Below are 115,343 nucleotides of genomic sequence, written 5' to 3'. Positions count from 1 at the left end.
GTGAGCCTCATCGCGATCCTTCCGTCCTCGGCTGTACCGCATCAGTGTAGCGTCTCGTCTTGCCGGGCTTCGAACCTGCACGAAAAACGCCGCCCGCTCCGGTGATGGGACGGAGCGGGCGGCGTGCGGGAATCGCAAGCGGGCGGTGGGCGGAACTTACTTGCCCTTGTTCTTGGAGCCGAACAGCAGCGTTTTGAGCCCGAGGCCCACGAGTGCCAAGCCGGTGGTCACGCGGCCATGGCGGCGGACGGTGATCGTGGTCGTCGCGGGCTCGGGTCCGCCGTGGCGACCCGTGCGAGCCTCGGCGGTGCGGCCTGCAGGCTCGGGATCGGGTTCGATGAGCGTCGCCTTGACGGTCGTCGGCGCGGCCTTTGCCGTCTGCAACTCCTCGACGGGGGCTTCCTTCGGGCCCTCGTCCGAAGGCGCTGTCGGCGTCGTCGCGGGGACCGTCTCGACTGCCGCCTTCTTGTCGTCGTCGACCGGCGCGTGCTCGAGCACGGCTTCCTCGTCGGGCTCGACGGCCGAGCTCGGCGGGGTTCCCTGCGGTACGCTCGGGCGGGCGACCGCCTGTTTGGAGGCGACCTTCTCGGCGGAGGCGGCACGCTCGCAGGCGAGCTCCATGAGGTGCTCCTGCGCGATGAAGGGCTCCTCGTCCGCCGCGCGCTCGATCGGCTTCCAGGTGCCGTCGCTTGCGAGCTCGCGCGCCTTGACGTTGTCGGCGAGCTGGATGTGCATGTAGTCGATGACCTGCGCGCGCTTGTCGGCATCGAGGACCGGGAAGGCGATCTCGACACGATGCTCGGTGTTGCGCGTCATCATGTCGGCGGAGGAGAGGTAGACCGTGTCGGCGTCCTCGCCGAACGCGTAGACGCGCGCATGCTCGAGGAAGCGCCCGACGATCGAACGGATGTGCACGTTCTCGGTCTTGCCGGGGATGCCGGGCAGCAGGCACGAGATGCCGCGGATGATCATCTCGACCTGGACACCGGCGCGGCTCGCCTCGGCGATCTTGTCGATGACCTCGCGGTCGGTGAGCGAGTTGAGCTTGAAGAACACACGGGCGGGCTGTCCTGCCTGCGCGCGGTCGATCTCACGGTTCAGACCGGTCATGATGAGCGGTTTGAGCCCCGCGGGGGCGACGCCCAGGTAGCGGTAGCTGCCGCGCAGGTTGCCCAAGGTGAGGTTCTGGAAGAACGCGTTGGCGTCCTCGCCGATGCCGGGGTGCGCGGTCATGAGCATGAAGTCGGAGTAGAGCTTGGCGGTCTTCTCGTTGAAGTTGCCCGTGCCGAGCAGGGTGATGCGCGTGATCGCCATGCCGTCGCGATAGGTGATCTGGCAGATCTTGGAGTGGCACTTGAAACCCTCCGAGCCGTAGATCACGGTGCAGCCCGCCTCCTCGAGACGCTCCGCCCATTCGATGTTGTTCTCCTCGTCGAAGCGGGCGCGCAGCTCCATGAGGACCGTGACCTCCTTGCCGTTCTCGGCGGCGGAGATCAGCGACTCGCACAGGCGCGACTGCTTGGCCACGCGATACAGCGTGATGCGGATGGAGAAGCACTGGTCGTCATGGGCCGCCTCGTGTACCAGATCGAGGAACGGGCCCATCGATTCGTAGGGATAGAACAGCAGCTTGTCGCCCTCGATGACCTGCTCACGCATGCTGCGTCCCACGGTGAACGCGGGATTCGCCTGGGGCGTGAAGGGGTCGAACAGCAGCTCGGTGCGGGCGCGCTCGGGGATATGCGATTCGAGCGAATAGACGAATCCGAGATCGAGCGGCATGTCGAGGGTGGCCGTCGCACGGCCGGAGAGCTCGAGCGCGCGCCGGATGGGCTTTATGGTGGTGCGGTTGAGCTTGCCGCGGACGTAGAGGTAGACGGGCTGAAGGCGCAGGCGCTTCTTGAGGATGCGCTTCATGTGCTGGCGGTAGTCCTCATCCTCCTCGACGCCCTCGCCGTCCGGGTCGATGTCGGCGTTGCGGATGACGCGGATGACGGCGCGGTCCTGGGGGCTATAGGAGCCGAAGCACCCGTCCAGGCAGGTCATGATGACGTCCTCGAGCAGGATGTAGCGGTATCCGTCGCCCTCACTCGGCACCTCGATGACGCGCGGCAGCATGGCGGGCACCTCGATGAGGCCGAGCAGGCCGCTCTCGTCGGTATCGGCGCCCTCCAGGCCGCACACGAGGTAGAGCGCGCCGTTGCGCAGGTTGGGGAAGGGGTGGCGCGGGTCGATGACGAGCGGCGAGATGATGGGGGAGATGAACGATTTGAAATAACCCTCCACGAACGTGCGCTCGTCGCCGGCGAGCGTATCGGGCTCCAGACGCACGAGACCGTGGCGCGCGAGACTGTCCTCGAGCGTGTGGAACGCGGTCTGGGCGCGGTCGTAGAGCGGCGGCAGGGCATCGAAGACCCGGTCGATCTGCTCGGCGGGCGTGAGGTTGCTCTTGTTGTCGCGCGGTTGGTGCTTGAGGGTGGCGAGGTCGGACAGGCCGCCGATGCGCACCATGAAGAACTCGTCGAGGTTGCTCTCGAAGATCGCGACGAACTTGAGCCGCTCGAACAGCGGCACCGTCTCATCGTATGCCTCGGCGAGGACGCGATCGTCGAAGCGCAGCCAGGACAGTTCGCGGTTCTGCGTGTACGAGAAATCGTGGCGCTCGGCGCGGCCGGAGCGGTCCGGCGATTCGGCTCCGCGCTTCTTGTCGTTCTTCTTGCGATCCTTATCCTTGTCGGCCATGGGCTTCTCTCCATCCGGGTGAAAACTTCCATCGGGGATGACGCCGCCGCGGTCGATCGGAGCGTCGACCGGGATGCGCACACCCATACATCAATATAGGGGTTCACCGAAGGCCCGAAGGGCGGATTTGGAAAAGCTTGCCATGATGCTTACATAAGATGGCGGCGCGGGATGAAAACGAACCGGAATGGTAGGATGCCGGACGTGCGGACGGCTGCGGCCGTTCGGCGAGGTTCGCGGACGCCGTCGGCGCTTCGAACGGTCCCTTTTTGGCGGTAAGTGGTCCTCAAGGGGGTCGGTGCGCATATTTTTTTGGCAATAGTGAATCTTTTTGCGCGGCTGGAAACGCGCTGCCAAAAACAGATGAATATACAAAATGGAGGTATAAATATGCAGTTTAGGGTGTAAGAACGAGAGGAGTTTTCAGATTGCGTCCTTGGTGCTCGTCTCGTTTTCGCACGTATCCATGCTTTACTTGATAAAAGTAGACCATGCACGTATTGTACAAATATACCGTTTACGCGCCCTTTGATACCGCTCGGCGGTGTCGTGTAACTCGGTGGCGGTATTGGATAAATCTATGAGTGTCCGAAAGCGACGGCCTAGCACGAGGGCCGCCAAGGGGGCCGCGTCGCGGCCTGGATAGAAAGGTAGGAGGCTATGACGAAAGGACTGCATGTCACGAGCGAGATTGGGCAGCTGAAGAAGGTTTGCCTGCATCGCCCGGGCGAGGAGCTCCTCAACCTGCCGCCTGATGAGCTCGAGCGTCTTCTGTTCGATGACGTTCCGTTCCTCGAGGTCGCTCAGCAGGAGCACGACCGTTTCGCCGAGATCCTGCGTGAGCAGGGCGTCGAGGTCCTCTATCTCGAGAAGCTCGTCGCCGAGGCGTTCGACGCCGTGCCCGAGGCCCGCGAGGAGTTCCTCGATCAGTGGCTCACCGAGGCGGGCATCAAGGGCAGGATCGCCCCGGCCGCCATCCGCGAGAAGCTCGACTCGATCACCGACAACCTCGAGTTCGTCAAGAAGACCATGGCCGGCATCACCAAGGCCGAGATCGACCTGCCGCTCACGAGCTCCGTCACGCTCGACTCGCTGGTCAACACCGAGTCCGAGTCCGATCTGCTCGTCGACCCGATGCCGAACCTCTACTTCACCCGCGACCCGTTCGCGGTCGTCGGCACGGGCGTCAACCTGAACCGTATGTACTCGGTCACCCGTAACCGCGAGACCATCTACGGCAAGTACCTCTTCAAGTACCATCCCGACTACAAGGATGTGTCGCTGTACTACCGCCGCGACAGCACCTTCCACACCGAGGGCGGCGACGTGCTCAACATCAACGAGCACACGATCGCCGTGGGCATCTCGCAGCGCACCCAGGCTGCCGCCATCGACGTGATGGCCCAGAACATGTTCTGGAACTCCGACTCCAAGATCGATACGATCTTGGCGTTCGACATCCCGGTGTCCCGTGCCTTCATGCACCTCGACACCGTGTTCACGCAGATCGATGTCGACAAGTTCACGATCCATCCGGCTATCATGGGCACGCTGACCGTCTACAAGCTCACCCCGGGAGCGAATCCCGGCGAGGTCGAGATCGTGGAGATCAACGACACGCTCGAGCACATCCTGGCCAAGGCCCTGGGTATCGACGCCGTCAAGCTCATCCCCTGCGGCGGCGGCGACCCGATCGCGGCGGCGCGCGAGCAGTGGAACGACGGCTCCAACACCCTTGCCGTCGCCCCCGGTAAGATCTGCGTCTATCAGCGCAACACCGTCACCAACGACGTCCTCTACAAGGAGGGCATGGAGCTGCTCGTCGTGCCTTCGGCCGAGCTCTCCCGCGGTCGTGGTGGCCCGCGCTGCATGAGCATGCCCTTCTGGCGCGAGGACCTCTAGTCTCGCTTCCCCAGGTGCCGCATCTCGGCGCTCACTCGTCGGGCGCCGCACGCTAGGCGTGCGCCCTCCTCGTTCGCACCGACCTGCGGCACCTGGGAAACCGACCTCGTTTCCCCGAGCACCCCGCCTCGCCCCTCAAACGTTCGGGCATGGCCCTAAGGCCTATGCCCTCCGTTTTCGGGACGATCCGGGGCACTCGGGAAACCGAGCCCTTCACGAACGTGCGATTAGAAGAAATTCGGTCGATAGGGGTTCGGTCGGGGTTCATCGGATCGGATGGTCTTCGGTCCGATGGGCCCCTCGCATCGTTCGATGCGTTTCATGCACGGATTTTTCTCACGAAAGGAACCTTTCATGGGCGTTAACCTCTCCGGTCGCAGCTTCCTGCGTCTGCTCGACTTCACGACCGAGGAGATCGAGTACATGCTCGCTCTCGCCAAGAACTTCAAGGACCTCAAGCGTACGGGTACCCCGCACCGCTACCTTGAGGGCAAGAACATCGTCCTGCTGTTCCAGAAGACCTCCACGCGCACCCGTTGTGCCTTCGAGGTCGGCGCCATGGACCTCGGCATGGGCGTGACCTACCTCGATCCGGGCAGCTCCCAGATGGGCAAGAAGGAGTCCATCGAGGACACCGCCCGCGTGCTCGGCCGCATGTACGACGGCATCGAGTTCCGCGGCTTCGCCCAGTCCGACGTCGAGGAGCTCGCCGCCAAGTCCGGCGTGCCGGTGTGGAACGGCCTCACCGACATGTGGCATCCCACCCAGATGCTCGCCGACATCCTGACCGTCCAGGAGAACTTCAACTACGACATCAAGGGCAAGACCCTCGTGTTCATGGGCGATGCCAAGAACAACGTGGCCCGTTCCCTCATGGTCGTGTGCGCCAAGCTCGGCATGAACTTCGTCGCATGCGGGCCCAAGGAGTGCATGCCCACCGACGACGTCATCGAGGCCTGCAAGCCCATCGCCGCGGCCAACGGCTGCACCATCACCCTCACCGAGGACCCCAAGGAGGCGTGCACCGGTGCGCACGTCATCTACACCGACGTGTGGGTCTCCATGGGCGAGCCCGACGAGGTCTGGACCGAGCGCATCAAGCAGCTCGAGCCCTATCGCGTCACCTCCGAGCTCATGGCGCTGGCCGATCCGTCCGCGATCTTCCTGCACTGCCTGCCCAGCTTCCACGACACCAACACCACCACCGGCGCCGAGATCGCCGAGAAGTTCGGTGTCACCGAGATGGAGGTCACCGACGAGGTGTTCGAGGGCCCGCAGTCCAAGGTCTTCGACGAGGCCGAGAACCGCATGCACACCATCAAGGCCGTCATGTACGCGACCCTCAAGTAGGTCGCCTCTCCTTTCATCTTCCGCCGTGGCGGGCGCGCATCCGCGTCCGCCACGGCGGGGGAGTCCGTCTGTTGCCCGCGCCCCGTCCGATAACGCACGGCACGGCGGGCGGTGTCGCGCGGACGTGTTTTTCAACAAGAAAGGGGGATGAGCATAATGGCTGAGACCACCAAGAAAAAGCGTGGCATGCTCTCGTCATTTACCATTCTTCTGTTGCTGTTGGCCATCGTCGCCATCATCACCGTCATCGTCGGCAGCATGGCTCCCGACCAGGTGACCCCGGCGCATGCGAGCGACTTCTTCACCGCGCCGGTGAAGGGCTTCGCCGACGCGCTTCCCGTATGCCTGTTCGTCATGATCCTCGGCGGCTTCCTCGGCATGATGACCGAGACCGGTGCCCTCGATAACGGTATCGCCGCCCTCGTCCAGAAGCTCAAGGGCAACGAGCTCATGATCATCCCTGTCCTGATGATCATCTTCTCGCTCGGCGGAACCACCTACGGCATGTGCGAGGAGACCGTGCCGTTCTACGCCCTGCTCGCCGCCACCATGATGGCGGCCGGCTTCGACCCGATGGTCGGTGCCGCCACCGTCCTGCTCGGCGCCGGCTGCGGCTGCCTGGGCTCCACCGTCAACCCGTTCGCCGTCGGCGCCGCCGTCGACTCCCTGCGCGGCGTGGGCATCGAGGTCAACCAGACCATCATCATCGGCCTGGGTGCGGTCCTGTGGATCGTGACCACCGCCATCTCAATCGTGTTCGTCATGGGGTACGCCAAGAAGGTCAAGGCCGACAAGGGCTCCACCATCCTGTCCATGCAGGAGCTTAAGAACGCCGAGGAGGCCCACGGCGCCGCTGCCGCCGAGGCCGCCAAGGAGGTCGTGCTCACCGGTCGCCAGAAGGCGTGCCTGGGCATCTTCGCCTTCACGTTCGTCGTCATGATCGCCGGCTTCATCCCCATCGCCGACCTCAACGAGGGCGTCGCGAACTTCTTCGACGCCGGCGCTTCCTATGAGACCTTCGAGACCCCGGTCGTCACCGACGACCTCGTCGCCGCGTACGACGACGCCAACGGGACCGCGACCACCGTCGAGGGCTCCGTCGAGGGCGTCGCCGTGGGCGAGGTCCAGACCTCGCAGGGTTGGTCCGCCTTCATCACCGGCCTGCCGATCGGCCAGTGGTACTTCGATGAGGCCTCCACGTGGTTCTTCGTGATGGCCATCATCATCGGCGTCGTGGGCGGCCTGTCCGAGAAGCAGATCGTCAACACGTTCATCGCCGGCGCCGCCGACATGATGAGCGTCGTGTTGATCATCGCGCTGTCGCGCGGCATCTCGGTCCTCATGGCTTCCACGGGCCTCGACCAGTACGTGCTCAACGCCGCGGCCAACGCGCTCGCCGGTGTGTCCGGCATCCTGTTCGCGCCGCTCGCGTGGCTGCTGTACTTCGGTCTGTCCTTCCTCATCCCGTCGACCTCCGGCATGGCCACCGTGTCCATGCCCATCATGGGCCCGCTGGCAGCCCAGCTCGGCTTCTCGCCCGAGGTCATGGTGATGATCTTCTCGAGCGCCATCGGCGTCGTGAACCTGTTCACGCCGACCTCCGGCGCCATCATGGGCGGCCTCGCGCTCGCCCGTATCGAGTGGACCACGTGGCTCAAGTTCGCCATGAAGCTCATCGTGGTGCTCTCGGTGGTGTCCGCGGTCATCGTGACCATCGCTCTGGTCGTGCTCTAGCGCGTAGCGCTCGGGCCCTATCCGGGATCGTCTAGCCGGCCCGGTTCGAGCCGGTGAGGACCTACCTTTCTGCCCCCTCCCGTTCCGTGCGCGGGAGGGGGCGCTTTCGTATCGGGGCCCTGGCGTGAAATCGGGTCGGACGCGTTTTCGTCCCGGGACGTTATGGGCGTCGCGTCTGCGTGCGACAATGTGCATGTGGGAATGCCCGGCGGAATCGGGGTTCGACAGCTTTCGGAAAGGACATGCCATGGAGTTCGACGTCATCGGTGTCGAGGATTGGCTGAACGTTCATGAGCGCGATGCGGCCTGGGACATCGCTCAGTCGACGATCGCCTCGCTCACGCCCGACGAGCTGCGGGAGCTGGACGGTCGGGACGGTGCGGAGCTTATCGAGCGCCTGGCGCGCGAACCCCAAAGCTACGGATGGATCGAGGGGTCGCCTGCCTTCAAGGCCGAGGTCCAGACGCTCTACGAGCACGAGATCGACCCGCGCCGGATCCTTCAGACCAACGGCTGCACCGGTGCGAACCTGAACGCGCTTCTGGCGGTGGTGCGCCCCGGCGACCACGTGATCGCCGAGTGGCCGACCTACGCGCCCCTCTACGAGATCCCGCGCGCGCTCGGGGCCGACGTCGAGCACTGGACGGTGCGCCGCGAGCTCGGCTGGCTTCCCGACATCGACGAGCTCGAGCGCCTGGTGCGGCGTGACACGAGGCTCATCTGCATCAACAACGCGGCGAACCCGACGGGCGCCGTGATGGACGCCGACATGCTCGGCCGCATCGCCCAGATCGCCGCCTCGGTCGGGGCATACGTTTTGTGCGACGAGGTCTACCTGCCGCTCGACGAGCAGGTGGGGTATCGATCGATGGCAGATATCTACGACCGCGCCATCGTGACCGACTCGGTGTCCAAGACCTACTCCGTGCCCGGGGCGCGCATCGGGTGGGTCATCGCGGACGACGAGGTGTCCGGCGCGATCCGCACGCTGCGCGATTACACGATGATCTCGGGAGGTGTCGCGAACGACGCGCTCGCCACCTACGTGCTCGCGCATCGCGATGCCGTGCTCGCGCGCAACCGTGCGCTGGTGCTTTCCAACCGCGCGACGGTCCAGTCGTGGATCGACGGGCAGCCGCGGGTGAGTTGGGTCGCGCCCCGGGGTGTGTCGACCTCCTATATCGAGCTGGACATCCCGGTGGATGACGAGACGTTCTGCCTGCGCCTGCTGGAGGAGTATGGCGTGCTGCTCGTGCCGGGGAGCCGCTTCGGGCTTCCATGCGGCGCCCGGCTGGGTTACTGCGCTCGCCCGGATGTGCTGCGCGAGGGGCTGAGGCGCCTCGGGGAGGCACTCGCGGACTTCGACCGCTGAGGCGCGATATTTCGCCCTGATGTTTTTGTCGCATCGCGGACCTTGCCGTCTCCGCTCGTCTATACTGAGTCGGTCGATAGGTTGATTCGGCTTGCGCGCCGTTCGAGAGGAGCTCGCCCATGCGTCAGGGGTTCGATAACGATACGTACATCAGTATGCAGGCGGAGCACATCAAGGAGCGCATCGCGCAGTTCGGCGGCAAGCTCTACCTCGAGTTCGGTGGCAAGCTGTTCGACGACTACCACGCCAGCCGCGTGCTGCCCGGCTTCGAGCCCGACAGCAAGTTCCGCATGCTCAAGAGCCTGTCCGACGACGTCGAGATCGTCATCGCCATCAACGCCGGCGACATCGAGAAGAACCGCGCGCGCAGCGATTTGGGTATCACCTACGACGAGGACGTGCTGCGCCTCACCGACATCTTCCGCGGCTACGGCTTCCTCGTGAGCTCCGTGGTGCTCACCCAGTACGCCGGCCAGGCTGCCGCCGACGCCTTCCGCCGACGCCTCGAGACGCTCGGGATCACCTGCTACCTGCACTATCCCATCGAGGGGTATCCGCACGATATCGACCTGGTCGTCTCGGATGAGGGCTACGGTAAGAACGACTACATCGAGACCTCGCGTCCGCTCGTAGTCGTGACCGCGCCCGGCCCCGGCTCGGGCAAGCTCGCCACCTGCCTGTCCCAGCTCTACCACGAGCACAAGCGCGGCATCGCCGCCGGCTACGCCAAGTTCGAGACGTTCCCGATCTGGAATCTCCCGCTGTCGCATCCCGTGAACATCGCCTACGAGGCCGCCACGGTCGACCTGGACGATTCCAACATCATCGACCCGTTCCATCTGGAGGCGTACGGGAAGACGACGGTGAACTACAACCGCGATGTCGAGGCGTTCCCCGTGGTCAAGTCGCTCATGGAGAAGATCATGGGGGAGAGCCCCTATCAGAGTCCCACCGACATGGGCGTCAACATGGCCGGCTACGCCATCGTGGACGACGAGGCGTGCCGCGAGGCGGCTAAGATGGAGATCGTGCGCCGCTACTTCACGGCGGCCGAGCAGGTCAAGCGCACCGGTGCCGGCGCCGAGCAGGTCGATCGCCTGCGCAGCATCATGAAGAAGGCCGGCGTCACCAAGGACTACTCGCCGGCGCGTTCCGCCGCCCTGCTCAAGGAGGAGATGACCGGAGCGCCCGCCGGCGCGATGGTGCTGCCCGACGACGTGGTGGTGACGGGCAAGACCTCGACGCGTCTCGGTGCGGCGAGCTCGCTGCTCATGAACGCGCTCAAGGCCGTGACCGGTGTCGATATGGAGCTCGAGGTCATCAGCGACGACGCGATCGAGCCCATCCAGCGCCTCAAGACCCATCGTCTGGGCAGCGTGAACCCGCGCCTGCATCCGGACGAGACGCTCATCGCCCTGTCCATCACCTCGGCGACCAGCGAGGTCGCCGCTCGCGTGCTCGAGGGCCTGAAGAAGCTGCGCGGCTGCGACGCGTTCTTCTCGGTCATCATCTCGTCGAGCGACGAGGAGCTCTACCGCAAGCTCGGCATCAACGTGTGCTGCGAGCCCAAGTACGAGCGCTCGGGCATGTATCACAAGTAGCGTCGCGGACCGGGGAGTCCGGGAAAATGGGGACAGGTGCACATTTCCCAGGACTGGGAAATGTGCACCTGTCCCCATTTTCCCGGCCCGGGGCGTCCCGACGCCCGGCTGCGATGGCCGCCGGCGGGCCCCTCGATTGTTACGAGAAAAAGACCCGCCGCCGGGCCCGCGCGTCTGACGTACAATGGAGACCCGTGAAGACAGTGGAACTTCGACGGGAAAGCTCAGGTACAACCTTATGACCAAACACATCTTCGTAACCGGCGGCGTCGTCTCCTCGCTGGGCAAGGGCATCACGGCCGCCTCGCTCGGCAGGCTGCTCAAGAGCCGGGGATACAAGGTCACCATGCAGAAGGCCGATCCGTATCTCAACGTCGACCCGGGCACCATGAGCCCGTTTCAACATGGCGAGGTCTTCGTGACCGAGGACGGCTACGAATCCGATCTCGATCTCGGCCACTACGAGCGCTTCATCGACGAGAACCTCACGCGCGATTCTAACTTCACGACCGGTGCGATCTACCGCAGCCTCATCAAGCGCGAACGCCGTGGCGACTTCCTCGGCGGCACCGTCCAGGTGATCCCGCACGTCACCAACGCCATCAAGGACAAGTTCCGCCGCATCGAGGAGCAGACCGGCGCCGACGTGGTCATCACCGAGCTCGGCGGCACCATCGGCGACATCGAGAGCCAGCCGTTCGTCGAGGCGATCCGCCAGTACCGCAAGGACGCGGGTCCCGAGAACGTCTGCTACATCCACGTGTCGCTCGTGCCCTACATCGCCGCCGCCCATGAGGTCAAGACCAAGCCGACCCAGCATTCCGTCAAGGAACTGCGTAGCTTCGGCATCCAGCCCGACATCATCGTGCTGCGCAGCGACCACGAGATCGACGACGCCATCCGCGCCAAGATCGCGAGCTTCACCGACGTCGACGAGGACTGCGTGTTCACCAACGAGGACTGCGCCTCGATCTACGACGTGCCGCGCCTGCTCGCCGAGCAGGACTTCGACGTGCGCGTCCTCGAGCGTCTGGGGCTCGAGCCGCGCGAGCGCCACATGGAGGACTGGTACGGCTTCCTGCACAAGCAGGACCATGCCAACCAGCACGCCGACCGTGTCAAGATCTGTGTGGTGGGCAAGTACACGCAGCTTCCCGACGCCTACCTGTCGGTGATCGAGGCCCTGCGCCATGCCGGTATCCACTACGACCGTCACGTGGACGTCCAGCTCGTCGACGGCGAGAGCCTGAGCTCCGCCAACGTGGATGCCACGCTCGCGGATGCCTCGGGCATTCTCGTGCCCGGCGGTTTCGGCAAGCGCGCTTTCGACGGCAAGATCTGCGCGGCGCGTTTCGCCCGCGAGCACAAGATCCCGTACCTGGGGCTGTGCCTGGGCATGCAGGTCGCCGTCTGCGAGTTCGCCCGCAACGTCGCCGGCCTCGCGGACGCGAGCTCGACGGAATTCGATCCGGATGGCCCGCATCCGGTCATCGACCTCATGGATTCGCAGGAGGACGTGACCGAGAAGGGCGGCACGATGCGCCTGGGCGCCTATCCGTGCAAGCTCGCGGCCGGCACGCTCGCGCGCGAGGCGTACGGCGAGGAGCTCGTCTACGAGCGCCATCGCCACCGCTTCGAGTTCAACAACGCCTATCGCGAGGAGCTCGAGCGCGCCGGGCTCGTCATCTCGGGCGTGAGTCCCGACGGAAGTCTGGTCGAGATGGTCGAGTTGTCCGACGACATCCACCCCTGGTTCGTGGCGACGCAGGCCCATCCCGAGTTCAAGAGCCGTCCCACCAAGCCCCAGCCGCTGTTCCGCGAATTCGTCCGTGCCGCGATCGCGCGACACGAGGGGGCGCAGCGCACCGAGGTGAACCCCGTCAATCCCGTCGCGTGCTAGGCGGGATGTGAACGATTCGCATGAGCGCCTCGATGACGAACAACCGTCCTGCGTCCACGCTCGAGCGCTGCCGTGATGAGTACTTGGCGCATCTGTCGGTGGAGCGCGGCCTTGCCGCCAACACGCTCGCCGCGTATCGACGCGACTTGGATGTCTACGTCGCCTTTCTCGCCGAGCGCGGGATCGACGACCCCGAGCGTATCTCGCGTGGCGACATCGAGGCGTTCATCGCGGAACGGCACGACGGGGGATACGCGGCGAGCTCGGTCAACCGGACGCTGTCGGCGATCAAGGGCATGCATCGGTTCCTGGCGCGCGAGGGGATCTCCCATGCGACCCCGACGACGGGCATCGGCTTCGCGCGCACCGACGAGCACCTGCCCGACAGCCTGTCGATCGCGGCGGTCTCCGCCCTGCTCGACCAGACATTCCCGCCGACCGATACCGGCGTGCGCGACCATGCGATCCTCGAGGTGCTCTACGGCTGCGGCGTGCGCGTGAGCGAGCTCACCGGGTTGGATACCGGGGACGTCTTCCTCGACGAGGAGTTCCTGCGCGTACGGGGCAAGGGTTCCAAGGAGCGGCTCGTTCCCATCACCGGCACGGCCGCGCGTGCGCTTCGGGAGTACCTGGAGGGTGCGCGCATGCGCTTGGCGTCGCACGCCCGCGCCAGCATGCCCGCGGCGGTCTTCCTCAATGCCCGTGGAGGTAGGATCTCTCGTCAGTCCGTCCACACGCTGGTCGAACGCTACGGCCGCCTCGTCGGGATCGAGGGACTCCATCCGCATACGCTGCGTCACTCCTTTGCGACCCATATGCTCGCCGGCGGCGCGGATCTGCGCGTGCTGCAGGAGATCTTGGGCCACGCGAGCATCTCGACGACGCAGATCTACACCCACGTGGACCGCACGCAGCTGCGCGAGGTCTATCTCGCCGCGCATCCCCGCGCCTGATAGGGGCAGCTGGAGGGGTGCGCTCCCAAGGAGCACGATCACGGGTTGGTTGGGGACCAGGCTGGTTGGGGACGTGTTCCCCTCAACCCATTCATACCGACCGCAATGGGTTGAAACGAACACGTCCCCAACCAGCCTACAACCCATAGCCAACCCATAAAACCGCAGCTCAGAGGCTTCCCATTTTCTCCCACCGCGTTGAGCTGCGGGTTCTTTGTTTCGTCACAATCGCATCACCGCTCATGCAAATCGGTTCAACCTCAGCTTGAAGGTTGAAAAACCGGCGTGCCGCGCGACCGGTGGTAGACCATCCGTGCTCAAACACAACATGTTGTGTCGGCTTCGACAGCATGCTGACCGTACTGTCCATACGGTGGTGGGTGCGTGGGACCCGTTGGGGGAGAAAGTGGGAAAAAATGTTGCGGCAGGGGAGGAAAGTCCATAAGATAGGAAGCGTCGACAGGCGGGGTGGCTCCCCGCGCACCAGCCCACCGAGAAGCCGAGAGGAGGGGCGCAGCAGTGATACTGACCGGATCGTTCGAGCGCAATCTCGATGCCAAAGGTCGTCTGTCCCTGCCCGCCGCCCTTCGCGACGATCTCGCGAGCCGTGTGCGCATCCTGCCCGCCCCCGATGTCGAGGCCGTGTACGTGTTCCCCGAGGATCAGTACGAGGCATGGGTCATGAGCCTGTTCGAGAAGCAGGAGCATGGCTTCGATCGTCGCAACCCGAAAGATCAGAAGCTCATGCGTCTTCTCAACGCGATGGCGACGCCGGCGGAGATCGACTCCGCCAACCGCATCGCCTTGCCCGAGAGCTTCCGTTCCAAGAAGCATCTCGAGCGCGAGGTCACGGTCGTCGGTAACACCGACCATCTGGAGATCTGGGATCGCGAGACCTGGAACCGGATGCAGACCGAGGCCGAGGACGAGCTCATGGACCTGTTCTTCTCGTAACGCTCAGCTAGGGGGATCCGTATATGACCGAGGGAACGTTGATACCTGAATACCGGCATGAACCTGTCATGCTCGCGGAAGTGCTCGAGCAGCTCGATCTTTCGCAGGGCTCCGTCGCGTGCGACTGCACGCTCGGCGGCGCCGGCCACTCGGTGAAGTTGGCGGCGGCCGTAGGGGAGACGGGACTTCTGATCGGCATCGATCAGGACGACATGGCGCTTTCGGCCGCGCACGCGCGGCTGGACGTCGAGGCTCCCGATACGCCGCGCAAGCTCCTCAAGGGGAACTTCGGCGACTTGGACGACCTGTTATGTTCGGCCCAGGTCCCCGGTGTGGACGGCTTCCTGTTCGATCTGGGCGTCTCGAGCCCACAGCTCGATATCCCTGGAAGGGGCTTCTCGTATCACGAGGACGCCCCACTCGATATGCGGATGGATCCGGGTAATAACACCTTAAACGCAGCTGAGGTCGTGAACACCTATATCGAAGCAGACCTCGCCCGGATTCTACGCGTGTACGGTGAGGAGAAGTTCGCCGGCCAGATCGCACGTCAGATCGTGCGCAGGCGCCAGGAGAAACCCCTCACCACCACGGGCGATCTCGTGGAGGCCGTCAAGGCGGGCATCCCCGCCGCGGCGCGCCGCCATGGAGGGCATCCCGCCCGCAAGAGCTTCCAGGCGATCCGCATCGAGGTCAACCATGAGCTCGATGTGCTGGAGCGGGGGCTGGAGGCGGCGATCCGCTGGGTGAACCCGGGAGGGCGCATCTGCGTCATCTCGTACCACTCGCTCGAGGACCGCATCGTCAAGCACATCTTCCAGGAGCACGCACAGGGCTGCACCTGCCCGCCGGATATCCCGGTGTGCGTGTGCGGACACGTGCCGGCACTCAAGATCATCACCCGCAAACCGCTGGTCGCGACGGCCCAAGAGGTCGAACGCAACCCGCGTGCCCGCTCGGCTAAGATCCGCGTGGCGCAACGACGGTAAGGTCGTCGCCCGCATCTCGGCCCCGGATGCGCAGGCGGACCTAACCGTACTTTAAACGCACTACTCCTGATGGGGATGGGGTCGCACATCATGGCATATCGTCAATCAAACGCAGCACTCGCTTATGATGTGCAGCCCTTCTCCGCCGCACCGGCGCAGCCCTACGTCGACCCGCGCGAGCGGGCGGCGACCCGTCCGAACCTGGAGGTCGTCGCCGGCGAGGGCCGCAAGGCCGACCAAGCCGTCAGCCCCGCGTTCGTCCATGTGCTCAAGGTGTTCTGCGTGCTCATCGCCCTGTTCGTGACCGTGGGCGTCGCCCGTGTCGCGATCCTGACGGCGACCGCCTCGACCTTGAATGCGAACGCCGAGCTGTCCGAATCCCTCGACGAGGGCCGCGATGAGAGCGCGAACCTCGAGGTCATGCGCTCGGTGTTCAGCTCGCCCACGCGCATCCGCGACATCGCCTCGTCCTCGTTCGGCATGGTCGATTCCGAGCGCGACGTGACCATCGATCTGTCCGACGCCTCGCCGGCGGATACCGCCGACGCGACCGCTGCCGACGCGCAGTAGCGCGCACCGAAGGCGCACGGCATCATGCCCGATAACCGATACAGAGATGGAGATCCCCGCCGTGGGCGCCCTGCGCGCCCGCGGCGCGATTCCTCCGCATCGCGCCCGCCGCGCCGCCGCGGCTCCACCCCTTCCGGGGGCGGGGAGCCGGAGCTGCTCGGTCGCCGCGCCTTCGTGAAAGGCGTGCTCGCGGCCGGATTCGGCGCCTGCGTTTTCAAGCTCGCGCAGCATGACATCTTCTATCACGGCATCAACATGGAGCGTCTGAGCGACCGGCGCGAGTTCAACACGCCGATCCATGCGCGCCGCGGAACCTTCTACGACCGAAACGGCAACGTGCTCGCGACGAGCGAGGATTGCTACAACATCGCGTTGAACCCGCAGGCGATCGCGGATGTGGACAAGGTGGTCGACGCACTCGTGGAGTATCTGGGCGTGGAGCGCGCGGAGGCGCGCGACGCGGCGAAGCAGGATTCGACGTGGGTGTACGTGAAGCGCCAGGTGGACACCGATACCGCCAACGAGCTGATGGCAACCGAGCTCACCGGCATCGAGTACGAGTCGGCGACCCGGCGCGTCTATCCGTACGGTAACGTCGCCTCGCAGGTTCTCGGCGTGGTGGGTACCGATAACGTGGGCATCACGGGTCTTGAGCTGCAATATGAGGAGGACCTGCACGGCACCGACGGCTGGATCGTACGCGAGCACGCGGCGGACGGCTCCTACATCGCGGGCGGCGCGTACAGCAAACAGGACGCGCAGGACGGTTCGGATCTCGTGCTCACGCTCGACGTCAACATCCAGCAGGCCGCCGAGGCAGCGCTCGCCGAGGCGGTCGAGGACAGCGGTGCGCACTATGGCTCGATCCTGGTCACCGAGCCCGCGACCGGCGAGATCCTCGCCGCCTGCTCGTATCCGAGCTACAGCCAAACCGACCTTGCCAGCGCGCGGACCGAGGACATGAACCTGCGCGTGGTCACCGACGCCTACGAGCCGGGCAGCGTGTTCAAGGCGCTCGTGTGCGGCGCCGCCATCGATATGGGGGTCGTCGACACCGAGACGACCTTCACGGTCCCGCCGGTCGTCATGGCCGGCGACGACGGCGTGACCGACGTCGATGAGCGCGACTACACCATGGACATGACGGTCCGCGAGATCATGCGGCGCTCCTCGAACACCGGCATGATCTTGATCGGCGAGCAGATGGGCGCCGACGAGTTCGCCCGCTACCTCGATGCCTACGGGATCGATTCGTCCTCGGGTGTCGACTACCCGGGCGAGAACGCCGGTATCGTCAAGACGAGGGATGAATACGATGGCGCGAGCGTGGCGGCCATGTCGTTCGGCCAGTCGCTTTCGGTCGCGCCCATCAGGATCGCGCGCGCGATGACGGCGATCTCGAACGGCGGCGTCATGACGACACCGCATTTCCTGAGGTCGCGTCAGGGTGAGGAGCTCGACTGGTCCGATAAGGAGACGCGCGTCATCTCGGCCGACGCCGCGGCGGCGGTCGCCGACATGATGCTCACGGTCGTCGACGAGGGTACCGGTTCGGGCGGTCAGGTCGAGGGCTACGAGGTCTCGGGCAAGACGGGTACCGCGCAGCGCGCCGACGAGTCGGGAGGCTACCAGGAGGACAGCTACATGTCGTCGTTCATGGGCTTCGCACCGACGAGCGACCCGGCGGTGCAGGTGTACGTCACGCTCGACGGCACGGCGTACAACTCCTCGGTCGCCGCTCCGCCGTTCGCCGCCGTCATGGAGGCGTCGCTCCAAGCGCTCGGTATCCGTCCGGATCGCTAGGCGCACGGTCGGCGACGCGTCGCGCCCGGTCGCGCCCGGCGGGCACGTCCACATGGCCTGCACGATTCGGCCACGGGGGCGCGCTACAATAAAACGTCGGCATGAACGGCCGTATAAGGAGCTATGCATGATTGAGATGAGAGTCAGGGATCTGGGGGAGGTTACGGGCGCCGCGCTGCTTGCCGGCGACCCCGAGCGCGTCTGTCGCGGCTGCGTGATCGACTCCCGCCTTGTCGACACCGATTCGATATTCGTCGCGTTTCCCGGTGAGCGCGTGGACGGCAACGATTTCGCCGAGAAGGCCCTGCGCGCAGGTGCGGGCTGCGTCGTCATGACCCGCACGCCCGAGCCCGACGTGTCCGCGCTCGCCGCCGAGCTCGGTGCCGCCGTGCTCGTCTGCGAGGACCCCACCGAGTTCATGTTGCGCCTCGCGCACGTCTGGCGCAAGGGCCTGGACTGCACGGTCATCGGCGTGACCGGCTCGATCGGCAAGACCACGACGAAGGACTCGCTCGCCCAGCTCCTGTCGTGCCGCTATCGCGTGCATGTCACGCAGGGCAACTTCAACAACCTGATCGGCATGCCGCTCACGATCCTGTCCGCCCCGCGCGACACCGAGGTCCTGGTGCTCGAGATGGGCATGGACGGCTTCGGCCAGATCGAGCAGCTGTCGCGCTGCGCCGAGCCCGACTACGCCGTGATCACCAAGATCGGTACCTCGCACATCGGCTTTCTGGGCAGCCGCGAGAACATCGCCCGCGCCAAGGCCGAGATCCTGGCCGGTATGCGCCCCGGGTCGCTGCTCGTCCTGAACGGCGAGGACGATTTCACGCCGTTCATTTCCGAGACGTTCGCCGAGCCCGCCGGCATCGAGGTCATCCGGTGCGGCGTGTCCGACACCGATGACGTCCGTGCAGGCGCAGCGGTGCTCGACGAGTACGGGTGCCCGCATGTGTCCATCACCTTCGAGGACGGCTCGACCATCGACACCAAGCTCTCGATCCTCGGCTCCCAGTCCGTGGTGAACGCCCTGTTCGCCGCCGCGCTCGCCCATAGGCTCGGCGTCGAGCCGCGCAAGATCGACGAGCAGCTCGGCAAGCTCAAGATCACGGGCCGTCGCGCCCAGGTGCGCGACGCCGCCTGCGGCGCCCGCGTGCTCGACGACTCCTACAACGCCGCGCCCGAGTCCGTGGCCGCCGCCCTCAACCTGCTGTGCGCCCTGCCGGCGAGCGGGCGTCGCATGGCCGTCCTCGGCGAGATGGGGGAGCTCGGCGATGCGGGCGCGCAGCTCCATGCGCTGTGCGGCTCGTACGCCGCCGCCAAGGACCTCGATCTGCTCGTGTGCGTCGGAGCCGATAACGCGCGCGAGATGGCCGACGCCGCCCGTCTCATGGGCATGCCCGAGGAGCGCGTGATGCTCGCCGCCGACACGGATGCCGTGATCGGGCGCGTGGCGGGTGACCTTCGGTCCGGTGACCTGGTCTTGGTCAAGGGGTCCCGTTTCGTCGGACTCGACCGTTTCGTGGAAGAGGTGTGCTAGATGTTCGGCAATCCCCTGTACCCGACGTATCAGACGTTTCTCGCCCTGGGTATCTCGGCGATCATCGCCGCGTTCCTCATGCCGTTTTGGATCCGCATCCTCAAGCACGAGGGTATCGGCCAGCAGGTGCGCGCCGACGGCCCCCAGCGCCATCTCGTCAAGCAGGGCACGCCCACCATGGGCGGCGTGGTCATCCTCGTCGCGATGGTGCTGACCTGCCTGCTCATGGCCGACATCACCGTCGAGCTCATCCTGGTGGTCGGCGCCACGGTCGCCACCGGCCTGCTCGGCCTGATCGATGACATGACCAGCGTCACGCACGGCCGCTCGCTCGGCCTCACGCCCCACGCCAAGATGATCGGCCTCACGCTGATCTGCGTCACGTTCTGCATGTTCGCCGTCAACCTGTGCGGCGTGTCGCCGCAGGTCCGCTTCCCGGGCGGCTTCACCATCGACCTGTCCGTGCTGATGACCGTCTTCGAGATCGGCGACCGCGCGTACTACATCCCCTGGCTGTACCTGATCTTCACGTGGCTGCTCATCGTGGGTCTGTCCAACGCCGTCAACCTGACCGACGGCCTGGACGGTCTCGCCGGCGGCACCTCGATGATCGCCATGCTCGTCATGGCGGCGATCGCGTTCGTGCGCGGCGACTCCAACCTGGCGATCTTCAGCGCTGCCTGCGCGGGCGCCTGCATCGGCTTTCTGTGGTTCAACTGCTACCCCGCGAGCATCTTCATGGGCGACACGGGGTCGCTTGCCCTCGGCGCCGGCTTCGCTTGCATGGCCGTCATGACCAACAGCGAGGTCGCCTCGCTGATCATCGGCGGCCTGTTCATCATCGAGACGCTGTCGGTCATGGTCCAGGTGGCGAGCTTCAAGCTCACCGGCAAGCGCGTGTTCCTCATGGCCCCCATCCATCATCATTTCGAGAAGATGGGTTGGGCCGAGACCAAGGTGGTCATCCGCTTCTGGATCATCGCCGCCGCCTTCGGTGCCCTCGGATTGGCCCTGTTCTTCCAGCTGGGATAGTGATCATCCATGCCGTTACCGCAAACCTTCTCGCTGCTCGTGCTCGGCTGCGGGTCCACGGGACTCGACGTCGTGTCATGGGGACTGCGCCATACGCCCGACCGCGTCAGCTCCATCACCGTCTACGCGGGCGCGTCCGCCTCGCCGACGGATGCGACGCGCGCGCTCGAGGAGGCCGGCGTGCGGTTCGTCTATGGCACCGAGCGCGTCGAGGGCTCCTTCGACGTGTGCGTGGCGAGTCCCGGCATCTCGGAGTTCTCCGATTTCTTCGCGTCGGCGCGTGACCATGCTGCCGATATCATGGGGGAGCCCGAGTTCGCCTGGAGGCTGTCGACGTGCTCGTGGTGCGCCATCACGGGAACGAACGGCAAGACCACCACGACGTCGCTCACCGACCATCTGCTGCGCCGCGCCGGTATGGACAGCGTCGCGGTCGGCAACATCGGACGTCCGACGATCGACGAGGTCGACCGGTTCGGACCGGGCTCGTGGTTCGTCGCCGAGCTTTCGAGCTATCAACTCGCCACGACGCGCGAGCTCCATCCGCGCGTGGCGATCCTCATGAACATCACGCCCGACCATCTCGCGTGGCATCGCACCCACGAGAACTACGCGTTGGCGAAGATCGGCCTGTTCGCCAACATGGATCGCGACGATCTGATCATCGTGGACGTCGAGGATGAGGGCATCATGGCGTATGCCGACCGCATCTTCACGTCCGACCGGCGCGTGTGCTCGCTGGGGCTTGACGACGCGGGTACCGACGACGCCGCCTTCGTGCGCGACGGTTCGCTCACAGTCAGGCTCGCCGGTGCCGAGCATGTGCTCGCGCGCGTCGATGATCTGGCTATCTCGGGTGACCACAACGTGCTCAACGCGCTCGCCGCCTCCGCCGCGGCGCTGTTCTGCGGCGCCGATCCGCAGGCCGTGACGGCGGGGCTCACGAGCTTCCACGCGCTCGAGCACCGTATGGAGCCCTGCGGCGAGATCGACGGCGTGCGCTACTACAACGATTCGAAGGCGACCAACACCGATGCCGTCGAGAAAGCGCTCACCGCATTCGCCGATGACGACGTGATCTTGCTGCTGGGCGGCCACGACAAGGGTACGCCCCTCGAGGGGTTCGCCGCCTACGTGTGCCCGCGCGTCCGCGCCGTCGTGTGCTACGGCGAGGCCCGCGGCCGCTTCCGTCGGGCGATCGAGGATGCCGACCGCTCCGGCGAGGTCGATATCGCCGAGGCCGACGACCTGCGCGATGCCGTCGACGTCGCCCGCACGCTCGCATCGCGCGGCGATGTGATCCTGCTGTCGCCGGCGTGCTCGTCGTTCGATGAGTTCTCGGGCTTCGAGGAGCGCGGCCGCGCATACAAGGCCTATCTCGACGAGCTGCGCCGCGGCGCGGCGACGCAGGCGTAAAGGGGAGCGGCCATGGCATATCAACGCGCCATGCGCGCGACGCGGGATGCATCGTCTGCGGCCGGGGTCCCATCCGGTGCGGACTCCCGTCGACGTTCGCGCTCGTCGCGCGGGCAGGGGACGGGGGAGCGCCTGATCGCCGGGGTGCCCGCGCGCATCATGAAGCCGCGCCTCACCTTCCTCGTGTGCCTCATCGCCATCGTCTCCTTCGGCCTGCTCATGGTCTATTCGGCCTCGGCAGTCGAGGCGCAAAGCGACGATCTCGCGCCGACGCACTACCTGTTCCGCCAGGCGGCCTTCGCGCTTCTCGGTGCTGTCACCATCGTCGTCATCGCCCGTTGGCGGAACCTTTGGAAGTTCCTTCGCGACAACGGCTCCTGGGTGTGCTGGGGTATCGTGCTCTTCCTGCTCGTCGCGGTCAGTGCGATGGGCGCCATCGGCGGCGGTGCCCGTCGTTGGATCGATTTGGGATTCTTCACGCTGCAGCCCTCCGAGTTCATGAAGCCCGCCATGATCCTGGTCGCGGCGAAGCTGCTGTCGGCGTTCTATATCGAGCAGTCGATCGACCGGGACCCCTTCGTCGTCCGGCTTGCCGCCGCGGTGCTGATCCCGCTGTTCTTCATCGGGCTCCAGCCCGACCTCGGCACGGTGATCATCATCGGCATGACGGTGTTCGCCATGGCCTTCCTGTCGGGGCTTTCCATGCGGCTCGTCATCGGCCTGTTCGGCCTCCTGCTCGTGGCGTTCGTGGGACTCATGGTGGTCGCCCCCTACCGTATGCAGCGCTTTACGGTCTTCACGGACCCGTGGGCCGACCAGTACGGCGCGGGCTACCAGGCGACGCTCGCCATCATGGCCTTCGCGTCGGGTGGGCTGTTCGGCCGCGGGATCGGCAACTCCACGATGAAGTACATGTACCTGCCCGAGGCGCACAACGACTACATCCTCGCGATCATCGGCGAGGAGGTCGGCTTTTTCGGCACCGCTATCTTCCTTGCCGTGTTCTTCGTCATGATCTGGAGTGCGTTCAAGATCGCCGAGCAGGCGGATTCCCCGTTCTCACGTCTCGTCGCGCAGGGGTGCGCGATCATCTTAGCGGTCCAGTTCCTGGTCAACGCTGCCGGCATCTTGAGTCTTGCCCCCATGACGGGCAAGACGCTGCCGTTCATCTCCTATGGCGGATCGTCCATGCTCGCGTCGATGATCCTGGCCGGTCTCATCCTGCGCGTGTCGATCGAGAGCGGACACAACACGTCGATCGGCGCCCGGCGCGAGACCTTCGCGGTCATGTCGCGCGACGACGAAGGCTCGAGCCATGTCGGTCGGTCGACCGCGGGCCGCGTCCGTGTGCGCCGCTCGCCCGCGTCCGGCCCGTCGTCGGCGTCGCGCGAGGGCTTTTCCGTGTACGATGGGGCGCATGGCGGGTCGACACGGGAGACCCCGCGTGAGACCTCCCGCCCCTACAGGCGCCATGAGGGGCCCTATGGGCGAATCGATTTGCACGGCGATGCCGCCGACCGCTTGCGCGGCGGCACCACCTCGCGAGGCGACCGCTCGCGTCGTCCGCGTTCGAGAAGGGATCGCTATGACCGATAAGCTTTCCGTGGCGATTGCCGCCGGCGGTACCGCCGGGCACGTGAACCCCGCGCTCGCCTTGGCTGAGGAGCTCGATGCCCGCGGCCATACGGTGCGCTTCTTCGGCGAGACCAGGCGCCTGGAGGGCAAGCTCGTACCCCAGGCCGGGTTCGACTTCTTCCCCGTGCACGTGACGGGCTTCGACCGCGCGCGTCCCTGGACGCTCGCCACCGCGCTCGCGCATCTGGCCCACGAGGAGCGCCGTCTCGCCTCGGCGTTCCGCTCCGATCCCGAGCTGCGCCCCGATGTGGCGGTCGGCTTCGGCGCCTACGTCGAGCTTCCCCTCATGCGCGCCGCGGCCCGCCTGAAGATCCCTGTCGTTTTGCACGAGCAGAATTCGGTGCCGGGGCTTGCCAACAAGCAGTCCGCCAAGAGCGCCTCGCTGATCGCGATCGCGCAGCCCGCGGTGCGCGCCGTGTTCGAGAAGCATGCGGGCGCCGCCACGAAGATCGAGTTCACCGGCAACCCCGTCCGTCGCTCCGTGCTGGCGGGCGACCGTGCGCGCGGTCGTGCGTCGGTAGGTGTGCCCGCGGACGCGACGATGCTGCTCGTGTTCGGCGGCTCCCTCGGCGCCCATCACATCAACCAGCGCATGTGCGAGCTCAAAGAGCAGCTCCTCGCGCGTCCGGACGTGTACGTCGTCCATTCCACCGGAGCCGACGATTTCGAGGCGACGCGCGATGCCCTCGCGCTGACCGATGCGGAGCGCGAGCGCTATCGTGTTCAACCGTACATTGAGGATATGGGCGACATGCTCGCCGCCGCCGACTTGGTGCTGTCGCGCTCCGGCGCGTCCTCGGTCGCCGAGATCGCGGCGCTCGCCGTCCCATCGGTCCTCGTGCCCTATCCCTTGGCGACCGCCGACCATCAGACGACCAACGCCCGTCTGCTCGTCGACGCCGGAGCCGCGATCACGTGCCCCGATGCGCAGATCGACGAGGACGCCTTCGCCGCGCAGCTGCTCGGGCTTCTCGACGATCCGGCGGCACGCGAGCGCATGCGCGAGGCCGCCCGCGGGCTGGCGCAGGACAAGGCCGCCGCTCATCTTGCCGATGCGATAGAGGGTTTGCGCGTATAATCGGCATTCTCAGCGCATGCGTCGGGTTTGCGCTAGAGTTAAGGGTTGGTGAAGGTACATCGTCTGTCTCAAGGGGAGACCATGGAACAGGATCAGACTCAGACCGCCCAGGAGGCGCAGCCCTTCTCGCGCGCTCATTTCATAGGTATCGGCGGCGCCGGCATGAGCGGTATCGCGCTCGTCTTGCATGAGCGCGGGTACGCCGTGTCGGGCTCGGACCTCAAGACCTCGCGCTATATCCGCCAGCTCACCCGCGCCGGCGTCGATGTGCGCGTGGGCCACGAGGCGAACACCATCGACGAGGTACGCCCCGATGTCGTCGTCGTCTCGACGGCGATCCCCGATACCAATCCCGAGGTCGTCCGTGCGCGCGAGCTCGGCATCCCCGTCTGGCCGCGCGCCAAGATGCTCTCCGCCCTCGGACACGGCTACACCACGATTGCCGTCGCCGGTACGCACGGCAAGACCACGACGTCCTCCATGTGCGCCACCATGCTCGACCGCATGGGGCTCGATCCGAGCTTCCTGATCGGCGGCATCGTCGAGGGATACGACACGAACGGTCGCAACGGCTCGGGCACGTTCTTCGTCGCCGAGGCCGATGAGTCCGACGGTTCGTTTTTGTACCTCGAGCCCACGGTCGCCGTCGTCACCAACGTCGAGGCCGACCATCTCGATCACTATTCGGGTATCGAGGAGATCGAGGAGACCTTCGCCAAGTTCATGGATCTCGTCGGCGATGCCGGCGCGGTCATCGTGTGCGGCGAGTCCGAGCATCTCGTCGAGCTCGCCCGCTCCACCGGCCGCCGCGTTATCACCTACGGATTCGACGAGCGCTGCGACGTCGTCTGCACGCCGGTCGCGATGAGCCGCTCGGTCTCGACGGTCTTCGATGCCAAGCTTCCCGACGGCCAGGTGCGCCGCGTCACCCTGCAGAGCAACCCGGGCCGCCACAACATGCTCAACGCCGCGGCGTCGCTGGCGGTCGCATGGGTCGAGGGTCTCGACACCGAGGATGCCGCCCGCGCGCTGTCGACCTTCGAGGGCGTCCGTCGTCGCTTCACGCACGTGGGCGATGCCCGCGGCGTGACGCTCGTCGACGATTACGGCCATCATCCGACCGAGATCGCGGCGACGCTCTCTGCCGCCCGCACGCTCGATTTCGACAAGCTGATCGTCGTCTTCCAGCCTCACCGTTATTCGCGCCTGCAGGCGCTCGCCGACGATTTCGCCGATTCGCTGTCGATGGCCGACGTGCTCGTGCTGATCGACGTGTTCCCCGCCGGCGAGATGCCGATCCCGGGTGTCACGAGCAAGATGCTCGCCGACCTGGTCAAAAGCCGCCATCCCGAGGTCCGCGTCTTCTACGCGCCCGATCGCGCGTCGCTGATGCAGCGCCTCGACGCCGAGGCGTCCGCCGGCGACCTGCTGATCACCATGGGTGCCGGCGACATCACGCAGGTCGGTCCCGAGTACCTCGAGCACGTCGCCGAGGCTCGCTGACGGGCTGGCTGCACGATGGGTCTGTTCAACGCGGTGATGTCCCTTTCGGGCGCCATCGACACCGAGTTGATCGAGGACGAGCGGCTGGCGCGCCATACGAGCTACCGTATCGGCGGTCGTGCCTCGCTGTTCTTGATCTGCCATAGCTATCATGCGCTGCGCCGCGCGATCGATGTGCTCACGCGCGAGCAGGTTCCCTGGGTCATCATCGGAAAGGGGTCGAACCTCCTCGTCGCGGACGAGGGCTACCGTGGTGCCGTGATCACGCTCGGGCGCGAGTTCCAACGTTCGGTACTCGCCGAGGACGGCGTGACCATGACCGTCGGGGCGGGTGTCATCCTGGCGCGGCTCGTCAACGACGCCCTGTCCCGCGGCCTGTCTGGTCTCGAGTTCGCCGTGGGTATCCCCGGTACGGTGGGCGGCGCGGTCTCCATGAACGCGGGGACGCGCACGGAGTGGATCGGCGAGCTTATCGAGGATGTCGTGACGCTCAAGCCCGGCGGGGGGATGCGGCACTATCGCCACGATGAGCTGCTGTGGGCGTACCGCGAAAGCGGCATTCCCAAAGACGAGATCATCCTCGAGGCGACCCTTCGCCTGCGTCCGGCCGAGAAGACCGATATCCGCGCCAAGATGGAACGCTACCTCGTCCGACGTCGCAGGACCCAGCCGGTCGGTTCGGCGTGCTGCGGCTCGGTGTTCCGCAATCCCGCAGGAAGAAGTGTGGGAGCTATGGTCGAGGAATGCGGATTGAAGGGTTTTTCGGTCGGCGGGGCGGAAGTCTCCCCGATTCACGCTAACTTTATCGTGAACAACGGTACCGCGTCCGCGCAGGATGTGGTTTCAGTCATCCAACACGTATACGAGCAGGTTAAGGAAACGTATGGCGTCGAGCTCCAGCCGGAAGTCAAATTCCTCGGCTTCTAACCGGAAGCCGACCTTCCGCCGCTCTACCGGCGCCAAGCGCGCTGCCACTCCCGCGCCCCGCGTGGCTTCGGCATCGGCGCCGTCGCGTGCCGCGGCGCCGTCGGCCTCGCGCGTCCGCACGTATACCGCGCCCACCAAGAAGGCCGCCTCCCTGCGGGCCTCCTCGGCGAAATCCGCCAAATCGACGAGCCGTGCCGCCAAGCGCACGACCGCCTCGACGGCGACGCGTGCCGTGGGCAAACCCCGCGTGACCCCGACGGCGCGCAAGGCGTCCTCGGTGTCGACCAAGCAGGTTGCCAAGCAGGTTCGCTCGCAGGCGCCCGCCGCCAAGCCGACGCGTTCCGCGCAGAAGTCCGCCGCGCCGAATCTTTCCTCGATCGGGCGAGCCAAGGCGAGCGCGCCCTCGCGGAAAGCGGCTTCCGGTGCATTCCGCTTCGCGTTGCCCACGCGCTCGAGATCAGACGCCCAGGCTCCCAAGACCACGCCGCATCCGCAGGCGCCGTCGCGCATCCGCGCGACCGCGAGCCTGCGCGAACGGATCCAGGCGTTCGGCATCGTGCGGCTGATCCTCATCTCCGTGATCTCCGTGGCGGTGTTGGTGGGCATCTCCGCCGTGGTCGTCGTGAACTCCAGCCTGTTCGCCGTGGTCGACGTCGTGGTCGAGGGCAGCGACCATATTCCCCAGCAAACCGCCGAGCAGCTCGTCGACCTCCCCGAGGGCGCCACCCTGCTCAACGTCGACGAGGACCAGATCGCCTCGCGCCTGTTGGAGAATCCATGGGTCGAAAGCGTCTCGATCGAACGGGAATTCCCGCATACCATCACCGTCAAGCCCGTCGAGCGCGACGTGGCCGCCATCGCCTATATCGTCGCCGATGACGTCGCGTGGGCGATCGGTGACGATGATGCCTGGATCGCCCCGCTGTCCGTCGCCGTCCAGCAGGATTCCGCGGCCGATGACGAGGCTGATGGCACCGATGGCGACGGGACCTCGGACGAGGATTCGGTCGATGGGGAAATCACCGACGGCACGGACGACGGCACGGGCGAAGACGGCGATGGGGAAGGGGACGACGCGCAGGATGTCGCGACGAGCTCCGGTCTCGAGGCCGCCTATCAGGTCGCGCTCGACAACGATGCCGTGCTGCTCACCGATGTGAACGCCGACGTCTCGCCCTCGGCGGGCAAGCCGGTCGACGACGAGGTCATCCGCGCGGGACTCGAGTACATCCATGGCTTCACGCCCGAGTTCCTGGCGATGATCAAGGATCTCTCGCTGCCGTCGGTCGAGGCGATTTCGGCGAACCTGACGTCGGGCGTCGAGGTCTCGTTGGGCGAGCCCGAGGATATCCAGCAAAAAGAGCAGGTCATCCGTCGCCTGATCGAGCAGGAGTCCGGGGTGACCTACATCAACGTCCGCGTGGCCGACGCCTATTCGTTCAGGAGCGCCGACATCTCGTAGCGTGTGTCGTGGCGGCGGGCGGTGTCGGGGGTGTTCGCATCCGACCGCTTGACGGTCGGCGAACGGTTTGGTGCTTTACCTGCGAATTCCACAATTAGTAGATGCCAAAGTTGACTTCTACCTCGGAATTGTGCAAAGATAACGCGGTTTACCTCGACATTTAATCTCAACTTGAGGGTTATGGTCGAAAAACCGTCAAGCGACTCATCTGATGTTCGGAGGACCGAGAGATGCACGAGAACGAGATCAACAACTACCTTGCCGTCATCAAGGTGGTAGGTGTCGGCGGTGGCGGCACCAACGCTGTCAACCGCATGATCGAGGAGGGCATCCGCGGCGTCGAGTTCGTCGCCATCAACACCGATGCGCAGGCGCTCGCCATCTCCGACGCGGACATCAAGGTGCACATCGGCACCGACCTCACGCGCGGCCTCGGCGCCGGCGCCAACCCCGAGGTCGGCCGCAAGGCCGCCGACGAGTCGCGTGACGACATCGCCGAGGCGCTCGCCGGTGCCGACATGGTCTTCATCACCGCGGGCGAGGGTGGCGGCACCGGTACGGGCGCCGCTCCGATCGTCGCCGACATCGCCATGAACGACGTGGGCGCGCTCACGGTCGCCGTCGTGACCAAGCCCTTCACCTTCGAGGGCCGCAAGCGCAAGGCTTCCGCCGAGGAGGGTATCCACACCCTGTCCGAGTGCGTCGACACCATGATCGTCATCCCCAACGACAAGCTGCTCGACATCGCCGAGAAGAAGACGACCATGCTCGAGGCCTTCGCCATGGCCGACGCCGTCCTGTCCCAGGGCACCCAGGGCATCACCGACCTCATCACCGTTCCGGGCATCATCAACCTGGACTTCGCGGACGTCAAGACCATCATGAAGCAGGCCGGTACCGCCATGATGGGCATCGGCACCGCTTCGGGCGACACCCGCGCGGTCGACGCCGCCCAGCAGGCCATCTCCAGCCCGCTGCTCGAGAGCTCCATCGACGGTGCCACGCGCGTCCTGCTCTCCATCGCCGGCTCCAAGGACCTGGGTATCCAGGAGATCAACGACGCTGCCGACCTCGTCGCCAACGCCGTCGATCCCGAGGCCAACATCATCTTCGGTACCGTCGTCGACGAGTCCCTGGGCGACCAGGTGCGCATCACCGTCATCGCGACCGGCTTCTCCGATGCCAACGTCAACCGTCAGGACCAGCTGTTCGGCCAGCCCTCCAAGAGCGAGCCCAAGCCCGCCGCGCCCGCGCAGCAGAGTGCCCCGACGCGCAACATCGGCGGCACCGAGGTTCCCAACTTCGGCAACGACCAGTTCGAGCTGCCCGACTTCCTCAAGCGCGGCAACTTCTAACGCGACCGCGCACCGGATACGACTTTGGAGGCGCCCCGACGACCGGGGCGCCTTTTTCGTTTGAAGACGTTCCGCCGCCAAGGCCGACCGGTTTTGCGTGAAATGGTGTCCGACGTATTGCTCGCGTATGTATGTGAAAAACGTCTGACGCACATTAGCGCACGGTGGGTAGACTGAGGGGCGTATGGCCTTACGGAAAGGAGCGGGTATGCTCGAGAGGAAATCGCACGGGCCGGTCACCTTGGTGCAAGATGCGTGCGGGCCGGTGACGATCGCCTTCACGGAGCGCACCGGTGGCGTGTCGCAGCCCCCGTTCGCCTCGCTCAACCTGGGCACGCACGTGGGCGATGACGCGCAGGCGGTCGCGGAGAACCGGCGGCGCGTGCTTGCCGCCCTCGATGCCGAGGATGTCGCCTGCCGCCTGCTCGTGCCCAACCAGGTGCACGGCGACCATGTCGCCGTCGTGACGTCGTCCGAGCCCGCTCAGCTCGATGCGGTCCGCGACGAGATCGCCCGCGGGGCCGATGCCATCGTGTGCACGGCGACGGACGTTCCCGTCATGCTGTGCTATGCCGACTGCGTTCCGGTCGTGCTCGCGAGCCCCGAGGGCTTCGCCGTGATCCACTCGGGTTGGAAGGGCACGTATGCGCGCATTTCGGCAAAGGCGGCCCGCATCCTGATGCAGACCACGGGAGCCGATGCGTCGTCGATCCGCGCCTACATCGGGCCGCATATCCGGGGTGATGAGTACGAGGTGTCGAGCGACCTGATGCAGCGCTTCGCCGAGCGCTTCCCGGGAATCGACGCCGCGGGTTCGCTGCTCGACCTGGCGTCGTGCATCCGGCAGGCGCTCGCAAAGGTCGGTGTGCCCGAGGAGGCCATCGACGACGCCGGCCTGTCGACCATACGTATGAACGACCGCTTCTTCTCCTACCGCGCCGAGCACGGTACGTGCGGGCGCCATGCCGCCGTCGCCATCATGCGGTGACGCGGTCCGCGCGTACGGCCCGGTGGGCGACCGCGTGTGCGACCCGGCATGCACCGGGGCCTATGTAATCAGATTCCTGCGCAACCTTTACAAGCGCTTGACATCGCGTCGGTACACTAGGTGAGGCCATGGTCGCGGGCTATCCGTCCGCGCCGGGTCCCGGTGCGCCGCGTGCGCACCCGCTGCCGGATGTCCCTGCGCACGGGCATGCCGCCCGCGACGACGATTGGAGAACCAATGCGCAAGATGTTCACACGTCAGCTTATCGAGGCACGCCACGAGATGCTCTCCATCTACGCGGCGGTCGACACGACGTTGCACGACGCCGTCCGCGCGTTCGTGACCGACGACAAGAAGCTCGCCAGCAAGGCACAGAACCGCACCCTGCAGATCGACGCCCGCTGCGCGAACCTCGAGGCGGTGTGCTACAACCTGATCGCCACCCAGGGTCCGGTCGCCTCCGACTTCCGTCTGCTGCAGACGATCATCAACATCGAGTTCAACCTCCAGCGCATGTGCGACAAGGTGCGCCGCCTTGCCCGCGCCGCCAAGCACAAGGTCAACTCCGATATCGAGTTGCCCGCCGAGCTCGTGGAGATCATCGACCAGGAGGCGTCCTACGTCTACCGGATCCTGGGCACGTGCATCTCGGTGCTCGTGTGCAACGATCTGGGCGTCATGCGCAACCTGCTCGTGCAGGACGATACCGTGCACGAGCTGTACGAGGAATTCTTCCGCGCGTACAACCGCATGTCCTCCGTGGAGCTGTCCGACGACGAGTCCTACGACGACCTGCGCCGCGCCATCATGGTATCGCGCTATCTCGACCGTATCGCCTCGATCTCCATCGACGCGACGAGCACGCTGACGTTTTTGCTCACCGGCCAGCGCATGAGCATCGCCGATATCGCCGAGATCGATGAGGACGAGCTCGAGGCCCTGCGCATCCCCTCCGGTGAGGGCGTGATCTTGCAGCCGCTGTCCGATGCCCGCTATGTCGCCGACATCCCCGCCGAGGAGATGAGCGAGGAGCTGAGGTCGCTTATCGCCCGCGCCGCGGCAGGCGAGGACGATGAGGAGGCCGCGGAGGACGCCGAGTAGCCGGCTCGCAACACATGCCTTTCGGCGCTTTATGGAGCGCCTGTTTCGAAAGCGCGGTCCCGCATGCGCGGGGTCGCGCTTTCGCGGTACCATGGTGCTCGAACCGACGTCGAAAAGAGCACCGATGGAAACCAACGCAGATATGATCGCCGCCCGTCGCGAGGAGATCCTCGAGCGCATCACGCGCGCCCTCGCACGCGCGGACCGCACCGTGGACGACGTGACGCTCGTCGCCGTCTCCAAGACCGTGGGCACCGACGAGGTGGTCGCGGCGATTCGCGCGGGCTATGACACCTTCGGCGAGAACAGGCCCCAGGAGCTTGTGCGCAAGCTCGCCGAGTTGAATGCGCGCCCCGACGTCGCACCGGTCAGGTTCGACATGATCGGCAACCTGCAGACCAATAAGATCAACGCCGTTTTGGGCCGCGCGTCGCTCATCCACTCCATCCGCTCGCTGCATCTGGCGCAGGCGGTATCGTCGCGTGCTCAACGACGCATTGATACCGGCGAGCTCGCCGGTCCCGTCGACGTGCTGCTCGAGGTCAACGTGAGCGGGGAGGAGTCCAAGTCGGGCTTCGCGCCCGACGAGGTCCGCTCGTGCGTCGAGGAGCTTATGGAGCTTTCCGGCATTTCGATCAAGGGCCTTATGACCATGGCTCCGCAGGGGGATAAGGACGTCGCCCGACGGGTGTTCTCGGACCTGCGCGATCTACGCGACGAGCTCGAGGTGCGCACGGGAGCGCGCCTTCGTGAGCTGTCGTGCGGCATGAGCGAGGATTTCGAGGTCGCGTGCGAGGAGGGCTCGACGATCGTTCGGCTGGGCAGGGTGGTATTCGACCCCGCTTTTGCACTACAATAGCTACGTCGGGTCTTATCCGACCTGCGCCAATCACACGTTACACGCACCACGGGCAGAGAGGTTACGATCGTGAACTTCCTAGAAGAGATCAAAAACAGGTTCGCTGCGCGCCAAGCTGGGTACGACCAGGACGGCTATGAGGGCGACGAGGGCTACGAGGACGAGTACTACGAGGACGAGCCCGCAGGCGATTACGGCGCCCACGGCGGGTACGGTTCGGATTCCTACGGGTTCGACCAGCAGGATTCCGGTCATGGCGTGCTCGGCCAGACGCACCGCGGCGAGGCCGAGTCCGTCGCCGTCTACACCCGCAGCGGTCAGCTGGTGGGGGATGCCGACCGACATGCCACGACCTTCAATCCGCCCGCTCGCAGCGCCGATGCGCCCTCATACCGCCCGGGTGCCTATGACACGCCTTCCTCGTATGCCGAGTCCCGTCGTCATGCCGCGGCTCAGCCGGCACCCACCACGTCGGAGGCCGTCTCACATATCAGCTCGGTCGTGAACGGCACGCCGCAGCTGCCCATGTACGTGCTGCGCCCCGAGAGCTACGACGACGTCGAGACGGTCGTGCGCCGCGTGCGCACCCGTCAGCCCGTCGCCCTGATCTTCGTGGGTGTCCGGACCGAGATCGCCAAGCGCGTCCTCGACTTCAGCTACGGCTTCGCCTGCGGTCTGGGCGCTTCGGTCAAGGAGCTCGGCGACCGCGTGTTCATCGTGCTGCCGCAGGGCTGCGAGGTCAAGGATTCCGATCTGGCCAAGCTTCGCGCCGACGGCTATCTCAAGTAACCGAGGAGACTGATCCCCATATACACCGTCTATCAAGTCATCACGACGCTGGTCGATTTCTACCAGATCCTCATCGTCGTCTACTGCCTGTTCAGCTGGTTCCCCATCCGTCAGGGCGGTTTCGCCTATGATGTCGCGGTGGTCCTCGACAGGCTGTGCGGTCCGTATCTCAATCTGTTCCGGCGCATCATCCCGCCGTTCGGCGGCATCGATTTCTCGCCGGTAATTGCGCTTATTGCGTTGAATCTGGCAGAACGACTGCTCTTCAATATAATTTTGTAAGATAGCATAGGTGGGCCGACTGAGCGGTCGCGCCTGCGTGACGAAAAGGAGAACGAACATGGCTATCACCCCGGCCGACATCCAGGCGCAGACCTTCTCCGAGGCCAAGCGCGGCTACGATCCCGGTGAGGTCGATGTCTTCCTCGAGCAGGTTTCCGCCGAGGTCGATGCGATGCTCAACAAGATCGTCGATCTGAAGAACCGCCTGACCGCGACCGAGCAGCAGCTCGCCGACACCCAGGCCCAGCTCGCCGCCGCTCCTGCCGCGACGCCCGCTCCGGCGCCCGCGCCCGCGAACGACTACGGCGCGACCGAGCGCCAGATCTCGGCCGCCCTCATCGCCGCCCAGCAGACCGCCGACAGCATCATCGCCGAGGCCCGCGAGAACGCCGACCGCATCCGCAACGAGGCCGACGCCAAGGCCCGCGAGGTCATCCGTCAGGCGCTCGCCGAGAAGCAGACCGAGATCGAGGAGATCGACCGTCTCAAGGCTTCCCGCGAGGAGTTCAAGAGCGAGTACCTCAAGCTCATCCAGCACTTCATGGACGACGCGCAGAACTCGTTCCCCAACGACCTGCTGAGCTCCACGCCGAGCGGTTCCGCCGCTGCGCCGGTCGCTGCCGAGCCTGCGCCCGTCGCCGCTCCCGCGCCGACGCCCGCGCCGGTCGCCGATCCGTTCGCGCCGATCGATAACTTCGGTATGGACGATCTCGACTAGTCGCGCATACGACATCCGTTGATGACCACGGGCCCGAACCGCACATGCGGTTCGGGCCCGTGTGGTTTGCGAGGTATGCGGACGGACGCGTACTAGGGGAGTACGAAGTCCTCGTGCGGGATGCAGCGTGCCTCGCGCGCATCCGCGTCGGCGATATGGTCGGCGGCGTAGCCGACGGTAAGCATCGAGATCGGCTCCACGCCCTCGGGCAGGTCGAACTCCGAACGGGCGATATCCGGATCGAACATGCAGACCCAGCATGTCCCCAGGCCGAGGTCGGTCGCTTGCATCATCATCTGGTCGCACACGATCGAGGTGTCGATGAGCGAGGAGTTCATGCCGTCGGGGCGGCGGACCCAGGCGTCGTTCTCCACGGCGCAGACGACCAGGACGACCGGCGCACCGAACACGCTGCCGTCGCGGGCGAACCGGTATGCTGCGCGTGCGGCGCGCTCGAGCGTCTCCGGCGTGTCGCAGACGATCAGGCGCGTGGGGTGGTTGTTGTGCGCGGAGGGCGCGATGCGACCCGCCTCGATGATGGCTTCGAGCTTCGCGGGCTCCACGGGTCGCTGCTCGTAGGATCGGCAGGAATAGCGGGCGCGGGTCAGATCTTGGAAGGACATGGGCCACCTCTTTCGCTTCGTCGGTGCAGCTGCTGTTGCGCTATTGGGTTTGTTCCCATTTCGACCGCGCATGAACGTCTCACATGTGCCGAGGTGCGTCGGTGGCGGCGTGCGGGAATCCGATTCGGTTGTCCGTAGGTGGTCGAAGATGCAAAGCGGGCCGATAAGCCGGGTTCTGTCGAGGACGGTCATTTATCTTGGCCGCTGCGTTGCCGCAGGGCTCCTCGCACGCTACCCGGGCGCGGGCCGGGCCGGCCCATAGCGCCCCTATTCGCGCTTGCTCCGGATGGGGTTTACCAAGCCGCCGCGTCGCCGCGACGCTGGTGGTCTCTTACACCACCGTTTCAGCTTTTCCCTTTACGGCGAACCGTAGGTGGGAGTCTTCTTTTCTGCGGCACTTTCCGTCGGGTTGCCCCGCCTGGCCGTTAGCCAGCATCCTGCCCTGTGGAGCCCGGACTTTCCTCACGTCTGCCCAAGGCAGATCGCGCGACCGCCTGGCCCGCTTTGCGAGGAGCCATTGTAGCACGTCGGGGCCGTGCGGCGCGCGAGGACGGGGTTGCGCTACGGGATATCCGGATGCGCGATGCGCGGGGCGGGCGGCGCTGCGGGGGAGCGGTCCGGCATCGATGCGGGCACCGCTGCGACAGGGGGTTTATCCCGCTTGTACCTTACAGAACCCTTACAAAACGCGCGCAATGTTACCTGTTGGCTAAGAATCGGTAAAGTGATACGATTCCTACGGCGCATACGCGCAGGAATTCGGGCTGATCGCTCGTCGACGCCCGCCACACGTTGCGCCCCGGCACGATGTATTCAACCGCGTCGGCGGTCATGCGGGCCGGGGGTCTGCACACGTCACGACGGAGGAGTTGGGCGTTTTGGATGTTTCTCTGATTCAGTTTGCCGAGCAGGTGGTCAGCAATCCGATTCTCGCGATCTCGGTGCTGCTCACGCTGGGCGTCATCTTCGTCAACGGGTGGACCGATGCCCCCAATGCCATCGCCACCTGCATCTCGACGCGCTGCATGAACGTGCGTCCGGCGATCATCATGAGCGCGGTGTTCAACTTCCTCGGCGTACTCATCATGACCTCCATCAACAGCTCCGTCGCCTCTACCATCAGCAACATGGTCGATTTCGGCGGCGATACCCACGAGGCGCTCGTGGCCCTGTGCGCGGCGATGTTCTCGATCGTCGTCTACAGCGTCGGCGCCTCCGTCTTCGGCATTCCCACGAGTGAGAGTCACAGCCTGATCGCCGGCCTCACCGGTGCCGCCATCGCCATCCAGGGCGGTACGAGCGGCGTCAACATGGACGAGTGGATCAAGGTCATCTACGGCTTGGTGCTGAGCCTGGCGCTCGGTTTCGCCATCGGCTGGGGCATATGCAAGCTGCTCACCATCGTCTGCGCCGGCATAGACCGACGAAAAGCCAACGGTGCTTTCAAGTACCTGCAGATCTTCGGTGCCGCCGCCATGAGCTTCATGCACGGTGCCCAGGACGGCCAGAAGTTCATCGGCGTGTTGCTGCTCGGCGTGGCGTTCTGCAACGGTCAGCCCGACCTGACCGACGCGGTGATCCCGGTGTGGCTCATGGTGCTGTGCAGCTTCGTCATGGGCGTCGGCACGAGCGTGGGCGGCGAGAAGATCATCAAGTCCGTCGGCATGGATATGGTCAAGCTCGAGAAGTTCCAGGGCTTCTCGGCCGACCTCGCCGGTGCCTTCTGCATCCTGCTGTCGACCGTGTTCGGCATCCCCGTCTCGACCACCCACACCAAGACGAGCGCCATCATGGGCGTCGGTGCGGTCAAGCGCCTGTCCGCCATCAACTTCTCGGTCGTCAAGGACATGATGCTCACCTGGGTGTTCACGTTCCCGGGCTGTGGCCTCATCAGCTTCGTGATGGCCAAGCTTTTCATGATGTTGTTCTAGGAATTAAATGCAAGCCGACGCGCTCCCGCGCGCCGGCTTTTTGTTGCCGAAGCGGTTTTCTGGTACAGGAAGGAAGAACTCGTGGCAAGGAAAAAGGATTCGTTCTACTTTGATTCGTTCGTTGCGTGCGCCAAGCTCTCGAGCCAGGCCGCGCGCCTGCTCGCCGAGGTCATGCGCTCGTACGACCCCGACACGATCGGCCAGCGCATCGACGAGATGCACGCGATCGAGCAGGCCGCCGACGAGCACAAGCACGAGGTGCTCGACGCGCTCGTCACGGCGTTCGTGACGCCGATCGAGCGCGAGGACATCGCCGCGCTGAGCGATTACCTCGACACGGTCGTCGACCGCATCGAGGGCGTGCTGCTTCGGCTGTACTTCGACAACATCCGCACGATCCGTCCCGACGCGCTGCCGCTCGTCGAGAAGATCGAGCGTTCCTGCGACGAGATGGGCACGCTGCTCGCCGAGCTGGCGCAGTTCAAGCGCTCCAAGACCCTGCGCGAGCACGTGATCGCCATCAACTCCATCGAGGAGGAGGCCGATTCGCTCTACATCGAGGCCATGCGCACGCTTCACACGAGCTGCGACGACCCGATGGAGGTCTTCACGTGGCATGAGGTCTACACGTTCCTCGAGTACTGCGTCGACAGCGTCGAGCATGTAGCCGACACCGTCAGCAGCATCGTCATGAAGAACAGCTAGCCTTTCGCGCGCGGCGATGCCGTCCCGCTTGCCCGTGCGGTACGGTTCGGTTTTGTGCGGGCCTCGACATAGGTAGAATGGATGACGTCGGCGCATGCCGGCGTCATCTCGTTTGAAGGGCTGGTATGGAGAGCTATATCACGATGCGGACAGGGGTGGAGGCCATCGGTGAGTTCGTGGACCGCAAGAGCCGGTTCATCGCCCAGCTGGTGCATGTCGAGAGCGAGCAGGCTGCCGCCGAGCATATCGCCGCGGTTCGCGCGAGGCACTACGATGCCCGCCATAACGTGCCCGCGTGGATTTTGGCCGACGGCCGCGAGCGCGCGAGCGACGACGGCGAGCCGCAGCGCACGAGCGGCATGCCGACGCTCGAGGTGCTGCGCGGTGCCGGTCTTCGCGATGTGTGCTGCGTGACGACGCGCTATTTCGGCGGTACGCTGCTGGGCCCGGGCGGGTTGGTGCGGGCGTACACCGCCGCCGCGCAGGCTGCGATCGAGGCGGCGCGCGATGCGGGCGATCTTGTCGAGATGACGCAGGTGGTCCCTGTCGACGTGCAGATGGAATACGCCCAATACGAGCAGGTGCTCCATATGGCGCAGGGCGCGGGCGCGCATGTCGCGGGCACCGACTACACCGATTCGGTCTGCATGCACCTCGTGTTCCGAGCGGGGGAGCAGCAGGCGTTTTTGGCGGCGTTGACCGAGCGTATGGCAGGCAAGGAGCGCGTGAGCGTGGGCGCCGTGCGCTTTGATGAGTTCTAGGCGGACGGGCTTCGGGCGCGGACGTCGGCCGACCGCAGGCGGGCGCCGGCGTCCGTGAGGATGAAACGGGGCTTGCGCGCTATGCTCCGCGACGCTGGTCGATGATCGCGCAGGCGAGTTCGACCGCATCCTCGATGCAGCCCTCGCAGGTGCGAAGCATGCCGGTGTCGGTTTCGATGCCTTTGAGCTCGCGGCAGATCGTCGAGCCGTTTTGCACACGGAATCGCTCGAGAAGGTCGCGGACGAGCTGGTAGGTCTTGCCCTTCGTGGTGCCGGGCTCGTCGATGCCGGCGCTCGCCTCCTGGCTGAGGACCATGATGGCACCCGAGATCGCGCCGCAGGTCTCGGTGTGGCCGCCCATGCCGCCGCCGAATCCCTCCGAGAGCGCATACATCGTCGCGGTGTCGGCTCCGACCTCGTCGGCAAGGGCGCAGGCGACCGCCTGGGCGCAGTTGTACTTGAGCTCGGCGCGCAGGGCGACGGCGTGCTGCGCGAGCTCCGGTGCGCGTTCGGTGAGGGTTGCGGATTCGTTCATGGTGTGCCTTTCGGGATATGGTGGCGGTACCTGCGATGCTTTCGAGCATCATACACCGGTTGCCCCTTGGATGTGTGGCACGCGGTGCCGTTCCGCCCGGTGCATGGCTTTTGTTACATTGCCGTCGCGGCGTGCGAACTTTCGCGCGGTGCAGTATCCTGTCATACGTCATCGCTCGAAAGACAAGGAGACCACCAATGGCTGAACGCATCGGAACGACCTGCGTGCAGGGCGGTTATCGCCCCGGCGACGCGGAGCCTCGACAGATCCCCATCTACCAGTCCACGACGTGGAAGTACGACACGTCCGAGCATATGGGCAAGCTGTTCGACCTCGAGGAGAGCGGCTACTTCTACACCCGTCTGCAGAACCCCACCAACGACTACGTGGCGGCGAAGATCTGTGAGCTCGAGGGCGGGAGCGCCGCGATGCTCACGAGCTCCGGCCAGGCGGCGAACTTCTTCGCGGTGTTCAACATCGCGGGCTGCGGCGACCATGTCGTGGCGAGCTCCGCGATCTACGGCGGTACGTATAACCTGTTCGTGCACACCATGGCGCGCATGGGCCTTGAGTGCACGTTCGTGTCCCCGGACTGCACCGACGAGGAGCTCGAGGCGGCGTTCCGTCCCAACACCAAGTGCGTCTTCGGCGAGACGATCGCCAATCCCGCGCTCGACGTGCTCGATATCGAGCGCTTCGCGGCGGCCGCTCACGCGCACGGCGTGCCCCTGATCGTGGACAACACGTTCCCGACGCCGGTTATGTGCCGTCCCATCGAGTGGGGCGCCGACATCGTGACGCATTCCACGACCAAGTACATGGACGGCCACGGAGCGACCGTGGGTGGAGCCATCGTGGACTCGGGCAAGTTCGACTGGATGGCGCACGCCGACAAGTTCCCCGGGCTCACGACGCCCGACGAGAGCTACCACGGTGTGGTGTACGCCGAGAAGTTCGGCTTGGGCGGTGCCTTCATCACCAAGGCGACCGCGCAGCTCATGCGCGACTTCGGTTCCATCCAGTCGCCCATGAACGCGTTCTTGCTCAACATGGGTCTCGAGAGCCTGCATGTCCGCATGCCGCAGCACTGCAAGAACGGTCAGGCCATGGCCGAGTTCCTGTCCGAGCACCCGAAGGTCCGTTTCGTGAAGTATCCCGGGCTTCCCACCGACCCGTATTACGAGCTCGCCCAGAAGTACCTGCCCAACGGGTCGTGCGGTGTGGTGAGTTTCGGCTTTACCGGCGGTCGTGCGGCGGCCGAGCAGTTCATGAAGAGCCTCAAACTGGCTCAGATCGCCACGCATGTGGCCGATGCGCGCACCTGCGTGCTGCATCCGGCAAACGCGACGCATCGTCAGATGAACGACGCCGAGCTCGAGGCTGCCGGCATCGCGCCCGATATGGTGCGCCTGTCCTGCGGCATCGAGAGCACGGAGGACCTCATCGCCGACGTCGAGCAGGCGCTGGCGACGATTTAGCCGTTCCGTCTGTCGCATAGCGGTCTATAGCCACGAACACGGGGGGCGCGCCTACGGCGCGTCCCCCGTGTTTTTCATCGCTGCGAGCGTGTGGGTGGCCGCCACGGTCGCTTTGCGGCGTCCGTGCGGGTCTGAAAGTGTCTGACGGGCTCTTTGACGCCGTCGATTTCGTTCATCTTGATGAGCGGTTACAAAAATCAACACTTTCTAGTTTTCCTGCGATTGGTAAACCTTGATACACAATAGAAAACATTATTAGGTCGGACCTCGCGATACGAGGTCGGTGGCGGCGCAATAGCCCATATGAAGTAATTGCAGATCACGATTATTTCCGATGAGCGTGGCCGTAGCTTGTCCTGTCATGAGGGCCCCATTTCAACTAGAAACTGCCCCATTTTGTAACCGAGCGCCGAGATGAACATTTTCGTGATGGAAAGCGGTCACAACCATTGCATAAAAGCGGCATGATCGGTTGTACATGTGAATTAAAGGCATTCTCGGGCGAATCCATGCATGCTGCACTGCTCGCCATGAGGCATGCCGCATGCGCCTGGCGCGCGAAGCCTACTGCGGATGCCACCCGAGGAGGGGATTGCGGTCCTGCCGCACCGGTGACATGGAAAAGCCCCGTGCTCGAGCCGCTCGTTCGGCTCGAGCACGGGACGCATCGATCGGGCTTTTGGCCTAGATCGCACGCTATGCGGCGTCGACATCCTTCGTGATGATCACGTCCACGCCCAAGCCGAGCACGTCGTGGATCGCGACGTCGCCCTCGTGGACCGGGGCGGGCAGCTCGACGCGGCGGATTTCGGCCATGACGTCGAAGATGCGGTCCTTGGGGATTACGTTCGACAGGCGCACGCTCGCAAGCGGCAGCTCGCCGCCGTCGATGAGGACCGAGGTCGCGATGTTGCGCATGGGGTTCTCGATCTCCTGCGTGACGTACGCCTCACCCTTGGCGCATTTGTTGCCGGTGATGCCGGTGATGGTCGTGCCGTCGAGCTCGACGGTGATATCGCACCCCTGCGGGCACATGATGCAGGTGAACTCCCTTAGCATGTCACTTTCACCTCCAGATCGTCGGTTTGGTTGAGGTCGTCCGCCTTGAGCTTGATCTGGATCATCTCGGCGGGCAGTGCCTTGGGCATGCGGCGACGCTTGACGACGGTGTCGCCCTGCATAAGCTCCACGGTGCAGTTGCGCAGCGGCCGGCGCACGCGGAACGATACGGTGACGTCGCCGGTTCCGCTGATGCGCGACGGCGTGAGACCGCCGACCAGTTCGTTGCCGCGGACGGCGAGGTTGCAGGCGGGAAGCGCGCCCTCACGGATGAACCGAGCGGCGCCGTCCGCCAGCGCCTCGGCCTCGAGCGAGACGAAGTCCACCAGGTCGTGCACGTGCAGCACGTTGCCGGCGGCGAAGATGCCCGGGACGGTGGTCTGGTAGTTCTCATCGACCGCCGCTCCGCTCGTGCCGGGGTCCTTTTCGGCGCCGGCCATCCAGGTAAGCTCGTTTTCGGGGATAAGGCCGACCGACAGGATCAACGTGTCGCACTCATACTCCTGCTCGGTGCCGGGGATGGGCTGCATGTGGTCGTCGACCTGCGAGATCACGACGCTCTCCAGGCGGTCGGTGCCACGGATGTCGGTGACGGTGTGCGACAGCGACAGGGGGATGCCGTAGTCGTTCAGGCACTGCTCGACGTTGCGGGGCAGGCCGCTCGCGTACGGCTGCACCTCGAACACGCCCAGCACCTTGGCGCCCTCGAGCGTCATGCGGCGTGCCATGATCATGCCGATGTCGCCGGAACCCAAGATGACCACGCGGCGACCCACCATCTTGTTCTTGAGATTGATGTAGGCCTGCGCCACGCCGGCCGTGTACACGCCTGCCGGACGGGTGCCGGGGATGCTGATCGCGCCGCGGGTGCGCTCACGGCAACCCATGGCGAGGATAATCGCGCCGGCCTCGAACTCCATCATGCCGTGCTCGGAGGAGGAGGCGTACACGTGGCGGTCGGGCGTTATCTCGAGCACGGTGGTGTCGGTGAGGCAGGGGATGTCGAGCGCCTCGGCCTCGCGGACGAAGCGCGCGGCGTACTCGGGGCCCGAGAGCGTCTCGCCGAAGCGCGTCAGGCCGAAGCCGTCATGGATGCACTGGCGCAGGATGCCGCCGGGTTTCTTTTCGCGTTCGAGGATCAAGATGTCGTCGATGCCCTTGCGGCGCAGCTCGATGGCCGCGGCGAGTCCGGCGGGACCGCCGCCGACGATCACGGCGTCTACGTGCTTCATTATGCGCTCACGCTCCCTTCGGCGGCCTCATCGGAAGCCTGTGCGCCCCTGACGGGACCGGTGAACATATAGGATCCGGCGTGGTTGAAGCGCACGTCGGTCGGTTTGATGCCGAGCTCCTGCTCGATCATCTCGGTGATGCGGGTCTCGCAGTATCCACCCTGGCAGCGGCCCATCGTGGCGCGCGTGCGGTTCTTGATGCCCGTGACCGTGTGGACGCCGAGCGGGTTGTTGATGGCGCGACGGATCTCGGCGCGCGTCACCGTCTCGCAACGGCACACGATCTCGCCGTACTCGGGATCTTCGGCGATGGCGGCGGCCTGCTCCTCGCGCGTCATGTCGTAGAAGCGCTTGGGCGCCGGGCGCACCGGATCGAAGTCCTCGTTGACCTGGGGCTTCTCGACCTCGACCAGGCGGGCGACGGCGCGACGCGCCAGCGGCAGGGCGCAGGTGACGCCCGGCGACTCGATGCCCACGAGGTTGACGGTGTTGGGGTTGTGCTGCTGGTCGCTCTCGAGCTTGAAGTCGAGCACGTTGCCGTCCTCGTCGACGCGTTTCCAGCGGATGCCGGCGAAATTGCGGATAAAGTACTCGCGGCGCATCTGCTTGAACATCTTGGAGCCGTCGCGGATGAGGCCGTCAAGATGATCCTTCGTGCACTTGTAGTCCTCCCAGTCCTCGGTGACGTAGGAGTCGGGACCCACGAGGATGTTGCCGTCGACGGTGGGGGTTGCGTGCGTGGAGAAGCCGCCCTTATCGTTGGGGGCGGGGTAGACCGGGATCTTGAGGAACTCGCCGGCCTTCTTGTCGAGCACGAAGTACTCGCCCTTGAAGCCGCGGACCGGGTAGTTGGGATAGCCGAGCATCTCGGAGATCTGGCTGGCGTAGGCGCCCGCGCAGTTGATGACCCACTTGGTGCGGAACGCGCCGGCAGGGGTGTGGATGAGGTAGCAGTCGTTGGCGATGTAGCGCTCGATGGCCGTGACCTTGCGGTCGAAGAAGAACTTCACGCCGTTTTGCGCGGCGTTGTCGGCCAGCGCGATGGTGTAGGCCATGGGGTCGAGGATGCCCGACGACGGCACGTACATGGCGAACTCGCCGCCCGCGTGCGGCTCGATGCGCTCGACTTCCTCCTTGTCGATGATGCGCATGCCCTCGACGCCGTTCTGCTCGCCGATCGCCTTGAACTTGAGGATGTTCTCCATGTCATGGTCGGTAAAGCCCACGACGAGCTTGCCGGTGCGCTTGAACGGCACGCCGAGCTCGGCGGCGACCTGATCGAACTCCTTGTTGCCCTCGACGGCGCATTCGGCCTTGAGGGAGCCCGGCTTGTAGGTGAAGCCGGCGTGCAGCATTCCGGTGTTGCGGCTGCTGTTGCCGCAGGCCACGTCGAGCTCTTTTTCGAGCACGGCGACCCGCAGGCGATAGCGCGCGAGCTCACGCGCCACCGCGGAGCCGACCACGCCCGCGCCGATGACGACTACGTCCCATTGCTCCATACGAATCCCTCCTGATTCGCGGCGGATAGTGATGATTCAATCGTACGGAGCGCGGGTTTCGTTGTGATTGTTACGCGAACCACGAATCTGCTGCCGAACGCGCGGATTCTTGGTCGCCGAAGCGTACTGGGAAAAGAAGGACCGCATGCGGGTGGGAAAATAGGGACTGTCCCTTTTTCCCACAGCTGGGAAATTGGGGACTGTCCCCATTTTCCCATTACAGCTGGCGCAGGCTTTCCTCCAGGCCGGTCTTGCTGTCGGTTTGCGCGTCGCGCTGCTTGATCACGCGAGCGGGCACGCCGGCCACCACGGCGCCCGCGGGCACGTCCTCGACGCATACAGCACCGGCTGCGATCACGGCGTTCTCGCCCACATGGACGCCCTCGAGCACCACGGCGTTGGCGCCGATCATGACGTTGTCCTCGATGATGACGGGGGTGGCGCTCGCCGGCTCCACGACGCCCGCGAGCACGGTGCCGGCACCGATGTGGCAGTTCTTGCCCACGGTGGCGCGACCGCCCAGCACCGCGCCCATGTCGATCATCGTGCCCGCACCGATGACGGCGCCGATGTTGATGACGGCGCCCATCATGATCACGGCGTTGTCGCCGATCTCCACGCGGTCGCGGATGATCGCGCCCGGCTCGATGCGCGCGTTGACGCCCTTGAGGTCGAGCAGCGGCACGGCGGAGTTGCGGCGGTCGCATTCGATGTCGGCGTAGACGATGTCGTCGGCGTTGGCGTCGATCACGGCGGCGAGCTCGGCCCACTCGCCGAACACGGTGCGGCCTTCGGGTCCGCCGTAGACGTGCGCGGCGCCCCAGTCGATATCGGCGCCGGCGCGTTCACGGACATACAGCTTGACCGGCGTCTTTTTCTTCGCCGACGCGATGAAATCGATGATCTCCTGTGCGTTCATATCTCAATCCTCCCACGGGTTGGTTGGGGACGTGTTCGTTTCAACCCATTCAGAACATCAGCTCGTCAAAGGTGTAAAAGCCCGGCTCGCGCGCAGCGAGTTTCGTGGCCGCGGCGAGGGCGCCGTTGACGAAGATCTGCCGGCTCGTCGCGCGATGGGTGAGCGAGACCTCCTCGTCGGTGCCGAAAAACGACACCGTGTGCACCCCGGCGACCGTGCCGCCGCGCAGGGCGTGCACGCCGATCTCGTGCGCATCGCGCGCGCCGCACATGCCCTCGCGCCCGAACACGGGGTGCGCCTCGGCGTCATCACGCGCGGCGATCACCTCGTCGAGCAGCATCTTGGCGGTGCCGCTCGGCGCGTCGGCCTTCTGGTTGTGATGGCACTCGACGATCTCGACGTCGAACCCGGGCAGCTCGCGCGTGGCCTGCGCGGTCAGATGCCGCAGCGCCGCGACGCCGATGGAGTAGTTGCCCGACCACACCACGGGTACCTCGGACCCCAGCTCGCGCAGCTGTGCGAGCTGCTCGTCGGTATAGCCGGTCGTCCCGCTCACCACCGCGCAGCCGCAACGGCGCGCATAGGCGAGCGTGGCGGGCAGCGTCGCCACGTTGGAAAAGTCGATGAGCACGTCCGCAGCCGGAGCCTCCGCGGCTTCGGCGAGGTCGAACCCGAACTGCGCCACCACCGTGAACGCCGCGCCGCCCGCGGCATCGCGCATCGCCTCGGCGGTCGTGCGGATGAGGGAGCCCATGCGTCCGGCTCCCATGATCGCGATCCTAAGCAAGCAGACCAGCCCCTTTCATGGCAGCGACGAGCGCCTCGCGGTTGGCATCGGCCATCGGCACGAGCGGCAGGCGGTAGATGGCCTCGCACAGACCCATCTGGGCGCACGCCTCCTTGACGGGGATCGGGTTGACCTCGCAGAACAGCTTGTGGATGAGCGGCAGGCTCCGTACCTGGATGTCGCGGGCACGCGCCACATCACCGTCCAAAAACGCCCGCACCATCTCGTGCACGAGCGCCGGCTGGACGTTGGCCCACACCGAGATCACGCCGGAGGCGCCCAGGCTCATGAGCGGCACGACCATGTCGTCGTTGCCCGAGAACATCTTGAAATCGGGCCCGATCAGGTGCGCGATATCGCTCGCGTAGGCGATCGACCCGCTCGCCTCCTTGATGCCCAGCGCGTTGGGGTGCGCGCTCAGGCGCTCGACATTCGCCACGCTGATGGAGCAACCGGTGCGCCCGGGCACGTTGTACAGGACGCAGGGGATATTCACGGCGTCGAGCACCGTGGCGAAGTGGCGGTAGATGCCCTCCTCGTTGCTCTTGTTGTAGTAGGGCGTGATGAGCAGCAGACCGTCGGCGCCCAGGCGCTCGAAGGCGAGGCTCTTTTCGAGCATGGTCTGCGTGCTGTTGGAGCCCGAGCCGGCGATGACGGGGATACGACCCGCCACGCGCTCGACCACGAACGACACGACCTCCTCGTCCTCCTCGTGCGTCATCGTGGAGCTCTCGCCGGTGGTGCCGAGCGGCAGCAGCGCGTCGGTGCCGGCGTCCAGGTGGAAGTCGATCAGGCGTCCGAGCGCATCGAAATCCACGCTGCCGTCGGTGCGAAACGGGGTGATGAGGGCGACGATCGAACCCTCGAGCCCACGGATATCCATAGCGTATCTCCTTACTGCCGCAGACGCGCGAGCAGGGCGCGTCCGGTATCGGTCACATCGAGTGTGGAAAAGTAGTCGGCCGGCGTCTCGGCGCGGCGGATGAGCTCGCAGGTGCCGTCCTCGCGCAAGAGCACCTCGGCGTGGCGCAGGCGCCCGTTGTAGTTGTAGCCCATCGCATGGCCGTGCGCACCGGTGTCGTGGATCACGAGCAGGTCGCCCATCTCGATCTTCGGCAGGGCGCGATCGTGCGCGAACTTGTCGTTGTTCTCGCACAGGTTGCCCGCCACGTCGTAGACGCAGGTGGCCTCGGCCGCGCTCTTGTCCGGGCCGTCCGCTTGGCCCATCACCGTGATGTGATGGTAGGCGCCGTACATCGCCGGACGGATGAGGTCGCAGGCGTTGGCATCGACCCCGATGTAGTCCTTGTAGATGCGCTTCTCGTGGATGGCGCGGGTGACCAGACAGCCGAACGGTCCCATCATGAAGCGACCCATCTCGGTGAAGATCGCGACGTCGCCCATGCCGGCTGGCACGAGGATATCCTCGTAGGCGCGACGGACTCCCTCGCCGATCGCGCGGATGTCACAGGCCGCCTCGTCGGGGCGGTAGGGGATGCCCACGCCGCCCGACAGGTTGATGAAGCCGATATGCACGCCCATGGTCTGCGCGAGGCGGACGGCGAGCTCGAACAGGATGCGCGCGAGGGCGGGATAGTAATCGTCGCCGTGCGTGTTGCTCGCCAGGAAGGCGTGGATGCCGAACGTCTCGGTGCCGCGCGCGGAGAGCATGCGGAACGCCTGTTCGAGCTGCTCGGCGGTCATGCCGTACTTGGAGTCCCCGGGGTTGTCCATGATGCCGTTGGCAAGCCGGAACAGCCCACCCGGATTGAACCGGCAGCATGCCGTCTTGGGAATGGAGCCGACCGCACGCTCGAAAAAGTCGATGTGCGTGATGTCGTCGAAGTTGACGATCGCGCCGAGCTCGGCGGCCATGCGGAAATCCTCGGCGGGGGTATCGTTCGACGAGAACATGATCTGCGTGCCGCGGATGCCCATGGCGTCGCTCAGCATGAGCTCCGTGGCGCTCGAGCAGTCGCAGCCGCACCCGTACTCCGCGAGGATCGAGATGAGCCGTGGATTGGGGTTGGCCTTGACGGCGAAGTACTCGGTAAAGCCGGGGTTCCAGGCGAACGCCTCGCGCACCTCCTGCGCGCGCTGGCGTATGCCCGCCTCATCGTAGAGGTGAAACGGGGTGGGGAACTGGTCGGCAATAGCGACGAGCTGGTCTTTTGTCACAAAAGGGATCTTTGGCATCATGCCTCCTTGATAGCGCTCCTGCACGATCGATGCAGACAGTCCTGCGGGTATTCCCCGCAGGCCCACTCGGCGGAGCCGCGCCCGGCCGTCGAGTTCGGCGGGATTGCCTTTGCATGGGGTCGTCGCCTGCCGGCTCGCCCGCGCGCCATCGCACCCGCGCCTCTATCGAATGGAGCAACCCTACCATGGATCACTTTGCCCAACAAGAGTAAGCCCTGCGATGACACGGGTTGGAAACGTACGGCGGGGCGGGCGTATACTGAGGTACCCCGCACACGACGATTCGGAGGCGCCATGAACGCGACCGCTATCGATACCGAGGCCGAACTCGCCGAGCTCGTCCGCTTTCGCCGGGAGCTCCATAGCATCCCGGAGCTCGACGACGATCTGCCCGAGACGATCGCCTGCGTGGAGGATGCCCTGCGCTCGATGTCGTGTGAGCTGCTCCATCCCGCTCCCTCCTGCGTATGCGCGTTTTTCGATGTCGGAGCGTCGCGCGCCGTGGCGATCCGCGCCGACATGGACGCGCTGCCCCTGCAGGAGGCGACCGGCGTTCCGTTTGCCTCCGAGCACACGGACCGCATGCATGCCTGCGGACATGACGCGCACATGGCCATGGCGCTCGCGGCGGCGCGATGGGTCGATCGAACCGTGCGCGCGGGATCGCCGAAGCTTGCACGCAACGTGCTGTTCGTGTTCCAACCTGCGGAGGAGACCACGGGCGGCGCCAAGCGCGTGTGCGAAAGCGGCGTGTTCGAGCGGTTCTCGGTCGAGCGGATCTTCGGGTTCCACGTGTGGCCAGACCTGCCATGGGGCATGGTGGCGTCGCGTCCGGGGGCGCTGCTCGCACGCTCGAGCGAGACGCATATCCATATCCAGGGGGCTGCGCTGCATATCGCCAAGACCTATGGGTTGTCCGATACCGATAGCCGCGATGCCGCGCTGGCGGCCGCCCGCTTTTTGGTGTCGGAGCGTTGGCTCATGCGCCGCCTGATGCAGGATGAGCCGTGCATCGCGCAGTTCGGCCTGGTCGAGGCGGGCACCGTGTGCAACGCGGTGGCGGCCGAGGCGCATCTTGCCGGCAGCCTGCGCGTGTTCTCCGACGAGATGTTCGAGCGGGCAAAGCGCGAGCTGCGTGCCACGCTCGACGAGGCATGCGCCTCGACGGGGTGCACCGCCACGATCGAGTTCGCGGAAGGGTATCCTCCGGTGACCAACGATCCCGGGCTGTTTGCCGAAGCCGCGGCGGCCTTACCCGAGCTCACGCGCATCGACGAGCCTCTGCTGATCGCCGAGGACTTCGCGTCTTACCAGCGTCACCTGCCCGGCGTGTTCTTTCTGCTGGGCGTCGGCGCGCCCGAGGATGGCGATGCGGCGGTGTGCGGCGAGCTGGGCTGTGCCGGCTCGGCGCTGCATACGAGCGACTTCATGTTCGACGAGCGCGTGCTGCTGCGCGGGGTCGATGTGTACCGAAAGCTGCTGATGCTCCCGTAGCGACAAGAAGGTGCCAGGTTCAATCTTGTCGCGACAAGATTGTGCCGGATTTTGACAAGATGGTGCCGGGCTCAATCTTGTAGGAATAGAGTCGAGATTAACCGTGTGCAGATGAAAGCGCCACTGGGACCGTTTGCAAGCTTTCCGGCATTAGCTGCGAGCTAATGTAATCCCCTGGCCCTTTCCCTATATTCGATGGCGGGCGGCGCGGGCGCGTCGTCCGTGTCTGTATAGAGGGAAAGGACAGTTCCATGGAAACTCAGAACGCATCGGGCAAGCCGGTTCGCTCCGCGATGGCGGTCGCATCGCTCGTCTTGGGAATTATCGCCCTGTTGACCTCGCTGCTTCCGATTATCAACAACCTCTCGTTCCTCCTGGCGGCGCTCGGCCTCATCTTCGCGGTGGTCGGTCTTGTGGGCTGCATGCGCGGAAAACGCTCCGGTAAGGGATTGGCTATCGCCGCACTCATCGTCAACATCGCTGCCGTCGCGCTCGTCCTGGGAAGCCAGAGCGTTTACAGCGCGGTGCTTGATGACGCCGCTTCGCCTGCCACTGTCGACGTGCAATCCGATGAACAGGTTGCCCAAGATGGCGATGATCCCGCCGATTCGGCCAAGCAGGAGGCGGGCTACTCCATTTCCGATGAGGGACTCGATGCGTCAAACGAATATGCTGCCGTTATCACGGGCACGCTGACCAACAACACGGATGAGGAGAAGAACTATATCCAGGTCGAATATGTTATCTATGACGCTGAAGGCGCACAGATCGGAACCGCCCTTGCCAACACCAACAATCTGAAGGCAGGCGGAACGTGGAAGTACGAAGCGTATTCGACGGTGAGCCCAAGCGAAGTGGATTCTTGGGAGCTTGCAGACGTCACGGGATTCTAGAGACGCCGTTTGTATTGAGGCGTTATAACGGAATGGACGATCCGGTGATGTATTTCGGCGGAGGAACCGGGCGCAATACCGAATCGTCGCTCGATGTAAAGAGATGGGTATGAACAAATGACCGAACGCCTGACCGAGGAAGTGCTCAAGGAGCTGCTTGAGGCGCCGAGCATCGACTCGTTTATCGACAAGCACGAGTTCCCGTCCTGTTCGCTGTCCGATTATCTGCAGCAGATGCTCGAGAAGAAGCATCTCGAGCGGGCGCGCGTCGTGCGCATGGCCGATCTCAACGAGACGTTCGGATACCAGATCTTCACCGGCGCGCGCAACCCGTCTCGCAACAAGGTCCTGCAGATCGCCTTTGCCATGGCGCTGACGCTTCGCGAGACCAATCGGGCGCTTTCGGCGGCAGGGTCGAGCACGCTCACCTGCAAAAACCGTCGTGACGCCATCATCATCTTCTGCATCGACCATGGGTGCTCGCTGCAGAAGGTGAACGAGGAGCTCTATCGGCTGGGCGAGGAGACGATCTGTTAGCCGATGTACGCCGCGGACGCGTATGGCGCGCCCTCCGTGTCCGCGCGAGCTGGTAAGATAGCCGACATGGATACCGATAGCTCGAAACATACCGCCGACACCACGGCGACGACCGGAACGTCAGGTCATCGAGACTCGTCGTCTTTCGAAGACGACGAGCTCGATGCGTTTCTGGCGGCCGTGGATCGTGCGGATAGCTGGCGTGTCGAGCGCACCCTCAAGTGCTCGCCGTTCGAGACGACGGAGCTTGTGAGCTTCGTCGGCGCGGGTGGTGGTGCGCTCGGCCCGTTCGTGCGCAAGCGGATCGATTGCTCGGCGGGTGTCGGGTCGGCGTACGAGACGCTGTGGGCGGCGCAGCGGCAGGGGCGTCGCATCATGTCCGTGCCCCGAATCGTCGAGTGCGCGCGGACGGGCGAGATTTTGACCGTCGTGACGGAGTACGTCGACGGCTCCACACTCGATGAATTCGTGTGCGAGCGTGGGCCCTCATCCACATTGGCGCGAGATATGGGCATCCTGCTATGCGATGCCGTGGCCGAGTTCCACGAGGGCTTCACCACGCCGCTCATCCACCGTGACCTAAAGCCGAGCAATATCATCGTGAGCAACGGGTATCCGGTGGTCATCGATTTCGGCATCGCGCGGACGTGGAGCAAGTCCGCGCAGACGGACACCGCGTACTTCGGGACGCGACCGTATGCGTCGCCCGAGCAGTACGGGTTCGGTCAGACCGACGTGCGCAGCGACGTGTACGCTTTGGGCAAGCTGTTGATCTTTTGCGCCACCGGCGACGAGATGCGCACAGCGACCGATAACGGCTCGCTGATGGAGGCGGGGCTCGACCCTTCCCTTGCCGCAATCGCGGCTCGTGCGACGGCGTTCGACCCGGCGGATCGCTACCGAAGCGCTCGCGAGCTGATGGATGCGCTCTGCGATGTCGAGGTCCGAAGCCCTGGTCTCGGTGCCGCTTCCAGGCATTCGACGGACTCATCCAAGGCGACGGGGGAGCGGGGGCGTTCGAGGACCGATGGCACTTCGGACAGGGTGCCTTCCGCGGAACGCGCCAACACCGATCCAGCGTCAACGAATGCCGAAGATCCTCGGGATCTTGACGAGGCTTTCCGTCAGGCGTTCTCGCGCCTACGTATTCCGTTGATCGCCGGTGACTTCTGGAACCTGTTCATGGTGCTGATGTATGTGATGTGCATCATCGTCAGCACCGAAAACATCATGGCGCCCCCACCCGATATGGCGGATTATCCGTTATGGTTTTTGGTGCTCGAGCATGTGCAGCTGTTCTTCATAGGGTACGGAGCGATCACGTACCTCATGCTGGACAAGCGACGGCTGCGTAAATGGATCAAACCGCTGGCTTCGGTTCCTCGCCGTATCGAGGTCGCCGTGTGCGTGGGGATTGTGGTCTGGTGCTTTGCGTCGACGGTCGTGGCGGGGATAATCGCGGGCATCTAGACCTGCGCTCAAGTTCAACCTTAACGTAAACCTTACATACCTTAAAGGAGTACTTGAAGGTTGCCTATGCAACGGATAGCATTGAATACCTGCGAAAAGAGCGAACTTGCAAGTGCAACTTGAAGGTTGTAAAACGGATGAACCGGACACCTTTAAAGTTTAACTTGAAGGCTTGAGGGGAACTGCAGCCGTGCGCTATCAGGCGTGGCCGCCATCCAAAAAGCGGCGACGACTGAAGTAGTTGTACCAGGTGACCATGAAGGTCGAGATGAGCTTCATGGCCTGATAGCCGACGCTCAGAAACGCGACGCCCACGAACATGAAGAGGTCGTTGAGCCCCAGGCCGATCGCGGAGAGCAGCGCGAAGATGGTGAACTCGCGCTTGCGCGACAGGTCGTCGCGGCGCTCGAAGACGAAGCGCATGCTCAAAAAGTAATTCACGACGACCGAGGCGATGAACGCCAGCGTGGTGCCGACCAGATAGTCGACGTGCAGCAGCTCGACGAGCGCGATCAGCAGCAGGTAATCCACCGCAAGGGAGGTGAAGCCCACCAAGGCGAACTTGGTGAACTGCTTGGCGGTGGGTTTGTTCAGCGCGTTGCGCACGGCAACTCCTTTGCTGATGGCGAACTGGTACGTACCGGTAGTGCGTGTGGATACTCTAGGGCAAACGCCCCCAAAAGGTAAGGGCGTGGTCGAAAACATAGTGAACTCAGCAGACCTTGCACACATTTGGACCTGCGGGCAGACGGCCACGGGCGGACTGCCCATGCGCAGACGGTGCCGCTCCGGTCACACCGCACGGTTGCCGGCAGAGCTTCCGCCGTCCAGCATCACTTTGCGCGTCACGAAGTTCCAGACCATGACGACGGCGGTGGCGCCGATCTTGACGATGCGGTAGTCGATTCCCGCCAGCGTGGTACCGCCCCACATGAGCACGTCGTTGATGCCTAAACCGGCGACGGACAGCGCGACGAAGATCGCGAACTCGCGGCGTCGGCTCATGCCCTGCCGATGGCGGAACACGTAGCGCATGCTCGCCACGTAGTTGAACACGACGGAGGCCGTAAACGATATCGTGGCGGAGACGACCGGATCCATCCCCGCGAGCTCGGTGAGCGCGACCATGAGCCCGTAATCGACGACGAATGCGGCGACGCCCACCGCACCGAATCGCGCAACCTGGGCGATCAGTTCCCTCATGGTGTTTTAGGCCCCTTCCGACGGCACGATATGACGACGCCGCCTGCGCGCACGAATCGGGGCAGGGGACACGCACATGGCGTATCGCACCTGCCCCTCGTGGGAAGCGGACGCGTGTCCTATGGGGTACCCGCCCTACGCGCTCTCATGCTCGGGAATGATCCCGCTCCGGTAAGCTTCAAGAAGCTGACGCAAATCGTTGATCTGGTTGCGGATATCCTCGCCGGTGTCGGTGTCGGACACCATGAGGCGGCGCTTGGGCACGTCGAAGCGCGTCGTCTCGCTCTGGATGTCGGCGTTGCGGGTCAGTGCCTCGTCGACGCTCTTGAACGCCTCGTGGGCTTTCAGGCGCATGCCGCGCGAGCTCGCGATGAGCGTGTAGCCGGCGATGCCGGTCTTGGGATGGTAGGCCTGGCAGAACCCGCCGTCGATCACGAGCAGGCGACCGTCGGCGCGGATGGGGGACTCGCCCTTGATGGTCTTGACGGGCGTGTGCCCGTTGACGATGTGCCCGGTGCCCGGAGCGAGGCCGAACTCGCGCAGGATAGCGTCGCACGCGGGGATCTCCTTGGTGACCTCGAAATAGGGGTCCATGGGCTCCTCCCACGTCGCCTCGTCGGCGATATAGGAACGCTCGAACGTCTTGACGATGCGACCCGAGGCGGGGGATTTGTAGCCCACCCACAGGTACCACATCCAGTCGAGCGCTTCCTGATCGTGGTCGCGCCAGGCGCGGCGGGCGATGGCGTCGCAGAAGTCCATGTAGTCGCGACCCGCGCGCCAGGTTCCCTCGCAGTTCATGCTGGCGAAGGTGCCGTCGGCGTTCATGGGGATGCAGCCGTGGAACAGCAGGTTGCCGTTGCGCACGAGGTACATTGAGCCGTGTCGGTAGAGGTAGTCGATATGGCTGCGCAGGTGATCGGTGTGGGTGAACTCGTAGACGAGCTTGTCCATGATGCGCCGCTCGCCCTCGCTGAGCTCGTAGGGGTGATCAAGGTCGAGCGTGGGGAAGTCGGTGGTGATGAGCGGGTACGAGGTTCCGTCGATCGTGACCGTGCCGGCGTCGAGGTCGATCTTGTCGAGCAGCAGGCGGTCCTCCATGTCGAACTCGGGATGACGCGCGATGATCTGCCCCTCGAGCTTGAAGAGCATCACGTTGATGGCCTTGACGAGCGGCGTGATGCTATCGCCCGCCTTGTAGGTGCGCTCGGCGAACGACACGAGCTCGCGCAGCGAGATACCGTAGTCGTTCTCGAGGATCTCGTAGTTGTTGTAGCGCAGGTTGTTGCGCAGCACGGTGACGATGCAGGCGGGTTGCCCGGCAGCGGCACCCATCCACAACAGGTCGTGGTTGCCCCATTGGATGTCGGTGCGCTGATGGACGCAGCGAAGCAGGCGGTCGAGGATCTTGGCCGCTCCGCCGCCGCGGTCGAAGATGTCGCCGACGAGATGGATGTGGTCCACGGCGAGCACCTTGATGAGTTCGGCGAGCGAGTAGATGAAGTCCTCGGTCGAATCGGTCTCGAGGATCGAATCGATGATGCGCTCATGGTAGCGGACGCGGTAGTTGTTCTCGTCCGGGTGCGTGTGGAGCAGCTCGTCGATGATGTAGGCGAAGTCGTGCGGAATCGCCTTGCGCACCTTGGAACGGGTGTAGCGGCTCGAAAGGCGGCGAGCGACGGTGATGAGCTGGTCGAGCATGCGCTTGTACCAGCTAGGGGAGTCCTGGCGGGCGCGACGCACGAGCGCGATCTTCTCGCGCGGGTAGTAGATGAGGGTGCACAGGTCGGCTTTTTCCCGATCGGTGAGGGTATCGCCGAAGTCCTCGTCCACGTGCTCGCGGATGACGCCGGAGCAGTTGTTGAGGATATGCAGGAACGCCTCGTATTCGCCGTGCAGGTCGCTCATGAAGTGCTCGGTGCCCTTGGGCAGGTTGAGGATGGCCTGCAGGTTGATGATCTCCGTGAAGACCGACTGCTGGTTCGGGAATTTTTCGGAGAGAAGTTCAAGGTACTTAAGCGTTTGTTCTGAACGTTCCGGAGCCAACATGCTCTGCCTCCTTGCCGCGCCGTCCCGTCCCCTGCGGCGGCATATATGAACCGATGATCGGTTCCAGTATGGCGGAATGGCGCCCGCGTCGCGTGAACTTTTCGGTTCCTCTTCGGCAAACGGCCCAATCGGCCGCGCTGTGGACGAGTGCGGGTGCAATGAAGTCGGACGTCTTGTCACGCGCAACCGCCCGACCCGATTTCACGCGCGGTCCCTTAGCGGGACTGGGCGCGGTATGCCTCGCAGACCTCGGCGACCGGCCCGTCCATGCGCAGGTCGCCCTTCTCGATCCAGATGGCGCGCTGGCAGATGCGCTCCACCTGCTCGATGTCGTGCGACACGAACAGCACCGTGACGTCGCCAGAATCGATGAGCTGGCGGATGCGTCGCTCGCATTTTTCCTGGAAGAACACGTCGCCCACCGACAGCGTCTCGTCCACGATGAGGATATCGGGCTCGGTGACGGTGGCGATGGCGAAGGCGATGCGCGCCACCATGCCCGAGGAGAAGTTCTTGAGCGGCATGTCCATGAAGTCGTGCAGTTCGGCGAAGTCGATGATGTCCTGCAGGTTGTCGTCGATGAACTGCCGCGTGTAGCCCAGCAGCGCGCCGTTGAGGTAGATGTTCTCGCGCGCGGTGAGCTCGGGGTCGAAGCCCGCGCCGAGCTCGATCAGCGGTGCGATGTTGCCGCGCACCGTGCAGCTGCCGCGGCTGGGTTCCAGCACGCCGGCGATGATCTTGAGCATGGTCGACTTACCCGAGCCGTTCGTGCCCACCAGTCCCACGATCTCGCCGCGACGGATGCGGAACGAGATGTCCTTGAGGGCACGGAACTCCTTGAAGAACAGCTCGCGTCGGACGAGTTTGATGGCGTACTCCTTGAGGTTGGTCAGGGATTCCGACGCCATGTTGAACACCATGGTCACGTGGTCGACGTCGATGGCGTAGGGGGGATTGTCGCTGGTTGTCGTCATGTCTGGCATCAGAGCTTCCGTTCGCTGTCTTAGGGGATCAGATGTAGAGGATGAACTTGTGCTCGAGCCGGTGGAACACGGCGGCTCCGACGATGAGCATGAGCGCCGCCCATCCGGCGCACAGCGCGACGGTGACCGGCTCGGGGTTCGCCTGCCATAAGAAGATCTGACGCATGAAGGTCAGGTAGTTGTACATGGGGTTGCCGTACATGAGGGCCTGCAGGACGTTCGGCATGGCCTTGATGTAGTCGTCGGTCCAGAAGATGGGCGTGAAGTAGGTCCACGCCGTGATCACGACGCTCCACAGATGCATGATGTCGCGGAAGAACACCGTGAGCGCGGCGAGCAGCAGGCCCAGGCCCATGCAGAACAGCATGAGCAGTGCGAGCCCGACCGGAAGCCAGATGAGATGCCATGTGGGCAGGATGTGGAACCACAGCATGACGAGGGCGACCGCGACGAGCGAGAAGCCGAAGTTCACGAGCGAGAACAAGGTCTTTTGCACGGGGAACACGTAGCGGTGGACCTTGACCTTCTTGAGCAGCGAGGCGTTGTCGATGATGGACATCAGGGCCTGCGAGGTGGAGTCGCTCATGACCGAGAACGTGACGGAGCCCACGATGAGGTAGAGCGGGTAGAGCTCGGGCGGGACGGAGCCGTTGCGCCCCTGAGCGAAGATCGTCGAGAACACCAGCGCCATGACGGCCATCATGAGCAGGGGATTGAGGACGCTCCATACGATGCCGAGGACGCTGCGACGGTATTTGCGTTTGAAGTCGCGGGTGACGAGCTGCTGCAGGATGAACAGGTCTTTTTCCATGTCGCTTTTGGCATGGGTCGCCGTGCGCGTGATCGAGGTGATCGCCATGTGCCAACTCCCTCGTGCAAGTACTGGTGTTCTTGCGGCCGCATCCTAGCACAGCGTTGTCTACGGCATGGTATCTGCACGTACGTGAAGTAATTACGGAATAGCCGCCATCAGTGAATAACCGAGGCGGACGCGTGAAACCTGCTCGTTCGGCGCACGCTCCTGCCCGGAAGAGAGTCGGTCCGACCCGATCTCACGCGGGCTACTTGAGGAGTTCCCAGGGCTGCTTTTGGAGGGCGTCGGCAAGTCGGCAGAGCGTGTCGAGCTTGATGTTACCCTCGCCGTCTTCGATCGCATCGAGCGATGGGCGGCTGATGTTGGCGATCAGGCAGAAATCGACCTTCGAGAGGCCGTGCTCAACGCGTGCTCGGCGCACGTTTTTGGCGAGTGTCTGCTGGATCGTCGTCTTCATACGACGAGTGTCGCGAACCGCGAAAACGAGCGTGTAAATCGCGCTTTACGTTCGGGATAAGTCCGCATCATTTCCATGAGCGACGATAAATCCGCAGGGAAATGCCTAGATAAGCAGCTCCCACGGTTCCACGCCTAGGCCGTGCGCCACCCGCTCGAGCGTGTCGAGTGTGATGTTGACGCGAGCGGATTCGATATCCATGACGTGGCTTCGGCTGAGTCCGACCATCATACCGAAGCGCCTTTGAGAGATCCCCGACCGTTCGCGCGCCATACGCATGTTATATGCGAGCTTTTCGCGCAATAGCATCTCCATGGATTCGAGTTTGACCGCATCTGCGCGAACGGGTGTCGACCGCGCTTTACATGCGCGCCTGCGGAACATGTGACGGCATGGCAATTATTTGTCTATCTGCGCTGGCTCGAGGGCTGTTCATGCCGTGTGATACCATGGGCCTGTTTGCTCTGTGTCCATTGTGTTACCGAGGGGGGACTCGGCTTGGAAACCGGGAACAATTCCTCGATTGACGAGCGTGAAGACGACGTCAATCGCGCCGATATCGCTGCCGCCGACGATGCTTCCGTAGAGGAGCTCGGGCTCGAGGACGAAGACAAGAAGTCCGGCCCTTCGCCTGTCCGCTTCGTCAAGCGCCAGGTCAACCGCGTCCGTCTGCTGTCCATGTGCTCCGAGGGCTTTTCGCTCAGGGGTGCGCGCACCTGGATCCGTCGTACGCGCTCCGACTGGCGCCATCGCACCGTTCCGTCATCCGACGTTCGCAGCGCCCACAAGCGCGGTTTTTCCGTCAACCAGGTTCGTCGCTTCGACGTCGATGCGCTCGACGCCTCGACGTGTCTGTCCGAGCGCGAGTACGATCTGCTGTTTCCCATGAGCGGTCGCTACGGTAAGTGGGTCGACGACCGCGTGACGTCGCGTTTGGTCGCAGGTCCGCTCGCCGAGCGTTTCGAGACCATGCACTTCAACATCATCTCGCGCAACGGTGAGCTGCTGTTTATCCCGCTGTCCGACGAGGCGCGCGCCTACGCACACGACGGCGCCGTGGACCGCGACGGCTTTCTGGCCTTCTGCCGCGATCTGGGCGCGCGTCCCGAGTGCAACCTGAGCGTGACCGGCTCCGCCTGGTCGTCGCGCTACTCGCTGCGCATCGAGCCTGACGGCAAGCGCTTCGTGCGCGGGGAGGATACGATCACGGCCGACGAGCTGCTCGAGCGCATCTCCCTTCGCGCCGCCAGCGTGCCGCTCGTGGTCTACGAGGTCGCGCCCAAGGACGCCTCACTTGCCGCCCTGCAGGAGGGATGCGACAAGAACCTGTTCGGCAGTATCCGCCTCACGCTGTGCAACTCCCTCGGCAACGATCCGTTCGTCGCCGACGCCTACATGCGCATCCTTGCCCGCGAGGCCTCCGATATGGATGAGGATCAGGTCGAGCGCGTGGGCGAGCAGATGCTCGATGCCGAGGAGCTCCAGGACGCCGAGTCCGAGGAGCAGGAGCAGCAAGACCCCATCCGCTACTATGCGGCCCCGATCTCGCTTGAGGACGGCGCCTTCGACGGTGCCCGTGCCATGCTGCCCTACGGCAACTACCGCGATGTCGAGACCTTCGACGGCACGGACCTCAAGATCCGCGGCACGGTCGCGCATTGGGACGAGATCATGGCCTACGTGGTCGCGTACATGAAGCGCATGCCGCAGGTGGAGTTTTTGGAGATGTCGATCCGCAGCTTCGAGGACGGCTTCGCGGTCGTGCGCCTGAACTCGTTCCCGTCGTTCAACCGCGCGTTCCCACTGCCTGCAGATGTCCAGGCCTTCCTCAAGCAGAAGGCCGCCGACAAGCGCGAGCTCGGCCGCTCCGAGGCGCGCCAGCGCGTGAGCCATGCGGCGTTCCTCCGGTGGCGCCGCTCGTTCACCAAGCTTCTGTTCCCGGCGGGCATGGTGTACTACCAGGGCCTGCGCTACCCCCATGACGTCATCGAGGACTTGTTCTCGAGCAACGGCATCAAGCTGTCGCGCAAGCTGTGGGGCTATCGCCACGGCTTCCTCTCGTATCGCCTCGATCTATATCCCGAGTTGGGGGAGGACAACTGGCAGTCGTTCGTGACCGACTTCGAGTACCGCTGGCTGCGCCACATCAACCCCAAGTACCGTGCGTGGATGGAAGACAAGATCACCATCAAGTACGTGCTGTCCGAGTTCGGCGAAAATCTGCCCGCGTACTATTACTTCACCAGTTGCCGCGCCGGCGAGAACCGCATCGTGCCCATGATGGACTGCCCCGAGGGCTACGGCAACACGATCGAGGACATCTTGCGGCTCACGCGCGAGCTCGGCGTGCTCGCCCTCAAGCCCGACGAGGGCTCGCACGGCGAGGGCTTCTACAAGTTGAGCTACGAAGACGGTGCCTACAAGCTCAACGGCGAGCCCACGACCGAGGACCACGTCGTCTCCATCCTGCGCGATCCCAACAACCAGTACCTCGTGACCGAGTACCTTGAGCTGCACCCGCAGCTCAAGGAGATCTACCCGGGTGCGGTCAACAGCGTGCGCGTCACGGTGTTCAAGAAGGACGGCGTGCATCCGCAGATCGGCAACGCCTACTTCCGCATCGGCTCCACGCGCACCGGCGCGGTCGACAACGTGGTCGCCGGCGGCCTCGTGGCGGAGGTGGACGTCACGACCGGGCACTACGGCAACGCCCGTACGCTCGTGGACAACCGCATCGTGTTCGAGAGCAACCATCCCGACACCGGCGTGCTCATCGAGGGCACCTTGCCGCATTGGGACTACATCCGTGAGCGCGTGCTCAAGATCGCGGCGTCCGTCCCGCAGCTCGAGTACATGGGTTTCGATGTGGCCATCACCGAGCAGGGCTTCAAGCTGCTCGAGGTCAATCGCTACCCGGATTACCCGCGCATCTCACGCCTGACGCCCGAGACCATCGACTACCTGCTCATGAAGATCGCCGACAAGAAGCGCTTCTGCGACATCGAGCACAATCACAGCCTGTTCAAGCTCCCGAGGCGAGACGCATGAAAGTCCTCGCGCTGAGGCTCATGCGCGCGGTGCTCAACGCGGTGTACGCGGTCATGAAGGCCGTGACACGCGAGCATGGCGACCGCGTGCTGTTCTTGAGCCGTCAGGGCAACTCGATGCAGTTCGATTTCCAGCTCATCATCGATGAGCTGGAAAAGCTGCCGCATGCGCCCGAGTGCGTGGTCATCTGCTGCCGCTCGGACAAGGACCTCGCCTCGCGCTTCCGCTATTCGTGGGCGTTCGTGCGCAGCATGTACTATTTGGCCACCTCGCGCGTCTGCGTACTCAACAGCTACTGGCCCGCGACCTCGATCCTGCATCATCGCGACGGCCTCCTCGTGATCCAGATCTGGCATGCCGCGGGCAAGATCAAGCAGTCCGGGTATCAGACGCTCGACCGCGATATGGGCCATTCGGCGTTCGTTGCGCGCGAACTCAGGATGCACAAGGGCTACGACATCGTGATCGCCGGCGCCAAGGCGTGGAACCCGTTCTACTGCGCGTCGTTCGGCATCTCGGAGGACACGATCGCCAACGTGGGCCTGCCTCGCTTCGACTTTTTGCAGACCGAGGGCGAGCGGGTCCGCGAGCGGTTCTTTGCCGCCTATCCCGAGTTGCGCGGCCGTCGCATCGTCCTGTACGTGCCCACGTTCCGTGCGGGCCTGAACGAGGGCGCCGCCGCGCTCGTGCGGGCGCTGTCCGACGATGCGCGCAACGCCGTGATCTTCCGTCGGCACCCCAACCAAAAGCCCATCGCCTTAAACGACCGCATGGTGTACCTCGCGCCCGATTTTTCCACGCTCGAGCTGCTCCTTGTGAGCGACTATGTGGTCACCGACTATTCCGCCGTGGCGGTCGAGGCCGCCTCGGTGCCCGTCAAGACGCTGTACTACTGCTTTGACATCGAAAGCTACATCGCAAAAAACGGCCTGAACGTCGATCCGCGCACATCCATGCCGTCGTGCGTGTATACCGACGCCGAGCAGCTCGCCCGCTCGCTCGACGAGCCCTATCCCGAAGCCGAGTTCGAGGCGTATCGCGCCAAGTACGTGCTGCCGCCCGAGGATCTCGGCCATTCCACCGAGCGCATCGTTTCCATGATTCGTGAGAGGCTTGATATCGCATGATCAGGAAGATCTACCGCTTTGTCATCAAACACCTCAAGTTCGCCTACCTGTGGGTGTTTCGCATCCTCTTTGCGCCGAACCACTTCAAGATCAGCCTGTTCGAGCGCATCAAGTGGGCCGTGTGCGGTGGCTACATGTGCGATCAGGTGGTCCTCTACAAGTTGGACGAGGGCACGCGCGATCAATACCTGTCCGAGTTCGATTGGTACCGCTCCCGCGTTATCAACGAGCCCTACGACGTGATGCTCAACAACAAGGTCATGTGCGCGCAGATGCTCACGCCCCACACCACCGTGCCCGAGGTGCTGTTCTTTACCCAGAAGGGCCACATCGCGTGCCCCGCCGCGCCGCAGCGTTGGGCGACCCACGACGACGTGCTCGCCGAGATCCGCCGGCGCGGCCGTGTGTTCATCAAGCCCATCTCGTCGGGCAAGGGCAAAGGTGTGCACCTGCTCGGCCATGACGGCACGAGCTATACGGTCGATTACGAGCCCGTCTCGCAGCAGGACATGCTCGAGCAGCTGTCGGGCGACGACTGGCACATCTGCGCCTTCGCGCAGCAGGGGACGTTTTTGAACGGCATCTTCCCGCATGCGAGCAACACGGTGCGCGCCATCACCATGCGCGACCGCGCGACCGGGACCTACCGCATGTTCTTCGCGGTGCTGCGCATCGGCACCGAGTCCACGATCCCGGTGGACAACGGCAGCAAGGGCGGCCTTGTGGCCAAGATCGACCTCGCGACCGGCGAGCTGTCCGAGGCCCGCAGCATCCAGGCCGACGTCCACCTGTCGGTGCACCCCGATACCGGTGCCGCCATCGAGGGCGCGCGGATCCCCAACTGGGCCGCGGTCCGCGACGGGGTGGTGGAACTCGCCACGCATTTCCCGTTCTTGGAGTTCGTGGCATGGGACATCCTGATCACCGATGAGGGTTTTACGGTAATTGAGGCCAACGCGTCCTCGGGTGTTAACATCATCCAGATATGGGGTGGACAGCGCCAGGGGGAGTTGGGAGACTTCTACCGCGCGCATGATGTTATACGGTAGGTTCACGTGCGATATGTGATTATGGCTAACGGTGAGGCGCGCCGATGGGGCAATTACCTCGGCAAGCCCAAGCACCTGGTCGAGATTACCGAGGGCGAGTCGCTGCTGGCGCGCACGGTGCGCCTCGTGCATGCGCAAGACCCGCATGCCGAGGTGATCATCTCGGCGCATGACGAGCGCTACGCCGTCGAGGGCGCGCAGCTGTACACGCCTCCCGTGCGCGACCTCGAGATCGACCGCTTCGTGCCCGAGCTGCTCGACCGTCCGTGCTGCTACCTGTACGGCGACGCTTATTACACCGAGGAGTCCATCCGCACGATCTGCCGCACGTCGACCTCGCACGACATGCTGTTCTTCGGTAACGCCGGCCGTATCTTCGCGGTCAAGATGCTCAATCCCGGGTATGTGCGCCAGCTGCTGGACGAGCTGCGACGCAATATCGTGGCCGGCAAGATCGACGATTGCAAGGGCTGGCAGCTCTACCACCGGTATCTGGGGATGGAGCTCGCGGGCAAGGCGATCGCCGACGATTTCGTGTTCATCGAGGACGCGACCACCGACTTCAACACACCCGACGAATACCTCTCCTTTATCCGCAACAGGAAGTAGGAACGTATGCTGTCAACGTTTGTTCAGATCCTTCGTGAGAACTGGGAGATGCGCCGTCAGACCTGGCATCTGGCGCTCACCGACCTGGTCAAGACGTATCGCGGCGCCGCACTCGGCTGGTTTTGGCTGTTCGCGCGCCCGGCGATGTACATCTTCGTGTTCTGGTTCACGCTGTCACTCGGCATGCGTTCGGGTAAGCCGGTCGACGGCAAGCCTTATCTTTTGTGGCTCGCCTCGGGCGTGCTGCCGTGGTTTTTGATGCAGTCCATGATCAGCACGGGCGGCGACGTGTACCGGCGCTATTCGTACCTGGTCAACCGCATCCGCTTTCCGCTCTCGGTGATCTCGACGTTCTACGTGCTGTCATTGATGATCATCCTGACCGCAGAACTCCTGATCATCACCGGCGCGTGCGTGGTGTTCCAGATCCCGCTGACGATCAAGGTGCTGCAGTGGCCGTTGCTGCTGCTCATCATGTTCGTGTTCTGGACGGCGTTTTCCATCGCGTGCTCGCCGCTCTCGGCCATGTCCAAGGACTTCGCCAACCTGCTGCGCACGCTGTCCACGCCGCTGTTCTGGATCTCGGGCATCATCTTCCACCTGGACACGCTGCCCATCGAGATCCAGCGCGTCATGTGGATCAACCCCGTGGCGTGGTTCGTCCAGGCGTTCCGCGACTGCTTCGTCTACGACGACTGGATCTGGTGCAACCATGGCGAGACCGTCGTGTTCGCCGTGGTGTTCGTGGCGGTCATCCTGCTGGCCGTGCGCAATTACCGCCGTCTGCGCGAGGAGGTACCCGATGTTCTCTAAGGCGGCCCCCGTCACCTCGGTGATCCGCGACCGCGATGTGGACAACCCCATCGCGGTGCGCTTCGAGCATGTGACCAAGACCTACAAGCTGTTCCGCAGCGATCGGCACCGTCTGGCCCACGCCATCACCGGCAAGGTCAAGTGCGACACCATCAACGCGAGCGACGATCTGACGTTCACCGTGAACCGCGGCGAGTCGGTCGCGCTTCTGGGCGACAACGGCGCCGGCAAGTCCACGGCGCTCAAGATGATCACCGGCGTGTGCTTTCCCACCAAGGGCTCGATCGAGGTCCATGGTCGCGTGTCGGCCTTGCTGGAGCTTTCCGCCGGCTTTGACATGCGCCTGACCGGCCGCGAGAACATCCGGCTGCGCGGACAGATCTGGGGCTTGGAAAACGACGAGATCGACGCCATGGAGCCCGAGGTTATCGAGTTCTCCGAGCTGGGCAAGTACATCGATCAGCCGATGCGCACTTACTCGAGCGGCATGCGCGCCCGCCTGGGCTTTGCCGTGACCTCGTCCATGAAGCCCGACATCCTCGTGGTGGACGAGGCGCTGGCCGTGGGCGACCGCAAGTTCTCGCTCAAGTGCCGCCGCCGCGTGCGTTCCATCATGGAGGAGGGGCATGTGACCGTGCTGTTTGTGACCCACTCCCTCAAGATGGCCGAGGTGTTCTGCGAAAAGGGCATCGTGCTGGAGCACGGTCACGCCGTCTTTAGCGGCACGATCGAGGAAGCCATGAAATTCTATGCTGGCGACGACGAGGGCGTCGAGTAGGGTCGAGTGCGCGTATGCGCATGGTCGGCGCCTTTCGGTCGGGGATTGGAGCGTAAGCTTATGAAGCGTTTGAACAGGACGATCGCGGTGGCGATGCTCGCCGTCGCGTGTGCGGTACCGTGTGCGACCGCCGCTCCCGTGTGGGCGGAAGAGGAGCCCCAGGGGACCGAGGCCCAGGAGGCGGAAGTCGACGTTGCGGAGGACGAGTCCGACGGAACAGATGACAACAGCGCCCCTGTTCCCGGTGCCGAGTACGATGCCGCGACCGGCAAGTACGCCAACAGCTTCAGGTTCAAAGACGGTGCGCCCGTCACGAACGGGGGAGACGAGGACGGCATCTCGCTTTTGTCGTCGCGCGCGGACAGCCTGATCACCTGGTCCTACAAGGACGGCGCCTACCGTTTTAGCAACGGCATCGTGGACTCGCGCGCCACGGCGATCGGTATCGATGTCTCTGAATGGCAGGACGACATCAACTGGAGCAAGGTTAAAAACGCAGGTGTGGACTATGCGATCCTGCGCTGCGGGTATGGTTTGGATGACCCCGATCAGGACGACTCGAAGTTCATCGACAACGTGCGCGGATGCCAAAAGTACGGCATCCCGTTCGGCGTGTACCTGTATTCGTACGGCGAGAACACGACCCATGCCAAAAGCGAGGCCAAGCACGTCCTGCGTCTGCTCAAGGAGGCCGGCCTCACGCCCGACGACCTGGCGTTCCCGGTATATTACGACTTGGAGGACGAGCCGTCGCGCCCCTCGAACGCCACGCTGCTCAAGATGGCCAAGATCTTTTGCGAGGCCATCGAGGACGCAGGGTATGAGCCCGGTATCTACGCCAGCCTTAACTGGTGGAACACCTACCTGACCGACCCCGCGTACGACCAGTGGGATCGGTGGGTCGCCCAGTACTATACCGAGTGCGACTACAAGGGCGATTACTCCATGTGGCAGTGCATGAGCAACGGCAAGGTTGCCGGCATCTCCGGCCCGGTGGATATGAATCTGAGCTACGGGGACGGGAAGCTTGTCGTTACTGATGCCGGCATTCGATACCAATATCCCTCTGGTGAGTTTGCTGCCGATGAGATGCTCGAGCATAAGGGACGTTTCTATTATTTCGGCTCTGACGGATATGCGCTCACCGGCGAGCAGGAGATCGACGGCAGGCTCTACCTGTTCGGCGACGACGGGGCGGCCGCGGTCGGCTGGCACGAGTGGGCCGACGGCACCAGGTCCTACTTCTCCTCCGACTACAAGGGCGCCGCGTCCAAGGGCTGGTGGAAGCTGTCGGGCAAGTACTACTACTTCGACCCCGAGACCTTCCGCACGCTCACCGGCGAGCAGGAGATCGCCGGCAGGCTCTACCTGTTCGGCGACGACGGCGCCGCCACGGTCGGCTGGCACGAGTGGGCCGACGGCACCAGGTCCTACTTCTCCTCCGACTACAAGGGCGCCGCGTCCAAGGGCTGGTGGAAGCTGTCGGGCTCACGTTATTATTTCGATACAGAGACCTTCCGCGCATATACGGGTGTTCATATTATTGGTACGATTGAATACACGTTCTCGGATACGGGGGTTCTCATAAGCTCTCGTGAGCTATAGGATGAATGAGATTGCGGTTCGATTGGACTCATTGTTCGCCATGTCGAAAGGAGCAAGTGCTGATGTCTTCAGTCTTGACTAAAGCAAGGAGAATTCACGATAGGGCGTCGTACGTCGCAAAGGAAACGGGCTGGAGTTACTTCCATGCTCTGGGTGAGATTCGTCGCGCCAAGCGCGAAAAGGGCATCGGATCTCGCGATTATGTGAAAAAGCGCCTTTACGATCCGAAGTCTCAGCCTAAGCAGCTCGTTATCCCCGAAGGCATTTCCTCTGAAGAAGCCGCTTATCTCAAAGAGAATCTTTCCCCTTCGTGGTATCGCAAGGCATTGCGGGATAGCAAGATTCTCCTTGGAATCGTCGACGCGGATTCCTATTTCCCAGATAGGCCTCGTAAGCCTCGCAACGAGCGTATGCTCGACAACATGCTCTGGCGCAAGAAGCATGGGTTTTACAACAAGCTTTATAACGAGTTCGGACTCGATGTCGCCAACTTCCGTAATCAGGATGATTACATCGAGCGCTATGAGTACGTGCGGTATAACAGTGCGCCCCATCATGGAAATGTCATTCCCGAGCGTTATCGGATGATGGCTATCAACAAGATGTGGTTCTATTCCTACATGCAGGCGATTTGTCCGGGTCTTACCCCCAAGATGATCTACGTTTTCCGTGACGGAGATGTCATTTTGCCGTATGAGTCCGGGATGTCGATCGAGGACGCTCTTTGTAAGTTGCCTGAGGGTACGTATGCGTGCAAGCAGCTCAACGGAGCGTTCGGAAAAGGCTTTTATCGTGTCGACCGTGGTCCGGGGGATGAGGTTCTTCTTAACAATGGGCATGACTCCATTGAGGACTTCATCAATGACATGAATCATGGTTCGTATATTTTGCAGGATTTCGTTCATCAGCATCCGGCCATTTCGAATCTTTGTCCCAACAGCGTTAATACCGTTCGCATCGTCACGCTTCGTTATCACAAAAAGGCGCACGTGTTCTATGCGCTGCTGCGCATGGCATCGCGCGCGGACTCGTCGGTGGACAACGCGACGCAGGGCGGTACGTTTGTCGGTATCGACGAGAATACCGGTAAACTTATGAAGTACGGACACTACTTCTATCGTGGAGAGGGAGAGACCGCCCATCCTGTTACCGGAACCGTCTACGAGGGTTATGAGATTCCGTATTGGGACCAGATCATGAAGATGGTCGTCGAGCTCCATGAGTATTTCCGCGGCATGGTCATTATCGGTTGGGATATCGCGTTGACCGAAAACGGTCCGGTTATCCTCGAGATCAATTCCAAGCCGTGCACCCGCATGGCGCAACTCGCCCATGGTGGCCTGCAGAAGAAATGGGATTCGTTGAAAAATGCACAGTAGGTGCATTTTATAAATCCTTGGAGGGATGAGAGATGGTTCGTTTGTATAAGCGGGGGGTGCTGAGCTGTACAGCTGCGTTGATTGCTGCGACTTGCTTTGCACCGGGGGTGGCATTGGCGACCCCTTCGGCGGTAAACGCCGGGTTGTCGGGACAGCAGGACACACCTGTTGAGATTCAGGAGCTTTCCGACTCTGACAACAATGTCATCAATGGGACGGAATCGCAGCCGCAGGAGTCCACTGGCTCCAGTGTTGTGGTCGAGAGCACTGTCGAATCTGGCGGTGGCAACGAGGATTCCGAGATCAACTCCGTTCCGTCGACGCCGCAAAATGATGAGACCTCTGACAATCTTGCGGGGGACAAAGGTCCTGGGACCCCGTCTCAAGGCGGTTCGCTGGCCGACGGCAATGAGCTTGAGGGAGACGGTGGAGTTTCCGACGGCACCCCGGTAGAGGATGGTCTGCCGGTGGAGGAAGGGTCGGAATCCGTTCCGACGATTCCGGCGGACGATGATTCCCTGACGACTGTTCCGAGTGAGCCTGCAGGAGATAACGCTCTTTCCGGTGACACGAACGTTCAGGACGATTCGACTACCGCCGAGACTGTTAATGAGTCCACGGTCAATGAGGTTGTCGAAGAGGAGATCGGCTCCAACTCCGACGGTAAGCTGGTCAAGGACGAGAACGGCGTCAAGTTCGTCAAGAACGACGGTACCCCCCTTCAAAATACCGTCGTCGAGATCAATGGGGTCCAATATTATCTCGGTGCCGACGGCTATGCCCAGACCGGACTTGTCGAGTCCAACGGCTCTCTGTATTTCATCGATGAGGAGACCTACAACAAGGTTACCGGTTGGTCCGATCCTCTCGCTGATGGAACTCGGTATTATTTCTCCGCTGACAGGAATGGCGCTGCTGCCAAGAACTGGTGGATTCTCGACGGTAAGTATTACTACTTTGATGTGAATACCGGTCTGACTCTGCAGGGCAGCCAGTGGATTTCGAACAAGCTGTACAACTTCCTTGGCGATGGTAGTGCGCAGATCGGTTGGTCGGCGGATCATCGCACGTACTATGCTAAGAACAACAAGGGTGCTGCGGCGCTCGGCAAGTGGTGGATCGACGACAGGCTGTATTTCTTCGATGGCGATCGTCTTGCCATTTCCGGCTGGAAGAATTGGGATAACGGAACGAAGTCCTATTTTGCTGACAACACGAGTTTCGCAGCAGCTAAGGGTCGTTGGACTATCGACGGCAAGGTCTATTTCTTCAACGACGGCCGTCTGGCAATCAAGGGCTGGTATATCTGGGACGACAACAGCCGTTCTTATTTTGCGACGAGCACGGATCGTGCTGCGGCAAAGGGCTGGTGGTCCATCGGTGGGAAACGTTATTACTTCCGTACTACCACCCGCAAGACCCTTTCCGGCAAATGGAAAGTTGACGGAAACTTTTATTTCTTCAACTCCGATGGCACCTATCACACCGGTTGGCTGACTTGGAAGAACGATAAGGTCTCTTATTCCGGTTCCAATGGCATTCTGTATACCGGTTCGCATATTGTCGATGGCGTTCGCGTTGATTTCGGCAGCAACGGACTGGGTGAGCTTGACGCCCGCGTCAATATGGTCGTGAAGGCTCAGAAGCTTACCAGCGATACGAACTACGTTATCCTCGTCGATACGGGATCTCATTACGTTGGCGTCTTTGCCAGGGATGATGACGGCAGCTGGAACCTGACCAACAATTACTGGCGCTGCTCTACGGGCATGCCGGGCATGGAGATCTTCGGCACCTATGCTACGAGCGACCACGGCGAGCACTTCGGCGAGTCCTCTGGCTACACGGCTTGGTGGTGGACCCGTATCCACAAGGGTGTTCTGTTCCACTCTACGCTGTATTATCCGTACAGCAACACCTCCCATATGGATAATCGTTTGGGTCTCGATATTTCCCACGGTTGCATCCGCTTGAACATCAACAATGCAAAGTGGATTTACGACAATATCAAGCCCGGTACTACGGTTCAGATTTACAAGTCGAAGTTCTAAGTTGTTGATTATTCGTTCCTCAAAGGCCGTGTCCGCGTTTGCGGGCACGGCCTTTTTTCGGATTGACTCCCGTTACATTGACGCTGAGGCATGGATGGGGCTCGGGCCGTCGCCCGATATGACGGTTTTCGATTTGACCATTGCTGCTACACTTTACTAGAGTGGACGAATCGGCACCATATCGTTCGCTCCTGTCGTGTTGGGTTAGTTGTCAATGGAGGGTTTCTCATGCGGAGAAGAAGGCGATTCGCCGCTCTTCTCGTCGGGACGGTCGCTTGCTTATCGGCCTGTCTCGGCGGAGCGGGGTTGCATGAAGCGTTCGCATCTCAGCGAGCGAATGCCTGGACGGGTATTGCAAACAACGAGGTGTTGGTAAGCGATACGGTCACGCCGCTTGCTAACGGCGCTGTCCAGCACGAAGTCGTTGCGAACAGGGCAAGCGGAGATCATCAGAATATCGAGTACTTCGCCGAAGTCGATTTGGCTGAAGACGATATCGAGATCGTCGCGGGCTATGGTCAAAACAGCGCCGATGAGTGGTCTTTGACTCGCACTACCGATCAGGCGAAGGCCTATGAGCGGGATAATCCGGGGAAGACCGTGGTTGCCGCCATCAATGCGGACTTCTTCAATATGGCCACCGGTGAGCCCATGGGTGCTCTCGTCATGGAGGGTGAGGTCTGCCATCCCAATAACGGTCGCTGGTATTTCGGCATTACGAAAGACGGAGAGCCGGTTATTCGCAATTCGAGCGACCTTTCCGATCTTCAGATGGCGGTCGGTGGCAACTCGCTGCTTGTCGAGGACGGAAAGCCGCTTCCTTTGCCCGAAGACGGCTTCCAAAACATCACGTACTCCCGTTGCGCGATTGGCATCAGGGAGGACGGTAGCATCCTGACGGTCACGAGCCATGGTAACTTCGCTCCGACCTCCCATGGTCGTCCGAATACCGAGATCGCTCAGATGATGGCAAACGCCGGGTGCGTAAAGGTGCTCGAGCTCGATGCGGGTGGTTCCGCTACGTTTGCCTCCCGCGCCGAGGGCGAGGAGGGCTTGACCGTCAAGAACTCCCCGCGCGACGGTGCCGAGCGCTATGTCTCGTCCTCTATTCTCATTGTTTCGAGCTCGACTCCGACAGGTGAGTTCGATCACGCTTCGCTTTCTCCGAACAATGAGGCATACACGCCTGGTTCCGAGGTTGCGTTTACCGCAAAGGGCGTGGACACCGCTGGCGCTCCCACGGATCTGCCCGAGGGTATAGCATTCCAGCTTGCCGACAGTTCGAAGGAGCTCGGCACCATCGATGCCTCCACGGGCGTTTTCAAGGCTGGAGACCAAGAGGGTACGGTTACCGTGGAAACCACGCTCGATGGCTCTGTAGTCGGTAGTACCACCATCGAGATCGTCAAGCCCGATGAAATCTACTTCGCGTCCGATGAGGTGAATCTCGGTTTCAACGAGACGAGCGATCTCGGTGTCGTCGTTCGCTCCGAAAAGCGAGAGATCAACTATAACGATGGTGATCTCATCTGGACCATTTCCGATCCGGCGCTCGGATCGTTCGAGGGCAATCTCTTCATTTCCTCTAACGGTTCCGACCTTCATGGTACAGCGACGGTTGTTTCCAAGTGGGACGATTCCGTCAGAGGCGAAGTAAAAGTCAATGTCGGTGTTCAGCCGACGATCGTTTGGGATTTCGAGGACGTTGAAAGTGAATCCGGTGAGATAACCTCGGCTGAGGACTACTACATCGGAACCGAGGAGAACCCGGGTATCCTGTCCCACAGCAACTACGGTCGCGGTGGCAACGAATCCATTGAGATCGTGAGCATCGATGATGATGAGCCCGTTCGATTTAACGAGAAGTCTCTGAAGCTCAATTATGACTTCACACAATGCGGCGAGGTTACTGAGGGCGCTTGCATCGGCACGAGCGAGGAATTCGAGATTCCCGGAACCCCGACAGGCATCGGCGTATGGGTGTATGCCCCCGAGGGTGTGGGTATCGAATATGAAGGTGATGGTAGCCAGGCAGGTTTCTGGCTTCGTGGATATGTTGTTGACGGTGCGGGTAACACCCAACCTTACGACTTTACGCTCGAACCCAAGAATGCCGCTGTCTCCAGTGGTGAGGAACAGCCCGGTATCTATTGGGAAGGCTGGAAGTATCTTGAGGCAGACCTGACGCATCTGCAGGCACCGTATAAGATTCCGGCGAGCATGACGCTGCGTCTCATGTACGTTGCGGGTACCAAGATGGGTACGAAGTCCGCCAATTCGATTTACTTTGACAATCTCCAGTTTGTATACGGCGCTAATGACGATGACGTCGACAGCCCTGTTATCGATTCCATCATGCTCAATGATGTGGAGCTTGAAGATGGCGCTACGATCGACACCAACGTTGTAAACATCACAACCGCGTTCCATGATGTCGAGAATGATTTCACGTCTGGCATCGATCCGGCCACCGTTCGTCTTCAGATCGACGGTGTGAACGTGCTTGACAATGACAAATATGAGGCCGCATACGATGAGAGCGTCAATCGTGCGTACCTTTACGAGTGCGAGCTTCTCGACGGTCCCCATACCGTGACCGTGTCTATGAAGGATGCGTTCGGTAACGACGCTTCCATGACCCGTCACTTCACCGTCGATACGGGCGCAGCCGACTCTCAGGCATCTGTGTCAGTTCAGCCTACAAGCGAAAACGCCGTGATCGGCAAGACCGTCGCTCTTGAAATCCGCGGATCGGGCGCCACGATCAACAAGAGCGATATCTCCATTTCCCTCGGAAATCGATTCCCCGACTATGAGGTTACGTTTGCTCAGGGATATGAGGGCACTTCTTCTTACGGCAAGCTTACGAGGACCGTCTCCATTGAGGCAGAACGTCAACCGGACGCTGTGACCGACGACAACCTCATCGCGACGCTCATAGTTGATATTCCGACAAACCTCAAGGACGGCGACGTCTTCAATTACACCGTGAAAAGCTCGAGTTTTGAGACGAGTGACGGTGCCTACGGAACGTTTGCGGAATCCGAGAAGGAATTGCCGATTGTCGCTCCTTTGACTATCAGCGCAGATCGCACTCTGCAGGGCAAAGAGGTGACCATCAAGGTAACCGATACCGACGGTAATCCCGTCGAGGGCGCCGAGATCAGCAAAACGGAGACGGGCGAGCTCGTTGGAACCACCGATGCTGAAGGCAAACTCGTGACAGATGCGTTCAGTGCCGAAGCGGGCAACACCGTGATCGTCGCAAAGAAGGGCGAAGAGTATTCGTTCGAATTCACCGTATCCGTATACGGTGCCCAGGGCGATGAAACCGGCAAGCCTGACGGTATCCGCTTCAATGTAGTCGAAGATCCCGCCACGCAGAAGAGCATCGGATGGCTCAGCAGTCCCGTTGCCGAAGGCAAACAGGTTCTTCGCTACGCGGTGAAGGGGTCCGATGCATGGACTACCGTCGATGCAGAGGGCGAGCAGGTCTATTTCTCTAAGAACGGCAATTCCTCCGCCATCGCGAACAGCGTTGTTCTCGAGGGTCTCGCCCCGGAGACCACCTATGAGTTCAGTGTCGGTGCCGAAGGCGCGATGAGCGACACGCGGGAATTCACGACATCCGCGTCTGATCCGACGAGCCACAGCTTCTTCGTGATCGGAGATATCCAGGATCAGGATCGCACGAATATCGAAACGATCATCGAGCAGCTCGGTGCAGGTTCCTATGATTTCGGAGCCCAGACCGGTGACGCTTCCGACGATCCGACGCTTTACGAGGATTGGCCCGTTTTGGGCAACCTCTTCGGTGACCCGAGTCTTAAGGGCACCGAAGTGATCAGCGCGCTCGGAAACCATGAGTACACGGGCGATGCTGATGGCTCTATCGCATCCGCCATCTATCACAACGACACGACTGCTCCGGGTAGCTACTGGTCTGTTCAGTATGGTGATCTGTACATCGCCGTGATGAACTATGCGAATAACGCCGCGCAGATGCGCGAGGCGGCAGCCTGGCTTGAGCAGGATGCCAATGCATCTAATGCGAAATGGCGTGTCCTCTTCACGCATCAGCCGCCGTACTTCACCAATTCGACTGGCGGCAACGACATCGTTTACGAGATTCTCCCTGACGCCATCGATAAGGCCGGAATCGATGCAGTATTCTCCGGCCACGACCATAGCGCCACGCGCACCAATCCTCTGAAGGCGGGGGAGCAGGACGAGAAGGGTACGGTGTACTACATCTGCGGCTCTACGGGCGGCAAGGAGTACTCCATCACCTCGCAGGGCAAATTCGATTACGACAAGATCTTTGCGCTCGCGACAATCGATTACAGCGCTACCTATCTCACGGTGTCCATCTCCGGTGACACGATGACGGTCGATATCAACGACATTCAGAACGGTGTTATCGACTCCTTTGAGATCGGGTCGAAGTGCCATGAGCCGCAACTCGATGTCGAGAGCGGCACCGTGAGCTGCTCTCGTTGCGGCAAGGTCATCGAGAATTACACTGGCTCCATCAAGGATGCTGACGGAAACTCCTACTATTTCCTCAGCGGCAAGATGCAGACCGGATGGGTCCTTATCGGTCAGGACTACCACTTCTACGCCGATAACGGCGTCGAAGAGAAGGTCACGGTTAAGGACGAGCTGAAGTCGACGTGCGTCATTCAGGGCTATACGGTGTATGAATCTGAATCCGGGTCCGAAAAGCGCGTTGAAGGCGACGTGGCTTCCGGTCACGAATATGAGAAGCAGGAAGACGGCAGCCGTGTATGCTCGGTTTGCGGTTGGAAGTACGCCGACCTGAATGATTGCGACATCACGCTGAGCAATGACGGCGTGAGCGTGTACACGGGTACCCCTCGTAAACCTATCGTTACGGTTACCGCACCTGATGGTACCGTGCTCACGCAGACGGGTGAGGGCAAGGATTACTTCACCACGTACATGTACAATGACGTTGTCAAGATCGGTAAGGCTTCCTTCAAGCTGACGGCTTATAAGTACGGTATGTACGTCGATGTGAACGATTGGCGTGGTGACTGTGGCGGCGAGCGCATCGTCACCTTCGATATCGTTCCACCGGCGCCCGAGAACGCTGTGCTGATCAAGTCCGATACCTCGCGCGCGACACTTCGTTGGGACGACGCCGTCGTAAACGGTAAGGAAGTCGCCGATCGCTACGTTGTGTACGTCTCGGATGATGGTGGAAAGACGTTCGACGAGAAGGGGACTACCACTTCCAATTCCTATACGGTTACCGGCCTGAAGCCTGGCGTCTCTTATAAGTTCCGCATCGGTTCACGTTGCGTCGTCGACGGGGAGACGTTCGATTCCAAGACGCAAGCAGTGCCGACTTACCTGAAGCCGACGATCGCCGCCTCTTTTGACGAGGATGGAAAACCCGTTTTGAGCTGGACCGGCATTGACGGTGTTGAGTATGAGATCTGGCGCGCGACCGGTTCCGGCAACTTTACGAAGATCGATACGACTGATGGATCTCGATATGTCGATTCGTCTGCTCGCGCTGGTGTGACGTATCGCTATAAGCTCAAGGCGATCAAGGGTTCCGATCGCGTGTTCAGTGAGGTCCGCACGTTTGAGTGCGGATGCGCTAAGCCCACTGCAACCGTCACCTCCCGTTTTGACGGCAAGCCCGTCATTCGTTGGAACAAGCTGGACGGTGCCGTCAAGTACGAGGTCTATCGCTCCACGAGCGGTGTCGATGGTACGTTCAATCTCCTGTACACCGGTAGCGGCCAGGTATTGACCAACAGTTCCGCGAAGGCGGGAACGAAGTATTACTACAAGGTCCGTGGTGTGACCGCCGCCGGACGACGCGGTGCGTTCAGCGATACGGTTTCCATTACGGGCGAGGCGGCGCGTGTCGAGATCGAGTTCTCGTATCGTGCGTCCGACGGCTACCCGACCGTGTCGTGGAGCAAGGTCGATGGCGCGGCTCGCTACGAGGTCTGGCGCTCGACGAAACGCGTTGGGTCCTATCGTCTCATCAGTACGACGTCCGGCTCCAAGCTCACGAACGTCTCGATTGATGAGGGTACGCTGTACTACTACAAGGTGCGTCCTGTCGCTTCGAACGGAACGACCAAGGGCACCTTCAGCAACATCGTCTCCGGTAAGTTCATGGGCACCGAGATCGTGCTTGAAGTCAGCTATCGTGAGAGCGACGGCGTGCCGGTGATCGAGTGGAACAAGGTTCCGGGTGCTGCGAAGTACCAGGTTTATCGTTCGACGAGCGGTAAGACGGGTACGTTCAACCGTTTGATCACGACTGCTGGGCAGAAGCTCATCAATACCTCCGCGAAACCTGGCACCACGTATTACTACAAGGTCCGTGCTGTCTCCAAGAAGGGCACGCTTGGCGCATTCAGCGAGAACATCTCCGCGATGCGTGACCCCTCGATGGCGAAGCCGGACGTTGCGATTGCCAATCGCATCAGCGATGGCAAGCCCAAGCTGACGTGGAAGGCCATGAGCGGTGCCACGGGGTACGTCGTATATGTTTCCACCACAGGCGTTGACGGCGAGTTCACCCAGCTGTTCGCCGGAAAGGGTACGGTGCTTTCGCATACGTCTGCGCAAGAGGGTGTGGATTACGCCTACAAGGTTCAGGCTACGTTCGCCGACGGTCAGACGAGCTCGATGAGCGATTCGGTTTCCGCTTCCGTCGTGCCGGTGAAGATCGAACTCCAGGGGACGAACCGCGAGAGCGACGGGGTGCCCGTGCTCACTTGGAATAAGGTCGACCTCGCCGAGAAGTACGAGGTTTGGCGTTCTGAGGACGGTGAAGACGGGAAGTTCGAGAAAGTGATCTCGACCGTAGGCATTAAGCTTACCAACGTTTCCGTCGAGCGCGGCGTGACATATACCTATAAGGTGCGCGCTGTGGATGCAGATGGAGCCACTGGTGGTTACAGTAATACCGTTGACGTCACGGTAGGGTAGTCGATTCATTGAATTCGACTGAAAAGGGCGGGTCCGAAATCGGATCCGCCCTTTTCTGTTCGACATCGTTTCGCCCCACGCTCGTAATCGGTAGAAGGTGCTTTTGAGGTCGCTTGCTCTGATTAGAGGGTACAATCCATCTATGGTGTCGGAGCTTCAAAGAATAGGAGTCGAATTATGAGAAGGAGATTCATCGCACTACTCTGCTCCATGCTGTTGTCGTGTGTGTTTGCGACGACCGCATTCGGGGCAACATTCGATCCGGGGTCGGTGAGCGCGACGAGCTCTCTCGTGTCAACAGAGGTTGGTCAGTCGCATCATAATTATTTTAAAGTCACGACTTCGGGCAGCAAGATGACCATCAAAGGCGAAACTCCGATGGCGATGCCTAGCAACGGTGGCCGCCTCAGCTTCAATGCTCAGGTCGTCGATTCTAACGGCAAAAAGGCTTCTCATTGGATCGGGTACGCCTACTGCAAGGATCACGGGGATTACCGTTCGTTTTCGTTTACGGTTGATGTAACCGATCTGCCGAATAGCTCGAATAACTACGGATACCTTCCCGCTGACGATTACGTTATCAACATCCAGCGCAATGGCACGTCGTTCAATAAGAACATCAATTTCCGTGTGAAGAGCAACGACACGGTCGTCTTGCTTGAATGGGACAACGTTATCGAGAAGAATCAGCAGATGTACGATTCGAACAGCGATGTCGACCCGTCTCGTTATCTCGATGTGACGATGGCGGATATCAAGAATATCAGCACATTGTCCACGTCGCAGGCGAACTTCATCAAGCGTGTCGCTACCAATCGCGTGCATGCGGCAAGCGATTATGCGACCGCGAAAAATATCTATGACTTTGTTGCCGACCGCTTCTATTACGATGACGTGGCATTCCAAACTGGTAAGAATCAGTATTGTGATGTCTACGACAACGTATATAACCTGCTGAACAATAAAACGAGTGCTAACAGCAAGAACGGTAAGGTTGCCACCGTTTGCCTCGGTGAGGCTGGCATTACTATCGCACTCGCGCGAGCAGAGGGCATTCCTGCGCGTTTGGTAAATGGTCACCATATGGGACTGGCAGCAGGGGATTATCAAAACTGGTCGACCGAGCCCAACGTCTCCGAAATCGATCACTGGTGGGCAGAGCTGTACATTGACGGTGAATGGGTCATCGTCGATCCTACTGCAGGCAGCGGCAATCATTGGAATAGCCGTTCTGATGACTGGGATTACGCCGGCGTGACGAATTACGTGTCGTTTATGCCGACCATCGATCAATTCTCAACTTCGTACGTGACGTATAACGTGTTTGGTGGCGGCTCGAGCAGCGGCACCACCGGAGGTGGAACTACCACGGTGACTAAGCTCAAGGCCCCGACACTCAAGGTTTCGAACACGGCTTCCACTGGAAAGATTCGTCTCACCTGGAGTGCTGTCAGCGGTGCTGAAAAATACGAGATTTGGTATTCCACGAGCAAGAATGGAACGTATACCCGTCTGATTTCCACATCGGGAACCGTTCTCAACCACACCTCCGCCAAGCCTGGCACGACGTACTATTACAAGGCAAAGTCCATCGGCTCTACCTCGAGTGCCAATAGTGATTTTAGCGCGGTTGTTCTTCGTGCATGCGATTACGCTCAGCCGAAGGTGACGGTGTCCAATACCGCCTCGACGGGTAAAATCCGTCTCACTTGGACGTCTTGCGCCGGCGCTACCAAGTACCAGGTGTATTACTCCACGAGCAAGAACGGTACGTACACGCAGCTCATCAAGACTGCCGGTACGGTCCTCAACCACACGTCTGCTAAGCCCGGGACAACCTACTACTACAAGGTCCGTGCCGTCGGTCCGTCCGCGAGCGCCTGCGGTGCCTTCAGTGCGATTAAACTGCGCGCGTGTGACTACGCGCGTCCCAAGGTGACCGTCGGCTCGACATCGAAGGGTAAGCCTCGCCTTACCTGGACGTCTTGCACTGGTGCCACCAAGTACCAGGTGTATTACTCTACGAGCAAGAACGGCACGTACACGCAGCTCATCAAGACGTCGGGAACCGTTCTCAATCATACTTCGGCAAAATCCGGCAAAGCATATTACTACAAGGTCCGTGCCGTCGGTCCGTCCGCGAGCGCCTGCGGTGCCTTCAGCCCGATCTATATGAAAACAAGTAAGTAGTTGGGCTTGATTACCCGCGTGTCGTCTGTCCGACACATCATTTGACGGGTCTCCGGTTTATCGTACGGTTGAGCTCCTGCGAAACTGGGTTCCGATTCAGGCCGCATCCATTACGGGTGCGGCCTTTTTCTTATGTAGGTTAACCACGCTGTCGCTGATTAGGATATGTGAGAGACGTCAAGATACACGCGTTGTCCAACCCTGATGGGTTATTCATTTCTTTTTCAGTTACCATAGGTGAGGCTTGTGTCGTTTTGAGGGGATTTACATGCGTAGATTGAGAACGCGTTCGATAGCGTTGGCGCTCGCTTGCTGTCTATCGGTATTCGGTGTGGGTGCGCCTAACGTTGCGGTGGCGGAAGACTGTCCCACAGATCTCATCGTCACTAAGGAAGAGATCGGTTCGGCTGCCATCGATGGTGGTTCCAAGCTGTCCGATTCCAATGAACTCAATGAGACTCCGGTGCAGAGCGCACATGCTGATAACGCCGATTCCGATGTTGTCGTTGATGTTATCGAGTCAGCTCCTAACGATTCTGCTCTTTCCGACGGAATGACCGGAGGGCCTTCCGATCCGGTTTCTGGAAGTTCGGACTTCACGGATGTCGAAGCCGGCTGCAACGATGAAGGCGAGTCGAACGCTACCGTTGAATCCGAAAAAATGCAAAACGATGACTCGAACGAGGAGAGTCCTTCTATCGACAATGGTTTCGAGTTCGAGTCCGTTGGAGAATTCGAGAATGACGAAGAGCTTGAAGTAGCTTCCGATTCGGAGTCTGACGCCGTCTCCGATTCGTCCTCCGAAGATATCGACAATAAGCTGCCTGCCGATTCTGAAGACGAAGATTCCAGCAAAGTTATTCTCGCGGAAGACGATAAGGGTGTTCTGTTCGAAGATGAAGACGGATACACATTCGTGCTTTCCAGCGGAGAGATTCTGGCTGACGAGTTCTACACTATTGACGGCGTTACGTATTACTTCAATTCCAAAGGGTACGCCGTCGGCGGTCTTCTCGAGCTCGACGATAAGGTGTACTACTTCGATGAGCAGACTTTCGCCCAGATATTCGATCTTTACACATGGGAAGATGGCACCCGTTCGTATTTTGCCAAGAATAAAGGCGGAGCTGCGGCAAAGGCTTGGTGGATTATCGGGGGCGACCGGTATTACTTCGATCCGGTGACACGTAAGACGCTTCTTCCGGGTTACGCACAAATTGGCGACAAGTATTATCTTATTCAAGATAGCGGCTCTGTGTACATGGGCATGCACCGTTGGAAAGATGGAACGGTCTCCTATTTTTCTAATAATAACGACGGCGCCGCCGCGAAGCGTTGGTGGACCCTTGACGGTCATAGGTATTATTTCGATCCGGAGACTCGGCGCACGCCGCAGGCGTCTTCTGGCCTCAATTCCATCGAGGGCTCTTTCTACAAGGTCACCGAAGACGGTTACGTATTCATCGGCCTTTATGATTGGGACGAGGGAACGCTCAGCTACTTCTCACCTTCTCATGGGGGTGCTGCTGCCAAATTCAAGTGGACGGTCGACGGTAGGATTTATTACTTTGATGAGCTGACCCGTCAATCGGTTATCGGCTGGCATACGTGGTCGAATGGAAAGCGCTCTTACCTTGCTCCCTCTTATCAGGGTGCCGCCGCGAAGAATCGCTGGACGATCGATAACAAGCTCTACTTCTTCGATCCGGAGACAAGGTGCGCGATTACCGGCTGGCATACGTGGACGAATGGAAAGCGTTCGTACTTCTCCAAGGGTCAGAATTGCGCAGCGGCGCAAGGCTGGTGGACGCTTGGTGGCAAGAAGTACTATTTCAAGCGAGATACGCGCGAAACACTCAAGGGTAAGTGGAGTGTTTCCGGTCAGTACTATTACTTTGATTCCACCGGCGCAATGTTCACCGGCTGGATTGAATGGAATGACGGGTCCGGGTGGTCGTATTTTGCCGCCGACGGTGTGATGGCAACCGGATCCCAGGTGATTGACGGCGTCGATTACGATTTCGGAACCGATGGCAAAGTCGCTCACTATCTGAGCGATGCCCAGCTTCGCGTTATCGAGGCGTGCAAGACAACGCCTTCTCCTGGTGGTGGTTTGTGCGCGGCGTGGATCACGTACGTGTTCCAGAATGCGGGCATTGGAAGCTGGGGCGGCAATGCGGACGATATGTATTTCGCGTATTGCAAGACGTCTCCGTTCAAGATCAAGCCCGGCATGATCATCGCGGTCGATTCCTCGCCCGCGAGTGCTGCCGGTCGCATCTATGGTCATGTCGCCGTCTATATCGGCAATGGGAAGGTCATGGATAACATCGGTTCTATCCGGACGATCTCGCTTGACGAGTGGGTCGAGTACTACAGTGCTCTCTCCACGCCCAAGTGCGGCTGGTTCGGTAAGGTTGATCTGACTGCCTGATATGCCTTGACAGATGCACTGCCGATTTCATGCGCCCTGATGTCATAATGACGTCAGGGCGTTTTTTCAGGTCGCAAGTGTCATGTACGGCGAACGCCAAGCGGTTCGTGATCCCCAAGCCCGCTTTTCGAAAAGCCCCATATCGCTCAGAAGTACATCTCGTCTCGCAGCGCCGCGGGCGACCCGTTCGACTGCCGCGTGCATATGGAAAAGAACGGGTCGGGCGAGTGGGAACCCGCGAGCATGCTCGTGCGCATCGGCATCGGGCAGAAGATCATCTCGAATATCAACGAAGGTGGCGGCATGGCCGAGCTCGAGCCGTTCCTCAAGGCCAACCGTCCCGACTGCTGGGAGTTGATCGTGGAGCGCCTGCGGGAGCTTGCGGCAACGGTCCCCGCGTGGTTCGAGGAGCAGCGCGGCGTCGAGCTGTGCACGCTCGGCATAGACGTGGCGATCACCGACGCGGGCGACCTGCACATCTTCGAGATCAACAGCCTGCCGTTCGTCGACTTCAACCTCGGCCAGGTCGCCATGCGTCGCGTGGCCTACTACCGCTGGCTTGCCGACCACCATCGCGGCGAGCATCAGTAGGGGAGGTCGTAGGGCGCACGGAGCTTCCGACGGTGCCCCAGCAGGATCCCACTTGGGCAAACGCGCATATCGTCCCGTTGTTTAGTATGATGCCGAGCAATCGATAGGCGGTATTGAATGGAGGGGCCACGATGGGTAGAATGCTCGATGACAGTACCCCGCACGCGACCCATGGAAATGGAGCGAACCAGGCGGGGTCGTTTTTTATCTCGATGAAACCTCCGCGTTCGTTCAGGGAGCAGCTCTCCCTGATGGAGTCCCGCGGTCTCGCGGTCGAAAACGAGCTGTCCGCGCTTCGGCGTCTCGCAGAATCGAACTATTATCGCCTTCGTGGTTACTGGCTTACCTTCGAGGAGAATGGACGCTTCACTCCGGGTACCACGTTCGATGACATATGGGAGACCTATCAGTTCGATGGTGAGCTGAGGGATTGGGTTTGGCGCGTCATCAGTCCCATCGAGATCAAGGCGCGCACGCTTTTCGCTTACCATATGGCTATGGAATGCGGCGCGGTCGCACATGAAGATAACCGTTACTTTAAGAACACGATGGCGCACGCCAAATCCATGGAGTCCCTCACAAGGGAGAAGAGCAGGGCGTTGCGCGATGGGGTGCCGTGTGTCGTCCATAATATCGATAAATACGGCGATCTTCCCATATGGGCGGCAGTCGAAATCATGAGCATGGGAACCGTCTCCCAGCTCTACGGCAATCTGGATGCCGCCAAAAGTAACGTTGCAAAGCTGGTTGCCAATGGGTTCGGAGTGAAGCCGTTCATCCTTAGGAGCTGGCTCAGACATCTAACGTACATCCGAAATATCTGTGGACATCACAGCCGTCTGTACAACCGCGTTGTGACCGTACGGCCCAATCTTCTTAGGGCGGATGCTCGATACGACGGGGAGAAAGAATTCCCGACGCTTCTCGTGCTTAAGCGCATGTACGAGAAATCTTGGCCGGCAAAATGGGGGTGTTTGACCGGTCAGATCGTTGAGGTCGTGAGAGCCCACCCATCGGTCTCCTTGAAACCGATGGGTTTTCCGGAAGATTGGGAAACCGTCATTCGATGCGAAATGCCGGTTGAACAGCGGTGATTGAAGCGATCTTGCCTATAAGAAAATGACTGGGGTCCGATTATTTGCAACAACAGCCTGCTGTTCGTCGACTTCAACCTCGGCCAGGTCGCCATGCGGCGTGTTGCCTACTATCGCTGGCTTGCCGACCACCATCGCGGTGAGCATCAGTAGGGCAGGCCGTAGCGCGCGAGCGACAGGGCGATCGATGTCGCATGCTCAAACCGACCAGTCTTGTTCGGCGGGTGTCTTGTGATCCGCTGCAAAAAATGTCGCCGATCGCTTCCGCGCTCGCGCGCGTCGGTGCGGGCGGGTAGACTGGTGGGAGCAACCAACGAGAGGACGTCTCCATGTCAGATATCGCCGGCACCCGTCGTACCTTCGCCGTCATCGACGGCAACTCGCTCATGCACCGCGCCTTCCACGCCGTGCCTCCCACCATGAACGCGCCGGACGGTCGGCCCACCAATGCCATCTTCGGCTTCCTCAACATGTTCCTCAAGATGGTCGACGCCTTCCATCCCGATGGCGTCGCCGTGGCGTTCGATAAGGGCAAGCCGCGTGTGCGCATGGAGATGCTGCCGCAGTACAAGGCGCAGCGTCCGCCCATGGACCCCGACCTGCGCGAGCAGTTCCCCATGATCAAAAAGCTGCTCGGCGAGCTGTCCGTGCCCATCCTCGAGGCCGAGGGCTGGGAGGGCGACGACATCCTGGGCACCCTCGCGCGCGCCGGCGAGGCCGCCGGGTGCGATATGTACCTCATCACCGGCGACCGCGACATGTACCAGCTGTCCACCGAGCACGTGCGCATCGTGGGCACCAAGAAGGGCCTGTCCGACGTGCAGATCATGACGCCCGAGTCGGTCGAGGACCTCTATCATGGCATCACGCCCGAGCTCGTGCCGGACTTCTACGGCCTCAAGGGCGATTCGTCCGACAACATCCCCGGCGTGCCGGGCATCGGCCCCAAGAAGGCCAGCGCCCTGATCGCCCAGTACGGCTCGCTCGACGAGGTCATCGCCCATGCCGACGAGGTCAAGGGCAAGATGGGCGAGAACCTGCGCGCCCATATCGACGACGCGCTGCTCTCGCGCCGCGTGGCGACCATCCAGACGAACGCCCCCGTGGAGCTCGACTTCGACCATACGGCGTTTCCGGCCTACGACGCCGCCGCGGTATCCGCCGCCTTGGGTGAGCTGGGCATCAATGCCATGCAGAATCGCTTCTTGGCCCTCATCGACGGCGAGGCGGATGGCTCGGCGCAGGCCGCCGCGTGCCTGGAGCTGCCCGAGGTGACGTATGCTCGTGCGGAGACCGGTGAGGGCGTGGCCGATGCCATCGCCGCGCTCGCCGCGGCACTCGAGGCGGGGGAGTGGGTTGCCGCCGTGCTCGACGACGACCGTGAGGCCGACGCGCTGTTCGGCCTCACCCATACGCTGTGGGTCGCCGTGCCCGATGCACTGCTCGCCTTCGAGGAGCCCGATGGCGGTATGGCCGCCGCGCTTCCCGCGGTGGACGGTTTCGATGTTTCGCAGGGACTCATCGCCGGGGTGCTCATGCGCTTGTTCGCCGAGGGCAAGGTGGTCTCGCCCGACGTGAAGGCGCTCATCCACGAGCTCGTGCCCGCCGACTCCGCGGCGCCCGCTCGTATGGACGCGCTCGACGTCGACGCGTCGCGTATCTTTGACACCGTGGTCGCGGCGTACCTGCTCGATTCGGCCCGCTCGTCGTTCGACGACGCGTACATCGCCGATACCTATCTGGGCAAGCCCTTGCCGCCCGCATCGGGCGAGGACGGTGCCGCCGACGACGCGCTGCCTGCCGCGGCGCGCTCGGCCATTGTGGCCCTGACGGCACTCGAGCCGCTTGCCACCGCGCTCGATGCCGGCGGCGCGGTTGCCGTGTTCACGCAGATCGAGATGCCGCTCGTGCCCGTGCTCGTGGATATGGAGCGCACCGGCATGCTCGTGGACCCCGAGCGCCTGCGCGCCATGTCCGACAAGCTCACCGGGCAGATCGACGAGCTCGCCGGGCGCATCCGGGCGCTCGCGGGCGACGATACGTTCAACATCGGCAGCCCCATGCAGCTGTCGCACATCTTGTTCGACGTGATGGGCCTGCCCACCAAGGGCCTCAAGAAGACCCAGCGCGGCTACTACTCCACCAACGCCAAGGTCCTGGAGGATCTGGCCCGCGACCACGAGATCGTCCGACTGATCCTCGAGTGGCGCGAGAAGAGCAAGATCAAGTCCACGTATCTGGACACGCTGGGACCGCTTGCCGGCCAGTACGGCGACCATCGCGTGCACACCACCTACAACCAGACCATCACCGCCACCGGGCGCCTGTCCTCGTCCAACCCCAACCTGCAGAACATCCCCACCCGCTCCGAGCTGGGGCACACCGTCAAGACGGCGTTCTCGGCGGGCGAGGGCAAGGTGTTCTTGGCGGTCGACTACTCCCAGATCGAGCTGCGTCTGCTCGCGCACCTCTCGGCTGACGAGCATCTGGTTGCTGCCTTCAATGAAGGTGAGGACTTCCATGCCGAGACGGCGGCGCGCGTGTTCGGCGTGCCCGTGTCCGAGGTCACGCGCGAGCTGCGCAGCCGCGCCAAGGCGGTGAACTTCGGCATCGTGTACGGCCAGCAGGCCTACGGCCTGTCGCAGTCGCTCGATATCCCCATGGCCGAGGCCCGCGAGATGATCGAGGCGTACTTCCGGGCGTATCCCGGCGTGCGCGCCTACCTGGACCGCACCGTGGCCGAGGCGAAGGCCCGCGGCTATGCGGAGACGATGTTCGGGCGGCGTCGCCCCATCCCCGAGTTCAAGATGCGCAACCCCGCGCAGCGCGCGTTCGGCGAGCGCACCGCCATGAACCATCCCATGCAGGGTAGCGCCGCCGACATCATCAAGATCGCCATGGTCCGCGTGGCGCGCCGCCTGAGTGACGAGGGTTTTGCCGCCCGCATGATCCTGCAGGTGCACGACGAGTTGGATTTCGAATGCCCCGAGGCCGAGGTCGAGCGCCTGACCGAGATGGTCCGGCAGGAGATGGAAGGCGTGGTCGAGCTGCGCGTGCCGCTGATCGCCGAGGCGTCCACGGGCATCACCTGGGCGGACGCCAAGTAAGCGGGTCCCGAGACATGGGGCCGGGCGGCCGGCGTGCTCGATGCCCGGACTCGGTTGCCGCCGCCGAGCTGCTGGTCGGGTTGCTGCGGCTGCGGTGTCGACCCGATGGATGACGGGACCGTCTCGCTCGTACGGCTGGCCCCGTCGCCGTAGCTTGGCTAGAATACCACCGGAAGACAAGCCGGCGGACAGGTGGTCCGTCGTGGAATGGGGGAGTGCACGTGATGGTGGGCTTTGAGGGCGATACCGAGCTGGCGCGCGTCAGGCTCGTCGCCGCGGATATGGACTGCACGCTGCTGGCGGACGACGGCAGCATGCCGCCGAACATGCTCGATCGCATCCGCGCGCTCGACGAGGCGGGCATCACGTTTTGCGCGGCGAGCGGCCGTCCGCTCTACACGCTCACCGATATGTTCCACGAGGTCGCCGAGCACATGGCGCTGCTGTCCGACAACGGCGCGGCGATCAGCTGCCGCGGTGAGCTCATCTACAAGGACCTCATCGACGTGCCGACCTACCACGAGCTGATCGACTACACCTTGGCCGACGGTCGCGGCTGCCCGGTCGTCTGCGGCATCGAGGCCGGCTACCTGCGCCGCTGCGATGCTGTGTACGACGATTTCTTCCGTCGCTTCTTCACCAAGATCGTCTACCTCGATTCGCTCGACGAGCTCGATGCCGACGTCAACAAGTACACGGTGTACTTCCCCGATCGCACGGCCGAGGAGGTCTTCGCGAGCACGTACGACGCCGCGTGGTCCGACCGGTTCTCGGTCACCAACGCCGGCAAGGAGTGGATCGACTTCATGAACAAGGATGTCGACAAGGGGGCGGGTATCACGCGGCTGTGCGCGCATCTGGGCGTGCCGACCGCCGATGCCGCGGCGTTCGGCGACACGTACAACGACATCCAGATGCTCGAGGCCGTGGGCCACAGCTACGTGGTGGCCAACGCCGAGGAGCATATGCGCTCGCATGCGCGTTTCCTGGCGCCGTCCAATAACGATCGTGGCGTGGCGCAGGTGATCGACCGGCTGCTCGAGCTCGTTTCCTAGCTTTGGGCCGGGAATCGGGGCGCGGAAGTCCGCTTGGTCCGCCCCCCGGAACCGCTCATTGCGTTTACGGTTCGGTTTTGCGAGGGGTGTCCGAGTAGACGGTTGCTCTCTTGCAGAAAAGCAGCAGGTAGCAAGGTTGCCGCTTTTCGGGCTACTCGGCGGGTGCCGCCAAAACCGAACCGTAAACGCGTCGATGCGCAGCGATCTATCATGTTGTCACGCCAACACCGATCTTGAGGCAGAAGGGAGGGCTGTCGTATGCTCGTTTCCGCATTGCGCGGGTTGCCGCGCGGGACGTTCGCGCTCGCAGCGGTCCGCCTCATGATCTATCTGGGTGTCCAGGCCGCATATTTCATCGGGATCATCGGAACGCTGACCTATCAGCTCCAGGCGAGCACGTTTTCCATCGCGGGCGCGGTCGGCTTTTTCAACCTGTTCATCATCATCGGCAACGCCGCCGGTGGATCGTTGCTCGACCTGCGCGGGCCGCGGGTGCATACGGCCGTGACGCTCACCGTGGCTGCCGCAACGAGCGTCATGTTCCAGTTCGTCGCCTGCACGGTGACCAACGTGCTCACCATGAGCGCGGGGTTCGGCTTTGCCACCGGGTTGAGCTTTGCGTATCTCAGCTCGTATCCCGCCTACCTGAGCGACGACGCCGACGTGCTCAATCGCGTGAACGCCCTGCTGTCGGTCGTGTCGAACACGGCGGTCATGGTGGGGCCGGCGGTGGGCGGTCTCATCGCCGCGGTGCTGCCGTCGCAGCGCGTGTTCGTGTTCGCCGGCGCGCTGGCCGTGGCGGCGGCGATTCCGGCGGTCGCCTTGCTGCGGCGTGCCGAATACGCGCGTGGGCGTCGTCGGGCTTCCGATGGGGCCGGGGAGGGCGTGTCGGCCCAGGCGCCTGGCGATGTGGCGTCCGGCACGTTTGCCGATTCCGCGCGCACCGTGTTCTCGGTGCCGTCGCTTGCGCTGCTGTTCTGGGTCGGCGTGCTCGCGTATGCGGGCTACGGCGCGTTCGATCCGCTCGAGTCGCTGTACTACCGTGACGTGCTGCAGGTCGAGATCTCGTGGATGGGCTGGCTGTCGAGTGCGGCGGGCGTGGGTAGCGTCATCGGCGCCGCGCTCGCCATGCGCGTGCCGCGACGTCATGTGAACGTTCGGACGCTCATGGTGCTGATCGCCCTCGAGGGCACAGCGTGCGTTTTGTACGTGGGGACGCCCTACGTGGTGTGCGCCATGGCCGGTCAGCTGCTGCTCGGCGCCGCGTTCGGCGCGGTGACGCCGCTGCAGAACACGCTTGTGCAGATCCATGCGCCGCTGACGCTGCTGGGGCGGGTGAACTCGGTCATGAACGCAGGGTTCAACGGGGCGGGCGTGGTTCCGCTGTTCGCCGCCCCGGTGCTCGCCGACCTGTTCGGTGTCCAAGCGGTGCTCGTGGGCGCGAGCTGCCTGGTCCTGTTCGTGCCGATCGCGTGCATGGTGGGTATGCGGGGCAAGATCGCCCGCATCGTCGCCGACGAAACCTGATTGGATCTCACGCTGCAGGTGCATAAAGTTTCGAGGATGTTTCGAGCTGCCATGTTGTGAAAATGCCAGCTTGTCGCCGTGCTCTGTGAGGGGTTGCAGATTTTCGTCATGAATTTGCGGATCCACGTTTCGCATGCGCGCACTTTAGCGTATAGTAGCGTCCAACGTGTTGCGGTCGTGCATCTATCGCGCCGCACGCGGTTGTATCGCACGTACTGACGATAGACGAGGGGCTGTCCGGTGAACAAGGTTCTGGCTACATACGAGGGCATGGCCGCAAGCGCCATCATGCCCGGCCAGAATGCCGCCACGGTCGCCATCCGACGCCAGCGTGCGATTTCCCGACGACGATAACCTGGTCGTCTCTGTTCGCATGGGGCTCGTCCCCAGCAGGGTTCGTCAATAGGTGCGTCGGGTTTTGTCTCCCTGTGGGTGCGCATACGCGCATATCCCTTCACGGGACCTCTTATCTCAACAACTCGATCAAGCGTATGCGCAGCGCAGGCACTGCCGACGGGCTCATCGGTTCCATCCGCTCATATCTCGAAAGGAACTCCCATGAGCAAGGAAAAGGTCGTACTCGCATACTCCGGTGGTCTTGACACGTCCGTGTGCATCAAGTGGCTGCAGGAGGAAAAGAACCTCGACGTCATCTGCGTGCTGGGCAACGTGGGTCAGGAGATCCACGGCCTCGAGTACAAGAAGCAGAAGGCGCTCGATCTGGGCGTCATCGACTGCCACGTGCTCGAGCTCAAAGACGAGTACGCCGACGAGTACCTCACGAAGGCCATCGCCGCCAACTCCATGTACGAGAACAAGTACCCGCTGCTCTCGGCCCTGTCGCGTCCGCTGCTCGCCGCCAAGCTCGTGGACATCGCGCACCAGTACGACGCCAAGTACGTCGCGCACGGCTGCACCGGCAAGGGCAACGACCAGGTGCGTTTCGAGGCGTCCATCCTCACGCTCGATCCCTCGCTCGAGGTCATCGCCCCGGTGCGCGAGTGGGATCTCAAGTGCCGTCCCGACGAGGTCGCCTACGCCCGCGAGCACGGCGTGCCCGTTCCCGAGGGTGCCAACGACAACCCCTATTCCATCGACGACAACCTGTGGGGCCGCGCGATCGAGTGCGGCGTGCTCGAGGATCCCTGGAACGAGCCCCCGCATGACGTGTGGGTCATGACCAAGGACCCCGAGGAGACTCCCGATGTCCCGACCTACGTCGACATCGACTTCGTCGGCGGCAAGCCCGTTGCGCTCAACGGCGAGCAGATGCCGCTCGCGGCGCTCGTCGCCAAGCTCAACCAGATCGCGGGCGACAACGGTTATGGCCGCCTCGACCTCATGGAGAACCGCATGGTGGGCCTCAAGTCCCGCGAGTGCTACGAGGTGCCCGCCGCCCTCACCCTCATCAACGCCCACAAGGCGCTCGAGGACCTCACGCTCGAGCGTGACGTGCTGCACCAGAAGCTCTACCTCGAGCAGACCTGGGCCACGTGCGTGTACAACGGCCAGTGGTTCAGCCCGCTCAAGAAGGCCCTCGACGCCTTCATGGCCGAGACGCAGAAGTTCGTGACCGGCACCGTGCGCGTCAAGTTCTTCAAGGGTCACTGCACTGTCATGGGCCGCAAGAGCCCCTGCTCGCTGTACGACTTCGGCCTGGCGACCTACGACCGCGACACCACCTTCGACGAGAAGGCCGCCGTGGGCTTCATCCAGATCGAGACCCTGTCGCTCAAGACGTGGGCCAAGATGCAGGGACCCACGTCCGAGGCCGCCGCGAACCTCGCGTAACGGCTTTTTCCCGGCGCCCCTTCGAGCAGTCTTCGGAGCGCCTCCTACCTACGCGGTGTTTCGTGCGCACCGCCTGTCCGTCCCCGGCGGCGACTCGCCGGGGACGGCGTTGTATCGGGGCCGTATGCGCCCCACCGTTTCCACCGTTTGATTGGAGTCATCATGCTCGCATTCCTCTCGGCGCTTGCCCCCGAGCTCGATTACGATACGATTCATGCCGCGCCGTCCAGCCTCAAGGCGTGGACGGCCGACGGTGGTCCACGCTCCAAGGTGGCCGCCTTCGTCGTCGACGGATCCGCGCCGGTGCTTCCCGGCACCGCGCGCGAGTTGCTGCACCGGGGCGGCGCCATGACGTGCGTTTCGCTCCGTGCATTCGAGGGGGTTTGCTAGATGGCGCTGTGGGGTGGCCGCTTCGAGGATACGGTCTCGGAGCTCACGCAGGAGTTCGGCGCGTCGCTGCCGGTCGACCGGCACCTGTACCGCCAGGATATCGCGGGGTCGTGCGCCCACGCCGCGATGCTCGCCGCGCAGGGGATCATCTCCGCGGAGGATGCCGAGGCGATCCGCGGGGGACTCGAGGCCATCCAGGCGGACATCGACGCCGGAACCTTCGCCTTCGATATCAATGACGAGGACATCCACATGGCGATCGAGTCCGAGCTCACGCGCCGCATCGGTGCGGCGGGCGGTCGCCTGCATACCGGACGCTCGCGCAACGACCAGGTCGCGACCGACACGCGCCTTGCCGCCAAGGCGCTCGCCAAGTCGCTCATGGAGGGCAACCTCGCCTTGCGCCATGCGCTCGTCGACGCAGCCGAAGCGGCGGGGGATACGATCCTGCCCGGCATGACGCACCTGCAGCATGCCCAGCCCGTGCTGTTCGCGCACCATCTGCTCGCCTACGCATGGATGTTCGCGCGCGATTTCACGCGGCTGAAGGCGGCCTTCGATGCCGCCGACGCCTCGCCGCTCGGTGCGGCGGCGCTCGCCGGGACCACCTATCCGCTCGATCGTCGGATGACGGCCGATACCCTCGGCTTCTCGCGTGTGATCGAGAACTCGCTCGACGCGGTATCCGACCGCGACTTCCTGCTCGATCTCGAGTACGCCTGCTCGGTCATGGCGGTGCACCTGTCGCGTCTGTCCGAGGAGATCGTGCTGTGGAGCAGCCAGGAGTTCGGCTTCATCACGCTGTCCGATGCCTTCTCCACCGGCTCCTCGATCATGCCGCAGAAGAAGAACCCCGACTTCGCCGAGCTCATCCGCGGCAAGACGGGACGTGTGGTGGGCGACCTGGTCCAGCTGCTCGTGACCGTCAAGGGTCTGCCGCTCGCGTACAACAAGGACCTCCAGGAGGACAAGGAGTCCGCGCTCGATGCGGCGCATACCCTCGAGCAGTGCCTGACGGTCATGTGCGGCATGGTGGGCACCTGGACCGTGAACGCCGACCGCATGCGCGCCGTCATGCACCGCGGGCATCTCGCCGCGACCGACGTGGCGGACTACCTCGCCAAGCGCGGGATGCCGTTCCGCCAGGCACACGAGGTCGTGGGAAAGCTCGTGCTCGCCGCCGAGCATGCGGGCTGCGACATCTCCGAGCTGCCGGTCTCGACGTTCCGCGAGGCGAGCGAGCTGTTCGGCGACGACGTGGTCGGCGCCTTCGACCTCGACGCCATCGTGGCGGCGCGCACGACGCAGGGCGGTACCGCGCCTGCCGCCGTGGCCGACCAGATGGAAAAGGTCAAAGCCGGTCTTGTCGCCGACGAGGCGGCTGTGGAGGCGTTGTCTCCGGTGGTCGAGATGGGCGCCGGCACGCGTTCCGTGCTGTAGGGGAGTGCGCGGTCGCGCACGTCGACCGTTGGATCCACATTGCATGCCGACGAGGGGCGCTTCGGTGCCCCTCGTCGGCATTCGTGTCAAAAATGAATACAATGGATGCGGCAATGAATACATGATCCCGAGGAGGACGATATGCCCCAGACGCCCGCCGCTCCGTTTTGCGCCGAGGTCCGCGACCGCGCCCTGTGCGAGGTGCTGAACGAGGAGCTCGTCTGCGCGCTCGGCTGCACCGAGCCCATCTCGGTCGCCTATGCCGCGGCGCTCGCACGCGAGACGCTCGGTGCCGAACCCGAGCATCTCGAGGTAGGCTGCTCGGGCAACATCGTCAAGAACGTCAAGAGCGTGACGGTGCCCAACTCCGACGGCATGCACGGCATCGAGGCCGCGGCGACCTTGGGCGCGGTGGGCGGCAACGCGGGCAGCGCCCTCGAGGTGCTCGAATCCGTGACGTCCGAGCATATCGCCCGTGCGCGTGAGCTGCTTTCCGACCCCGCCTTCTGCGAGGTGTCGCTCGTGGAGGATGTTCCCAACCTGTACATCAAGGTTCGCGCGCATGCGGGCGGCCACACTTCCGAGGTCGTCATCGCCGAGCATCACACCGACGTGGTGTACCGCGCGCTCGACGACGAGACGGTCGAGGGTTCGCGCGAGCTCGACCCGGCGATGCAGGAGCACGAGGCCAACCCCGCCTACGAGCAGCTCAAGATCGATGCCATCATCAGCTTCGCCGAGAGCGGCGACATCGATGCCGCGCGCGAGGTGCTCGAGCGGCAGGTCGCCTACAACGATGCCATCTCGCGCGAGGGCCTGGACAACGCGTGGGGCGCCGAGGTCGGCCGCACGCTCATGGAGACCCGTGAGCACGACGCCGCCTGCCGCGCCCGCGCCCGCGCCGCCGCCGGCTCCGACGCCCGCATGAGCGGCTGCGCGCTGCCGGTGGTCATCGTATGCGGTTCGGGCAACCAGGGCATCACCGCGTGCCTGCCGGTGATGGAGTACGCCGAGCGGCTGGGTGTCGACCATGAGCGGCTGCTGCGTGCCGTCGCCCTGTCCGACCTGGTCGCGGCGCATGTCAAGGGCTATATCGGGGCACTGTCGGCGTTTTGCGGCGTCGTGTGCGCCGCGTGCGGCGCGGGTGCCGCCATCTGCTGGATGAGCGGCGGCACGCCCGAGCAGATCGGCGCCACGATCGTCAACACCTTGGGCAATGTCGGTGGTATCGTCTGCGACGGCGCCAAGCCGAGCTGCGCCGCCAAGATCTCGGCCGCCGTGGACGCGGCGATCCTCGGCAAGGACATGGCCATGGCAGGGCGCGGGTTCCGTGCGGGCGAGGGTCTGGTGCAGGGCACCGTCGAGGAGACCATCGCCTCGATGGGCTACGTCGGCCGCGTGGGCATGAAGCCGACCGACGTCGAGATCCTGAACATCATGATCGGCAAGACGCGCGTGTAGGATCGCGCGGTATCGGTGCATGTTGTTGCCGCGCTGGTGCGCTGCATGCGCGCCGGCGCGACGCCGTTTTCGTTCGTTGTGCGCGGCGGTGCCAAAAACAAACGGTTTCTAGTTGAGTTGGCGCTCAGAGGGCGCTATATACCAAAATGCGTTGTGTCGTTTTGGCCGTATTTCGCTCATGTCGAGGGGATGGCCGGGCATGAGCGCCTCCGAGCGGGCGCTCGCGGTGCAAACGAAGGGCTGCCGACGCCGACTTCATAGGTTTTCTAACTAGAAAAAGCTCCATTTTGTAACCCGTCGGCGGGATGAACGTTCTCAGGGGTGTGTTCATGTCGCATTTTGTCGGTTCGCCGGTGCGCGCTTCGTTCAAAGAGTGTGCGGGTCGCACATATCATGTGCGGTTGACGTTCTGCACGACCTCGAGCAGCCGCTTATCGCGCCGCTCGTAAAAGCGCTCCTCGATTTCGTCGAAGCTCGCGGCGAAGTCCGCCATGGAACCGCACCAGGTGGCGCGCACCGGGGTGCCGCGGCCCACGAACGCGGTCTGCAGGCCGATATCGGGATCGGGGAAGTCGCGTCGCGGGTCGTTGCCCACCATGAGGACCTCGTCGGGTGCGAGCCCCATCGCGTCGAGTGCGTCGCGGTAGTACGTGGGGCTCGGCTTGCTGCGGCGCGTGTTCTCCATGGTGGTCACGAGCTCGAATGGCATGTCCTGGATGTTCGCCCATCCCATGCGGCAACCGATGCACGCCTCGCCGAAGCACGGGTTGGTGAGCAGCGCGATACGAAGCCCGCGGTCGAGCACGCACGAGAGCGCCTCGCGTCCGCCCGGCATGGGTTTCGCCCCGATGATGGCGTCGTTGCGATGGGGGAGCACCTCGCGCTCGAAGAACGCGAGCGCATCGGCGATGACGGGGTCGGCGAGCATGACGCCGCCGCGGCGCTCGATGATCGAATCGAACAGCTCCCGGTTGGTGCCCTCGTTGTCGCGGTCGGCGCGGTTGAGCTCGAACAGCGCGGCGGTGTAGGCGGCGAACATGGAGAGCGGGTTCTTGCGCCCGATGTCGGCGAGCAGCGACGCCTCCTCTTTGGCGAGCACCGCCACGAATGCGCTCAGGTTGATATCGAGCAGCGTCGAGTCCATGTCGAAGACGACGGCTTTCAGCACGGTGCACCTCCTGTTCACGTTCGCGTGTTCCCACGTTGCCGACCCGTTGCCGGTTGGATGAGCTTATACCCATCCGACGCAGTGGAATCGGTCCTCATGCCTTACGGTTTCGTCACGAGGCACCGCGACCGCCTGCCCGAGCTGCGGACAAGGAAAGTTTGCGGATTCTTTTCGTACCGCTTACGTAAAAATCGGTGTGGGCGCTTGAAAAACGATGCGATTCCATGTAGTTTAGACGAACGTGAATGCAAATGCTTCACATCCGTATCTGTCGGCTCCCGAGAAGTTCCAAACGATGCGCACGGAACGGGCGGTGCCCAGACGTGCAATCTGCAGGTCAGCGATCGGGGCCCCGTAGTTCGAAAGGGGTCCACCTTTGAGTGAGATTCAGAACTCGTCCATTTTCTCCCTCGATGATGTCAACGAGGAGGAGATGAACAACCTCATCGACGGCACGATCACCGAGTTCGACGAGGGCGATCTGGTCAACGGCACTGTCGTCAAGATCGAGCATGACGAGGTCCTCGTGGACATCGGCTTCAAGTCCGAGGGCGTCATCCCCGTCCGCGAGCTCTCCATCCGCAAGGATGCCAACCCTGCAGACATCGTCTCGCTGGGCGATCCCATCGAGGCCCTCGTCCTTCAGAAGGAGGACAAGGACGGCCGCCTCGTGCTCTCCAAGAAGCGTGCCGAGTACGAGCGCGCCTGGAACCGCATCGAGGAGAAGTTCAACGCCGGCGAGAACGTCGAGGGCGAGGTCATCGAGGTCGTCAAGGGCGGTCTTATCCTCGACATCGGCCTGCGCGGCTTCCTGCCCGCGTCGCTGGTCGACCTCCGTCGCGTCAAGGACCTCAGCTCCTATCTGCACACCTCCATCGAGGCCCGCGTCATCGAGATGGACCGCAACCGCAACAACGTCGTGCTGTCCCGCCGCGTGGTGCTCGAGGAGTCCCGCAAGGCCGAGCGCACCGAGATCCTCTCCAAGCTCAAGAGCGGTATGCGCCTCAAGGGCACCGTTTCCTCCATCGTGGACTTCGGCGCCTTCGTGGACCTGGGTGGCATCGACGGCCTGATCCACATCTCCGAGCTCTCCTGGAACCACGTCAACCACCCCTCCGAGGTCGTCAAGGTCGGCCAGGAGGTCGAGGTCGAGGTTCTGGATGTCGACCTCAACCGCGAGCGCATCTCCCTCGGTCTCAAGCAGACCACCGAGGATCCGTGGCGTGCGCTCGTCAAGAAGTACCCCGTGGGCGCCATCGTCGAGGGCACCGTCACCAAGCTCGTGCCGTTCGGCGCCTTTGTCGACCTCGGTGAGGGCATCGAGGGCCTCGTGCACATCTCCGAGATGGCCAACAAGCACGTCGACCAGCCTTCGCAGGTCACCCACGTCGGCGCCAAGGTCCAGGTCAAGGTCATGGAGATCGACCTCGACCGTCGTCGCATCAGCCTGTCGATGAAGTCCGCCGCCGAGACCCTCGGCGTCGAGATCGAGGTCACCCCGCTTCCTTCCGAGAAGAAGGACGAGGACGCCGAGTAGGCTCCGCGATCATGGATTCGCACAAGGCCCCTGCCATGCAGGGGCCTTTTTCTTGCCGATCGGGGTTTGCGGTATGTGCGCGATCGCGCGCTTCATCTCGTGCGCTCCGATGGCGTATGATGTACGGGCATGTGAGTTTTCTTGAAAGGGGGGGGCACTGATGGCGGAGACGGCAGGCGCTGACGCGCTCCATCTGGCCGATCGTCCGGTCGTGCTGTTCGACTTCGATGGGACCATCGCTGACACGAGCCGCGCGATCGTTCGCACGGCCCGCAAGGCGCTCGAGCGCCGTGGCTACGACGTGGATGCGCTCGGCGATCTGACGAGCCTGATCGGACCGCCGCTGTTCGATGGCTTCATGAACCTGTGCGGGGTCGATCTCGACGAGGCGATCGCCATCACCAACGAGTACCGCGCGCTGTTCGACGTCGAGGTCCGACCCGAGGATTATCCACCGCTTCCGGGAATCCCGGAGCTGCTCCGTGCGCTCAGCGAGCGTGGGACCAGGATCGCGGTGGCGACCTCGCGTCTGGAGTCCATGGCCCTCGACATGATCGGAGCGCTCGACCTGCCGCCCTTCGAGACCATCGTCGGCAGGCTCGAACCCGGCCGCGATACCAAGGCGGATTCCATCCGCGAGGCGCTGCGTCAGCTGGACGTCGACCCCGGTAGCGCCGTGATGGTCGGCGACCGCAAGCATGACACGCAGGGCGCCCATGCCTGCGGCGTCCCCTGTATCGCGGTGTACACCGGCACGGCCAAACCCGGCGAGCACGAGCAGGCCGGGGCCGATGTGATCTGTCACGGCATCCCCGAGCTCGCCACAGCGCTCGGGGTCGCGCTCGCATAATCCGGTTTTACCACGTCGTACGTGAGGAGTACCTATGGACAACACGCTCGAATCCCAAGTCGACGTCTACGTCGACGAGGTCTGGGAGGACGTCGTCGCCGACATCGCGCGCCTGGTGGAGCACCCGTCGGTCGCCGACGCCTCCGCCGGTACCCCCGGCTCGCCGTTCGGCGCGCCCGTGCGCGATGCACTCGACTGTGCGCTCTATATCGCCGCGAAGCTCGGCTACGAGGTGAGCGACGACGAGGGTTACGTGGGCATCGCCGATATCCCCGGTGCCAGCGACACGCAGGTGGCGACCATCGCGCATGTGGATGTGGTGCCGGCCGGTCCCGGTTGGAACACCGATCCGTTCACCTGCGTGCGCCGCGACGGCTGGCTACTCGGCCGCGGTGTGATCGACGACAAAGGGCCCGCGGTGCTCGCCCTGTACGCCGGCGCTTTCCTAAAGCGCCTCTACGACGTGCCGCGCTACACCTTCCGTGCGCTGCTCGGCTGCGACGAGGAGACGGGCATGACCGACGTCCATCACTACCTCGACGGCCATGACGACCCGGCCTTCCTGTTCACGCCCGATGCGGAGTTCCCCTTGGGCAACGCCGAGAAGGGGCAGTTCGGTGCGACGTTTGCGAGTGCGCCGATCGAGGGCGGCCGCATTCTGTCGTGGAGCGGCGCCGAGGCCACGAACGCCATTCCCGCCGAGTCGATCTGCGAGATCGCGGTCGACATCGCCGACTGCCCGGCGCCCGTCGCCAACGCCGACCGTCTGACGCTCGAGGCGGTCGAGGCCGGAAGGACGCGCATCGTGGCGCACGGCATCGGCGGTCACGCATCGCTGCCCGAGGGCACGATCAACGCCATCGGGCTCGTGCTCGCGTATCTGCGCGAGGCCGATCTCGTTGCCGAGCCCGAGAAGCCGTTTTTGGATCTCATGGCGATCATCCATGCCGATACGGCGGGGGAGAGCCTGGGGATCGCATGCGAGAGCCCGGCGTTCGGTCCGTTGACGCTCAACGGCGGCACCGTCGAGGTCGCCGATGGCCGCATCCGTCAGACGATCGATGTGCGCTTCCCCGATAGCACGACGGAGGAGACCCTCGAGCGCACGTGCCGCGAGGTCGCTGAGCGCTTCGGGGCGCAGTTGACCGTCGACCACGATAAGGTGCCGTTCTCGATCTCGGCCGACCATCCGGCGGTCCAGACGCTGCTTTCGACCTATCACGAGGTGACCGGCAAGCCCGCGTATCCGATCTCCATGGGCGGCGGCACGTATGCGCGCAACTTCGCCCGTGCGGTGTCGTTCGGACCGGAGGACAACGACCTGGAGCTGCCGGCATGGGGCGGTCCCATGCACGGCCCCAACGAGTGCGCCAACGAAGCGCTGCTCAAGGAGGCGCTCAAGATTTACACGCTATCGGTCGTGCGGCTGATGGACGTGGAGCTGTAGGTCACGCTTCTTTGCATTTCGTTCGGAGCGGGGGTGCGATAGATTTCGCGCCTCCGCCCCGCGTTTTTCGGGACGTTTTAGGATGGGTGAGCCGTTTTGTTTCGAGCCGCTGCGCGCAATCGCGTTTATGGTTCGGTTTTGCGGGATCCTGCCGAGTAGACTGGAAATCGGCGGCTTTGTTACCTGCGGGTCTGCTAAGCTCGGACACCTCTCTACTCAGGTATGCCGCCTAAAACCGAACCGTAAACAGGATGATGTAATTTCACCCCAGGGGTTTTGTCGCACCGGGCGGCCTCAAGGCCGCCCGGTGCGACAAAACCCCTGGGGTGAAATAACATCAGCGCCTGTTTGTAAGGAGGCTGTAAGGTGGCGGAAATCCGACGGTAATGGTCGGTCAGAGCATCGTAATAAGACGTAAACGAGCAGGAGCCGGCGACGGGCGCGCGATAGAGTACGTAGCGGAAACGCGGACGGGTCTGCATGACCGTTCGCAAAGCTTGTGCGAATCGCAGTGTTCGCGAAAGGAGAACCATGTTCGACTACGCTTGCTCTCGTCGTCAGTTCCTCGGTCTCGCCGGTGGCATCGCTGCCGTCGCGGGCCTCGGCCTCGCCGGTTGCGGCGGTGGTGGCACCACGGCTGCCGGCTCCGCTGCCGCTGAGGGCTCCTCGCTCGTCGGTACCGTCACCTACGACGGCGCCTCTTCCTTCCAGGCTCTCGTCGAGGCTGCCGCCGAGCAGTTCATGAGCGAGAACCCCGACGTCTCCATCACCGGCTCGGGCAACGGCTCGGGCACGGGTCTTACCGCCGTGGCCGACGGCACCGTGACCATCGGCAACTCCGACGTCTTCGCCGAGACCAAGCTCGAGGCCGACCAGTGCGCCGACCTCGTCGACCATGAGGTCGCCGTCGTGGGCATGGGCCCGGTCGTCTCCCTGAACGTCACCGTCGACGATCTGACCCTCGAGCAGCTCAAGGGTATCTTCTCCGGCGAGATCACCAACTGGTCCGAGGTCGGCGGCGAGGATGCCGACATCTACGTCATGAACCGCAAGTCCGGTTCCGGCACCCGCGCGACCTTCGAGGCTGCGGTCTTCGGCGCCGGCGAGCCCGAGTCCACCTTCAAGGGCGAGGCCGAGCTCGACAAGTCCGGTGACGTCGTGACCCAGATCGGTTCCACCGACAACGCGATCTCCTACCTCGACTTCTCGCACTTCGACGACACCAAGTTCAAGGCCATCAAGGTCAACGGCGTCGAGCCGACGAGCGAGAACGTCGCCACCAACGACTTCCCCATCTGGGCGACCGAGCACATGTACTGCAAGAACGACGCCGACGAGGCCACCACGGCGTTCCTCGAGTACATGCTGTCCGACGATGTCCAGGGCTCGCTCGTCGAGGAGCAGGGCTTCATCCCCGTGTCCTCCATGACCGTCGTCAAGGACGCCGAGGGCAACGTCACTCCCAAGGAGTAGCCGATCCGGTTCCCATCGGATCTCGCCCTGTAGCTAGAACTGTTCGAAAGGTGCGTTATGGCAAAGCAGATGCCGAAGCGCAGCCTTGAGAAGGTAGGCTTGAGTGTCACGGGCGCCTGCGTCGCGCTCGTGACACTTGTCGTTGTGGCGCTCATCTTCATGGTCGCCCAGCGTGGTCTGTCCACCTTCTACAAGGATGGCGTAAACATTGTAGAGTTCTTCACGGGTACGACCTGGAACCTCGCCAACACGAACGAGGAGACCGGTCTGCCGTTCACCGGTGCGCTTCCGCTGATCGTGACGTCGTTTGCCGTGACGGTGATCTCGACGATCATCGCGGTGCCCATCGCCATCGGTGCCGCCATATTCGTGGTCGAGATCCAGCCTAAGTTCGGCCAGAAGTACTTCCAGCCGCTTATCGAGCTGTTGGTGGGCATTCCCTCCGTCGTGTTCGGCCTCATCGGCTTCCACGTGATCGTCGGCGCCATGCGCGCGATCTTCAACGTCGATCTGGGTCTGGGCATCCTGCCCGGCTCGATCGTGCTCGCCCTCATGATCCTGCCCACGATCACCACGCTGTCCATCGACGCCCTGCGCGCCGTGCCCGACGGCTACCGCAACGGCTCGCTGGCGCTCGGTTACACGCGTTGGCAGACCATCTGGCACGTCGTCCTCAAGAGCGCAACGCCCTCGCTCATGACCGCGGTCATCCTGGGCATGACCCGCGCCTTTGGCGAGACGCTCGCCGTCCGCATGGTCATCGGCGGCGTCGAGGCCATGCCCGAGGGCCTGCTCGACTCCGCGTCGACCATCACCACGACGCTCACGACCTCCATGGCGGTCTACGCCACCGGCTCGGTCCAAAACGACGTCCTGTGGTCGCTCGGCCTGTTGCTCATGGGCATGTCCCTCATCTTCATCATGATCATCCATCTCATCGGTGCGAAGGGGGCGAAGTCCCGTGGCTAACCTCACCGTCGAGGCGCAAAACGCCCGCATCAAGCGCTCCATGCGCAACGACCGGATCGCCACCGGCATCCTCACGCTCATCGTGGGGCTCGTCATGGTCATCGTCGTGTCGATGGTCCTCTACATCCTGGCGCAGGGCTTCGGCCAGCTGCTGCAGCCCGGCTTCCTCACCGAGGCGGCGCGTGCCAACGGCACCGAGGGCGGCATCGCCTATCAGCTGTTCGACTCCTTCTACCTGCTGATCTTGACACTGATCATCTCGCTGCCCATCAGTCTCGGCGGTGCGGTGTTCCTCGTCGAGTACGCGCCGGAGGGCCCGATCACCAAGATCGCCTCGACGGCGATCGAGACGCTCTCCAGCCTGCCCTCTATCGTGGTCGGTATGTTCGGCTTCCTCATGTTCTCGGTGAACTTCGGTTGGGGCTACTCGCTCATCTCGGGCGCTATCGCGCTCACGATGTTCAACATCCCGATTCTCACCCGCGTGATCCAGCAGGCGCTCGAGGATGTTCCGGCAAGCCAGCGCGATGCGTGTCTGGCGATGGGCCTGACGCGCTGGGAGACCACCCTGCACGTGCTGATCCCGGCGGCTATGCCCGCCATCGTGACCGGTGTGGTGCTGTCGGCCGGCCGCGTGTTCGGCGAGGCTGCGGCCCTGCTGTTCACCTCCGGCATGTCGTCGCCCGCGCGTCTGAACTTCTTCTCGCTCAACTTTGCCAGCCCGACCTGCGCGTGGAACATCTTCCGTCCGGGCGAGTCGCTCGCCGTGCACATCTACAAGATCTACGGCGAGGGCAGCCCGGAGGCCCAGCACATCGTCTGGGGTACCGCCGCGCTTCTGATGATCTGCGTGTTGCTGTTCAATGTGCTGTCGCGCATCGCCGGCAAGGCGCTCGCAAGGAGGATGACTGCCGAATGACGAACGAGACCGATCAGTTCCTCAAAAGCGTCGGTTCGAGCGAGATCTCCAAGCGCACCGCCGGTGTCGCCATCTCCGACGAGGTCGTGCTCGAGACCCGCGACGTCAACGTGTACTACGGCGACCACCATGCGCTGCACGACACGAGCCTGAAGTTCCACAAAGGCGAGATCACCGCGCTCATCGGACCGTCCGGCTGCGGCAAGTCCACCTATCTGCGCAGCCTGAACCTCATGAACCGCGAGATCCGCGGCTGCCGCGTGGAGGGCGAGATCCTCTACCAGGGTCGCAACATCAACACGACCAAGGAGAACCTCTACGAGCTGCGCCGTTCCATCGGTATGGTGTTCCAGCAGCCGAACCCCTTCCACAAGTCCATCCGCGAGAACATCACGTTCGCGCCCAAGCGCCACGGCATCAAGGACAAGGCAACGCTCGACCAGATGGTCGAGGAGAGTCTTCGCGGTGCGGCGCTGTGGGACGAGGTCAAAGACAAGCTCGATCAAAGCGCGTTCGCCCTGTCCGGCGGCCAGCAGCAGCGTCTGTGCATCGCGCGCACGCTTGCCATGAACCCGGACGTGATCCTGTTCGACGAGCCCTGTTCGGCGCTCGACCCGATTTCCACGCTCGCGATCGAGGACCTCATGACGAGCATCGTGGCCGACCGCGCCATCGTCATCGTTACCCACAACATGGAACAGGCCTCACGCGTTTCCAACCGTACCGCCTTCTTCTACATGGGCGACATGGTGGAGTACGGCGAGACCGACCAGATCTTCCAGCGTCCCAACGACAAGCGCCTGAACGACTACCTGACCGGTATGTTCTCGTAGCGGTTCCGGTTTCCCCTGACCCGCCGGGAGGTCCGGTGCAGCGTGTACCATCCGGTGCGGATTCCCATGCAGCGGCGGCGGTCCGATCGATCGGGCCGCCGCCGTCTTTGCGTCGCTTGTGCGATGGGTTGGTTGGGGTCGTGTTCCGTTCGACCCTAAAAGAGCCGACTGGCTCAGGCTGTAACGGGAGCGCCGCGCCCATATCGGCCAAAACGGTCTGTCTGCATGCCCGAAGTGGGGTGGGAGATCGGCTGCGGTGTTTACGGTTCGGTTTTAGCGGGACCTGCCAAGTAGAAGAAAAACCGATAGCCTTGCTACCAGCGGATCTTATAGACTGAAGGTTCGTTGTACTCGACAGGTGCCCTCAAAACCGAACCGTAAACGGTATCTATCGAATCCGCCCGTCCGCAGCGCTCTGCGCGGGGCGCTGCGGACCGTCCATGGAGTCTCTCGTCAGCGTTCGAAGGCCTTCTTGCCGCGGATGTAGGTGCAGACGACCTGCACGCGGTCGAGTTCGTCGGCCGGTACGGCGAGGATGTCGCGGTCGAGCACCGCGAAGCTCGCCTTATAGCCCGCACGCAGCATGCCCAAACCCTCGAAGCCGACCATCCGCGCCGCCTCGCGCGTGTACAGCGCGATGGCCTCCTCGATGCTCAGGCGCTCGTCCTGGCCGAAATCAACTCCGTTGTACGCGTGCCGCGTGACGGCGGACTTGATGTTGGGGAAGGGATCGGATGGCACCGCCCACGAGGTGGCGGGGGCATCGGTGGAGATGCACAGGTTCACGCCGGCGTCGAGCATCGTGCGGAACGGATAGCACGTGCGCGTTCGATCGATGCCGAGGTTGGCGAGGTAGGTCCCGATCTCGGCGTACGCGAAGATCGGCTGCGTGACCACGCCGATGCCGGTGTCGACGAGCGTCCGGATCGCGCGGGGCGACGGTGCGGTGACGTGCTCGATGCGCACGTGCGGGTAGGTGCCGTCGCACCACGGCGCGTGGCCCGCGGCATGGTCGAGCACGCGATCGATGGCACGGGTCCCCATGGCGTGCAGCGACAGCTGGCAGCGATTCGCCTCGCAGAAGGCGATCGCGTCGTCGAGTTCTTCTTCGGTGCAGGTGGGAAAGCCGCAGGCGTCCGCGTCGGCGGGTTCGCTGCCAAGGTAGGGCGTGTCGAACCATGCCGTCTTACCCGACACGCTGCCGTCGGTGAGCAGCTTGATGCCCGCGCAGAACAGCTGCCGCGAGCGGTCCTGCTGCTTGGGCGCGATCGCGTAGGTCGGGTCGTCCTTCACGTAATCCCACAGTATGTAGGTCGCCATGTCCTGTGCAAGCCCGGCCTCCGCAGCCTTGGCGAGCAGCGGCTGGGCGTCGGTGCCGTCGAGCGTGCACATGTCGGTCGCGGCGACGATGCCCTGCGAGGCGAGCAGGTGCCCCAAATCCACGAGTCCCGTGACGGTATCCTGCTCGCTGGCGCGCGGGATGAACGGCGTGACGAGGTCGCGTGCGGTCTCCTTGAGCACACCGGTGGGTTCGCCGTTCTCGTCGCGCTCGATCTGCCCGCCTTCGGGGTCGGGCGTGTCGCGCGTGATGCCGGCGATCTCGAGGGCGCGGCTGTTGACGCAGCGGATGTGCCCGCAGGTGCGCATCATGCACACGGGCGCTCCGTCGCTGGCGGTATCGAGGTCGTAGCGGTTGGGGGAGCGGCCCTCGGCGAGCAGGGCCTCGTCGTAGCCCCAGCCATGGATCCACGTATCGGCGTCCTGGTGGGCGCGCTGTTCACGGATCGCCTCGATGAGCTCGGCGATCGAGTTGATCGCCGGCGGCAACGCCGAGATCTGGCGGCTGTAGTCGGCGAGCATGACCGCGTGCATGTGCGCGTCGATGAATCCGGGTATGACGCGCGTGCCGTCCATATCGACGGCCTCGCATGCGTCACCGGCGTAGGTCTGCGGAAGTTCGTCGGCCCAACCGACCCAGGCGATGCGCTCGCCGTCGATGACCATGGTGTCCGCATGGGGGTTCGACGGGTCCTCCGTGAGGATCGCCGCGTGCTCGATGCGAATCGGTTTGCTGCTGTCCATATGCGCTCCTTTGCGATCTGCCGTCCGTCACAAGCATAGTCCAAATCGCGCGGTGGGGGCGGGCGGGCGTCGGGTATTCGGCGGAATGACGGTATGCAACTATGGATCAAATTGATTCATAATCAGGTCTCTTCACGTTAACACCTGCCGAATATATGCATTATCGTGGATACGCTATCGAAAAAGCGTGCTACCATCGGTGGATACGTCTCGGTGCGGTGCGCCCGCGCGCCCGCACGACGGAAAGGTATGACATGAACCGATACGAGTTCGCAGATGTCCTCGATCGCCTCATCGACGAGGCTCGAGCGCTGCAAGAAGATATCGTCGCCGACCGGCGAGCCCTCCATCAGATCCCCGAGGTGGGCATGAGCCTGCCGGAAACCCGCGCGTTCGTCACGGCGCGCCTCGACGAGCTGGGTATCCCGTGGCGCCCGTGCGGTGTCGTCGAGCCCCAGATCACCGAGCGCTACGAGCGTCTCGGTTATCACGGCATCACCGAGTCGACCGGTGTCGTGGCGACGATCGGACAGGGCGGACCCTGCATCCTGCTGCGCGCCGATATGGATGCGCTGCCCATCGTCGAGGATAACGACCTGCCGTTCCGCTCGACGCGCTCCTGCAGCCACATGTGCGGCCACGACGCCCATGCGGCGATGCTGCTCGCCGCGGCGCGCGTCCTCAAGCGTCATGAGGACGAGCTTCCGGGCACCGTGAAGCTCATGTTCCAGCCGGGCGAGGAGCTCGGATATGGATCCAAGACCATGATCGACGACGGCGTGCTGGAGGCCCCGCACGTCGACGTCGCCTTCGCGCTGCATATCATCGCGAACGCGCCGACGGGGCGCGTCACGTATTCGCCCGGCGTCGCGAGCGCCTCGCTCGACACGCTCGGTGTGCGCATCCAGGGGCGCGGCGGCCATACCTCCGCGCCGCAGCAATGCATCGATCCGCTCATGGTCGCCAATCAGATCTACCAGGCGGCGAACCTTTTCATGACGCGCGAGATCGATCCGTCGGCCTCGATCACGCTGTCGTGCGGGACCATGCACGCCGGAACGGTTCCCAACGTGCTGCCCGATACCGCCGAGCTGCAGTTCGGCATGAGGAGCTTCGACGTCAAGGCCCGCGCGCACGCGCTCGAGCGGCTGCCGCAGATCATCGAGGATTACGCCCATGCGTGGCGTACGGCCTGCGAGCTCGCCACGTTCAGCTGTCCGTGCACCTATACGGATCCGCAGCTGGCGGCGTGCCTCGTGCCGGCGCTGGAGGCGGTGGCGGGTGCGGATCGCGTGTCCCGCGATGCGCCCATGCCGGTAACGGAGGATTTCTCCTACGTATCCGAGGCGGTACCCAGCGTGTTCGCGCAGCTCGGTGCAGGGAGCGCGGATGCGGCTCCGCACCACAACCCGCACATGGTGCTCGACGAGAGCGTCTTTTGGATGGGCGCGGCGATGCATGTCGCCTGCGCGTTCACATGGCTGTCGGGCGACGACGCCTAGGTTCGACGATTCGAGGGGCGTAACCCTGCGTCGCCCCCATCACATCGGGAAAGGACATCGATCATGACTCAGATGCATGCGGGCGACGCCCGCACGGGCAAGCCGTTCTACGGATGGTGGCTCGTCCTGGCGGGATTCCTCATCATGGCGACCTGCTACACCATCATGGTGAGCGGCATGTCGCTGTTCCAGCCGCACATCGTGGCCGACCTGGGCATCAGCGTGGGCACCTACAACACGGCCAATTCGCTGTCCACGCTCGTGTCCATCGTCGGTGCGCTCGTGGTCGGCAATGTGGTCGACCGGGTGCCGGGACGCATCCTAGGCGGCCTGTCGGTGGCCATCACCGCGGCGGCGCTCGTCGGGTTCGCCTGCGTCGGTTCGGCGTGGCAGCTGTTCGTGCTGTTCGCCATCGACGGCCTGGTGGTCGTGGCGGGCACGCGCCTGCTCATCTCCATCGTGGTGACCAACTGGTTCACCGCCAAGCAGGGCCTCGCGGTCGCGATCGCGCTGTCGGGCTCGGGTTTCGGCGGGGCGATTTTAGGGCCGGTTGTCAACGGCCTGATCGGGGCATACGGCTGGCGCACGGCGTTTTTGGTGCTCGCGGCGGTGTGCTTCGTCGTGTCGTTTCCCATCACGGTCGCGGTGTTCCGCAGCCGCCCGTCCGATATCGGACTCGAGCCCTATGGCAGCGGTGCCGCCTCCGAGGTGCGCGGCAAGCAGGCGCCTCGCGGTGACGAGGCGATCGTGGACGTCGAGGTCGGTTGGAAGCGCGTGCGCGTCCACCCCTCGTTTTGGATGCTCGTCGCCGGTTTCATGGTGATGGGCGTGCTCAACGGCGCTGCGATTCCGAACTCCATCACCAACCTGACCTCGGTGACCGTCGAGGGCCAGGAAGTCGTCACCGGCGGGCACACCGCGGCGTTCGCGAGCATGTTCTACTCCTACAACATGATTGTGGTGCTCGTGTCCAAGATCGTGACCGGCGGGCTGTACGACCGCGTCGGCGTGCGGTGGGGCATCATCATCGGCAGCCTGGCGTGTCTGATCGGCAGCGCCGGCATGTGCTTCCCGGCGACGATGGTCGGCCCATTCGTCGCGGCGACGTTCTTCGGCTTCGGCACCTGCATGGGCACGGTCGCGCCTCCGCTCGTGGCGGTGCGCCTGTACGGCACTAAGGATATGGGGCAGATCACCGGTTGGATCACGAGTCTCGAGATGCTCGGCTACGCGCTCGGTACGATCATGTCGGGTATGGTGTTCGACGTGTTCCTGTCGTTCGTGCCGATGTGGGTGGCCTCGATCGCGGGCGCGGTCGTCATGCTCGCGCTGCTGCTCGCCGCCGCCCCTGCCGCCCGCGGGCTGGTCGACCGGGTCCGCGCCGAGCAGGGCGGTGCGGCGTAGGCTTTACCGGACATATCGCGCGGAGTGGGCCCGCGTGACGCACCGCGGCACGATTCCGCCCCACATCCGTGAGCACGTGGCGCCCGAGATGCATCCGTCGCGCATCTCGGGCGCTTTTTCGAGCCAACCTGCTAGGATGGAAGGTCGAATACGACTGATCACGAGGCGGTGCGACGCGATGGCCATATTGCTGGGCTGCGATTCGGTGCAGCTGGAGTTTCCCACGAAGCATATTTTCAATGCGGTCACCCTTGGCGTGAACGAGGGCGACCGCATCGGTATCGTCGGCCGCAACGGCGACGGTAAGTCGACGCTGCTGTCGGTACTCGCCGGCGAGCTCGAACCCGATGACGGTCGCGTGACGCACCGCCGCGACGTGCGCGTCGGCCTGCTCGGTCAAAAGGACGCGCTCGACGACGATGCGACGGTGCGCCAGGCCGTCGTCGGCGATGCGCCCGAGTACGAGTGGGCGTCGAGCCCTCGCGTGCGGCAGGTGCTCGACGGCCTGATCGCCGATGTGCCCTGGGAGGGGAGGGTCGGCGATCTGTCCGGCGGCCAGCGTCGCCGCGTGGACCTCGCGCGCCTGCTGATCGGAACCTATGATGTGCTCATGCTCGACGAGCCCACCAACCATCTGGACATGCGCACCATCAACTGGCTGGCGACGCACCTGAAGGAGCGCTGGTCGAACGGCGCAGGCGCGCTGCTCGTGGTCACGCACGACCGGTGGTTTTTGGACGAGGTCTGCACCTCCATGTGGGAGGTGCACGACGGGTGCGTCGATCCCTTCGAGGGCGGTTATTCCGCCTATATCCTGCAGCGCGTCGAGCGCGACCGTCTGGCGCAGGTCGCCGAGGACCGGAGACGCAACATGGCGCGCAAGGAGCTCGCTTGGCTCTCGCGCGGGGCGCAGGCGCGTTCGACCAAGCCCAAGTTCCGTGTCGAGGCGGCACGCGCCCTGATCGCCGACGTGCCGCCGGTGCGCAATGAGCTCGAGCTCAAACGCCTCGCCGTGGCGCGTCTCGGCAAGCAGGTGATCGACGTGCTGGACGTGACCGCCGGCTACACCGATGCGCGGACGGGCGCCTTCGCCCCGGTCGTGAGCGATGCCACCTGGTTGATCGGCGCCGGCGACCGATTCGGTCTGCTGGGGGAGAACGGTGCGGGCAAGTCGACGATGCTGTCGGTGATCCAGGGCGCCCTCGCGCCGGTTCGCGGGCGCGTCAAGATCGGCCAGACCGTGCGCTTCGGCGTGCTGTCGCAGCAGCTCGACGAGCTGGCGCCACACATGGACGAGACGATTCGCGAGGTGCTGTCGCGCTATAAGCGCGTCTACGTCGTGGATGGCAAGGAGACGAGTCCCGAGAAGCTGCTTGAGCGTTTGGGCTTCACAACCAAACAGCTGTGGAGCCGTATCAGCGACCTGTCGGGCGGCCAGCGCCGTCGCCTGTCGCTGTTGCTCACGATTCTCGATGAGCCCAACGTGCTCATCCTCGACGAGCCGGGCAACGACCTCGATACGGACATGCTCGCCATCGTCGAGGATCTGCTCGACAGTTGGCCGGGAACGCTCATCTTGGTCACTCACGATCGCTACCTCATGGAGCGCGTGACCGACCATCAGTATGCGCTTATCGACGGTCGCCTGCGACACGTTCCGGGTGGGGTCGATGAGTACCTGCGTCTCGTCGAGGATGCGGGCTCCAAGGGCCAGGCGGCTCCCAAGCGCGAGACGGATACTCTGGCGTCCAAACGCGATGACGGTCTGTCCAATACCGAGCGCCAGCGGCTGCGCCGTGAGGTCTCGTCGCTCGAACGCAAGATGGAGAGCCGTCGCGCGAAGGTTGAGGAGCTGAAAGCCGCGATGGCCGCGATCGAACCGACCGACTACGCCGGCCTTATTGCGCAGCAGCAGGCGGTCGATGCCGCCGCAGCCGAACTCGACGGCCTTGAGACCGCATGGCTCGAGGCGAGCGAACGGTTAGATGGTTAAGCATCGCGGAGATCGGAGAGACATGGGATACATCCATATCAACAGGCTTAGCGTACATGAGCGCCGACAGCTCGAGGAGCGCCGGTTCAGCCTCGATGAACTGACGGCGCTGCATGCCGCTTTGGAGCGGATGCATCGAAGGCGGATACGCGCGTTTCAAATCGTGGCATGTGCGTTGCTCGCGATCTCCTTTGTGCTGATCGCGATGACCGGATATCTGACGGGTCCGTCGCCGGCGCTTGCTTTCTCGATCGTTGCCGTATGTGCGCTGGACATCGTTTGCCTGATATTGGTTTGGGTGTTGGGAATTCGTTTGTTTGCTCAGCAGTTCAACGACGCGATCGATCGGGGTTATCCTGAGCTTGTCGGTAGACTGCATCTGTAGGCTGAGGGTGCCTGGCACGTGCGGGAGGCTTGTTCTGTTCCACAAGCTTCGTACTTGATGTTGGACAAAACGGACTCTTTCGTATTTCTGGATAATTAGATCAGACTACCCTTACTTTTGCATATCTTTGGGCGCCCAGAGACGCTCGGAGATGCATAGCCGTTCTAGGGCGCGATTTTTCGGTGCCCCTGATCCATAGGCGCTATACCCTCTATCAAAAGCCCAGTTGAATCCTGCGGCGTTGTTCACGGGTGTTTCCCTATCTGCGAAAGCGCACGAAAAAATCGCGCCCTAGAACGATTCACGCTTTTGGAAGCCGCGCAGGGGCATGGAAGGACGATGCCACGGCATACCGCAAGGCGGATACACGACACCTCGGGGTCATCTGCGTCCTTTGCTGCCGCTTCGGTCGAAAAGGGCGTCGGCAAATCGATCCTGTTCGGCGTCGACGGCGCTTGCTGCGCTAAAATGAAGTCACTATGGTTGTTCGGCGCAGGCACCGCGAAAATAGGGGATCGCGGCCATCTTCGCCTGTGCCGAAAGGCAAGGAGGACGCATATGTCTACCGTTCCCGCTCCCATCGATGCCACGAGCACGCCCGCGTGGGCCGCGCTGCGGAAGCATTACGACGAGATGACCGCCGCCGGCGTGGACCTCAAGGGCTGGTTCGCCGCCGACCCCGATCGTGTGAAGAAGCTCAGTTTCGACATGGGCGAGTTCCACATCGACCTGTCCAAGAACCTCGTCACCGACGAGACCATGAAGCTGCTCGTCGAGCTCGCGCGCGAGATGAAGATCGAGGAGCGTCGCGACGCCATGTACAGCGGCGTGCACATCAACACCTCCGAGGACCGTGCCGTTCTCCACACCGCGCTGCGCCGTCCCGCCTCCGATGCGGGAACGGTGTTCGACGGCGACCAGGATTGCGTGGCCGACGTTCGCGAGATGCTCGATCGCATGTACGCCTTCGCCGAGAAGGTCCGCTCCGGCGAGTGGAAGGGCGTCACGGGCAAGAAGATCGAACACGTCATCTCCATCGGCATCGGTGGCTCCGACCTCGGCCCGGTCATGGTGTACGAGGCGCTTAAGCCCTACTCCGACGCTGGTATCGACTGCCGCTACATTTCCAACATCGACCCCAACGATATGGCCGAGAAGGTCCGCGGCCTCGACCCCGAGACCACGCTCGTCATCGTCGTGTCCAAGACGTTCACCACGCTCGAGACTCTCACTAACGGCCGCGAGGTCCGCACCTGGCTGCTCGACGCCCTCGAGGCCGCCGGCGCCATCGACGGTTCCGAGGCCAGCCGCGCCGAGGCCGTGAAGAAGCACTTCGTCGCCGTGTCCACCGCCCTCGACCTCGTCGCCGACTTCGGTATCGACCCCGAGAACGCCTTTGGCTTCTGGAACTGGGTCGGCGGCCGCTACTCCGTCGATTCCGCCGTGGGCCTGTCGCTCATCATCGCGCTCGGCCCCGAGCGCTTCGAGTGCTTCCTCAAGGGCTTCCACGACGTGGACATGTACTTCCAGAACACTCCGCTCGAGGAGAACGTCGTCGCGCTGATGGGCCTCATCAACGTGTGGTACGTCAACTTCTTCGGCGCCGAGAGCCACACGGTTCTGCCGTACAACCAGTACATGCACCGCTTCCCGGCCTACCTGCAGCAGCTCACCATGGAGTCCAACGGCAAGGGCGTGCGCTGGGACGGCTCGCCGCTCACCACGGCTTCCGGCGAGATCTTCTGGGGCGAGCCGGGCACCAACGGTCAGCACGCCTTCTACCAGCTCATCCATCAGGGCACGCGCCTGATCCCCTCCGACCTCATCGCGTTCGTTAACACCCCGAACCCCAACAAGGACGGCGACCAGGACGTGCACGAGCTGTTCCTTGGCAACTTCCTCGCGCAGACCAAGGCGCTCGCGTTCGGTAAGACCGCCGACGAGGTCCGCGCCGAGGGCACGCCCGAGGAGCTCGTGACCGCGCGCATCTTCACCGGCAACCGTCCGACCACCTCGATCTTCGGCATCGACCTCACCCCGCATGCGCTCGGCGCGCTCATCGCGCTCTACGAGCACATCACCTTCGTCGAGGGCACGGTCTGGGGCATCGATTCGTTCGACCAGTGGGGCGTCGAGCTCGGCAAGCAGCTTGCCAAGCAGATCACGCCTGCGTTCCACGACGACGAGGCGCTCGCCGCCCAGGACGCCAGCACGAAGGCGCTCATCGAGTTCTACCGCGCGCACCGCAAGTAGCGTTTGCTGGATGCGGGCGATTCCGTAGCCTTAGCTGGGCCCGTCTCCCTTTGGGGAGGCGGGCCTTTTGTGTGACGGAGGAGGGTGGGCCGCAGCCGCCCGCTGGCCGTGTTCCGGATTTGAATCCATGGGTTTGTCTCATGAAGCGGCCTCTAACTGAGACAAACCCATGGGTAAGAATTGAATCAAGACGACCTCGGGCTATTTCGGGGCATGTCGGTACGGTATCATGGCAGGGCATGTGTCCTGCCATAATCGAGCGCAACGAGAGGATCGTTCCGATGCCGTTTCCCTTCAAGGCCGTTATCTTCGATATGGACGGCGTGATCGTCGATACCGAGAAGTTCTACTTCGATGAGCTTGCCGTCATGAGCGACGAGCTGGGGCTCGGTATCACGCTCGAGGAGCGCAAGCGCCAGGTCGGCATGTCGCACCAGGACTTTCAACGCAGTCTGCAGATGTGGGCGGCGCGCGGCGGCTACGGCGAGCTGACCGGCGACGAGGCGGAGGACATCTACAACCGTTGGGCGGCCGGCCGTCCGCGCCCGTATGCCCAGCTGCTCAACCCCGGCGTGCGCGAGACGGTGTCGGCGCTTCACGATATGGGTGTGCGCGTGGCGCTCGCCTCGTCCTCGCCGCTGGCAAACATCCGCGACGTGCTGGCCGCGTGCGGCCTGGCCGATATGTTCGATCCGATCGTGTCGGGCGAGCAGTTCCATCAAAGCAAGCCGGACCCCGAGATCTACCTGCACACGCTCGATGTGCTCGGCCTGCCCGCCGAGGCGTGCTGCTGTATCGAGGATTCCGTTTACGGCATCGCCGCCGGTCGCGCCGCGGGGCTGACGGTCATCGCCAAGCGCGAGGAGCGCTTCGGCTTTTCGCAAGAGGGCGCCGACCGCATCATCGACCAGGTCTCCGACCTGCTCAATGTAAAATAACCCCTGGGGTTATTTTACATTCGCTGCAAAAGAGAAGAGGGCCGAAGCCCCCTTCTCTTCCCTGGACTGAACCGAATCCGCACCGCGCTTACGCCGCCTGACGTATCGGATGGTTGTTCATGTGCGGCTTCGCCGGCGTGGCGTGTAGATGGCGCCCGTCGATGGATGCGAAGCTCGCCGGCGCGCTCGCGACGGGGCGATGCGCCCAGGCGACGGTATCATCCTCGGTGTTCAGCCATAGCGCGATGCGCTTTGCGAGCGCCGGCAGAGCAACCGAAGCCGCCTCGAGCAGGAGATAGACGACGGCAAGCGAGGCGAGCATCCCCGCGAGCGTACCGATTGCATGCAGATCGATCATCATGGACTCCTTTCCTCGTCGCGGTCGGTCCGATGGGTGCCGAGTCCGGCATCTATGTATTCCATACCCGCTGCAGGGCGGAATAAGCGGTGCATTTGGCAAACGCGCGCTATCGCATGTCGAGCAGCCGCGCGCTTCGCGCGGCGATGGATTCTCCGAGCTCCTGGGCGTCGGCACCGCGGATGGCGGCGAGCTCTTCCAGCGTCTGGGCGAGCTCCTGTTCGAGGAGCTGCGCGGAATAGGGGGTATGGTCGCCCGGCGGCGCGTCGGTTTCGAGCAGCAGTGCCCGCTCGGGTATGATTCGTGCGTACTCGCGGCCGCGCTTGGTGGCGAGCATGCGCCCGTTGATGGAGAATAGGCAACCCGCCCGCCGTGCGCGGGTGAGCTCATCGCTCGTTCCGGAAAACCAATGCAGGATGCAGACGGCGTTCGAGACGAGGTCGTGTCGCTCCAGGATGTCGAGGACCGCGGCTGCGGATTGCTCGGCGTGGATCGAGAGGATCCGTCCGTCGAGGGGGTGCTCGGCACA

The 115,343-nt window shown here is 63.2% G+C and carries 90 protein-coding genes, 1 other RNA gene and 1 riboswitch (2 of these 92 only partly in view); of the genes, 68 read left to right on the top strand and 23 right to left on the bottom strand.

Annotation, left to right across the window (positions count from 1 at the left end; genetic code table 11):
• Both rlmD and ppk1 read right to left on the bottom strand, forming a co-directional pair.
• Nucleotides 1-11, bottom strand: partial view of a 23S rRNA (uracil(1939)-C(5))-methyltransferase RlmD gene (gene rlmD / locus I6E04_RS02005; protein ID WP_235421479.1) — the beginning only. The gene continues 1,303 nt to the left of window position 1, outside the view; the window shows 11 of its 1,314 coding nt (coding positions 1-11); its start codon is at nt 9-11; the stop codon falls past the left edge of the window.
• A 145-nt stretch (nt 12-156) separates the two neighbouring features.
• Nucleotides 157-2,742 (bottom strand): polyphosphate kinase 1, encoded by a 2,586-nt coding sequence (ppk1, locus tag I6E04_RS02000; protein ID WP_235421478.1) that lies wholly within the window; start codon nt 2,740-2,742, stop codon nt 157-159.
• Between the two features lie 660 nt (nt 2,743-3,402).
• Between ppk1 and arcA the strand changes: the two genes are divergently transcribed.
• The 26 genes from arcA to I6E04_RS01870 all read left to right on the top strand — a co-directional run bounded on the left by arcA (nt 3,403) and on the right by I6E04_RS01870 (nt 34,555).
• Complete coding sequence (gene arcA / locus I6E04_RS01995) at nt 3,403-4,644, top strand: arginine deiminase (protein WP_235421477.1); 1,242 nt, start codon at nt 3,403-3,405, stop codon at nt 4,642-4,644.
• Between the two features lie 354 nt (nt 4,645-4,998).
• Nucleotides 4,999-5,994 (top strand): ornithine carbamoyltransferase, encoded by a 996-nt coding sequence (gene argF / locus I6E04_RS01990; protein WP_235421476.1) that lies wholly within the window; start codon nt 4,999-5,001, stop codon nt 5,992-5,994.
• 156 nt (nt 5,995-6,150) lie between these two features.
• The gene (locus I6E04_RS01985; RefSeq protein ID WP_235421475.1) at nt 6,151-7,728 is read left to right on the top strand and encodes a TRAP transporter large permease subunit; all 1,578 of its coding nucleotides are present in this window, start codon (nt 6,151-6,153) and stop codon (nt 7,726-7,728) included.
• A 247-nt stretch (nt 7,729-7,975) separates the two neighbouring features.
• Complete coding sequence (locus tag I6E04_RS01980) at nt 7,976-9,100, top strand: aminotransferase (protein WP_235421474.1); 1,125 nt, start codon at nt 7,976-7,978, stop codon at nt 9,098-9,100.
• A 119-nt stretch (nt 9,101-9,219) separates the two neighbouring features.
• A complete protein-coding gene (locus I6E04_RS01975) occupies nt 9,220-10,701 on the top strand; it encodes a DUF1846 domain-containing protein (protein WP_235421473.1) in 1,482 nt (493 codons plus the stop codon).
• A gap of 238 nt (nt 10,702-10,939) precedes the next feature.
• Nucleotides 10,940-12,601, top strand: coding sequence for a CTP synthase (locus tag I6E04_RS01970; protein WP_235421472.1), 1,662 nt, complete (start codon nt 10,940-10,942; stop codon nt 12,599-12,601).
• Nucleotides 12,602-12,621: 20 nt separating this feature from the next.
• Nucleotides 12,622-13,554 (top strand): site-specific tyrosine recombinase XerD, encoded by a 933-nt coding sequence (gene xerD, locus I6E04_RS01965; protein WP_235421471.1) that lies wholly within the window; start codon nt 12,622-12,624, stop codon nt 13,552-13,554.
• Between the two features lie 519 nt (nt 13,555-14,073).
• Nucleotides 14,074-14,508 carry a division/cell wall cluster transcriptional repressor MraZ gene (locus I6E04_RS01960; RefSeq protein WP_235421470.1) on the top strand — a complete coding sequence of 145 codons (435 nt, stop codon included), beginning with the start codon at nt 14,074-14,076 and terminating at the stop codon, nt 14,506-14,508.
• Nucleotides 14,509-14,531: 23 nt separating this feature from the next.
• Nucleotides 14,532-15,497 carry a 16S rRNA (cytosine(1402)-N(4))-methyltransferase RsmH gene (rsmH, locus tag I6E04_RS01955; RefSeq protein ID WP_268830256.1) on the top strand — a complete coding sequence of 322 codons (966 nt, stop codon included), beginning with the start codon at nt 14,532-14,534 and terminating at the stop codon, nt 15,495-15,497.
• 90 nt (nt 15,498-15,587) lie between these two features.
• Nucleotides 15,588-16,067, top strand: a complete 480-nt coding sequence (locus I6E04_RS01950) for a hypothetical protein (protein ID WP_235421468.1) — start codon at nt 15,588-15,590, stop codon at nt 16,065-16,067.
• A gap of 24 nt (nt 16,068-16,091) precedes the next feature.
• Nucleotides 16,092-17,870: a peptidoglycan D,D-transpeptidase FtsI family protein gene (locus I6E04_RS01945; RefSeq protein ID WP_235421467.1), complete on the top strand. Its 1,779-nt coding sequence runs from the start codon at nt 16,092-16,094 to the stop codon at nt 17,868-17,870.
• 127 nt (nt 17,871-17,997) lie between these two features.
• Nucleotides 17,998-19,410: a UDP-N-acetylmuramoyl-tripeptide--D-alanyl-D-alanine ligase gene (locus I6E04_RS01940; RefSeq protein WP_235421466.1), complete on the top strand. Its 1,413-nt coding sequence runs from the start codon at nt 17,998-18,000 to the stop codon at nt 19,408-19,410.
• Complete coding sequence (gene mraY, locus I6E04_RS01935; protein ID WP_235421465.1) at nt 19,411-20,442, top strand: phospho-N-acetylmuramoyl-pentapeptide-transferase; 1,032 nt, start codon at nt 19,411-19,413, stop codon at nt 20,440-20,442.
• Nucleotides 20,443-20,451: 9 nt separating this feature from the next.
• Complete coding sequence (murD, locus tag I6E04_RS01930) at nt 20,452-21,858, top strand: UDP-N-acetylmuramoyl-L-alanine--D-glutamate ligase (protein WP_235421464.1); 1,407 nt, start codon at nt 20,452-20,454, stop codon at nt 21,856-21,858.
• Nucleotides 21,859-21,870: 12 nt separating this feature from the next.
• Complete coding sequence (gene ftsW, locus I6E04_RS01925; RefSeq protein WP_235421463.1) at nt 21,871-23,454, top strand: putative lipid II flippase FtsW; 1,584 nt, start codon at nt 21,871-21,873, stop codon at nt 23,452-23,454.
• On the top strand, nt 23,444-24,571 hold the full coding sequence (murG, locus tag I6E04_RS01920; RefSeq protein WP_235421462.1) for an undecaprenyldiphospho-muramoylpentapeptide beta-N-acetylglucosaminyltransferase: 1,128 nt from the start codon (nt 23,444-23,446) through the stop codon (nt 24,569-24,571). The genes ftsW and murG overlap by 11 nt, the downstream gene beginning before the upstream one ends.
• Nucleotides 24,572-24,652: 81 nt before the next feature.
• Nucleotides 24,653-26,074 (top strand): UDP-N-acetylmuramate--L-alanine ligase, encoded by a 1,422-nt coding sequence (gene murC / locus I6E04_RS01915; protein ID WP_235421461.1) that lies wholly within the window; start codon nt 24,653-24,655, stop codon nt 26,072-26,074.
• A gap of 15 nt (nt 26,075-26,089) precedes the next feature.
• The gene (gene murB / locus I6E04_RS01910) at nt 26,090-27,001 is read left to right on the top strand and encodes a UDP-N-acetylmuramate dehydrogenase (RefSeq protein ID WP_235421460.1); all 912 of its coding nucleotides are present in this window, start codon (nt 26,090-26,092) and stop codon (nt 26,999-27,001) included.
• Nucleotides 26,958-28,463 (top strand): FtsQ-type POTRA domain-containing protein, encoded by a 1,506-nt coding sequence (locus I6E04_RS01905; RefSeq protein ID WP_235421459.1) that lies wholly within the window; start codon nt 26,958-26,960, stop codon nt 28,461-28,463. Before murB ends, I6E04_RS01905 begins: the two co-directional genes overlap by 44 nt.
• A gap of 230 nt (nt 28,464-28,693) precedes the next feature.
• Nucleotides 28,694-29,818 carry a cell division protein FtsZ gene (gene ftsZ, locus I6E04_RS01900; protein WP_235421458.1) on the top strand — a complete coding sequence of 375 codons (1,125 nt, stop codon included), beginning with the start codon at nt 28,694-28,696 and terminating at the stop codon, nt 29,816-29,818.
• Nucleotides 29,819-30,026: 208 nt separating this feature from the next.
• A complete protein-coding gene (locus tag I6E04_RS01895; RefSeq protein WP_235421457.1) occupies nt 30,027-30,806 on the top strand; it encodes a polyphenol oxidase family protein in 780 nt (259 codons plus the stop codon).
• A gap of 237 nt (nt 30,807-31,043) precedes the next feature.
• Entirely contained in the window at nt 31,044-31,907 is an 864-nt protein-coding gene (locus I6E04_RS01890; RefSeq protein ID WP_235421456.1) for a phosphate signaling complex PhoU family protein, read from the top strand.
• A 124-nt stretch (nt 31,908-32,031) separates the two neighbouring features.
• Complete coding sequence (locus I6E04_RS01885) at nt 32,032-32,766, top strand: YggS family pyridoxal phosphate-dependent enzyme (RefSeq protein WP_235421455.1); 735 nt, start codon at nt 32,032-32,034, stop codon at nt 32,764-32,766.
• A gap of 69 nt (nt 32,767-32,835) precedes the next feature.
• Nucleotides 32,836-33,555, top strand: a complete 720-nt coding sequence (gene sepF, locus I6E04_RS01880) for a cell division protein SepF (RefSeq protein WP_235421454.1) — start codon at nt 32,836-32,838, stop codon at nt 33,553-33,555.
• 9 nt (nt 33,556-33,564) lie between these two features.
• The gene (locus I6E04_RS01875; protein ID WP_328225316.1) at nt 33,565-33,837 is read left to right on the top strand and encodes a YggT family protein; all 273 of its coding nucleotides are present in this window, start codon (nt 33,565-33,567) and stop codon (nt 33,835-33,837) included.
• Between the two features lie 58 nt (nt 33,838-33,895).
• Nucleotides 33,896-34,555, top strand: coding sequence for a DivIVA domain-containing protein (locus tag I6E04_RS01870; RefSeq protein ID WP_235421453.1), 660 nt, complete (start codon nt 33,896-33,898; stop codon nt 34,553-34,555).
• Between the two features lie 92 nt (nt 34,556-34,647).
• Here I6E04_RS01870 and I6E04_RS01865 read toward each other — a convergent pair whose 3' ends face one another.
• Together I6E04_RS01865 and rnpB are read right to left on the bottom strand one after the other, a co-directional pair.
• Nucleotides 34,648-35,178, bottom strand: a complete 531-nt coding sequence (locus I6E04_RS01865; RefSeq protein ID WP_235421452.1) for a nitroreductase family protein — start codon at nt 35,176-35,178, stop codon at nt 34,648-34,650.
• Between the two features lie 148 nt (nt 35,179-35,326).
• Nucleotides 35,327-35,684: RNase P RNA component class A (gene rnpB, locus I6E04_RS01860), an RNA gene on the bottom strand.
• A 372-nt stretch (nt 35,685-36,056) separates the two neighbouring features.
• On the opposite strand from rnpB, the gene I6E04_RS01855 reads away from it, so the two are divergent.
• The 3 genes from I6E04_RS01855 (at nt 36,057) to I6E04_RS01845 (ending at nt 38,575) form a co-directional block, all read left to right on the top strand.
• Nucleotides 36,057-37,109 carry an inorganic phosphate transporter gene (locus tag I6E04_RS01855; RefSeq protein ID WP_235421451.1) on the top strand — a complete coding sequence of 351 codons (1,053 nt, stop codon included), beginning with the start codon at nt 36,057-36,059 and terminating at the stop codon, nt 37,107-37,109.
• Nucleotides 37,110-37,190: 81 nt separating this feature from the next.
• The gene (locus I6E04_RS01850) at nt 37,191-37,814 is read left to right on the top strand and encodes a DUF47 domain-containing protein (protein WP_235421450.1); all 624 of its coding nucleotides are present in this window, start codon (nt 37,191-37,193) and stop codon (nt 37,812-37,814) included.
• 125 nt (nt 37,815-37,939) lie between these two features.
• Nucleotides 37,940-38,575, top strand: coding sequence for an IMPACT family protein (locus I6E04_RS01845; RefSeq protein ID WP_235421449.1), 636 nt, complete (start codon nt 37,940-37,942; stop codon nt 38,573-38,575).
• A 79-nt stretch (nt 38,576-38,654) separates the two neighbouring features.
• On the opposite strand, the gene I6E04_RS01840 is transcribed toward I6E04_RS01845, so the two are convergent.
• Nucleotides 38,655-39,110 (bottom strand): C-GCAxxG-C-C family protein, encoded by a 456-nt coding sequence (locus I6E04_RS01840; RefSeq protein WP_235421448.1) that lies wholly within the window; start codon nt 39,108-39,110, stop codon nt 38,655-38,657.
• Nucleotides 39,111-39,307: 197 nt separating this feature from the next.
• Here I6E04_RS01840 and I6E04_RS01835 point away from each other — a divergent pair, with 197 nt between their 5' ends.
• A complete protein-coding gene (locus tag I6E04_RS01835) occupies nt 39,308-40,588 on the top strand; it encodes an O-acetylhomoserine aminocarboxypropyltransferase/cysteine synthase family protein (RefSeq protein ID WP_235421447.1) in 1,281 nt (426 codons plus the stop codon).
• Nucleotides 40,589-41,284: 696 nt separating this feature from the next.
• On the opposite strand, the gene I6E04_RS01830 is transcribed toward I6E04_RS01835, so the two are convergent.
• The 7 genes from I6E04_RS01830 to I6E04_RS01800 form a co-directional block, all read right to left on the bottom strand.
• A complete protein-coding gene (locus I6E04_RS01830) occupies nt 41,285-41,647 on the bottom strand; it encodes a DUF1667 domain-containing protein (protein ID WP_235421446.1) in 363 nt (120 codons plus the stop codon).
• The gene (locus tag I6E04_RS01825; RefSeq protein WP_235421445.1) at nt 41,641-42,879 is read right to left on the bottom strand and encodes an NAD(P)/FAD-dependent oxidoreductase; all 1,239 of its coding nucleotides are present in this window, start codon (nt 42,877-42,879) and stop codon (nt 41,641-41,643) included. The genes I6E04_RS01830 and I6E04_RS01825 overlap by 7 nt, the downstream gene beginning before the upstream one ends.
• Complete coding sequence (locus I6E04_RS01820) at nt 42,879-44,378, bottom strand: NAD(P)/FAD-dependent oxidoreductase (protein ID WP_235421444.1); 1,500 nt, start codon at nt 44,376-44,378, stop codon at nt 42,879-42,881. The genes I6E04_RS01825 and I6E04_RS01820 overlap by 1 nt, the downstream gene beginning before the upstream one ends.
• A gap of 217 nt (nt 44,379-44,595) precedes the next feature.
• A complete protein-coding gene (gene dapD / locus I6E04_RS01815; RefSeq protein ID WP_235421443.1) occupies nt 44,596-45,297 on the bottom strand; it encodes a 2,3,4,5-tetrahydropyridine-2,6-dicarboxylate N-acetyltransferase in 702 nt (233 codons plus the stop codon).
• Between the two features lie 49 nt (nt 45,298-45,346).
• Complete coding sequence (gene dapB, locus I6E04_RS01810) at nt 45,347-46,066, bottom strand: 4-hydroxy-tetrahydrodipicolinate reductase (RefSeq protein WP_235421442.1); 720 nt, start codon at nt 46,064-46,066, stop codon at nt 45,347-45,349.
• Nucleotides 46,067-46,076: 10 nt separating this feature from the next.
• Complete coding sequence (gene dapA, locus I6E04_RS01805; RefSeq protein ID WP_235421441.1) at nt 46,077-46,967, bottom strand: 4-hydroxy-tetrahydrodipicolinate synthase; 891 nt, start codon at nt 46,965-46,967, stop codon at nt 46,077-46,079.
• An 11-nt stretch (nt 46,968-46,978) separates the two neighbouring features.
• The gene (locus tag I6E04_RS01800; protein ID WP_235421440.1) at nt 46,979-48,280 is read right to left on the bottom strand and encodes a diaminopimelate decarboxylase; all 1,302 of its coding nucleotides are present in this window, start codon (nt 48,278-48,280) and stop codon (nt 46,979-46,981) included.
• Nucleotides 48,281-48,285: 5 nt separating this feature from the next.
• Nucleotides 48,286-48,456: riboswitch (Lysine riboswitch) on the bottom strand.
• A gap of 121 nt (nt 48,457-48,577) precedes the next feature.
• Here I6E04_RS01800 and I6E04_RS01795 point away from each other — a divergent pair.
• From I6E04_RS01795 to I6E04_RS01780, 4 genes are all read left to right on the top strand, one after another.
• The gene (locus tag I6E04_RS01795; protein ID WP_235421439.1) at nt 48,578-49,777 is read left to right on the top strand and encodes an amidohydrolase; all 1,200 of its coding nucleotides are present in this window, start codon (nt 48,578-48,580) and stop codon (nt 49,775-49,777) included.
• A gap of 251 nt (nt 49,778-50,028) precedes the next feature.
• Nucleotides 50,029-50,670 (top strand): FxLYD domain-containing protein, encoded by a 642-nt coding sequence (locus tag I6E04_RS01790; RefSeq protein WP_235421438.1) that lies wholly within the window; start codon nt 50,029-50,031, stop codon nt 50,668-50,670.
• Nucleotides 50,671-50,787: 117 nt separating this feature from the next.
• On the top strand, nt 50,788-51,207 hold the full coding sequence (locus I6E04_RS01785) for an XRE family transcriptional regulator (protein ID WP_235421437.1): 420 nt from the start codon (nt 50,788-50,790) through the stop codon (nt 51,205-51,207).
• 66 nt (nt 51,208-51,273) lie between these two features.
• Nucleotides 51,274-52,677 carry a serine/threonine protein kinase gene (locus I6E04_RS01780; RefSeq protein WP_235421436.1) on the top strand — a complete coding sequence of 468 codons (1,404 nt, stop codon included), beginning with the start codon at nt 51,274-51,276 and terminating at the stop codon, nt 52,675-52,677.
• Nucleotides 52,678-52,875: 198 nt separating this feature from the next.
• Here I6E04_RS01780 and I6E04_RS01775 read toward each other — a convergent pair whose 3' ends face one another.
• The 7 genes from I6E04_RS01775 to I6E04_RS01745 form a co-directional block, all read right to left on the bottom strand.
• Complete coding sequence (locus tag I6E04_RS01775; protein ID WP_235421435.1) at nt 52,876-53,283, bottom strand: GtrA family protein; 408 nt, start codon at nt 53,281-53,283, stop codon at nt 52,876-52,878.
• A gap of 186 nt (nt 53,284-53,469) precedes the next feature.
• On the bottom strand, nt 53,470-53,880 hold the full coding sequence (locus I6E04_RS01770) for a GtrA family protein (protein ID WP_235421434.1): 411 nt from the start codon (nt 53,878-53,880) through the stop codon (nt 53,470-53,472).
• 135 nt (nt 53,881-54,015) lie between these two features.
• On the bottom strand, nt 54,016-55,929 hold the full coding sequence (locus I6E04_RS01765; RefSeq protein WP_235421433.1) for a fructose-1,6-bisphosphatase: 1,914 nt from the start codon (nt 55,927-55,929) through the stop codon (nt 54,016-54,018).
• 215 nt (nt 55,930-56,144) lie between these two features.
• Nucleotides 56,145-56,912: an ABC transporter ATP-binding protein gene (locus tag I6E04_RS01760; RefSeq protein ID WP_419179982.1), complete on the bottom strand. Its 768-nt coding sequence runs from the start codon at nt 56,910-56,912 to the stop codon at nt 56,145-56,147.
• A gap of 28 nt (nt 56,913-56,940) precedes the next feature.
• Complete coding sequence (locus I6E04_RS01755; RefSeq protein ID WP_235421432.1) at nt 56,941-57,771, bottom strand: ABC transporter permease; 831 nt, start codon at nt 57,769-57,771, stop codon at nt 56,941-56,943.
• Nucleotides 57,772-57,973: 202 nt separating this feature from the next.
• A complete protein-coding gene (locus I6E04_RS01750) occupies nt 57,974-58,183 on the bottom strand; it encodes a helix-turn-helix domain-containing protein (protein ID WP_235421431.1) in 210 nt (69 codons plus the stop codon).
• 105 nt (nt 58,184-58,288) lie between these two features.
• On the bottom strand, nt 58,289-58,456 hold the full coding sequence (locus I6E04_RS01745) for a helix-turn-helix domain-containing protein (RefSeq protein ID WP_268830287.1): 168 nt from the start codon (nt 58,454-58,456) through the stop codon (nt 58,289-58,291).
• Nucleotides 58,457-58,681: 225 nt separating this feature from the next.
• Between I6E04_RS01745 and I6E04_RS01740 the strand changes: the two genes are divergently transcribed.
• The 21 genes from I6E04_RS01740 (at nt 58,682) to I6E04_RS01640 (ending at nt 94,703) form a co-directional block, all read left to right on the top strand.
• Nucleotides 58,682-61,231, top strand: coding sequence for a sugar-transfer associated ATP-grasp domain-containing protein (locus I6E04_RS01740; protein ID WP_235421429.1), 2,550 nt, complete (start codon nt 58,682-58,684; stop codon nt 61,229-61,231).
• The gene (locus I6E04_RS01735; protein ID WP_235421428.1) at nt 61,228-62,358 is read left to right on the top strand and encodes a CDP-glycerol glycerophosphotransferase family protein; all 1,131 of its coding nucleotides are present in this window, start codon (nt 61,228-61,230) and stop codon (nt 62,356-62,358) included. The genes I6E04_RS01740 and I6E04_RS01735 overlap by 4 nt, the downstream gene beginning before the upstream one ends.
• Nucleotides 62,355-63,407: a sugar-transfer associated ATP-grasp domain-containing protein gene (locus tag I6E04_RS01730; RefSeq protein WP_235421427.1), complete on the top strand. Its 1,053-nt coding sequence runs from the start codon at nt 62,355-62,357 to the stop codon at nt 63,405-63,407. The genes I6E04_RS01735 and I6E04_RS01730 overlap by 4 nt, the downstream gene beginning before the upstream one ends.
• Before the next feature lie 21 nt (nt 63,408-63,428).
• Entirely contained in the window at nt 63,429-64,016 is a 588-nt protein-coding gene (locus tag I6E04_RS01725; protein ID WP_235421426.1) for a hypothetical protein, read from the top strand.
• A 6-nt stretch (nt 64,017-64,022) separates the two neighbouring features.
• Complete coding sequence (locus I6E04_RS01720; RefSeq protein ID WP_235421425.1) at nt 64,023-64,829, top strand: ABC transporter permease; 807 nt, start codon at nt 64,023-64,025, stop codon at nt 64,827-64,829.
• Nucleotides 64,819-65,607, top strand: a complete 789-nt coding sequence (locus tag I6E04_RS01715; protein ID WP_235421424.1) for an ABC transporter ATP-binding protein — start codon at nt 64,819-64,821, stop codon at nt 65,605-65,607. The genes I6E04_RS01720 and I6E04_RS01715 overlap by 11 nt, the downstream gene beginning before the upstream one ends.
• A 60-nt stretch (nt 65,608-65,667) precedes the next feature.
• Nucleotides 65,668-67,212 carry a GH25 family lysozyme gene (locus tag I6E04_RS01710; protein WP_235421423.1) on the top strand — a complete coding sequence of 515 codons (1,545 nt, stop codon included), beginning with the start codon at nt 65,668-65,670 and terminating at the stop codon, nt 67,210-67,212.
• A 62-nt stretch (nt 67,213-67,274) separates the two neighbouring features.
• Nucleotides 67,275-68,591: a sugar-transfer associated ATP-grasp domain-containing protein gene (locus I6E04_RS01705; RefSeq protein ID WP_235421422.1), complete on the top strand. Its 1,317-nt coding sequence runs from the start codon at nt 67,275-67,277 to the stop codon at nt 68,589-68,591.
• A gap of 32 nt (nt 68,592-68,623) precedes the next feature.
• Complete coding sequence (locus I6E04_RS01700; protein WP_235421421.1) at nt 68,624-70,642, top strand: L,D-transpeptidase family protein; 2,019 nt, start codon at nt 68,624-68,626, stop codon at nt 70,640-70,642.
• Nucleotides 70,643-70,948: 306 nt separating this feature from the next.
• Entirely contained in the window at nt 70,949-77,623 is a 6,675-nt protein-coding gene (locus tag I6E04_RS01695; protein WP_235421420.1) for a phosphodiester glycosidase family protein, read from the top strand.
• A gap of 291 nt (nt 77,624-77,914) precedes the next feature.
• The gene (locus I6E04_RS01690; RefSeq protein WP_235421419.1) at nt 77,915-79,813 is read left to right on the top strand and encodes a transglutaminase domain-containing protein; all 1,899 of its coding nucleotides are present in this window, start codon (nt 77,915-77,917) and stop codon (nt 79,811-79,813) included.
• A 268-nt stretch (nt 79,814-80,081) separates the two neighbouring features.
• Entirely contained in the window at nt 80,082-82,247 is a 2,166-nt protein-coding gene (locus I6E04_RS01685; RefSeq protein ID WP_235421418.1) for an N-acetylmuramoyl-L-alanine amidase family protein, read from the top strand.
• A 141-nt stretch (nt 82,248-82,388) separates the two neighbouring features.
• Nucleotides 82,389-82,838, top strand: coding sequence for a YheC/YheD family protein (locus I6E04_RS01680; RefSeq protein WP_328225312.1), 450 nt, complete (start codon nt 82,389-82,391; stop codon nt 82,836-82,838).
• A gap of 131 nt (nt 82,839-82,969) precedes the next feature.
• A complete protein-coding gene (locus tag I6E04_RS01675) occupies nt 82,970-83,932 on the top strand; it encodes an Abi family protein (protein ID WP_235421417.1) in 963 nt (320 codons plus the stop codon).
• Between the two features lie 329 nt (nt 83,933-84,261).
• Entirely contained in the window at nt 84,262-87,039 is a 2,778-nt protein-coding gene (gene polA / locus I6E04_RS01670; RefSeq protein ID WP_235421416.1) for a DNA polymerase I, read from the top strand.
• Nucleotides 87,040-87,263: 224 nt separating this feature from the next.
• Nucleotides 87,264-88,094, top strand: coding sequence for an HAD family hydrolase (locus I6E04_RS01665; protein WP_235421415.1), 831 nt, complete (start codon nt 87,264-87,266; stop codon nt 88,092-88,094).
• A 258-nt stretch (nt 88,095-88,352) separates the two neighbouring features.
• A complete protein-coding gene (locus I6E04_RS01660) occupies nt 88,353-89,621 on the top strand; it encodes an MFS transporter (protein ID WP_235421414.1) in 1,269 nt (422 codons plus the stop codon).
• A gap of 558 nt (nt 89,622-90,179) precedes the next feature.
• Entirely contained in the window at nt 90,180-91,412 is a 1,233-nt protein-coding gene (locus I6E04_RS01655) for an argininosuccinate synthase (protein WP_235421413.1), read from the top strand.
• Between the two features lie 162 nt (nt 91,413-91,574).
• Nucleotides 91,575-91,802 carry a hypothetical protein gene (locus I6E04_RS01650; RefSeq protein WP_235421412.1) on the top strand — a complete coding sequence of 76 codons (228 nt, stop codon included), beginning with the start codon at nt 91,575-91,577 and terminating at the stop codon, nt 91,800-91,802.
• The gene (gene argH / locus I6E04_RS01645; protein ID WP_235421411.1) at nt 91,803-93,242 is read left to right on the top strand and encodes an argininosuccinate lyase; all 1,440 of its coding nucleotides are present in this window, start codon (nt 91,803-91,805) and stop codon (nt 93,240-93,242) included.
• 141 nt (nt 93,243-93,383) lie between these two features.
• The gene (locus I6E04_RS01640; protein ID WP_235421410.1) at nt 93,384-94,703 is read left to right on the top strand and encodes an L-cysteine desulfidase family protein; all 1,320 of its coding nucleotides are present in this window, start codon (nt 93,384-93,386) and stop codon (nt 94,701-94,703) included.
• A gap of 391 nt (nt 94,704-95,094) precedes the next feature.
• Here the strand turns inward: I6E04_RS01640 and I6E04_RS01635 are convergent, their stop codons facing one another.
• Nucleotides 95,095-95,871 (bottom strand): HAD family hydrolase, encoded by a 777-nt coding sequence (locus I6E04_RS01635; protein ID WP_235421409.1) that lies wholly within the window; start codon nt 95,869-95,871, stop codon nt 95,095-95,097.
• Between the two features lie 376 nt (nt 95,872-96,247).
• On the opposite strand from I6E04_RS01635, the gene rpsA reads away from it, so the two are divergent.
• The 7 genes from rpsA (at nt 96,248) to pstB (ending at nt 103,899) form a co-directional block, all read left to right on the top strand.
• A complete protein-coding gene (gene rpsA / locus I6E04_RS01630) occupies nt 96,248-97,408 on the top strand; it encodes a 30S ribosomal protein S1 (RefSeq protein WP_235421408.1) in 1,161 nt (386 codons plus the stop codon).
• A gap of 160 nt (nt 97,409-97,568) precedes the next feature.
• Entirely contained in the window at nt 97,569-98,258 is a 690-nt protein-coding gene (locus tag I6E04_RS01625) for an HAD hydrolase-like protein (RefSeq protein WP_235421407.1), read from the top strand.
• Nucleotides 98,259-98,292: 34 nt separating this feature from the next.
• Nucleotides 98,293-99,705 carry a Sapep family Mn(2+)-dependent dipeptidase gene (locus I6E04_RS01620; protein WP_235421406.1) on the top strand — a complete coding sequence of 471 codons (1,413 nt, stop codon included), beginning with the start codon at nt 98,293-98,295 and terminating at the stop codon, nt 99,703-99,705.
• Between the two features lie 531 nt (nt 99,706-100,236).
• Nucleotides 100,237-101,178, top strand: a complete 942-nt coding sequence (locus tag I6E04_RS01615; RefSeq protein WP_235421405.1) for a phosphate ABC transporter substrate-binding protein — start codon at nt 100,237-100,239, stop codon at nt 101,176-101,178.
• A gap of 57 nt (nt 101,179-101,235) precedes the next feature.
• On the top strand, nt 101,236-102,147 hold the full coding sequence (pstC, locus tag I6E04_RS01610) for a phosphate ABC transporter permease subunit PstC (protein ID WP_235421404.1): 912 nt from the start codon (nt 101,236-101,238) through the stop codon (nt 102,145-102,147).
• A complete protein-coding gene (gene pstA, locus I6E04_RS01605; RefSeq protein ID WP_235421403.1) occupies nt 102,140-103,066 on the top strand; it encodes a phosphate ABC transporter permease PstA in 927 nt (308 codons plus the stop codon). Before pstC ends, pstA begins: the two co-directional genes overlap by 8 nt.
• The gene (gene pstB / locus I6E04_RS01600; RefSeq protein ID WP_235421402.1) at nt 103,063-103,899 is read left to right on the top strand and encodes a phosphate ABC transporter ATP-binding protein PstB; all 837 of its coding nucleotides are present in this window, start codon (nt 103,063-103,065) and stop codon (nt 103,897-103,899) included. Before pstA ends, pstB begins: the two co-directional genes overlap by 4 nt.
• A 453-nt stretch (nt 103,900-104,352) precedes the next feature.
• Here pstB and I6E04_RS01595 read toward each other — a convergent pair whose 3' ends face one another.
• Nucleotides 104,353-105,981 carry an amidohydrolase gene (locus tag I6E04_RS01595; RefSeq protein ID WP_235421401.1) on the bottom strand — a complete coding sequence of 543 codons (1,629 nt, stop codon included), beginning with the start codon at nt 105,979-105,981 and terminating at the stop codon, nt 104,353-104,355.
• 254 nt (nt 105,982-106,235) lie between these two features.
• Between I6E04_RS01595 and I6E04_RS01590 the strand changes: the two genes are divergently transcribed.
• The 6 genes from I6E04_RS01590 to I6E04_RS01565 all read left to right on the top strand — a co-directional run bounded on the left by I6E04_RS01590 (nt 106,236) and on the right by I6E04_RS01565 (nt 114,456).
• Nucleotides 106,236-107,483 carry a M20 metallopeptidase family protein gene (locus tag I6E04_RS01590; RefSeq protein ID WP_235421400.1) on the top strand — a complete coding sequence of 416 codons (1,248 nt, stop codon included), beginning with the start codon at nt 106,236-106,238 and terminating at the stop codon, nt 107,481-107,483.
• A gap of 63 nt (nt 107,484-107,546) precedes the next feature.
• Nucleotides 107,547-108,887: an MFS transporter gene (locus tag I6E04_RS01585; RefSeq protein ID WP_235421399.1), complete on the top strand. Its 1,341-nt coding sequence runs from the start codon at nt 107,547-107,549 to the stop codon at nt 108,885-108,887.
• 178 nt (nt 108,888-109,065) lie between these two features.
• The gene (locus I6E04_RS01580; protein WP_235421398.1) at nt 109,066-110,880 is read left to right on the top strand and encodes an ABC-F family ATP-binding cassette domain-containing protein; all 1,815 of its coding nucleotides are present in this window, start codon (nt 109,066-109,068) and stop codon (nt 110,878-110,880) included.
• A gap of 22 nt (nt 110,881-110,902) precedes the next feature.
• Nucleotides 110,903-111,265, top strand: a complete 363-nt coding sequence (locus tag I6E04_RS01575; protein WP_235421397.1) for a hypothetical protein — start codon at nt 110,903-110,905, stop codon at nt 111,263-111,265.
• A gap of 558 nt (nt 111,266-111,823) precedes the next feature.
• Nucleotides 111,824-113,518: a glucose-6-phosphate isomerase gene (gene pgi / locus I6E04_RS01570; RefSeq protein WP_235421396.1), complete on the top strand. Its 1,695-nt coding sequence runs from the start codon at nt 111,824-111,826 to the stop codon at nt 113,516-113,518.
• A 281-nt stretch (nt 113,519-113,799) separates the two neighbouring features.
• Nucleotides 113,800-114,456, top strand: a complete 657-nt coding sequence (locus I6E04_RS01565) for an HAD family hydrolase (RefSeq protein WP_235421395.1) — start codon at nt 113,800-113,802, stop codon at nt 114,454-114,456.
• A gap of 88 nt (nt 114,457-114,544) precedes the next feature.
• Here I6E04_RS01565 and I6E04_RS01560 read toward each other — a convergent pair whose 3' ends face one another.
• A complete protein-coding gene (locus I6E04_RS01560; protein WP_235421394.1) occupies nt 114,545-114,814 on the bottom strand; it encodes a hypothetical protein in 270 nt (89 codons plus the stop codon).
• Nucleotides 114,815-114,923: 109 nt separating this feature from the next.
• Nucleotides 114,924-115,343 carry the 3' portion of a TatD family hydrolase gene (locus I6E04_RS01555; RefSeq protein WP_235421393.1) on the bottom strand. 345 nt of this gene lie beyond the right edge of the window, so only the last 420 of its 765 coding nucleotides appear in the window; the start codon falls outside the window, past its right edge — the gene reads right to left on this strand; its stop codon occupies nt 114,924-114,926.

The sequence above is a fragment of the Collinsella tanakaei genome (genome assembly GCF_021531055.1).
Taxonomy (GTDB): domain Bacteria; phylum Actinomycetota; class Coriobacteriia; order Coriobacteriales; family Coriobacteriaceae; genus Collinsella; species Collinsella tanakaei_B.
The sequence above is the reverse complement of the archived record's forward strand: the minus strand, read 5'-3'. Positions and strand labels throughout refer to the sequence as shown.

Coding starts and splice junctions, on each gene's coding strand:
- ppk1 (WP_235421478.1), bottom strand. CDS start 2,742: ATGGCCGACAAGGATAAGGATCGCAAGAAGAACGACAAGAAGCGCGGA.
- arcA (WP_235421477.1), top strand. CDS start 3,403: ATGACGAAAGGACTGCATGTCACGAGCGAGATTGGGCAGCTGAAGAAG.
- argF (WP_235421476.1), top strand. CDS start 4,999: ATGGGCGTTAACCTCTCCGGTCGCAGCTTCCTGCGTCTGCTCGACTTC.
- I6E04_RS01985 (WP_235421475.1), top strand. CDS start 6,151: ATGGCTGAGACCACCAAGAAAAAGCGTGGCATGCTCTCGTCATTTACC.
- I6E04_RS01980 (WP_235421474.1), top strand. CDS start 7,976: ATGGAGTTCGACGTCATCGGTGTCGAGGATTGGCTGAACGTTCATGAG.
- I6E04_RS01975 (WP_235421473.1), top strand. CDS start 9,220: ATGCGTCAGGGGTTCGATAACGATACGTACATCAGTATGCAGGCGGAG.
- I6E04_RS01970 (WP_235421472.1), top strand. CDS start 10,940: ATGACCAAACACATCTTCGTAACCGGCGGCGTCGTCTCCTCGCTGGGC.
- xerD (WP_235421471.1), top strand. CDS start 12,622: ATGAGCGCCTCGATGACGAACAACCGTCCTGCGTCCACGCTCGAGCGC.
- rsmH (WP_268830256.1), top strand. CDS start 14,532: ATGACCGAGGGAACGTTGATACCTGAATACCGGCATGAACCTGTCATG.
- I6E04_RS01950 (WP_235421468.1), top strand. CDS start 15,588: ATGGCATATCGTCAATCAAACGCAGCACTCGCTTATGATGTGCAGCCC.
- I6E04_RS01945 (WP_235421467.1), top strand. CDS start 16,092: ATGCCCGATAACCGATACAGAGATGGAGATCCCCGCCGTGGGCGCCCT.
- I6E04_RS01940 (WP_235421466.1), top strand. CDS start 17,998: ATGATTGAGATGAGAGTCAGGGATCTGGGGGAGGTTACGGGCGCCGCG.
- mraY (WP_235421465.1), top strand. CDS start 19,411: ATGTTCGGCAATCCCCTGTACCCGACGTATCAGACGTTTCTCGCCCTG.
- murD (WP_235421464.1), top strand. CDS start 20,452: ATGCCGTTACCGCAAACCTTCTCGCTGCTCGTGCTCGGCTGCGGGTCC.
- ftsW (WP_235421463.1), top strand. CDS start 21,871: ATGGCATATCAACGCGCCATGCGCGCGACGCGGGATGCATCGTCTGCG.
- murG (WP_235421462.1), top strand. CDS start 23,444: ATGACCGATAAGCTTTCCGTGGCGATTGCCGCCGGCGGTACCGCCGGG.
- murC (WP_235421461.1), top strand. CDS start 24,653: ATGGAACAGGATCAGACTCAGACCGCCCAGGAGGCGCAGCCCTTCTCG.
- murB (WP_235421460.1), top strand. CDS start 26,090: ATGGGTCTGTTCAACGCGGTGATGTCCCTTTCGGGCGCCATCGACACC.
- I6E04_RS01905 (WP_235421459.1), top strand. CDS start 26,958: ATGGCGTCGAGCTCCAGCCGGAAGTCAAATTCCTCGGCTTCTAACCGG.
- ftsZ (WP_235421458.1), top strand. CDS start 28,694: ATGCACGAGAACGAGATCAACAACTACCTTGCCGTCATCAAGGTGGTA.
- I6E04_RS01895 (WP_235421457.1), top strand. CDS start 30,027: ATGCTCGAGAGGAAATCGCACGGGCCGGTCACCTTGGTGCAAGATGCG.
- I6E04_RS01890 (WP_235421456.1), top strand. CDS start 31,044: ATGCGCAAGATGTTCACACGTCAGCTTATCGAGGCACGCCACGAGATG.
- I6E04_RS01885 (WP_235421455.1), top strand. CDS start 32,032: ATGGAAACCAACGCAGATATGATCGCCGCCCGTCGCGAGGAGATCCTC.
- I6E04_RS01870 (WP_235421453.1), top strand. CDS start 33,896: ATGGCTATCACCCCGGCCGACATCCAGGCGCAGACCTTCTCCGAGGCC.
- I6E04_RS01865 (WP_235421452.1), bottom strand. CDS start 35,178: ATGTCCTTCCAAGATCTGACCCGCGCCCGCTATTCCTGCCGATCCTAC.
- I6E04_RS01845 (WP_235421449.1), top strand. CDS start 37,940: ATGGAGAGCTATATCACGATGCGGACAGGGGTGGAGGCCATCGGTGAG.
- I6E04_RS01840 (WP_235421448.1), bottom strand. CDS start 39,110: ATGAACGAATCCGCAACCCTCACCGAACGCGCACCGGAGCTCGCGCAG.
- I6E04_RS01835 (WP_235421447.1), top strand. CDS start 39,308: ATGGCTGAACGCATCGGAACGACCTGCGTGCAGGGCGGTTATCGCCCC.
- I6E04_RS01830 (WP_235421446.1), bottom strand. CDS start 41,647: ATGCTAAGGGAGTTCACCTGCATCATGTGCCCGCAGGGGTGCGATATC.
- I6E04_RS01825 (WP_235421445.1), bottom strand. CDS start 42,879: ATGAAGCACGTAGACGCCGTGATCGTCGGCGGCGGTCCCGCCGGACTC.
- I6E04_RS01820 (WP_235421444.1), bottom strand. CDS start 44,378: ATGGAGCAATGGGACGTAGTCGTCATCGGCGCGGGCGTGGTCGGCTCC.
- dapD (WP_235421443.1), bottom strand. CDS start 45,297: ATGAACGCACAGGAGATCATCGATTTCATCGCGTCGGCGAAGAAAAAG.
- dapB (WP_235421442.1), bottom strand. CDS start 46,066: ATGGGAGCCGGACGCATGGGCTCCCTCATCCGCACGACCGCCGAGGCG.
- dapA (WP_235421441.1), bottom strand. CDS start 46,967: ATGGATATCCGTGGGCTCGAGGGTTCGATCGTCGCCCTCATCACCCCG.
- I6E04_RS01800 (WP_235421440.1), bottom strand. CDS start 48,280: ATGCCAAAGATCCCTTTTGTGACAAAAGACCAGCTCGTCGCTATTGCC.
- I6E04_RS01795 (WP_235421439.1), top strand. CDS start 48,578: ATGAACGCGACCGCTATCGATACCGAGGCCGAACTCGCCGAGCTCGTC.
- I6E04_RS01790 (WP_235421438.1), top strand. CDS start 50,029: ATGGAAACTCAGAACGCATCGGGCAAGCCGGTTCGCTCCGCGATGGCG.
- I6E04_RS01785 (WP_235421437.1), top strand. CDS start 50,788: ATGACCGAACGCCTGACCGAGGAAGTGCTCAAGGAGCTGCTTGAGGCG.
- I6E04_RS01780 (WP_235421436.1), top strand. CDS start 51,274: ATGGATACCGATAGCTCGAAACATACCGCCGACACCACGGCGACGACC.
- I6E04_RS01770 (WP_235421434.1), bottom strand. CDS start 53,880: ATGAGGGAACTGATCGCCCAGGTTGCGCGATTCGGTGCGGTGGGCGTC.
- I6E04_RS01765 (WP_235421433.1), bottom strand. CDS start 55,929: ATGTTGGCTCCGGAACGTTCAGAACAAACGCTTAAGTACCTTGAACTT.
- I6E04_RS01760 (WP_419179982.1), bottom strand. CDS start 56,912: ATGCCAGACATGACGACAACCAGCGACAATCCCCCCTACGCCATCGAC.
- I6E04_RS01755 (WP_235421432.1), bottom strand. CDS start 57,771: ATGGCGATCACCTCGATCACGCGCACGGCGACCCATGCCAAAAGCGAC.
- I6E04_RS01750 (WP_235421431.1), bottom strand. CDS start 58,183: ATGAAGACGACGATCCAGCAGACACTCGCCAAAAACGTGCGCCGAGCA.
- I6E04_RS01745 (WP_268830287.1), bottom strand. CDS start 58,456: ATGGCGCGCGAACGGTCGGGGATCTCTCAAAGGCGCTTCGGTATGATG.
- I6E04_RS01735 (WP_235421428.1), top strand. CDS start 61,228: ATGAAAGTCCTCGCGCTGAGGCTCATGCGCGCGGTGCTCAACGCGGTG.
- I6E04_RS01730 (WP_235421427.1), top strand. CDS start 62,355: ATGATCAGGAAGATCTACCGCTTTGTCATCAAACACCTCAAGTTCGCC.
- I6E04_RS01725 (WP_235421426.1), top strand. CDS start 63,429: ATGGCTAACGGTGAGGCGCGCCGATGGGGCAATTACCTCGGCAAGCCC.
- I6E04_RS01720 (WP_235421425.1), top strand. CDS start 64,023: ATGCTGTCAACGTTTGTTCAGATCCTTCGTGAGAACTGGGAGATGCGC.
- I6E04_RS01715 (WP_235421424.1), top strand. CDS start 64,819: ATGTTCTCTAAGGCGGCCCCCGTCACCTCGGTGATCCGCGACCGCGAT.
- I6E04_RS01710 (WP_235421423.1), top strand. CDS start 65,668: ATGAAGCGTTTGAACAGGACGATCGCGGTGGCGATGCTCGCCGTCGCG.
- I6E04_RS01705 (WP_235421422.1), top strand. CDS start 67,275: ATGTCTTCAGTCTTGACTAAAGCAAGGAGAATTCACGATAGGGCGTCG.
- I6E04_RS01700 (WP_235421421.1), top strand. CDS start 68,624: ATGGTTCGTTTGTATAAGCGGGGGGTGCTGAGCTGTACAGCTGCGTTG.
- I6E04_RS01685 (WP_235421418.1), top strand. CDS start 80,082: ATGCGTAGATTGAGAACGCGTTCGATAGCGTTGGCGCTCGCTTGCTGT.
- I6E04_RS01675 (WP_235421417.1), top strand. CDS start 82,970: ATGGGTAGAATGCTCGATGACAGTACCCCGCACGCGACCCATGGAAAT.
- polA (WP_235421416.1), top strand. CDS start 84,262: ATGTCAGATATCGCCGGCACCCGTCGTACCTTCGCCGTCATCGACGGC.
- I6E04_RS01665 (WP_235421415.1), top strand. CDS start 87,264: ATGGTGGGCTTTGAGGGCGATACCGAGCTGGCGCGCGTCAGGCTCGTC.
- I6E04_RS01660 (WP_235421414.1), top strand. CDS start 88,353: ATGCTCGTTTCCGCATTGCGCGGGTTGCCGCGCGGGACGTTCGCGCTC.
- I6E04_RS01655 (WP_235421413.1), top strand. CDS start 90,180: ATGAGCAAGGAAAAGGTCGTACTCGCATACTCCGGTGGTCTTGACACG.
- I6E04_RS01650 (WP_235421412.1), top strand. CDS start 91,575: ATGCTCGCATTCCTCTCGGCGCTTGCCCCCGAGCTCGATTACGATACG.
- argH (WP_235421411.1), top strand. CDS start 91,803: ATGGCGCTGTGGGGTGGCCGCTTCGAGGATACGGTCTCGGAGCTCACG.
- I6E04_RS01640 (WP_235421410.1), top strand. CDS start 93,384: ATGCCCCAGACGCCCGCCGCTCCGTTTTGCGCCGAGGTCCGCGACCGC.
- I6E04_RS01625 (WP_235421407.1), top strand. CDS start 97,569: ATGGCGGAGACGGCAGGCGCTGACGCGCTCCATCTGGCCGATCGTCCG.
- I6E04_RS01620 (WP_235421406.1), top strand. CDS start 98,293: ATGGACAACACGCTCGAATCCCAAGTCGACGTCTACGTCGACGAGGTC.
- I6E04_RS01615 (WP_235421405.1), top strand. CDS start 100,237: ATGTTCGACTACGCTTGCTCTCGTCGTCAGTTCCTCGGTCTCGCCGGT.
- pstC (WP_235421404.1), top strand. CDS start 101,236: ATGGCAAAGCAGATGCCGAAGCGCAGCCTTGAGAAGGTAGGCTTGAGT.
- pstB (WP_235421402.1), top strand. CDS start 103,063: ATGACGAACGAGACCGATCAGTTCCTCAAAAGCGTCGGTTCGAGCGAG.
- I6E04_RS01595 (WP_235421401.1), bottom strand. CDS start 105,981: ATGGACAGCAGCAAACCGATTCGCATCGAGCACGCGGCGATCCTCACG.
- I6E04_RS01590 (WP_235421400.1), top strand. CDS start 106,236: ATGAACCGATACGAGTTCGCAGATGTCCTCGATCGCCTCATCGACGAG.
- I6E04_RS01585 (WP_235421399.1), top strand. CDS start 107,547: ATGACTCAGATGCATGCGGGCGACGCCCGCACGGGCAAGCCGTTCTAC.
- I6E04_RS01580 (WP_235421398.1), top strand. CDS start 109,066: ATGGCCATATTGCTGGGCTGCGATTCGGTGCAGCTGGAGTTTCCCACG.
- I6E04_RS01575 (WP_235421397.1), top strand. CDS start 110,903: ATGGGATACATCCATATCAACAGGCTTAGCGTACATGAGCGCCGACAG.
- pgi (WP_235421396.1), top strand. CDS start 111,824: ATGTCTACCGTTCCCGCTCCCATCGATGCCACGAGCACGCCCGCGTGG.
- I6E04_RS01565 (WP_235421395.1), top strand. CDS start 113,800: ATGCCGTTTCCCTTCAAGGCCGTTATCTTCGATATGGACGGCGTGATC.
- I6E04_RS01560 (WP_235421394.1), bottom strand. CDS start 114,814: ATGATCGATCTGCATGCAATCGGTACGCTCGCGGGGATGCTCGCCTCG.